The organism is Larsenimonas suaedae (assembly GCF_023712105.1).
Classification (GTDB): Bacteria; Pseudomonadota; Gammaproteobacteria; order Pseudomonadales; family Halomonadaceae; genus Larsenimonas; species Larsenimonas suaedae.
Genome location: NZ_JAMLJI010000004.1, coordinates 338004 through 451221, shown reverse-complemented (window position 1 = coordinate 451221; position 113218 = coordinate 338004). Strand labels below are relative to the sequence as shown.

116 protein-coding genes, 2 tRNA genes, 1 other RNA gene and 2 pseudogenes (2 of these 121 only partly in view) are annotated in these 113218 nt (G+C 60.3%); 58 read left to right on the top strand and 63 right to left on the bottom strand.

Annotated features, from left to right (window positions below; all coding sequences use genetic code 11):
• The 6 genes from proC to NAT49_RS13905 form a co-directional block, all read left to right on the top strand.
• Positions 1-180, top strand: partial view of a pyrroline-5-carboxylate reductase gene (gene proC / locus NAT49_RS13930; RefSeq protein WP_251595233.1) — the 3' portion only. Its footprint begins 645 nt before the window's first position; only the last 180 of its 825 coding nucleotides appear in the window; its start codon lies off the left edge, out of view; the stop codon is at positions 178-180.
• A 19-nt stretch (positions 181-199) separates the two neighbouring features.
• Positions 200-790, top strand: coding sequence for a YggT family protein (locus NAT49_RS13925; RefSeq protein ID WP_251595231.1), 591 nt, complete (start codon positions 200-202; stop codon positions 788-790).
• A 111-nt stretch (positions 791-901) separates the two neighbouring features.
• On the top strand, positions 902-2059 hold the full coding sequence (gene metX / locus NAT49_RS13920; protein ID WP_251595229.1) for a homoserine O-succinyltransferase MetX: 1158 nt from the start codon (positions 902-904) through the stop codon (positions 2057-2059).
• The gene (gene metW / locus NAT49_RS13915) at positions 2059-2649 is read left to right on the top strand and encodes a methionine biosynthesis protein MetW (RefSeq protein WP_251595227.1); all 591 of its coding nucleotides are present in this window, start codon (positions 2059-2061) and stop codon (positions 2647-2649) included. Before metX ends, metW begins: the two co-directional genes overlap by 1 nt.
• Before the next feature lie 3 nt (positions 2650-2652).
• Positions 2653-4041, top strand: a complete 1389-nt coding sequence (locus tag NAT49_RS13910) for a hypothetical protein (protein WP_251595225.1) — start codon at positions 2653-2655, stop codon at positions 4039-4041.
• A gap of 61 nt (positions 4042-4102) precedes the next feature.
• Entirely contained in the window at positions 4103-4504 is a 402-nt protein-coding gene (locus tag NAT49_RS13905) for an acyl-CoA thioesterase (RefSeq protein ID WP_251595223.1), read from the top strand.
• On the opposite strand, the gene sfsA is transcribed toward NAT49_RS13905, so the two are convergent.
• The gene (sfsA, locus tag NAT49_RS13900) at positions 4493-5230 is read right to left on the bottom strand and encodes a DNA/RNA nuclease SfsA (RefSeq protein WP_251595221.1); all 738 of its coding nucleotides are present in this window, start codon (positions 5228-5230) and stop codon (positions 4493-4495) included. The genes NAT49_RS13905 and sfsA overlap by 12 nt on opposite strands.
• Positions 5231-5488: 258 nt before the next feature.
• Here sfsA and dksA point away from each other — a divergent pair, with 258 nt between their 5' ends.
• The 7 genes from dksA (at position 5489) to NAT49_RS13865 (ending at position 12512) form a co-directional block, all read left to right on the top strand.
• Positions 5489-5926 carry an RNA polymerase-binding protein DksA gene (gene dksA, locus NAT49_RS13895; RefSeq protein WP_251595219.1) on the top strand — a complete coding sequence of 146 codons (438 nt, stop codon included), beginning with the start codon at positions 5489-5491 and terminating at the stop codon, positions 5924-5926.
• Between the two features lie 89 nt (positions 5927-6015).
• A complete protein-coding gene (gene gluQRS / locus NAT49_RS13890; protein WP_251595217.1) occupies positions 6016-6897 on the top strand; it encodes a tRNA glutamyl-Q(34) synthetase GluQRS in 882 nt (293 codons plus the stop codon).
• A gap of 812 nt (positions 6898-7709) precedes the next feature.
• Positions 7710-9044, top strand: a complete 1335-nt coding sequence (pcnB, locus tag NAT49_RS13885) for a polynucleotide adenylyltransferase PcnB (protein WP_251595215.1) — start codon at positions 7710-7712, stop codon at positions 9042-9044.
• Positions 9041-9520 (top strand): 2-amino-4-hydroxy-6-hydroxymethyldihydropteridine diphosphokinase, encoded by a 480-nt coding sequence (gene folK, locus NAT49_RS13880; protein ID WP_251595214.1) that lies wholly within the window; start codon positions 9041-9043, stop codon positions 9518-9520. Before pcnB ends, folK begins: the two co-directional genes overlap by 4 nt.
• A gap of 68 nt (positions 9521-9588) precedes the next feature.
• Entirely contained in the window at positions 9589-10380 is a 792-nt protein-coding gene (gene panB, locus NAT49_RS13875) for a 3-methyl-2-oxobutanoate hydroxymethyltransferase (RefSeq protein ID WP_251595213.1), read from the top strand.
• On the top strand, positions 10380-11228 hold the full coding sequence (gene panC, locus NAT49_RS13870) for a pantoate--beta-alanine ligase (RefSeq protein ID WP_251595211.1): 849 nt from the start codon (positions 10380-10382) through the stop codon (positions 11226-11228). Before panB ends, panC begins: the two co-directional genes overlap by 1 nt.
• Positions 11229-11336: 108 nt before the next feature.
• On the top strand, positions 11337-12512 hold the full coding sequence (locus tag NAT49_RS13865) for an acetyl-CoA C-acetyltransferase (protein ID WP_251595209.1): 1176 nt from the start codon (positions 11337-11339) through the stop codon (positions 12510-12512).
• 69 nt (positions 12513-12581) lie between these two features.
• Here the strand turns inward: NAT49_RS13865 and pnp are convergent, their stop codons facing one another.
• The 15 genes from pnp to rlmE all read right to left on the bottom strand — a co-directional run bounded on the left by pnp (position 12582) and on the right by rlmE (position 27793).
• Positions 12582-14711 (bottom strand): polyribonucleotide nucleotidyltransferase, encoded by a 2130-nt coding sequence (pnp, locus tag NAT49_RS13860; RefSeq protein ID WP_251595207.1) that lies wholly within the window; start codon positions 14709-14711, stop codon positions 12582-12584.
• A gap of 190 nt (positions 14712-14901) precedes the next feature.
• Complete coding sequence (rpsO, locus tag NAT49_RS13855; RefSeq protein ID WP_251595205.1) at positions 14902-15171, bottom strand: 30S ribosomal protein S15; 270 nt, start codon at positions 15169-15171, stop codon at positions 14902-14904.
• A 79-nt stretch (positions 15172-15250) separates the two neighbouring features.
• Positions 15251-16165, bottom strand: coding sequence for a tRNA pseudouridine(55) synthase TruB (gene truB / locus NAT49_RS13850; protein ID WP_251595203.1), 915 nt, complete (start codon positions 16163-16165; stop codon positions 15251-15253).
• Entirely contained in the window at positions 16165-16560 is a 396-nt protein-coding gene (gene rbfA, locus NAT49_RS13845) for a 30S ribosome-binding factor RbfA (RefSeq protein ID WP_251595201.1), read from the bottom strand. Before rbfA ends, truB begins: the two co-directional genes overlap by 1 nt.
• Before the next feature lie 12 nt (positions 16561-16572).
• Positions 16573-19110 carry a translation initiation factor IF-2 gene (infB, locus tag NAT49_RS13840; protein ID WP_251595199.1) on the bottom strand — a complete coding sequence of 846 codons (2538 nt, stop codon included), beginning with the start codon at positions 19108-19110 and terminating at the stop codon, positions 16573-16575.
• Between the two features lie 27 nt (positions 19111-19137).
• Positions 19138-20631, bottom strand: a complete 1494-nt coding sequence (gene nusA, locus NAT49_RS13835) for a transcription termination factor NusA (protein WP_251595197.1) — start codon at positions 20629-20631, stop codon at positions 19138-19140.
• Positions 20632-20658: 27 nt separating this feature from the next.
• Complete coding sequence (gene rimP, locus NAT49_RS13830) at positions 20659-21120, bottom strand: ribosome maturation factor RimP (protein ID WP_251595194.1); 462 nt, start codon at positions 21118-21120, stop codon at positions 20659-20661.
• Between the two features lie 147 nt (positions 21121-21267).
• Positions 21268-21344 (bottom strand) — tRNA-Met (locus tag NAT49_RS13825).
• A 76-nt stretch (positions 21345-21420) separates the two neighbouring features.
• Positions 21421-21507: transfer RNA gene (locus NAT49_RS13820), tRNA-Leu, on the bottom strand.
• 41 nt (positions 21508-21548) lie between these two features.
• Complete coding sequence (gene secG, locus NAT49_RS13815; protein WP_251595192.1) at positions 21549-22040, bottom strand: preprotein translocase subunit SecG; 492 nt, start codon at positions 22038-22040, stop codon at positions 21549-21551.
• A 4-nt stretch (positions 22041-22044) separates the two neighbouring features.
• Entirely contained in the window at positions 22045-22797 is a 753-nt protein-coding gene (tpiA, locus tag NAT49_RS13810) for a triose-phosphate isomerase (RefSeq protein WP_251595190.1), read from the bottom strand.
• Positions 22798-22857: 60 nt separating this feature from the next.
• Positions 22858-24207: a phosphoglucosamine mutase gene (gene glmM, locus NAT49_RS13805; protein WP_251595188.1), complete on the bottom strand. Its 1350-nt coding sequence runs from the start codon at positions 24205-24207 to the stop codon at positions 22858-22860.
• Positions 24207-25058, bottom strand: coding sequence for a dihydropteroate synthase (gene folP, locus NAT49_RS13800; protein ID WP_445352063.1), 852 nt, complete (start codon positions 25056-25058; stop codon positions 24207-24209). Before folP ends, glmM begins: the two co-directional genes overlap by 1 nt.
• Before the next feature lie 63 nt (positions 25059-25121).
• On the bottom strand, positions 25122-27080 hold the full coding sequence (gene ftsH, locus NAT49_RS13795; RefSeq protein WP_251595186.1) for an ATP-dependent zinc metalloprotease FtsH: 1959 nt from the start codon (positions 27078-27080) through the stop codon (positions 25122-25124).
• Positions 27081-27172: 92 nt separating this feature from the next.
• The gene (gene rlmE / locus NAT49_RS13790; protein WP_251595184.1) at positions 27173-27793 is read right to left on the bottom strand and encodes a 23S rRNA (uridine(2552)-2'-O)-methyltransferase RlmE; all 621 of its coding nucleotides are present in this window, start codon (positions 27791-27793) and stop codon (positions 27173-27175) included.
• A 131-nt stretch (positions 27794-27924) separates the two neighbouring features.
• Here rlmE and yhbY point away from each other — a divergent pair, with 131 nt between their 5' ends.
• A complete protein-coding gene (gene yhbY, locus NAT49_RS13785; protein ID WP_251595264.1) occupies positions 27925-28236 on the top strand; it encodes a ribosome assembly RNA-binding protein YhbY in 312 nt (103 codons plus the stop codon).
• A 76-nt stretch (positions 28237-28312) separates the two neighbouring features.
• Here yhbY and greA read toward each other — a convergent pair whose 3' ends face one another.
• From greA to dapB, 4 genes are all read right to left on the bottom strand, one after another.
• Positions 28313-28789, bottom strand: coding sequence for a transcription elongation factor GreA (greA, locus tag NAT49_RS13780; RefSeq protein ID WP_251595182.1), 477 nt, complete (start codon positions 28787-28789; stop codon positions 28313-28315).
• On the bottom strand, positions 28782-32015 hold the full coding sequence (gene carB, locus NAT49_RS13775; protein WP_251595180.1) for a carbamoyl-phosphate synthase large subunit: 3234 nt from the start codon (positions 32013-32015) through the stop codon (positions 28782-28784). The genes greA and carB overlap by 8 nt, the downstream gene beginning before the upstream one ends.
• Positions 32016-32067: 52 nt before the next feature.
• On the bottom strand, positions 32068-33213 hold the full coding sequence (carA, locus tag NAT49_RS13770) for a glutamine-hydrolyzing carbamoyl-phosphate synthase small subunit (RefSeq protein WP_251595178.1): 1146 nt from the start codon (positions 33211-33213) through the stop codon (positions 32068-32070).
• 227 nt (positions 33214-33440) lie between these two features.
• Complete coding sequence (gene dapB, locus NAT49_RS13765) at positions 33441-34247, bottom strand: 4-hydroxy-tetrahydrodipicolinate reductase (RefSeq protein WP_251595176.1); 807 nt, start codon at positions 34245-34247, stop codon at positions 33441-33443.
• Between the two features lie 65 nt (positions 34248-34312).
• On the opposite strand from dapB, the gene NAT49_RS13760 reads away from it, so the two are divergent.
• Positions 34313-35275 carry an esterase-like activity of phytase family protein gene (locus NAT49_RS13760; protein WP_251595174.1) on the top strand — a complete coding sequence of 321 codons (963 nt, stop codon included), beginning with the start codon at positions 34313-34315 and terminating at the stop codon, positions 35273-35275.
• Positions 35276-35306: 31 nt separating this feature from the next.
• Here NAT49_RS13760 and nuoN read toward each other — a convergent pair whose 3' ends face one another.
• The 13 genes from nuoN to NAT49_RS13695 all read right to left on the bottom strand — a co-directional run bounded on the left by nuoN (position 35307) and on the right by NAT49_RS13695 (position 50165).
• A complete protein-coding gene (gene nuoN, locus NAT49_RS13755; RefSeq protein WP_251595172.1) occupies positions 35307-36764 on the bottom strand; it encodes an NADH-quinone oxidoreductase subunit NuoN in 1458 nt (485 codons plus the stop codon).
• 7 nt (positions 36765-36771) lie between these two features.
• Complete coding sequence (gene nuoM, locus NAT49_RS13750) at positions 36772-38295, bottom strand: NADH-quinone oxidoreductase subunit M (protein ID WP_251595170.1); 1524 nt, start codon at positions 38293-38295, stop codon at positions 36772-36774.
• 23 nt (positions 38296-38318) lie between these two features.
• Positions 38319-40175, bottom strand: coding sequence for an NADH-quinone oxidoreductase subunit L (gene nuoL / locus NAT49_RS13745; protein ID WP_251595168.1), 1857 nt, complete (start codon positions 40173-40175; stop codon positions 38319-38321).
• Complete coding sequence (gene nuoK, locus NAT49_RS13740; RefSeq protein WP_251595166.1) at positions 40172-40480, bottom strand: NADH-quinone oxidoreductase subunit NuoK; 309 nt, start codon at positions 40478-40480, stop codon at positions 40172-40174. Before nuoK ends, nuoL begins: the two co-directional genes overlap by 4 nt.
• Positions 40477-41040 (bottom strand): NADH-quinone oxidoreductase subunit J, encoded by a 564-nt coding sequence (gene nuoJ / locus NAT49_RS13735; protein ID WP_251595164.1) that lies wholly within the window; start codon positions 41038-41040, stop codon positions 40477-40479. The genes nuoK and nuoJ overlap by 4 nt, the downstream gene beginning before the upstream one ends.
• A gap of 18 nt (positions 41041-41058) precedes the next feature.
• Complete coding sequence (gene nuoI / locus NAT49_RS13730) at positions 41059-41598, bottom strand: NADH-quinone oxidoreductase subunit NuoI (protein ID WP_251595162.1); 540 nt, start codon at positions 41596-41598, stop codon at positions 41059-41061.
• A gap of 10 nt (positions 41599-41608) precedes the next feature.
• Positions 41609-42595 (bottom strand): NADH-quinone oxidoreductase subunit NuoH, encoded by a 987-nt coding sequence (gene nuoH, locus NAT49_RS13725; RefSeq protein WP_251595161.1) that lies wholly within the window; start codon positions 42593-42595, stop codon positions 41609-41611.
• The gene (gene nuoG / locus NAT49_RS13720) at positions 42592-45315 is read right to left on the bottom strand and encodes an NADH-quinone oxidoreductase subunit NuoG (RefSeq protein WP_251595159.1); all 2724 of its coding nucleotides are present in this window, start codon (positions 45313-45315) and stop codon (positions 42592-42594) included. The genes nuoH and nuoG overlap by 4 nt, the downstream gene beginning before the upstream one ends.
• A gap of 82 nt (positions 45316-45397) precedes the next feature.
• Positions 45398-46756 (bottom strand): NADH-quinone oxidoreductase subunit NuoF, encoded by a 1359-nt coding sequence (nuoF, locus tag NAT49_RS13715; protein WP_251595157.1) that lies wholly within the window; start codon positions 46754-46756, stop codon positions 45398-45400.
• Positions 46753-47268 carry an NADH-quinone oxidoreductase subunit NuoE gene (nuoE, locus tag NAT49_RS13710; protein ID WP_285836148.1) on the bottom strand — a complete coding sequence of 172 codons (516 nt, stop codon included), beginning with the start codon at positions 47266-47268 and terminating at the stop codon, positions 46753-46755. The genes nuoF and nuoE overlap by 4 nt, the downstream gene beginning before the upstream one ends.
• A 10-nt stretch (positions 47269-47278) precedes the next feature.
• Positions 47279-49051: an NADH-quinone oxidoreductase subunit C/D gene (nuoC, locus tag NAT49_RS13705; protein WP_251595155.1), complete on the bottom strand. Its 1773-nt coding sequence runs from the start codon at positions 49049-49051 to the stop codon at positions 47279-47281.
• Positions 49052-49079: 28 nt separating this feature from the next.
• Positions 49080-49757 (bottom strand): NuoB/complex I 20 kDa subunit family protein, encoded by a 678-nt coding sequence (locus tag NAT49_RS13700; RefSeq protein WP_251595153.1) that lies wholly within the window; start codon positions 49755-49757, stop codon positions 49080-49082.
• A 9-nt stretch (positions 49758-49766) separates the two neighbouring features.
• Complete coding sequence (locus NAT49_RS13695) at positions 49767-50165, bottom strand: NADH-quinone oxidoreductase subunit A (RefSeq protein WP_251595152.1); 399 nt, start codon at positions 50163-50165, stop codon at positions 49767-49769.
• 356 nt (positions 50166-50521) lie between these two features.
• Here NAT49_RS13695 and thiD point away from each other — a divergent pair, with 356 nt between their 5' ends.
• The 6 genes from thiD to NAT49_RS13665 all read left to right on the top strand — a co-directional run bounded on the left by thiD (position 50522) and on the right by NAT49_RS13665 (position 55688).
• The gene (gene thiD, locus NAT49_RS13690) at positions 50522-51322 is read left to right on the top strand and encodes a bifunctional hydroxymethylpyrimidine kinase/phosphomethylpyrimidine kinase (RefSeq protein WP_285836147.1); all 801 of its coding nucleotides are present in this window, start codon (positions 50522-50524) and stop codon (positions 51320-51322) included.
• A 114-nt stretch (positions 51323-51436) separates the two neighbouring features.
• Entirely contained in the window at positions 51437-52294 is an 858-nt protein-coding gene (locus NAT49_RS13685; RefSeq protein ID WP_251595150.1) for a universal stress protein, read from the top strand.
• Positions 52295-52318: 24 nt separating this feature from the next.
• Positions 52319-52756, top strand: coding sequence for a D-aminoacyl-tRNA deacylase (gene dtd / locus NAT49_RS13680; RefSeq protein ID WP_251595148.1), 438 nt, complete (start codon positions 52319-52321; stop codon positions 52754-52756).
• A gap of 106 nt (positions 52757-52862) precedes the next feature.
• Complete coding sequence (locus tag NAT49_RS13675; protein ID WP_251595146.1) at positions 52863-53999, top strand: patatin-like phospholipase family protein; 1137 nt, start codon at positions 52863-52865, stop codon at positions 53997-53999.
• Positions 54000-54037: 38 nt separating this feature from the next.
• The gene (locus NAT49_RS13670; RefSeq protein WP_251595144.1) at positions 54038-54778 is read left to right on the top strand and encodes an acetoacetate decarboxylase; all 741 of its coding nucleotides are present in this window, start codon (positions 54038-54040) and stop codon (positions 54776-54778) included.
• A 106-nt stretch (positions 54779-54884) separates the two neighbouring features.
• Complete coding sequence (locus NAT49_RS13665; protein ID WP_251595142.1) at positions 54885-55688, top strand: 3-hydroxybutyrate dehydrogenase; 804 nt, start codon at positions 54885-54887, stop codon at positions 55686-55688.
• 170 nt (positions 55689-55858) lie between these two features.
• On the opposite strand, the gene NAT49_RS13660 is transcribed toward NAT49_RS13665, so the two are convergent.
• Together NAT49_RS13660 and NAT49_RS13655 are read right to left on the bottom strand one after the other, a co-directional pair.
• The gene (locus tag NAT49_RS13660; RefSeq protein ID WP_251595140.1) at positions 55859-56140 is read right to left on the bottom strand and encodes a hypothetical protein; all 282 of its coding nucleotides are present in this window, start codon (positions 56138-56140) and stop codon (positions 55859-55861) included.
• Positions 56141-56156: 16 nt separating this feature from the next.
• Positions 56157-58067 carry an ABC-F family ATP-binding cassette domain-containing protein gene (locus NAT49_RS13655; RefSeq protein ID WP_251595138.1) on the bottom strand — a complete coding sequence of 637 codons (1911 nt, stop codon included), beginning with the start codon at positions 58065-58067 and terminating at the stop codon, positions 56157-56159.
• Between the two features lie 61 nt (positions 58068-58128).
• On the opposite strand from NAT49_RS13655, the gene NAT49_RS13650 reads away from it, so the two are divergent.
• Positions 58129-58629, top strand: coding sequence for a TIGR02444 family protein (locus tag NAT49_RS13650; RefSeq protein WP_251595136.1), 501 nt, complete (start codon positions 58129-58131; stop codon positions 58627-58629).
• Positions 58630-58693: 64 nt separating this feature from the next.
• Positions 58694-59413 (top strand): BamJ family beta-barrel-assembly machinery protein, encoded by a 720-nt coding sequence (gene bamJ, locus NAT49_RS13645; protein ID WP_251595134.1) that lies wholly within the window; start codon positions 58694-58696, stop codon positions 59411-59413.
• Between the two features lie 307 nt (positions 59414-59720).
• Here the strand turns inward: bamJ and pobA are convergent, their stop codons facing one another.
• The 9 genes from pobA to NAT49_RS13600 form a co-directional block, all read right to left on the bottom strand.
• Positions 59721-60908 carry a 4-hydroxybenzoate 3-monooxygenase gene (gene pobA, locus NAT49_RS13640; protein ID WP_251595132.1) on the bottom strand — a complete coding sequence of 396 codons (1188 nt, stop codon included), beginning with the start codon at positions 60906-60908 and terminating at the stop codon, positions 59721-59723.
• Positions 60909-60960: 52 nt separating this feature from the next.
• The gene (gene pcaG / locus NAT49_RS13635; protein WP_251595130.1) at positions 60961-61608 is read right to left on the bottom strand and encodes a protocatechuate 3,4-dioxygenase subunit alpha; all 648 of its coding nucleotides are present in this window, start codon (positions 61606-61608) and stop codon (positions 60961-60963) included.
• Between the two features lie 3 nt (positions 61609-61611).
• Positions 61612-62349, bottom strand: coding sequence for a protocatechuate 3,4-dioxygenase subunit beta (gene pcaH, locus NAT49_RS13630; protein WP_251595128.1), 738 nt, complete (start codon positions 62347-62349; stop codon positions 61612-61614).
• A gap of 174 nt (positions 62350-62523) precedes the next feature.
• On the bottom strand, positions 62524-63465 hold the full coding sequence (locus NAT49_RS13625; RefSeq protein WP_251595126.1) for a LysR substrate-binding domain-containing protein: 942 nt from the start codon (positions 63463-63465) through the stop codon (positions 62524-62526).
• Between the two features lie 100 nt (positions 63466-63565).
• The gene (pcaDC, locus tag NAT49_RS13620) at positions 63566-64750 is read right to left on the bottom strand and encodes a bifunctional 3-oxoadipate enol-lactonase/4-carboxymuconolactone decarboxylase PcaDC (protein ID WP_251595124.1); all 1185 of its coding nucleotides are present in this window, start codon (positions 64748-64750) and stop codon (positions 63566-63568) included.
• 100 nt (positions 64751-64850) lie between these two features.
• Entirely contained in the window at positions 64851-66056 is a 1206-nt protein-coding gene (gene pcaF, locus NAT49_RS13615) for a 3-oxoadipyl-CoA thiolase (RefSeq protein ID WP_251595122.1), read from the bottom strand.
• On the bottom strand, positions 66053-66871 hold the full coding sequence (locus NAT49_RS13610; RefSeq protein WP_251595120.1) for a CoA-transferase subunit beta: 819 nt from the start codon (positions 66869-66871) through the stop codon (positions 66053-66055). The genes pcaF and NAT49_RS13610 overlap by 4 nt, the downstream gene beginning before the upstream one ends.
• Entirely contained in the window at positions 66868-67695 is an 828-nt protein-coding gene (locus tag NAT49_RS13605; protein ID WP_251595117.1) for a CoA transferase subunit A, read from the bottom strand. The genes NAT49_RS13610 and NAT49_RS13605 overlap by 4 nt, the downstream gene beginning before the upstream one ends.
• A gap of 169 nt (positions 67696-67864) precedes the next feature.
• Positions 67865-69211 carry a class-II fumarase/aspartase family protein gene (locus NAT49_RS13600; RefSeq protein WP_251595115.1) on the bottom strand — a complete coding sequence of 449 codons (1347 nt, stop codon included), beginning with the start codon at positions 69209-69211 and terminating at the stop codon, positions 67865-67867.
• A gap of 114 nt (positions 69212-69325) precedes the next feature.
• Between NAT49_RS13600 and NAT49_RS13595 the strand changes: the two genes are divergently transcribed.
• Entirely contained in the window at positions 69326-70117 is a 792-nt protein-coding gene (locus tag NAT49_RS13595) for an IclR family transcriptional regulator domain-containing protein (RefSeq protein WP_251595113.1), read from the top strand.
• A gap of 6 nt (positions 70118-70123) precedes the next feature.
• Here the strand turns inward: NAT49_RS13595 and aroQ are convergent, their stop codons facing one another.
• The 4 genes from aroQ to NAT49_RS13575 all read right to left on the bottom strand — a co-directional run bounded on the left by aroQ (position 70124) and on the right by NAT49_RS13575 (position 73314).
• The gene (gene aroQ / locus NAT49_RS13590; protein WP_251595111.1) at positions 70124-70552 is read right to left on the bottom strand and encodes a type II 3-dehydroquinate dehydratase; all 429 of its coding nucleotides are present in this window, start codon (positions 70550-70552) and stop codon (positions 70124-70126) included.
• Positions 70553-70693: 141 nt separating this feature from the next.
• Positions 70694-71233 (bottom strand): hypothetical protein, encoded by a 540-nt coding sequence (locus tag NAT49_RS13585; protein WP_251595109.1) that lies wholly within the window; start codon positions 71231-71233, stop codon positions 70694-70696.
• Between the two features lie 20 nt (positions 71234-71253).
• Positions 71254-72273: a 2-hydroxyacid dehydrogenase gene (locus tag NAT49_RS13580; RefSeq protein ID WP_251595107.1), complete on the bottom strand. Its 1020-nt coding sequence runs from the start codon at positions 72271-72273 to the stop codon at positions 71254-71256.
• 444 nt (positions 72274-72717) lie between these two features.
• Positions 72718-73314, bottom strand: coding sequence for a DUF2780 domain-containing protein (locus NAT49_RS13575; protein ID WP_251595105.1), 597 nt, complete (start codon positions 73312-73314; stop codon positions 72718-72720).
• A 178-nt stretch (positions 73315-73492) separates the two neighbouring features.
• Between NAT49_RS13575 and NAT49_RS13570 the strand changes: the two genes are divergently transcribed.
• Positions 73493-74875, top strand: a complete 1383-nt coding sequence (locus NAT49_RS13570; protein ID WP_251595103.1) for an MATE family efflux transporter — start codon at positions 73493-73495, stop codon at positions 74873-74875.
• 20 nt (positions 74876-74895) lie between these two features.
• Here NAT49_RS13570 and NAT49_RS13565 read toward each other — a convergent pair whose 3' ends face one another.
• The 5 genes from NAT49_RS13565 to hemC form a co-directional block, all read right to left on the bottom strand.
• Entirely contained in the window at positions 74896-76503 is a 1608-nt protein-coding gene (locus NAT49_RS13565) for an FMN-binding glutamate synthase family protein (RefSeq protein WP_251595101.1), read from the bottom strand.
• Between the two features lie 204 nt (positions 76504-76707).
• Entirely contained in the window at positions 76708-77925 is a 1218-nt protein-coding gene (locus NAT49_RS13560; protein ID WP_251595099.1) for a heme biosynthesis HemY N-terminal domain-containing protein, read from the bottom strand.
• Positions 77922-79094, bottom strand: coding sequence for a uroporphyrinogen-III C-methyltransferase (locus NAT49_RS13555; RefSeq protein WP_251595097.1), 1173 nt, complete (start codon positions 79092-79094; stop codon positions 77922-77924). The genes NAT49_RS13560 and NAT49_RS13555 overlap by 4 nt, the downstream gene beginning before the upstream one ends.
• Positions 79095-79100: 6 nt before the next feature.
• Positions 79101-79886 carry a uroporphyrinogen-III synthase gene (locus tag NAT49_RS13550; RefSeq protein WP_251595095.1) on the bottom strand — a complete coding sequence of 262 codons (786 nt, stop codon included), beginning with the start codon at positions 79884-79886 and terminating at the stop codon, positions 79101-79103.
• The gene (gene hemC, locus NAT49_RS13545; RefSeq protein ID WP_309619162.1) at positions 79873-80820 is read right to left on the bottom strand and encodes a hydroxymethylbilane synthase; all 948 of its coding nucleotides are present in this window, start codon (positions 80818-80820) and stop codon (positions 79873-79875) included. Before hemC ends, NAT49_RS13550 begins: the two co-directional genes overlap by 14 nt.
• Positions 80821-81034: 214 nt before the next feature.
• Between hemC and argH the strand changes: the two genes are divergently transcribed.
• The 8 genes and pseudogenes from argH (at position 81035) to NAT49_RS13505 (ending at position 87473) form a co-directional block, all read left to right on the top strand.
• Positions 81035-82444 carry an argininosuccinate lyase gene (gene argH, locus NAT49_RS13540; RefSeq protein ID WP_251595093.1) on the top strand — a complete coding sequence of 470 codons (1410 nt, stop codon included), beginning with the start codon at positions 81035-81037 and terminating at the stop codon, positions 82442-82444.
• Positions 82441-82542, top strand: a pseudogene (lptM, locus tag NAT49_RS13535) (LPS translocon maturation chaperone LptM); the annotation flags it as partial. The gene argH and the pseudogene lptM, both read left to right, overlap by 4 nt.
• A 176-nt stretch (positions 82543-82718) precedes the next feature.
• Positions 82719-83978, top strand: coding sequence for a diaminopimelate decarboxylase (gene lysA, locus NAT49_RS13530; RefSeq protein WP_251595091.1), 1260 nt, complete (start codon positions 82719-82721; stop codon positions 83976-83978).
• Positions 83978-84808 carry a diaminopimelate epimerase gene (gene dapF / locus NAT49_RS13525; protein ID WP_251595089.1) on the top strand — a complete coding sequence of 277 codons (831 nt, stop codon included), beginning with the start codon at positions 83978-83980 and terminating at the stop codon, positions 84806-84808. Before lysA ends, dapF begins: the two co-directional genes overlap by 1 nt.
• Positions 84809-84838: 30 nt before the next feature.
• Entirely contained in the window at positions 84839-85492 is a 654-nt protein-coding gene (locus NAT49_RS13520) for a DUF484 family protein (protein WP_251595087.1), read from the top strand.
• Positions 85489-86415, top strand: a complete 927-nt coding sequence (locus NAT49_RS13515; protein ID WP_251595085.1) for a tyrosine recombinase XerC — start codon at positions 85489-85491, stop codon at positions 86413-86415. The genes NAT49_RS13520 and NAT49_RS13515 overlap by 4 nt, the downstream gene beginning before the upstream one ends.
• Positions 86393-87097: an HAD family hydrolase gene (locus tag NAT49_RS13510; RefSeq protein WP_251595083.1), complete on the top strand. Its 705-nt coding sequence runs from the start codon at positions 86393-86395 to the stop codon at positions 87095-87097. Before NAT49_RS13515 ends, NAT49_RS13510 begins: the two co-directional genes overlap by 23 nt.
• 79 nt (positions 87098-87176) lie before the next feature.
• On the top strand, positions 87177-87473 hold the full coding sequence (locus tag NAT49_RS13505; RefSeq protein WP_251595082.1) for a hypothetical protein: 297 nt from the start codon (positions 87177-87179) through the stop codon (positions 87471-87473).
• Between the two features lie 38 nt (positions 87474-87511).
• On the opposite strand, the gene yihA is transcribed toward NAT49_RS13505, so the two are convergent.
• Entirely contained in the window at positions 87512-88141 is a 630-nt protein-coding gene (gene yihA, locus NAT49_RS13500; protein WP_251595080.1) for a ribosome biogenesis GTP-binding protein YihA/YsxC, read from the bottom strand.
• Between the two features lie 185 nt (positions 88142-88326).
• On the opposite strand from yihA, the gene NAT49_RS13495 reads away from it, so the two are divergent.
• Together NAT49_RS13495 and NAT49_RS13490 are read left to right on the top strand one after the other, a co-directional pair.
• A complete protein-coding gene (locus tag NAT49_RS13495; protein WP_251595078.1) occupies positions 88327-88962 on the top strand; it encodes a thiol:disulfide interchange protein DsbA/DsbL in 636 nt (211 codons plus the stop codon).
• The gene (locus NAT49_RS13490) at positions 88959-89789 is read left to right on the top strand and encodes an endonuclease/exonuclease/phosphatase family protein (RefSeq protein WP_251595076.1); all 831 of its coding nucleotides are present in this window, start codon (positions 88959-88961) and stop codon (positions 89787-89789) included. Before NAT49_RS13495 ends, NAT49_RS13490 begins: the two co-directional genes overlap by 4 nt.
• A 100-nt stretch (positions 89790-89889) precedes the next feature.
• Here NAT49_RS13490 and dnaJ read toward each other — a convergent pair whose 3' ends face one another.
• From dnaJ to grpE, 3 genes are all read right to left on the bottom strand, one after another.
• On the bottom strand, positions 89890-91041 hold the full coding sequence (gene dnaJ, locus NAT49_RS13485) for a molecular chaperone DnaJ (RefSeq protein WP_251595074.1): 1152 nt from the start codon (positions 91039-91041) through the stop codon (positions 89890-89892).
• An 89-nt stretch (positions 91042-91130) separates the two neighbouring features.
• Positions 91131-93059 (bottom strand): molecular chaperone DnaK, encoded by a 1929-nt coding sequence (dnaK, locus tag NAT49_RS13480; protein ID WP_251595072.1) that lies wholly within the window; start codon positions 93057-93059, stop codon positions 91131-91133.
• Between the two features lie 109 nt (positions 93060-93168).
• A complete protein-coding gene (gene grpE / locus NAT49_RS13475) occupies positions 93169-93798 on the bottom strand; it encodes a nucleotide exchange factor GrpE (protein WP_251595069.1) in 630 nt (209 codons plus the stop codon).
• 170 nt (positions 93799-93968) lie between these two features.
• Between grpE and recN the strand changes: the two genes are divergently transcribed.
• Positions 93969-95645 (top strand): DNA repair protein RecN, encoded by a 1677-nt coding sequence (gene recN / locus NAT49_RS13470; protein ID WP_251595067.1) that lies wholly within the window; start codon positions 93969-93971, stop codon positions 95643-95645.
• A gap of 106 nt (positions 95646-95751) precedes the next feature.
• Here recN and fur read toward each other — a convergent pair whose 3' ends face one another.
• A complete protein-coding gene (gene fur, locus NAT49_RS13465; protein WP_251595066.1) occupies positions 95752-96204 on the bottom strand; it encodes a ferric iron uptake transcriptional regulator in 453 nt (150 codons plus the stop codon).
• Positions 96205-96245: 41 nt separating this feature from the next.
• Here fur and NAT49_RS13460 point away from each other — a divergent pair, with 41 nt between their 5' ends.
• Complete coding sequence (locus tag NAT49_RS13460) at positions 96246-96719, top strand: outer membrane protein assembly factor BamE (RefSeq protein ID WP_251595064.1); 474 nt, start codon at positions 96246-96248, stop codon at positions 96717-96719.
• A gap of 5 nt (positions 96720-96724) precedes the next feature.
• On the opposite strand, the gene NAT49_RS13455 is transcribed toward NAT49_RS13460, so the two are convergent.
• Together NAT49_RS13455 and NAT49_RS13450 are read right to left on the bottom strand one after the other, a co-directional pair.
• On the bottom strand, positions 96725-97030 hold the full coding sequence (locus NAT49_RS13455) for an RnfH family protein (protein ID WP_285836145.1): 306 nt from the start codon (positions 97028-97030) through the stop codon (positions 96725-96727).
• Positions 97023-97454, bottom strand: a complete 432-nt coding sequence (locus NAT49_RS13450; RefSeq protein WP_251595060.1) for a type II toxin-antitoxin system RatA family toxin — start codon at positions 97452-97454, stop codon at positions 97023-97025. The genes NAT49_RS13455 and NAT49_RS13450 overlap by 8 nt, the downstream gene beginning before the upstream one ends.
• Before the next feature lie 127 nt (positions 97455-97581).
• Here NAT49_RS13450 and smpB point away from each other — a divergent pair, with 127 nt between their 5' ends.
• The 4 genes from smpB (at position 97582) to NAT49_RS13430 (ending at position 99663) form a co-directional block, all read left to right on the top strand.
• Entirely contained in the window at positions 97582-98061 is a 480-nt protein-coding gene (gene smpB / locus NAT49_RS13445) for an SsrA-binding protein SmpB (protein ID WP_251595058.1), read from the top strand.
• A gap of 46 nt (positions 98062-98107) precedes the next feature.
• Positions 98108-98486: a transfer-messenger RNA gene (gene ssrA / locus NAT49_RS13440) on the top strand.
• A gap of 563 nt (positions 98487-99049) precedes the next feature.
• Entirely contained in the window at positions 99050-99220 is a 171-nt protein-coding gene (locus NAT49_RS13435) for a hypothetical protein (RefSeq protein ID WP_251595056.1), read from the top strand.
• A gap of 5 nt (positions 99221-99225) precedes the next feature.
• Complete coding sequence (locus NAT49_RS13430; RefSeq protein WP_285836144.1) at positions 99226-99663, top strand: type II toxin-antitoxin system death-on-curing family toxin; 438 nt, start codon at positions 99226-99228, stop codon at positions 99661-99663.
• A 183-nt stretch (positions 99664-99846) separates the two neighbouring features.
• Here NAT49_RS13430 and NAT49_RS13425 read toward each other — a convergent pair whose 3' ends face one another.
• The 3 genes from NAT49_RS13425 to NAT49_RS13415 form a co-directional block, all read right to left on the bottom strand.
• Positions 99847-100620, bottom strand: a complete 774-nt coding sequence (locus tag NAT49_RS13425) for a DNA adenine methylase (protein WP_251595052.1) — start codon at positions 100618-100620, stop codon at positions 99847-99849.
• A gap of 101 nt (positions 100621-100721) precedes the next feature.
• The gene (locus NAT49_RS13420) at positions 100722-101789 is read right to left on the bottom strand and encodes a phage portal protein (protein WP_251595050.1); all 1068 of its coding nucleotides are present in this window, start codon (positions 101787-101789) and stop codon (positions 100722-100724) included.
• Entirely contained in the window at positions 101786-103591 is a 1806-nt protein-coding gene (locus NAT49_RS13415; RefSeq protein ID WP_251595048.1) for a terminase large subunit domain-containing protein, read from the bottom strand. Before NAT49_RS13415 ends, NAT49_RS13420 begins: the two co-directional genes overlap by 4 nt.
• Before the next feature lie 180 nt (positions 103592-103771).
• Between NAT49_RS13415 and NAT49_RS13410 the strand changes: the two genes are divergently transcribed.
• The 17 genes and pseudogenes from NAT49_RS13410 to NAT49_RS13335 form a co-directional block, all read left to right on the top strand.
• Positions 103772-104581 (top strand): GPO family capsid scaffolding protein, encoded by an 810-nt coding sequence (locus NAT49_RS13410; RefSeq protein WP_251595046.1) that lies wholly within the window; start codon positions 103772-103774, stop codon positions 104579-104581.
• 12 nt (positions 104582-104593) lie between these two features.
• Positions 104594-105649: a phage major capsid protein, P2 family gene (locus NAT49_RS13405; protein ID WP_251595044.1), complete on the top strand. Its 1056-nt coding sequence runs from the start codon at positions 104594-104596 to the stop codon at positions 105647-105649.
• Positions 105650-105663: 14 nt separating this feature from the next.
• Positions 105664-106326, top strand: a complete 663-nt coding sequence (gene gpM, locus NAT49_RS13400) for a phage terminase small subunit (protein WP_251595042.1) — start codon at positions 105664-105666, stop codon at positions 106324-106326.
• 99 nt (positions 106327-106425) lie between these two features.
• Entirely contained in the window at positions 106426-106896 is a 471-nt protein-coding gene (locus NAT49_RS13395; RefSeq protein WP_251595040.1) for a head completion/stabilization protein, read from the top strand.
• A gap of 8 nt (positions 106897-106904) precedes the next feature.
• Positions 106905-107108, top strand: coding sequence for a tail protein X (locus NAT49_RS13390; RefSeq protein ID WP_349773781.1), 204 nt, complete (start codon positions 106905-106907; stop codon positions 107106-107108).
• 2 nt (positions 107109-107110) lie between these two features.
• Positions 107111-107320 carry a hypothetical protein gene (locus NAT49_RS13385; RefSeq protein ID WP_251595036.1) on the top strand — a complete coding sequence of 70 codons (210 nt, stop codon included), beginning with the start codon at positions 107111-107113 and terminating at the stop codon, positions 107318-107320.
• Positions 107317-107817, top strand: coding sequence for a lysozyme (locus NAT49_RS13380; protein WP_251595034.1), 501 nt, complete (start codon positions 107317-107319; stop codon positions 107815-107817). The genes NAT49_RS13385 and NAT49_RS13380 overlap by 4 nt, the downstream gene beginning before the upstream one ends.
• A pseudogene (lysB, locus tag NAT49_RS13375) lies at positions 107814-108218 on the top strand (Rz-like lysis system protein LysB); the annotation flags it as partial. The gene NAT49_RS13380 and the pseudogene lysB, both read left to right, overlap by 4 nt.
• Entirely contained in the window at positions 108100-108348 is a 249-nt protein-coding gene (gene lysC / locus NAT49_RS15095; RefSeq protein ID WP_432806151.1) for an Rz1-like lysis system protein LysC, read from the top strand. The pseudogene lysB and the gene lysC, both read left to right, overlap by 119 nt.
• Complete coding sequence (locus tag NAT49_RS13370) at positions 108345-108827, top strand: phage tail protein (RefSeq protein ID WP_251595030.1); 483 nt, start codon at positions 108345-108347, stop codon at positions 108825-108827. The genes lysC and NAT49_RS13370 overlap by 4 nt, the downstream gene beginning before the upstream one ends.
• Positions 108817-109269 (top strand): phage virion morphogenesis protein, encoded by a 453-nt coding sequence (locus NAT49_RS13365; RefSeq protein ID WP_251595029.1) that lies wholly within the window; start codon positions 108817-108819, stop codon positions 109267-109269. The genes NAT49_RS13370 and NAT49_RS13365 overlap by 11 nt, the downstream gene beginning before the upstream one ends.
• 86 nt (positions 109270-109355) lie before the next feature.
• Entirely contained in the window at positions 109356-109901 is a 546-nt protein-coding gene (locus tag NAT49_RS13360; RefSeq protein WP_251595026.1) for a phage baseplate assembly protein V, read from the top strand.
• Between the two features lie 5 nt (positions 109902-109906).
• The gene (locus tag NAT49_RS13355) at positions 109907-110248 is read left to right on the top strand and encodes a GPW/gp25 family protein (RefSeq protein WP_251595024.1); all 342 of its coding nucleotides are present in this window, start codon (positions 109907-109909) and stop codon (positions 110246-110248) included.
• Positions 110245-111156, top strand: coding sequence for a baseplate assembly protein (locus tag NAT49_RS13350; protein ID WP_251595022.1), 912 nt, complete (start codon positions 110245-110247; stop codon positions 111154-111156). Before NAT49_RS13355 ends, NAT49_RS13350 begins: the two co-directional genes overlap by 4 nt.
• A complete protein-coding gene (locus tag NAT49_RS13345) occupies positions 111149-111775 on the top strand; it encodes a phage tail protein I (RefSeq protein WP_251595020.1) in 627 nt (208 codons plus the stop codon). Before NAT49_RS13350 ends, NAT49_RS13345 begins: the two co-directional genes overlap by 8 nt.
• Positions 111772-112707 (top strand): phage tail protein, encoded by a 936-nt coding sequence (locus tag NAT49_RS13340; RefSeq protein ID WP_251595018.1) that lies wholly within the window; start codon positions 111772-111774, stop codon positions 112705-112707. The genes NAT49_RS13345 and NAT49_RS13340 overlap by 4 nt, the downstream gene beginning before the upstream one ends.
• A 2-nt stretch (positions 112708-112709) precedes the next feature.
• Positions 112710-113218 carry the 5' portion of a hypothetical protein gene (locus NAT49_RS13335; RefSeq protein WP_251595016.1) on the top strand. It continues 58 nt past the right edge of the window, so only the first 509 of its 567 coding nucleotides appear in the window; the start codon lies at positions 112710-112712; its stop codon lies off the right edge, out of view.

The window sequence follows — 113218 nt, the reverse complement described above, 5'->3', positions numbered from 1 at the left end:
GCCCGCGACAGCGACCAGGACCCCGCGCAACTCAAACGCAACGTCATGTCACCTAAAGGTACTACCGAGCAGGCCGTTTTCAGTTTCGAAAACGCCGGAATCAAAGCCATGTTCGATGACGCTACCCGCGCCTGTGCAGAGCGTGCCAGTGACATGTCCGATGAGTTCGGATCACTTTAATTCTTGACGGAGCTACACCATGGGAACCCTAGGCAACACCGGGCTGATGCTTATAAACACCCTGATCAGCCTATATCTCTTCGTGCTGATGCTGCGCTTTCTGCTGCACTTCTCGAAGGCCGACTATTACAACCCGATCAGCCAGGGCATCGTGAAAGCGACCTCGCCGGTCGTGGCCCCGGTCCAGAAAGTGATTCGCCCGATGGGCAACTTCGATGTGGCAACGCTCATCGTTGGCATGATCGTCAAGGCGCTTGGCATCATTGCCGTGCTCTGGATCGCAGGCGCGGGCATGCCGCCAGCGGTCAGCCTGCTGATCGGCGCACTGGCCGGTGTCATCAACGCGATCCTCAAGATCTACTTCTTCGCCATGATCATTCTGATCATCTTGAGCTGGGTCGCGCCGCAGGCCAATCATCCCGGGGCACTTTTGGTCTTCCAGATCACCGAACCGGTCATGGCCCCGCTTCGTCGCATCATTCCACCGCTTGGTCCGCTTGATCTCAGCCCGATCGTGCTGTTTCTGCTGATCAACCTGCTCGATGGCCTGGTTGTCAATTCACTGGCCAGAGCGGCCGGCTACCCTGTTGGCGCTCTGATCGGCTTCTAACCGACCGACCCTTCGCGCCCGACGCTCACTGTCGGGCGCATCCTATGCTACATTACCCCGCCTCAATGCACGGCTCTCGCCGATTCTGATTCAACCGGATTTGACGCCACGATGCCCGACACAACGCTTTCGAGCTCGGTGGGGCTGGTCACGCCCCAGACCGCTACCTTTGAAACCGATTTTCACCTGGCGTGCGGCAAGCACCTGCCGGGCTTCGAACTGGTCTATGAAACCTACGGCAAACTCAACGACACCGCGAGCAACGCCGTACTGGTCTGCCACGCGCTGTCGGGTCATCATCACGCCGCCGGCTACCACCATCTGGATGACCGCAAGCCCGGCTGGTGGGACAGCTACATCGGCCCGGGCAAACCGATCGACACTCGGCATTTCTTTGTCATTTCCGTCAATAACCTCGGCGGCTGCCATGGCTCGACCGGCCCGCAGTCCATCAACCCGGACACCGGCACAAGCTGGGGCCCCGACTTCCCGATCATGACCGTCGAGGACTGGGTCAAGAGTCAGGCCCTTCTGGCCGATCGGCTCGGCATCACTCGGTTTGCCGCCATCGTGGGCGGAAGCCTTGGCGGCATGCAGGTGCTTCAGTGGCCCATTACCTACCCGGAGCGGCTCGCCAACGCTGCGATCATCGCGGCGACCCCCAAGCTTTCCGCGCAGAACATCGCGTTCAATGAGGTCGCCCGCCAGGCGATTCGCTCCGACCCCGAGTTCCATGACGGCTGGTACGAACAGCACGGGGTTCTGCCCAAGCGCGGCCTGAAACTCGCCCGCATGATCGGCCACATTACCTATCTGTCCGAGCACTCGATGGGGGCCAAGTTCGGCCGCGACCTTCGCACTGACAGCCTCAATTACGGTTATGACGTCGAGTTTCAGGTCGAATCCTACCTGCGCTACCAGGGCGACGCCTTTTCGACCCGCTTCGACGCCAACACCTACCTCTTGATGACCAAGGCGCTCGACTATTTCGACCCGGCCAGCGGCCACAACAACGACCTGGCCAAGGCGCTTTCGAACACCTTGTGTCGCTTTCTGGTCGTGAGCTTCAGTACCGATTGGCGCTTTGCCCCCGAACGCTCTCGGGAGCTGGTCAATGCGCTGGTCAAGGCCAAGAAACCGGTCAGCTACACCAACGTCGATTCCCCTTATGGCCATGATGCGTTTTTGCTGCCCAACGACCACTACGAGGCGGCGTTCGGTGCGTTCATGCGCCGAATTTACAGCGACCTGAATCAAGGAACTCTCTGATGCGCACAGATCTTGCTCAAATCATGCAGTGGGTTCCCGAGCGCGCGCACGTGCTCGATCTCGGGTGCGGTGACGGCACCCTGCTGGCGGCGCTGACCGAACACAAGGGCGTACAGGGGTATGGCCTTGAGATTGCGCCGGACAATATCGCGACGTGCCTTGCCAAGGGCGTCAATGTGCTCGAACAGGACCTGGACGAAGGACTGAGCAACATTGTCGATGACGCCTTCGACATGGTGGTCATGACCCAGGCGCTGCAGGTGCTTCGCCGGCCAGACCTGATGCTCGATGAAATGCTGCGCGTGGCTCGCGAATGCATCATCACCTTCCCGAACTTCGCCTACTGGCGTCATCGTCTGCACCTGGGGATGCGAGGCCGGATGCCGGTCTCCAAATCGCTGCCCCACGAGTGGTACGACACGCCCAACATCCATTTATCGACCTTCAAGGACTTCAGCCATCTGTGCGACCGGCAAGGTCACAGGATCATCGACCGTGCAGTGGGCGACGGCGACCACCAGCTGCACTGGAGCGCTCAGCGCTGGCCGAACCTGTTTGGCCAGGTTGCCATCTTCAGGATCGAGCGCTAAATCATGAGCACCCAGCACGCCGAGCTCGATGGACAGCTTCATCGATGCCTCAACGCCGCTACAGATGAAGGCGCCATAATCCTGTGCGCCCTACTGATGAAGCCGCTGTCGGCGATTGCAGCGTACTGCTTTCCAGCGATAACGTCTGCGCAGACGCAGCAAATCGTGCTGGATGTTTCATGGCTTGCGCTCAAAAACGCTCAACGACTGAATAGCCAGACAGACTGGCGCCCCCGGCATTGGTTAGCCCTGATCGCCGTTCGACGCCTTCAAACCGAGTGGGAAGCCCGCGACCCTGACGCCCTTGCGCACTGGCAGGCCTGCCTGCGGGAGGCCATCGAGCATCAGCGACCGATTAATCTAGACGCGCGGCGCCCGGTACACGAGCCCGAAACCGCTCATCTTGATTGCCTTGCCCTGTGCCAACGTCTTGGTATCGCACCAGCCGCCACGACCGCTGACTGCCTAGAGCACTTATTACCACTGGATCACCCCGTCTCGGTACTCGATGATACGCTCACGTCGCGCCTGCTTTCAGGCGTTGCGGCCTATCGGCCGGTTCGACACGGCGACGCGCCGATGGACGATCCCGCCTTCACGCAGCTGAGCGCGCCGTCGCTTCGCTGGGCAGTCCGTCGGGCGCGTTGGCAGTACGCCTGGCGAGAGCGGTTGAAATCAACCCTTGGAACGCCGCTCGAAACCGGGTTATTCGCTCAGTGGCTCAACGCAGGCCCACTTGCCGGACGACTCGAGGCAGATGGTCTGCCACGCCGCAGCGTGGAAAACCATCTGGGATCGTCGCTTGATATCACGCTTGACCCACGCGCACTCACACGTTCGGTCGCGTTTGCCAAAGAGGCTCGAGCGCAGCGGCGGCGTCTGGCCAACCGGTTTATCTGGGATGGTGACTGGGACCGTCGTACCAAGGATCTTCGAACGATTCCCCAGTTCACGCGCATTGCCGATATCTGGGCACACCGCCTCGATCTGCGCGCGTCGTCCACGTTCATGAACTACCACCACCAGCTCGATGAAGGCCGGCCCTTCCGGTCGTCTCACAAGGGCATCGCACTCGACAGCATCGACAAGATTCTTGCCTTTCTCGACGTCTATCGTTTCTATCTCGAGGATATGGCCTGCTTTGGCCTTGATGCCGAGCAGGGCAAGGACACCATCGGTGTTGCCGTCAATCGCGACGGCGCGCTGGTCAAGATCAACAAGGGATTGCACCGAACCGCCATGGCCCAGGTGCTTGGCATCGATCAGGTTCGGGTGCGCGTGCGTGCGGTACACCGTCAGTGGTGGTCACACGTTGTCCAGACCGAGCACGGCCATGACGCACTCCAGCGCATGAGTGCTGAATTACCGGCGCTTGAGCCCTGGCTGACGTGACGACGTAGCGGCGTGCGCTTATGCTTTCTCCGTCAAAACAGCTTAACACTGGGAGAAAGGCATGAATTTTCACACGCGCAAGTGGGTCAAACCGGAAGATCTCAATCCGAACGGCACGCTGTTCGGCGGAAGCCTGCTTCGGTGGATCGATGAAGAGGCAGCGATCTACGCCGTGATCCAGCTCGAAAATCCGAAGGTCGTGACCAAGTACATCTCTGAAATCAATTTCGTGTCCAGTGCTCGCCAGGGCGACATCATAGAACTCGGCATTACGGCCACGCACTTTGGACGCACCTCCATCACGCTTCGCTGCGAAGTGCGCAACAAGATCACGCGCAAAAGTATTCTAACCATCAATGACATCGTGTTCGTGAACATGGGTGACGAGGGGACGCCAGTACCTCACGGCAAAACCGAGATCACCTATGTTCGTGACCGTTTCGATGACGGCTCAGAGGCCTGACTCGACCAGCAACGGACGTTCGAGCGTGATGCGATTCGCACTGAAGTGGCAGCCGTAGGCCGCAACCGTTACGCCCTGACTGATGGCGCATTGAAGCAGGTCCGCGTAAACCGGGTCCAGGTGCCGGGCGGGGCGGACGCACTCGATACCCTCGTGAGCCACGCAAAAAAGAAGCATCGCGGCCTCGCCCTGGCGCACTCGTGTCATCAAGGTCTTCAAGTGCTTCTGGCCGCGCTGGCTGACCGAATCCGGGAAGTAGCCGATACCGTCATCTTCCTGAAGCGTGACCTGTTTGACCTCGATATAAAGACGTGCCCCCTCTTCGTTCTCAACCATGAAATCCAACCGGGCATCATCAAGCTTCACTTCAGCACTGAGCGTGCTTTCGGCGGCCAGCCCGCCCTCCGGCGCGCCAAATGGCTCGGGCAACACAATGCGGCCGGCCCTAAGCGCCTCCTTGACCAGCGCATTGGCACGCCCGGTATGCACCGACACCAGCGCCCCATCTGGCAGCTCGATTCGCTCCCATGTCCAGGCAAGCTTTCGCTTGGGATTATCGCTTTTGGACACCCAGACCCGACAGCCTGCGAGAGCAACATGCCTCATCGAGCCGGTGTTCGGGCAATGTGCGGTGATAAGGGTGCCATCATCGAGTTCGATGTCGGCCAGAAAGCGTTTGTAGCGCGCGATGAGCCGGCCCGGGACCAATGAGTCTAATAGATGCATTTCTTTGCCAATTCTCTGCCAATCTGCAAACCAGTTCTTAGGATATCCTATTAAGCTTACATAAGCGGAGCATTGACATACGCTGCTCTGGCAGGCTCTATCTTATGCTCTCTCACGATCGTCGATGAGGTTACAGAGACCGCAGTTTGAATGTGGCAAGGGATTGCATTTCGCCCGAAATTCGGCTAAATAGCTCTACCTTTCGTGGGCCATCCACCATGCCTGGCGGTTGAAGTCATTACAGCAAGAGGCAATCCCATGGCAGTAGCCGAGCAAAATCCAGAAAGTTTGAAGTCCTTCACGCCCTATGAAGAAAAACCGGGCGAGGAGTACATGAACGAGCACCAACTCGCTCACTTTCGCCAGATCCTGACGAACTGGAAGCAGGAACTGATGGAAGAAGTAGACCGTACGGTGCAGCATCTGCAGGAAGAAGCCAACAATCACGCTGACCCGGCTGACCGTGCAACTCAGGAAGAAAGCTTCAGCCTCGAGTTGAGAGCCCGGGACCGCGAACGCAAGCTTCTCAAGAAGATCAACCAGACCATCGAAAACATCGATGAGGATGATTACGGCTTTTGTGAGGCCTGCGGGGTCGAAATCGGCATTCGCCGCCTTGAAGCCCGCCCGACCGCAACACTTTGCGTTGATTGCAAGACCCTTGCCGAGCTCAAGGAACGCCAGCTTGGCGGTTGATTGCTTACACCGTGATGCCCATGAACGCCATGCCTATGCATGGCGTTCGTCGTTAAGGGTCAAGATCCACTAAACCTCAAGGCGAACCGATGAGTGACTACGTAGGGCGATTTGCACCCACGCCGTCCGGACTGCTCCACTTCGGCTCTCTCACATCCGCGGTGGCAAGCTGGCTCGATGCCAGGGCTCACGGTGGCCAGTGGTATGTGCGCATCGAAGACATTGACCCGCCCAGATGCCCTCCGGATAACGCCCCACACATTCTCGAGCAACTACATGCCTTCGGCCTTGAATGGGACCGCCCACCCAGCTGGCAGCACCAGCACGGCGCACGCTACCAAAAGGCGCTCGACCTGCTTGTGGAAAAGGGATTGGCCTACCCGTGCACCTGCTCGCGCAAGGAATGGCGCGAGCACACAGTCTACCCGGGGTGGTGCCGAAATGGGCCACGCCACCCAGAGCGCGCAAAGGCCTGGCGTTTCAATACGTCGAGGGTGCCGGGCACCATCGAGTGGTGCGACCGCCGTCTTGGCCATCAGCACTGGCAGTTATCCAGCCTCGGCGATGTCGTTTTAAAACGTAGAGACGGGCTTTGGGCCTATCAGCTGGCTGTCGTGGTCGATGACGCGTTCGAGGGGGTCACCGACGTCGTACGCGGCGCGGATCTTCTAGACAATACCCCGTGGCAATTCGCGCTGTACCGCGCGCTCGAAAAGACACCGCCACGCACACTTCATCTACCACTGATGGTCGCGTCCAACGGCCAGAAATTGTCGAAACAGAACCTCGCCCCCGCATTGATGACCGACGACATTGCGGTACGCCAGTTACTACATCGCGCCCTGATTTCGCTCAATCAGGCGCCTGTTCCCAGCCTTCAAAACGCCCCCGTGAGGCATCAGCTCGATGCCGCTCTAGAGCGCTGGTCACCCGACCGCCTTCCTGGACAGGACATTATACTTGAGTCATGACGTAGACCATTGTCTCAGTTTCATTGCCGAGCCAGTACGTTACCCTTTGCAACACCAGATCAGGCTGCACCATGATCGGGCGTTTTAATACCACGCCGTTTCATTTTGGAGCACTGCTACGACACCAACAGACTTATTTTGCGACACACGCTAACGACAAAGACAACCTGCAATATTAAGTATCTGTTTTATAAAACAATTATAAAAACTGGCACAACGGATGCTTACTATTTGCCAAGAAAAAGAAAAGAAGGCCATGAAGTCGTTACCGTCCAACAACAACAACGCGGCTGACTTCATAAAGGGATCCCAACAACAAAAACCATCCCTGCTGCTCGATAACGACGCATACCAACAAAAACAAAATGTGCGCATGTTATCGGCAAACAATAAAAACAACATTACTAAGGCCCAATGACACGGCACCGTGACTTCAGACAACCAAAAACAACCACTGAAAAACGGTAACTTCGAACCAAGAATAATAAGCGAAGAAAAAGCTTTCCTGCCGTGATGCATGGAAGATTGTTTTGAATACGAGACGGTCTCTGGCGCGCAAAGAACAACGCCAACAAGCATGCCAACTCAATCATGACCGTGGTGCGTATTCAGGGCATTAAGCCATCATTAGAAAAACACGAGCATAACCGCATTCAAGGGAGGCTACGCCTCCCTTTTTACGTTCAAACTCCCCTCTCAGGCCGCTCGGGTACGATATGAGCCTTGCATCAGACAGGCGCTTCGTTAGACTCTGACGGGCACAGCGTATACATTCTTACTCCGTCTCTCGCCGCCAAGGTAGCCAGCAGCATTTGAATACCCAACCCCCCTCAAAAACGTCCCCCGCACCGGGCATACTAACCCGGGATGATCATCCGCTATCTCGAAAAATGATCAGCGAAAGCGCATTGAAGGTGCTCTACCGACTCAATCGAGCCGGCTTCGAGGCATACCTGGTCGGCGGTTGCGTTCGCGATTCGCTTCTTGGAAAAACGCCCAAGGACTTCGACGTTGCCACGAGTGCCACGCCCGAGCAGGTCAACGATCTTTTTAGGAACGCACGCATCATCGGGCGCCGATTCCGAATCGTGCATGTGCGGTTCGGACGTGAAATCATTGAGGTAACGACGTTTCGTGGGCAGCATGACACGGACAGTGACACCCCTAACGCCCAACAAAGCGATGACGGGTTATTACTGCGCGATAACGTCTGGGGCAGCGTGGATCAGGACGCATTACGTCGTGACTTCACCATCAATGCGCTTTACTACAACATCGACGACTTCTCCATTCACGATTGGGCCGATGGCTTGAGCGATCTGGAGAACGGCTATATTCGCTTGATCGGCGATCCGGAAACACGCTATCGCGAAGACCCGGTGCGCATGCTGAGAGCCGTACGTTTTGCGGCCAAGCTCGGCTTTGATATCGAACCGGCAACGCGTGCGCCCATTCAGGAAATGGCCCCACTGCTTCTTCAGATCCCGTCGGCGCGGCTTTTCGAAGAAGTGCTGAAACTGTTTCTGTCAGGCTATGCCCGTGCGACCTACGATCTGTTGTGCGAGCTGAATCTGTTTCCGATGCTGTTCCCGGCAACCAGCGAAAGCACCGAAGCGTTCGACTGGGCCACGCCACTTATTCGTCAGGCACTGGCCAACACCGACCAACGCATTCATGCGGATAAACCGGTCACACCGGCCTTTTTGTACGGTGCACTGCTATGGCCTGCCGTACAGCTTGAAATGCAGCAGATCGACAACGAGACCTCCGAGATGCCTGCTTTCCAGCAGGCGTCTCATAACGTCATCCAGCGCCAGCTCAAGCATACATCGATCCCCAAACGCTTCAGCTTTCCGATGCGAGACATCTGGGAGCTCCAGTTCAAACTGCCCAAGCGCCGTGGCAAGCGCGCGTTTCAAAATCGCGAGCATCCGAGATTTCGTGCCGCCTACGATTTCCTGCTGCTTAGGGAAGAAGCCGGCGAAATCGAGTCTGGCCTTGGTCAGTGGTGGACCGACTTCCAGACCGCAACACCGGATCAACAGCGCACCATGGTCGAAGACGTCAGCGGCGGTGAGGCCCCCTCGTCTACACCTGGGTCAAAGCGAAAGCCGCGTCGGCGCAAGCGTAAGCCGGCTTCATCATGAGAACGGTCTATATCGGGCTCGGCAGTAATCTGGGCGAGCCCGTCTGCCAGCTTGAAAACGCCATAGCCGCGCTAAAAGTCTTACCGCTGACAACGCTTCAAAAACGCTCTTCCTTTTATAAAAGCGCCCCGGTCGGCCCGCAGGATCAGCCCGATTTCGTCAATGCCGTCATCGAGCTTGAAACCCAACTGTCGCCACTGGCCCTTCTGGATCAACTTCAAGCCATCGAGCAGGCTCACCGCCGCGTGCGGGCAAGACACTGGGGGCCTCGCACACTGGATCTCGATATGCTCTGGTGCAGTGACGCCACCATGCACACCCGCCGATTGATTCTGCCTCACCCCGAGATGCACCGTCGTGCGTTCGTACTTGAACCGCTTTCAGAGCTGGCCCCTGACCTGCTTATCGGCGAGTGGTCCGTAAAGCACCTCGCCATGACGCTCAACGACCAGCCTATCGACAAATTGCTAGAATAACGACGGACCCGCCCGCCCGGGCGACCCTCTTTCCCTTATTTTCCTTCGGAAACGTTCGTGGAGCGCTCATGACCCCGGTGACCCTGTCGTTCTTGCAACAATGCCGCCAAGACAACACGCCCTTCAGCTGCCTCACTGCCTATGACGCCACGTTCGCGGCACAGGCAAGTGCTGCAGGCATTGATGTGCTTTTGATCGGTGATTCCCTGGGTATGGTGCTGCAAGGCCATGACAGTACGCTTGCAGTCACCATGGACGATGTGGTCTACCACACAAAAAACGTCGCCCGCGCCCGACCGCGCAGCCTGATCATGGCCGACCTTCCGTTCATGGCCAACGCAACGCTTGAGTCGACGCTACTCAACAGTGCCCGGTTGATGCAGGCCGGCGCGAACATGGTCAAGATCGAAGGCGAAGGCTGGCTTGCCGACAGCATCAAGGCGCTAGTACGCCGTGGCATTCCAGTATGTGCACATATGGGACTTACTCCCCAAAGCGTCAACGCGTTCGGGGGCTACAAGGTGCAAGGCCGCACCTCAGACGCTGCCAGCAAGTTAATCGAAGATGCACGCGTATTGGAAACCGCCGGAGCTGCACTCATTTTGCTTGAATGCGTTCCACGCCAGGTGGCTGCCGATGTTCGGGAGGCGGTCTCGGTGCCGGTGATCGGCATCGGAGCAGGGCCAGAGGTCGATGGCCAGATTCTGGTGATGCACGATATGCTCGGCGTGAGCCAGGGCAAACGGCCCCGCTTCGTCAAGAACTTCCTGGCGACCGAGGCCTCGATTGCCAATGCATTCCGCGCCTACGATCACGCGGTCAAGACCCGTACATTCCCTGCCAAGGAGCACTGTTTCTGATGCAACGCGTTCATGATATCGATAATCTTCAACAGACGCTGACCAGGGCACGGCTCGAGCAAAAACGCATTGCGCTGGTGCCCACCATGGGCAATCTTCACCAGGGCCACCTTGATCTGGTCAAGGCAGCGCGCGACGAGGCCGACCTCGTTGTGACCTCCATCTTCGTCAATCCACTTCAGTTTGGCCCCTCCGAAGACTTCGACCGATACCCTCGTACGCTGGACTCGGACTGCCTGAAGCTCATGGAGGCTGGCTGCGACGTGGTGTTCGCGCCCAGCGTCGATACGCTCTACCCGAACGGTCAATCGGGGCTGACCACGGTTCACGTTCCCGGCGTATCAGAAGGACTCTGCGGCGCACGCCGCCCCGGCCACTTCGACGGGGTCGCAACCGTCGTCAGTCTGCTGTTTCACATCGTAGGCCCCGACGTCGCCTGTTTCGGCGAAAAGGACTATCAACAACTCGCCGTGATCCGAAAAATGGTGCATGACCTTCATCTACCAATCGTGATCAAGGGCGTTCCGATCGCGCGCGAGCCCGACGGCCTGGCGCTTTCCTCACGCAATCAGTATCTGACGCCCGAACAGCGCGAAAAGGCGCCACGGCTGGCGGACACACTCAAGGCGATCAAGGAGCGACTGGAGAACGGTCGGCCTACCTCCGAGACGATCACTTGGGGCTTACAGCAATTGACCGAGCTTGGTTTCCGCCCTGACTACCTTGAGCTGCGTGACGCTGCCACCTTGTCGCCACTATCGGAAACGACCCGATCAGCCATTGTATTGGTCGCTGCGCACCTGGGTGAAACTCGCCTTCTGGATAACCTTTACGTCAGGCTTTCCTGAGCCACGAAAAAGATCGGCCGCCACCTCGCATGTCATAAAATCAGACTATCCTTAATTGCAGACCAGTTTGACTGGCACTGCTGACCAAAGGATAGGAAGGAGCCTGTTATGCAAGACGTGGTAATCGTTGCGGCCAAGCGCACCGCAGTAGGAAGCTTCAATGGATCGCTTGCTGGCGTGCCGGCAAGCGATCTCGGCGCTCGCGTCATTCGACAACTTCTGGAAGACACGCACGTATCCCCCGACGCCATTAGCGAAGTACTTCTTGGTCAGGTGCTGACAGCGGGCTGTGGTCAGAATCCGGCGCGTCAGGCAAGCATCAAGGCAGAGCTTCCCGACGGGGTTCCAGCCATGACCATCAACAAGGTCTGTGGCTCTGGCCTCAAGGCAATCCATCTGGCAACGCAGGCCATCCGCTGCGGCGATGCCGACATAATCATCGCGGGCGGCCAGGAAAACATGTCACTGTCACCTCACCTACTGCCGCACTCTCGAACGGGCCAGCGCATGGGCCCCTGGACCGCGGTCGACTCCATGGTTCAGGACGGCCTCTGGGATGCGTTCAATGACTTCCACATGGGCATTACCGCTGAAAACCTGGCCGAGAAATACGGCATCAGCCGCGAGGATCAGGATGCATTTGCTGCGGCCTCTCAACAAAAAGCCCGCGCAGCGATCGACAGTGGCGCCTTCAAAGATGAAATCGTTCCGGTTGAAATCCCCCAGCGCAAGGGCGATCCGGTCGTGTTCGACACCGACGAAAACCCGCGCGACGTAAGTGTTGAGAAGCTGGCCGCCATGAAGCCCGCGTTCAAGAAAGACGGCACGGTCACGGCAGGCAACGCCTCCGCCATCAACGATGGCGCTGCAGCGATCATGCTGTGCTCCGCAGAAAAGGCCAAGGAACTCGGGTTGACACCGCTGGCGCGCATTGCGGGCTACGCCAGCGCCGGCGTTGATCCCGCCACGATGGGCTTTGGCCCGGTACCGGCGACCAAGAGTTGTCTCTCCAAGGCAGGCTGGTCAATTAATGACCTGGACCTGATCGAAGCCAACGAAGCGTTTGCCGCACAGGCGATCAGCGTTAATCGTGCGCTTGAATGGGATACCGACAAGATCAACGTCAATGGCGGCGCCATTGCGCTCGGCCATCCGATCGGTGCGTCCGGGTGCCGCATTTTTGTCACACTCCTGCACGCCATGCAAAAACGCGACGCCAAGAAAGGATTGGCGACGCTGTGTATCGGCGGCGGCCAAGGCGTGGCACTTGCCATTGAGCGCTAAGAACCCTTTACAGATTCATCAGCCATAAAAAAACCCCGCCAATTGGCGGGGTTTTTATTAAAGCCTTAGTCACTCAGCGTTGAGCGAGGCCTCGAACGCAGCCTTTTCTTCGGCGTCGATTTCTTTCAGAGTCAGCTTGATGCGACCACGGTTATCGATGTCGAGCACCTTGACCGTGACTTCATCGCCTTCGTTCAAGTAATCACGCACGTTGCTGACGCGCTCGGGGACGATCTGAGAGATGTGCACCAGGCCATCGGTACCGGGCATGATGTTGACGAACGCGCCAAAGTCAGCGATGCGAACGACCTTGCCACGATAGAGCTTATTGATTTCCGCTTCTGCCGTGACCGCCGTAACGGCATCGACTGCGGCCTTCATGCCGGCCTTGGTTTCTGCGTAGATACGAACGGTGCCGTCATCGTCGATGTCGATGGAGGCCTTGGTGTCTTCACAGATCTGACGGATGGTGGCACCGCCCTTACCGATGACGTCACGAATCTTCTCGGGATCGATCTTGATCGTCGACATTGCCGGCGCGTTATCGGAAAGCTCCGTACGGCTCTGGCCGATGACCGTGTTCATTTCACCAAGAATATGCTGGCGCGCATTGAACGCCTGCTCGAGCGCAGACTCCATGATCTCTTCGTCGATGCCTTCGATCTTGATGTCCATCTGCAGCGCGGTAACGCCCTTGGCAGAACCGGCCACCTTGAAGTCCATGTCACCGAGGTGATCTTCGTCGCCCAGGATATCGGTCAGAACGGCAAACTTGCCATCATCGTCCTTGACCAGACCCATGGCGATACCGGCGACCGGCGCTTTCAACGGGACACCCGCATCCATCAGCGCAAGCGAAGAGCCACAAACCGAGGCCATCGAGCTTGAACCGTTGGACTCGGTAATCTCGGACACTACACGGATCGCGTACGGGAATTCTTCCGAACTCGGAAGCATAGCCGCAACACCGCGCTTGGCCAGACGGCCATGGCCGATCTCACGACGCTTGGGCGAGCCGATAAAGCCGGCTTCACCGACACTGTACGGAGGGAAGTTGTAATGAAGCATGAACCGCTCATGCATTTCACCGGCCAAGCCTTCGATCAGCTGCGAATCGCGCGTCGTACCAAGTGTAGTGGAGACGATGGCCTGAGTTTCACCGCGGGTGAAGAGCGCAGAGCCATGGGCGCTAGGAAGTACACCCACTTTGATATCGAGCGGACGAACAGTCTTGGTGTCACGTCCATCGATGCGCGGCTCGCCTTCGATCACACGACGACGAACGATGCGCTTTTCGAGCCCGGCAAACGCACCGGAAACGTCTTCAGCGCTGAATTCGGCGTTGTCACCACCGGACAGCTGCTCGATAGCCTTATCGCGGAGCTGAGACAGTGCGTCCTGACGCTCCATCTTGTCCGTCACGCGGTAGGCACTGCCAACCGCCTCGGCGAAATTGGATTCGAGCGCTTGCTTGAGCTCGGTATTTTCCGGCTCCGGCTGCCAGTTCCAGGACGGCTTGCCAGCCTCCTTGACGAACTCGTTGATGGCCGTAATGACCGACTGCATTTCGTCATGGGCATAAAGCACAGCGCCCAGCATCTGATCTTCGGTCAGCTCGGCGGCTTCGGACTCGACCATCAGCACGGCTTTTTCCGTACCGGCAACGACCATGTCGAGCTCAGAAGTTGCAAGCGCTTCATAGCCCGGGTTCAGGAAATACCCCGTTTCACTGCTAAAGCCAACACGCGCAGCACCAATCGGGCCGCTGAAGGGCGCGCCTGAAATCGACAGGGCGGCCGACGTACCAATCATGGCGGCGATGTCGGGATCGCGGCCTTTTTCGGCAGACAACACTGTGCAGACAACCTGAACCTCATTCATGAACCCTTTCGGGAACAGCGGGCGGATCGGACGGTCGATCAAACGCGAGGTCAGGGTTTCTTTTTCGGTCGGGCGACCTTCACGCTTGAAAAAGCCACCGGGGATCTTACCGGCTGCGTAGGTCTTTTCCTGATAATGCACGGACAGCGGGAAAAAGCTCTGCCCGGGTTTGACGTCTTTCTTTGCAACGACGGTGCACAAAACGACGGTTTCGTTCATGGTCACCAGGACGCTGCCTGTTGCCTGACGCGCGACACGGCCCGTTTCTAGGGTGACGTTCGTATCGCCGTACTGAAAACTTTTAGTTACCGGATTCACTCTGAATTCCTTCGATGTCGATGTATAGATCGCTTACCTGGGTCGTTTATCACTCGAGGCCATAGTAAAAGCTATTGCCTGCGGTGTCACTGTCACGAGGCCGGGCGCGATACGGGGTACAAGGCCCCAAAAAAGAACAGGCAACCCCAAGGGGTTGCCTGTCGAGCTTCTCGGCGCGGGACGTCGCTTATTAACGACGCAGACCCAGACGCTGAATCAACTGCTGATAACGATCAAAGTCCTTGCCTTTCACATAATCAAGCAGCTTACGGCGCTGGTTGACCATGCGGATCAGACCACGACGAGAGTGGTGATCCTGCTTGTGGCTCTTGAAGTGATCCTGCAGGCCCGCGATGTTGGCGGTCAGCAGGGCAACCTGAACTTCGGCAGAACCGGTGTCGTTTTCGGATGTGCCAAATTCTTTGACGATGTCAGCTTTCTGTTGTGCAGTCAGTGCCATGATTAACTCCGTTAATATGCATCTCACTAGAATGAAGAAGACCACGCATATTTGCAGTCTTCACGTTCACCGCCGGGACTCAGATGTCCTCGACCGTGTTTATGACTCGTTTGGGCGCCAGCTGCCCTTCGTTTAAAAGCGCAACGCCCAAAAGAGTACGGGTTCGATCATAGACGCGAATCAGCGTCTGTGATGGATATGTCTCATTGTAGGCCAGGGCCTGGCCCTGACGAAACCGCGCGACACTTTCGTCGTCAACCTCGACCGACGGCAAGTGCGTCAAAAGCGCATCGATCGGCAGCAAATGGGCTTGCCGCTCATCGTCGGATAGATGCTCGAGTACCTCGAGCGTCACCATTGACTCAGCGTCGAACGGACCGGTCTTGAACCGTCGAAGCGCATTCAGATGCGCGCCACACCCAAGCGCTTCACCAATATCCATGGCAAGCGTTCGAATGTAGGTGCCCTTGCTGCAGGTCACGTCGATGGAAAACCCGCTCTCGCGTGTTTCAAGCAGCCCAATATGATAAACGCTTACCGCCCTTGGTGCACGCTTGATTTCACGGCCTTCACGCGCAAGCTCGTATAGCGGTCGCCCTTCGTGCTTGAGCGCGGAGTACATTGGAGGAATCTGCTCGATGTCTCCCGTAAACTGCGCCAATACGTGCTCAAGTCTTGAAGACTCAAGCTCCGGCACCGGCCGCTCACTCAGGATATCGCCTTCAGCGTCGCCGGTCGCGGTCGTTTGACCAAGCCTTAGTGACGCCTGATAGCGTTTATCCGCATCGAGCAGAAGTGAGGAAAATTTGGTCGCCTCACCGAAAAGCACCGGCAAAAGTCCGGTCGCCATGGGATCGAGCGTTCCGGTATGACCGGCTTTCTGAGCCTGAAACAAACCGCGCGCCTTTTGCAGCGCGCGGTTTGAACTTACTCCGTAAGGCTTATCCAGAAGCAGCACCCCACTGATGGGGCGCCCCTTGCGACGGCGCGCCATCAGCCGTTCTCCTCCTCGGAGTCGTCGTGCTGACGCTTGCGATCCGACGCAACGGCATCGTCGATCAACGACGACAGCTGATGCCCCCGGGCAATGCTCGCATCGTAATGAAAACGAAGCTCCGGAGCATGGCGAAGCGACATACGACGCGCAATCTGAGAGCGAAGAAAGCCTGCCGCATGCTTCAGGATGTCGAGGTTCTGCTTGATCTTCGCCTCATCATCCTCACCCAGCACCGTGATGTAGACATCGGCGTAGGCCAGATCGCGGCTGACACTTGCACTGCTTACCGTGACCATGCCCAGGCGAGGGTCTTTCACCTCGCGCTGGATAAGAACGGCCAACTCCTGTTGGAGCTGCTCGCCCACTCGGTCGGTACGACTGAACTCTCGCATGAGCTTCTTTCCTTACAGCGTTCGCTCGACCTTGATCTGATCGAAGACCTCGATCTTATCGCCGACCTGAACGTCGTTGTAGTTTTTGACGCCGATGCCGCACTCGAGTCCGTTACGTACTTCGTTAGTATCATCTTTGAAGCGGCGCAGCGATTCGAGCTCCCCTTCATAGATCACCACGTTTTCACGCAGTACACGGATTCGCTTGTGCCGGGAGACCGTACCCTCAACCACCATACAACCTGCAACCGCACCAATCTTGGGCGCACGGAAGACGTCGCGAACTTCAGCGATACCGACGATCTCTTCCTTCCACTCGGGCGCGAGCATGCCAGTCATGGCCTGCTTGATCTCGTCGATGAGCTGGTAGATAACGCTGTAATAGCGCAGATCCAGACCATCACGCTCGATCACTTCACGGGCGGCCGCATCGGCACGGACGTTGAAGCCGATCACGATGGCGTCACTGGCAACGGCGAGGTTGGCGTCGGTTTCAGTAATACCGCCGACCCCGGAAGAAACCACCGATACCTTGACTTCATCGGTCGAGAGCTCTTCAAGAGCACTTCGGATCGCTTCCAACGAGCCTTGAACGTCTGCCTTGAGCACGATGTTGACCTTGGCCACATCATCCTGACCCATCTGGCTGAACATGTTCTCGAGCTTGGCTTTCTGCTGACGCGCCAAACGAACTTCGCGGTATTTACCGTGGCGGAAGTTGGCGACTTCACGTGCCTTCTTCTCGTCCGGAACAACCAGGAAGTCATCGCCGGCTTCCGGCGTTCCATTCAGACCCAATACCTCGACCGGCATGGAGGGGCCTGCACTGTCGACCTGCTTGCCAAGTTCGTTGACCAGCGCGCGCACACGGCCGTAGTTGAGGCCGGCAAGCACGATGTCGCCTTTTGAAAGTGTGCCGTTTTGAACCAGTACGGTCGCAACCGGACCGCGACCGCGATCAAGACGCGATTCAACAACCACGCCCTTAGCCGGTGCATTGGGCACGGCCTGGAGTTCGAGTACTTCAGAGACCAGAAGCACGGACTCGAGTAGGCCATCGATGCCTTCACCAGTCTTGGCAGAGACGTGAACGAACTGGGTGTCACCGCCCCACTCTTCAGAGATGACGCCGTGCTGGGACAGCTCGCTCTTGACGCGATCGGGATCGGCGCCCTGCTTGTCGATCTTGTTGACGGCAACAACCAGCGGCACTTCAGCCGCCTTGGCGTGCTCGACAGCCTCGATGGTCTGAGGCATGACGCCGTCATCAGCAGCAACGACCAGAATGACTACGTCCGTTGCCTTGGCACCACGGGCACGCATGGCGGTAAACGCTGCGTGTCCGGGCGTATCCAGGAACGTGACATCGCCGGTTTCGTGTTCGACGTGGTAGGCACCGATGTGCTGCGTGATACCGCCGGCTTCACCAGTCGCGACCTTGGTGCGACGAATGTAGTCGAGCAGCGAGGTTTTACCGTGGTCGACGTGGCCCATAACGGTCACGACCGGTGCACGCGTCACGGAGTCGCCTTCGTAGGAAATGGTTTCAATCATTTCCGTTTCGACAGCATCTTCCTTGACCAGCTTCGGCGTATGCCCCATCTCTTCGACGACGACTGCAGCCGTCTCCTGGTCGATGGTCTGGTTGATCGTTACCGCAGCGCCCATGGTGAACATGGTCTTGATGACTTCGTTGGCCTTGATGGCCATCTTGTCAGCAAGTTCGGCGACGCTGATCGACTCAGGGATCGCAACTTCACGCACGATAGTCTGGGTCGGACGCTGGAAACCGTGCTGGTTGTCACCGCCACGGCGGGAACCACGGCGTTCGGCACGCTTGACCTTCTTGCCACCGCGACGGCGCTCCTGACGGTCACCCTTGTCGTCGTCTTCCTTGTCGGGTCGACCACGACGTCCGCTGGTCTTGCGTGCGGCAGTATCGTTTCGCTTGCGACGGTCGCTGCGACCTTCCTTCGGCGGTGCGTCTGAGCCACTGTTGGCGTCAGGCGCATCATCGGTAGTCTCTCCGCCAAGGGCCGCTTCAACATCAATGTTGGCCGCATCATCGGCTGTCGCTTTGCCTGTTTCAGGCTCGGACGGCGCTGCAGGGGCTTCACCGGTTTTCGGCTCTGAAGACGCATTTTCCTGCGGTGTCGACTCGGAAACGGCTGCCGCGGCCTGAGCTGAGGTCTCAGGCGTTTGCGCCTGGGTATCCTGAGTCTCGTCCGCGGGTTGTTCTTCCTGGCCGTCGCCGTCGCGCTTCACGTAAGTACGCTTTTTACGTACCTGCACTTCGATGGTCTTGTTACGGCCATCTCCGGTGCGAATCTTGCTCTTGGTTTTTCGAGTCAAAGTAATACGATTCTTGCCGCGACCCGGGCTACCGCCGTGGTTTTGAGTCAGATGATCCAGCAGGCGCTGCTTGTCCGTTTCGGAGACCACATCATTTTCAGACTTGTGAGGAAGCCCGGCTTCACTCATCTGTTCCAGCAGACGGCTGACTTCTCGGCCAACCTTGCCTGCAAATTCCTTAACTGTTGTTTCTGCCATTGCGACCCTCCTGAGCCCGTGACCTGATTACTCTTCACCTGCGAACCAGGGCGCGCGGGCCGTCATGATCAATGCTGCTGCGCGCTCTTCATCGACACCTTCGATGTCTTTCAAATCATCGATGGACTGTTCTGCCAGATCTTCCATGGACACGATGCCAATGCTTGCCAGCTTGAACGCGAGATGACGGTCCATACCGTCCATGTTCAAGAGGTCTTCAGCAGGCTCGGTGCCGTCCAACGCTTCTTCAGAGGCGATGGCGAGATTGAGCAGTTCGTCCTTGGCGCGAGCACGCAGTTCCTCGACCAGTTCCTGATCGAAGTCTTCTATTTCAAGCATTTCGTCCAGCGGCACGTACGCAACTTCTTCAAGCGACGTGAAGCCTTCATCTACCAGTACGCGTGCCATTTCTTCATCCACACCCAGATGTGAGATGAAGTATTCAACGTAGCTATCGACCTCCTGGTCACGCTTGCCTTGCGCTTCCTCTTCGGTCATCACGTTAAGCGACCAGCCGGTAAGCTCCGAGGCCAGCCGTACGTTCTGACCGCTACGACCAATCGCCTGAGCCAAGTTGTCTTCGCTGACCGCGACATCCATGGCGTGCGAGTCTTCATCAACGACAATAGAGGCGACATCCGCTGGCGCCATGGCATTGATAACAAGCTGAGCGGGGTTATCGTCCCAAAGCACGATGTCGACCCGCTCGTTACGCAGTTCGTTCGAAACCGCCTGAACGCGCGACCCACGCATGCCGACGCAAGCGCCAACCGGATCGATGCGTCGGTCGTTGGTCTTGACGGCAATCTTCGCGCGCGAACCGGGATCCCGTGCCGCACCCTTGATCTCGATCAGCTGCTCGGCGATTTCCGGCACCTCGATCTTGAAAAGCTCGGTCAGGAACTCAGGACGCGTACGCGACAGAATCAGCTGGGCACCGCGCGCTTCCGGGTCGACTCGCCACAAAAGCGAGCGAACGCGCTCGTTCATGCGGTAACGCTCGCCAGGAATCATCTCATTACGCGGGAGAAATGCTTCCGCATTCTCGCCCAGGTCGATGATCAAGCCATCGCGTGTCGTTTTCTTTACCGTACCGCTCAGCAATTCGCCTTCGCGCTCGGCGTAGTGCCCAACAATTTCGGCACGCTCGGCTTCACGCACTTTCTGTACGATGACCTGCTTGGCCGTTTGGGCGGCAATACGACCGAAGGCGACGGATTCGATTTCAGCTTCGACGTATTCGTTTAAATCCAGCGGCGGCTCGCGCTCCTGGCCTGCAGACCATGGGATCTGGCGCGCCGACGTCACATAGTCTTCGTCAGGAACGACCGTCCAGCGCTGAAAGGTTTCATAATCCCCGCTTTGGCGATCGATTCGAACACGGATATCGACATCCTGCCCTTCGAAACGCTTACGAGTAGCGCTGGCCAGTGCGGCTTCCACCGCTTCGAAAATGACGCTACGAGCCACCCCTTTTTCATTGGAGATCGCATCGACGACCAGCAAAATCTCTTTGCTCATAAATATGCCTCGCCAGAAAAGCGGTTCTTAGTTATCAAACTGTGGTACGACCTGGGCGCGCTCGATTGTCTCGATCGGGAAGCCATACTCTTCCCCTTCGAACTGAAGCAGAACCTCATCACCATCGATACCTGCCAGAACACCCTTGAATTTCCGGCGGCCTTCAAAGGGCGCGCGCAGCCTGAGAGACACAATGTTCCCTGCATAGGCTTCGAAATGGGCGGGGGTAAATAGGGGACGATCCATGCCGGGCGAGGAAACTTCCAGCGTGTAATGACCCGAGATGGGATCTTCGACGTCCAGGATCGCACTGACCTGTCGACTGACGTCAGCGCAATGTTCCACGGTCACGCCATTGGCTTGATCGATATAGATCACGAGCCTTGAATGCTTGCCCTGAGCCATATAGTCGATGCCCCAGAGCTCGAACCCCATGTCGCTAATGGTGGGCTCGATCAAGGAATGGAGCGTAGATTCTTTTGTCGCCAAGGTATTACTCCTACGCAGCAGTTGCTTTAGCAGGCACCTGACCAGGAGACGTATGAGCAAAAGGTGAGGTGACTGATTGGCACTGGTGCTAACAAAAAGCCCCTTCATTTGAAGGGGCCTTTCAAAAAACTTTCCACGATTTGATCGTGGTAGCGGGGGCCGGATTTGAACCGACGACCTTCGGGTTATGAGCCCGACGAGCTACCAGGCTGCTCCACCCCGCAACATTGCGCGACGAGTATAGATGTTCGATATACAAAAATCAAATGAACATCTTCGCGCTTGCCAATCACATCCAGATGGTGCCGAAGGCGGGACTTGAACCCGCACGACCATAAGGTCACTACCCCCTCAAGATAGCGTGTCTACCAATTCCACCACTTCGGCATCAGGGGTCTGGGCAATCAATTACTTACCCAGTTACTGCTTCACTGACCGGAAGACCCTGTTTCCTTGTCTCCCGATGCTGGCGCTGAATTATCCAGACTTGAGCCGCTCTCGTCAAGGGCTTGCGTCGAATTATTTTGATCCGACGCCGAGGGGGCCGTAAGACCGCTGCCTTCAGACGCGTCACCACGCTCCTGAGCACGCTCAGAGCCCGCCGCGGAGTCACCGTCATCAAGGGTCGGTGAAAGCGATTTCTGCTGCTCGATCACGGTCGCATCCGGAATACCACTTTCATCACTGGAATCGTGACTTACGAACCAGGCCAGAGCCAGCGACGTTACAAAGAACAATGCAGCGAGAAGCCCTGTAAATTTCGCAAGAAAACTGGTGCTGCCCTGGGACCCGAACACCGTCTGAGACGCGCCGCCGCCAAAGGCAGCGCCGGCCTCGGCACCTTTTCCTTGCTGAATGAGAACCAGCGCAATCAATGCGATGGCCAGTACTACATGTACCAATAAAATGGCGACTTGCATGAGTTCAACCTGCAGCGTGACAAATGGCTATGAAATCATCCGGCTTCAATGACGCACCGCCAATCAAACCACCATCGATGTCGGCCTGGGACAAAAGCTCCTGCGCATTTGCAGGCTTCATGCTGCCTCCATAGAGAAGGCGCATGTTGTCGGCCAGATTCTCATCGTAGTGGCGAAGGCGCGCACGTAGGGATGCATGTACTTCCTGAGCCTGTTCAGGCGTGGCCGTACGACCGGTACCGATCGCCCAGACAGGTTCATACGCGACGACCAACTGACGACGCTGCTCCTCGCTCAAGCCCTTCATGACGGCATCGAGTTGACCGAGAACCACGTCATCGAAGCGATTTTCATCGCGCTCTTCCAGAGTTTCGCCGACGCAGAGAATCGGAACGATCCCCTCATCGATGGCCGCTCTTGCCTGAGCAAGAATGGCAGCGTCATCTTCCTTAAACAGGGTTCGGCGCTCAGAGTGCCCGACCAATACATAATGCACGCCGAACTCCTTCAGCATGCTGGCCGAGACAGCTCCCGTAAACGCACCGGAGGCCTCTCCATAAAGCGTTTGAGCGCCAATCTGAACAGGGGTCCCCTCGAACGCTTCATCGGCGTTTGCCAAATAGAGAAACGGCGGAATAACGGCTATATCGATCGCGTTGGATAAAAACGACGTTCGCGAGAACGCGTTCCCGAAATCTTCGATCAGCGCCAGAGATCCGTTCATTTTCCAATTGCCCGCGATCAGCGGAATACGCATGGCGATCCCCTCAGGTGGTGTTGGATGGTAATAGAGCGATTATCGGAATACAACTCGCAACTACACGGCCAGCGCCTCTTCCAGCGCGTCAGCAATGCGTTGAGCCAGCTTATTGACGTCAAAATGCGGCCGGCCTTCGACCATAACACGGATCAACGGCTCGGTTCCGGAGGGGCGCAATAATACTCGCCCCTGCTCGCCAAGCTCTTGCTCGACGCTTTCGACGGCCTGAGTCACCGTGTCGCCCTGCATCAATGCGTCCTTATCAACCCCAGGCGTCAGCCGGACGTTGATTAGAGCCTGTGGCGCCTTTTCAAGCCCCATCAGAAGTGACTGAAGCGTCTTGCCGGTACGCTGCATGACAGCCAGCACCTGCAACGCGGAAACAATTCCGTCGCCAGTGGTCTGAACGTGACCGCAGACAAGGTGCCCGGACGATTCACCACCGAGCTTCCAGCCTTTCTCTTCCATGCGCTCGAGCACATAGCGGTCGCCGACCTTGGCGCGCTCAAACGGTACGCCCAGCTTCTGAAATGCGGCTGCGAGCCCGAAGTTCGACATCAGTGTACCGACGACACCGCCACCAAGAACTTCATGATCAAACCGGTCACGCGCAATGATATAGAGGATGTCATCACCATCGACCAGCTGACCTCGCTCATCGACCATGATTACACGGTCGCCGTCCCCGTCGAAGGCCACCCCAAGGTCAGCACCGGTCTCCAGTACCTTGGCCTGCAGTGAGCGCGGGTGAGTGGAACCTACATCCTTATTGATGTTGACTCCATCAGGGGATGCGCCGATGACCGTGACATTCGCACCCAGCTCACGAAGAACGTTCGGCGCAATGTGGTAGGTGGCGCCATGAGCGCAGTCGACCACAATATTCATGCCGTGAAGGCCTGCTCGGCTTGGCATGCTGGATTTACAGAATTCGATGTAGCGACCGGCAGCATCATTGATACGTGCAACCTTGCCGAGACGGTCCGGACCGACTGTTTCGATTGGAAGCTCGAGCGCAGCCTCGATGTCGGCTTCCAGAGCATCCGGTAGCTTAGTGCCTTCACTTGAGAAGAACTTGATGCCGTTATCTTGAAACGAATTGTGGGACGCACTGATTACAACGCCCGCCTCAGCATGAAACGTGCGGGTCAGATACGCGATGCCAGGAGTCGGCATGGGCCCAAGCAAAGACACATCGACCCCCGCAGCCGAGAAACCAGCTTCAAGCGCGGACTCAAACATGTACCCGGAGATGCGGGTATCCTTGCCAATAATGACCCGAGAGCGCCCTTTCTTGGCAAATACGCGGCCTGCAGCCCATCCAAGTTTAAGCATGAAATCCGGCGTGATCGGCGACTCGCCGACGGTACCGCGAATACCATCCGTTCCAAAATACTGTCTTGCCATTAGTTAGTGCCTTCCTTTAGCACGGCCCAAGCCATATTGACGGCATCAACGGTCGGGCCAACATCATGTGTTCGTAAGATGGCCGCTCCCTGCTGCACAGCCAGTGCAGCCAGAGCCAACCCGCCCGGCAAACGGTCCTCGACCTCGCGGCCGAGAGCCTTGCCAATCATGCTTTTACGAGAAACGCCTACCAAAAGAGGGCGCTCAAGTGATTGGAGCGAGTGTAAACGATTCATTAACCGCAGATTATGCTCAATCGTCTTGGCAAAACCAAATCCGGGATCAACGATCATCTTGTCCATTGAAATGCCGGCAGCCTGACAGACCCGGATGCGATCTTCCAGAAACCGAAGCACCTCTTCCTCGATCGGCGCGTCGTAGTCCACCTGCTGCTGCATGGTGGCAGGCTCTCCGCGCATGTGCATCACGCATACGGCCAACTCACTCGCCGCCGCTGCCTCAAGCGCGCCCTCGCGTGTCAGAGAGCGGACATCATTGATAATTCCAGCCCCGGCTTTCGCTCCCTCGCGCATGACCTCAGGACAACTGGTGTCCAGCGAAACAAGGCACCCGAATTCCTCGACCAATCGCGCCACCACCGGCACAACCCGCTCAAGCTCTTCTTCGGAAGATACTACCTCAGCACCCGGTCGCGTGGACTCGCCGCCGATATCGATGATCCGAGCTCCATCACGCAACATGCTTTCAGCCTGACGAACGGCCGCGTCCATCGTTGTGTAGTGACCACCGTCAGAAAACGAATCAGGGGTTACGTTCAATACCCCCATCACCACAGGCCGAGAAAGATCGAGTGTGTGCGTGCCGCAGGCCAGCGTGCTCGGTAATGCCATTACATACCCTTAATTGGTTAAGCGAGATGCATATAAAAAAGGCCGCTCGAAGCGGCCTTTTTGTCAGTGCCCTGCAGGTCCACCAAGGGGGTCTGAGGGTCTGCGTTTTACATCGTCATCCTCTTGCGAGGATTCATCCGGCTCGGATTCATCTGATGCCGCAGGTGTACCGCCGGTCGGGCCGTTATCGTTCCAGTCCTTCGGTGGCTGCGGATAGCGACCTTCCATTATGTCCTTTATCTGGTCGGTATCGATCGTTTCGTACTGAACCAGAGCCTCAGCCATCATGTCGAGTTTTTCTCGATTATCTTCAAGCAGCTGCGCTGCCTGCTTGTAGCACTCATCGATGATTCGACGCACTTCCTTATCAAGACGCGACGTGGTTTCCGGCGAGTTGAACTTGCCACCTCCGCTGCCCGGTCCGCCAAGGAACTGATGAGACTCATCCTCGTCGTACATGAGCGGGCCCATTTCGGAAGAGAGCCCCCATTTCGCAACCATGCTATGGGCAAGTTCGGTCGCGCGCTTGATGTCATTCGAGGCGCCGGTAGTCACCCCGTTGGGGCCAAGCGTCATCTCCTCAGCGATGCGTCCACCGAACAGGGAACAGATCTGACTTAGAATCTGCTGCCGGCTGAAGCTGTAACGGTCTTCGCTGGGCAGGAACATGGTTACACCCAAGGCTCGACCACGCGGAATAATGGTCACCTTGTAGACTGGATCATGCTCGGGCATCAATAGACCGATGATCGCGTGCCCAGACTCGTGATAGGCAGTATTTCGTTTCTCTTTCTCGGACATCACCATGGAACGACGTTCAGCGCCCATCATGATCTTGTCCTTGGCAGACTCAAGCTCTTCCATCGACACCAAACGGCGATTGCGACGCGCAGCAAAAAGCGCAGCCTCATTGACGACATTGGAAAGATCGGCCCCTGAAAAGCCGGGTGTGCCGCGCGCAATAAGCTCGGGCTTGACGTCGTCGGCAAGCGGCACCTTGCGAAGATGCACATTCAGGATATGTTCACGGCCACGAATATCAGGCAGCCCGACCGTGACCTGACGATCAAAACGCCCTGGACGCAAAAGCGCGGGGTCGAGCACGTCCGGCCGGTTGGTCGCAGCAATCACGATAACGCCATCGTTCGGATCGAAACCGTCCATCTCGACCAGAAGCTGGTTCAACGTCTGCTCACGCTCGTCGTGGCCACCACCCATGCCGGAGCCACGCGAACGACCCACCGCATCGATCTCATCGATAAAGATGATGCAGGGCGACTGCTTCTTGGCCTGCTCGAACATGTCACGAACGCGCGATGCACCGACACCTACGAACATCTCGACGAAATCGGAACCGGAAATCGTAAAGAACGGTACCTTTGCTTCGCCCGCGATCGCCTTGGCAAGAAGCGTCTTACCTGTACCTGGCGGCCCCGCCATCAGGACGCCGCGCGGTATCTGTCCACCGAGCCGCTGAAACTTGGAAGGGTCTTTCAGATAGTCGACCAGCTCTTCGACTTCTTCCTTGGCTTCATCACAGCCCGCCACGTCCTTGAACGTGGTTTTGATCTGGTCCTGAGACAGGAGTTTGGCCTTGGATTTACCAAAGCTCATGGGCCCGCCCTTACCGGCGCCCCCACCCTGCATCTGGCGCATGAAGAACAGGAAGATCGCTAGGATAATAAGTATCGGGAAACTTGCGATCAAAAGCCTGGACCAGATGCTCTGCTCTTCAGGCTTCTTGCCCTGAATGACCACGCTATGGCTAAGCAGATCGTCGATCAGCTTGGGATCCTGAACCGCAGGTCGGATGGTCTGGAAGGACGAGCCATCCTGACGATCACCACTGATGGTATACCCGTCGATTGTTACCTGGCGGATCTGATCATTTTGGACCTGCTCCACAAACTGTGAGTAATTCATCGCCTGCGGTGAATTATCCACACTAAAATTATTGAACACCGTCAGCAGAACTGCTGCGATGATCAACCATAAAATCAGATTCTTAGCCATATCGTTCAAGGGATCACCCTCATTACGTCATTCCAGCGGCTCGACCCACTCAAGCACCTTTATCCTAGAGAAAGTGAGGGCTTTGAGGCAGTCTTGCAAGCCTAGGTACGAAATTCTCTTCCAAGCAAGTAGACCTCACGCGAGCGAGCGCGGGATGCCTTGGGCTTGCGCGTCATAACCTTCTTGAAATGCGACCGCATCTGTTGAAGGTAGTCATCGAACCCTTCTCCCTGAAACACCTTGACCAGAAAATTGCCTCCGGGAGAGAGCACTTGTGTTGCCATATCGAGCGCAAGCTCGACCAGATACATGGCTTGAGGCTGGTCGATGGCCGCCTGGCCGCTCATGTTCGGCGCCATATCCGACAGCACCAGATTCACGGGACGCCCATCTATCTCTGACATGATAGCATCCAGGACATCGTTTTCCGTGAAATCCCCCTTAATGAAACTCACATCGGCCAGCGCGTCCATTTCTAGAATATCGGTCGCGATGACCACACCGGACATCCCAACACGCTCGGCCGCGATCTGGCTCCAGCCACCAGGCGCAGCGCCAAGATCGACCACCGTCATTCCGGCACCCAATAACTGGTCCTTTTCATCGATCTCGAGCAATTTATAACTCGCACGGCTTCGATAGCCATCATCACGAGAGCGCTGAACATAGGCGTCGTCGAAGTGCTCCTTCAACCAATTGGCACTTGATTTGGATCGTTTCACGAGGACATTTCCTGATCACACCCTTTATTATACCGCGTAAGGCATGCAGGGTTGGCGATGGCTTGGGTGACTAGCGTAGAATGGACGCCAGCACACGAATTACCGACGTTTATACGAGCAAAGAAGATACCATGAGCCTTACAGCGGCACAAAAGAAAAGCTTTCGCAGCATCGGCCATCACCTGAACCCGGTCGTTCTGGTTTCCGAAAACGGCCTGTCCGATGGCGCCATGGCTGAAATCGATCGAGCGCTGTTCGATCATGAATTGATCAAGGTAAAGATTGCCGTACCCGATCGCGATGCGCGCAAGGCCTTGCTGTCCGAGATCAGTATGGGGACACGTTCAGAGGTTGTGCAAACTATCGGCAAGATGGTTTTGCTTTATCGAAAGAACCCCAAGGCGAAACCGAAGCTTTCCAACGTGGCACGCCACACCTCCTGAAGGTTCAACTTTCGCCCTTGTGAAAACACCAACGCCCGCATTTGCGGGCGTTGGTGTTTCAGGCAGGCTCGAGCACTCAGCGGTGCTCGACCTCACTGATTTCGTACTCGACTTCGCCGCCGGGCGTCTTGACGTTGACCACGTCGCCCTCTTCCTTGCCGATCAGCGCACGCGCGATCGGAGAAGTGACTGAAATCTTGCCCTGCTTAATGTCGGCCTCATCTTCACCAACGATTCGATAGCAGACTTCTTCGTCGGTATCGAGGTTGGTCAGACTGACCGTCACACCGAAGATCACCTTGCCATTGGCCGGCATCTTGGTGACGTCGATCACCTGGCACGCCGATAGCTTAGACTCGATCTCCTGAATACGCCCCTCGATGAACCCCTGCTGCTCCCGCGCGGCGTGATACTCGGCGTTTTCCTTCAGGTCGCCGTGCTCACGGGCTTCCGAGATTGCGGCAATCACGGTCGGGCGTTCGACACCCTTTAAATGCTCCAACTCTTCCCGAAGGGCACGCTCGCCCTCCACGGTCATGGGAAATTTATTCATAAACTACTCCTGCGTGCAGCTCCTGCAGCCGACGCACTTTAATATCGTTGCCATATTCAAGCGCCATACAGACCGCCTTAGCGCCTGCGATCGTGGTCGCATAAGGCACTTTATGAGCAAGTGCGGTACGGCGGATGACGGAGGAATCGCTGATCGCCTGACGGCCTTCGGTGGTATTTACGATGTAGGCCACTTCGTCGTTTTTGAGCATATCGACAATATGCGGACGGCCTTCGTACACCTTGTTGACCACGCTGACCTCGATGCCCGCCTCGGTAAGCGCCTCGGCAGTGCCTCGAGTTGCGATCAAGGAAAAGCCCAATGTTAGCAGAGAGCGTGCCACATCGATAACCTCGGCCTTATCCGGGTCCCGAACCGACAGAAACGCCGTGCGGTCGCCGGTTAACGGCGGCATCGCCTCACTCGCGCCGATCTGGGCCTTATAGAACGCCTCGGCGAAGGTCTCGCCACTGCCCATCACCTCACCGGTGGATTTCATTTCCGGCGTCAGGATCGGGTCAACGCCCGGGAACTTGTTGAACGGGAATACCGCTTCCTTGACGCTGTAGAAACTCGGGATGCGCTCGAGGGTGAAGTTCTGCTCGGCAAGCGTCTGACCGGCCATGCAGCGCGCCGCTACTTGGGCAAGCGAACGCCCGATGCACTTGGACACGAACGGCACGGTGCGTGACGCTCTCGGGTTGACCTCGATCACATAGATCTCGCCATCCTGCCACGCCAGCTGCACGTTCATTAAGCCCACCACGTTCAGCTCCAGCGCCATACGCTTGACCTGATCGCGCATCTCGTCCTGCACATCGGCGGGCAGCGAATACGGCGGCAGCGAGCAGGCGGAGTCGCCGGAGTGCACGCCGGCCTGTTCGATGTGCTGCATGATGCCGCCAATCACGACCTGCTTACCGTCGCTGACAGCATCGATGTCAACTTCCACCGCGTGATTCAGGAAGTGGTCGAGCAGCACCGGTGAGTCGTTGGAGACCTTGACCGCATACGTCATATAACGCTCGAGTTCGTCGGCGGTGTAAACGATCTCCATCGCCCGGCCGCCCAGTACGTAGCTTGGGCGCACCACCAGCGGATAACCGATGGTTTCGGCCTTGGTGAACGCCTCCTCGAAACTCCGCGCCGTCGCGTTGGGCGGCTGCTTCAGGCCAAGCTTTTCGATCATGTGCTGGAATCGCTCACGGTCTTCAGCCCGGTCGATCGCATCAGGCGTGGTACCGATGATCGGCACGCCCGCCGCCTCGAGATCACGCGCAAGCTTGAGAGGGGTCTGTCCACCGAACTGCACGATCACGCCGACCGGCTTTTCCTTGGCGACGATCTCAAGCACATCTTCAAGCGTTACCGGCTCGAAATAGAGACGGTCACTGGTGTCGTAATCGGTCGAAACGGTTTCAGGGTTGCAGTTGACCATGATGGTTTCATAGCCGTCTTCGCGCATGGCGAGTGCGGCGTGAACGCAGCAGTAGTCGAACTCGATGCCCTGACCGATCCGGTTCGGACCGCCACCGAGCACCATGATTTTTTCACGGTCGCTTGGCTCGGCTTCGCACTCTTCCTCGTAGGTCGAGTACATGTACGCCGTGGACGTGGCAAACTCGGCCGCGCAGGTGTCGACGCGCTTGTAGGCCGGGTGCAGGCCGAGCGTGTGACGAAACGCCCGGAACTCATTTTCGGACACACCCATCAGGTGTGCGATGCGCTCATCGCTGAAGCCCTTGCGCTTCCAGCCAAAGACCTCGCGGTAATCGAGGTCGGCAAAGCCCTTCGTGCCGATGACCGCCTCAAGCTCGATCAGCTCCTGAATCTGAACCAGGAACCAGCGATCGATCTTGGTGTAATTGAACACCTGATCAAGCGAGAGACCGGCTCTGAAGGCGTCCGCAACATAGAACATGCGGTCGGCGCCTGGACGTTGAAGCTCGCCCTGAAGCAGGGTCATCGATTCATCGTCGAAACGGGTCAGTTTCGGTGCGAACCCGTCCACACCGATCTCAAGGCCGCGCAGCGCTTTCTGCATCGACTCCTGATAGGTACGACCGATCGCCATGACCTCGCCCACTGATTTCATCTGGGTGGTCAGGCGGTCGTTGGCCTGCGGGAATTTTTCAAACGTGAACCGGGGAATCTTGGTCACGACGTAGTCGATCGCCGGCTCGAACGACGCAGGCGTCGCCCCACCGGTGATGTCGTTTTGAAGCTCGTCGAGGGTGTAACCTATCGCAAGCTTTGCCGCGATCTTGGCGATCGGGAAGCCAGTGGCTTTCGAGGCCAGCGCCGACGAGCGCGACACTCGCGGATTCATCTCGATGACGACCATCCGCCCGGTGTTCGGGTCCACGCCGAACTGCACGTTGGACCCGCCGGTTTCGACACCGATCTCGCGCAGCACCGCAAGGGATGCGTTACGCATCAACTGATATTCCTTGTCGGTCAGTGTCTGCGCTGGTGCAACCGTAATGGAGTCGCCGGTGTGCACGCCCATCGGGTCGAAGTTCTCGATCGCACATACGATGATGCAGTTGTCGTTCTTGTCCCGAACGACCTCCATCTCGTACTCCTTCCAGCCCAAAAGCGATTCGTCGATCAAAAGCTCATGGTTGGAGGACAGCTCGAATCCGCGGTGGCAGATCTCTTCGAACTCTTCCTTGTTGTACGCCACGCCGCCGCCGGAGCCGCCCATGGTGTAGGACGGACGAATGATGCAGGGGAAGCCGAGTTCGCTCTGAATCTCCCACGCCTCATCCATCTCATGCGCGATCTTGGCTTTCGGGCACTCGAGGCCGATGTTCTTCATCGCCTGGTCGAACAGGTCGCGGTCTTCGGCTTTCTCGATGGTCTGAGCGTTGGCGCCGATCATCTCGACACCGAACTTCTCCAGCACGCCCTGGCGCTCGAGTTCGAGCGCACAGTTGAGCGCCGTCTGGCCGCCCATGGTCGGCAGCAGAACATCGGGGCGCTCTTTTTCGATGATGCGCGCGACCGTTTCCCACGTGATGGGCTCGATGTAGGTCGCGTCCGCCATGACCGGGTCGGTCATGATGGTGGCCGGGTTGGAGTTGACCAGAATGACCCGGTACCCCTCTTCACGCAGCGCCTTACACGCCTGAGCGCCGGAATAGTCGAACTCGCAGGCCTGGCCGATAACGATCGGGCCAGCGCCAATGATCAGAATGCTTTGGATGTCGGTACGTTTGGGCATGACAGTGTCCGCGTAAACCTGGTGATGTAATACAAAAAGCGTGTTCGGCGACTTAACTGCGGCGCTCGGCCATCATCGCGACAAACCGGTCGAACAGCGGCGCCACATCGTGCGGCCCCGGGCTCGCTTCCGGATGACCCTGAAAGCTGAAGGCCGGGCAATCGGTGCGCTCGATGCCTTGAAGCGTCTGGTCGAACAGCGAGCGATGCGTCGCCTTGAGGTTGGCCGGAAGCGTCGTTTCATCAACCGCGAACCCGTGGTTCTGGCTGGTGATCATGACCACGCCGGACTCAAGGTCCTGCACCGGATGGTTCGCACCATGGTGGCCATGCCCCATCTTGACGGTCTTGGCGCCACTGGCCAGCGCCAGAAGCTGATGCCCGAGGCATATCCCGAAGACCGGCACGCCACGCTCGAGAATGCCCGAAATTGCGGTAATGGCGTAATCGCAAGGCTCGGGGTCGCCCGGGCCATTGGAAAGAAACACGCCATCCGGGTTCATGGCCAGCACGTCATCGGCCGGCGTCTGCGCCGGAACCACCGTGACTCGACAGCCACGGCTTGTCAGCATGCGGAAGATGTTGTACTTGGTGCCGTAATCAAAGGCCACGACGTGGTACGGACGGCTCTGACCGGCCGCGTCCAGATACCCCTTGCCCAGCACCCACTCGCCTTCGTGCCACTCGAACGTTTTCTCGACGCTCGATTCCTTCGCCAGATCCATCCCCTTGAGCCCCGGAAACCCGCGCGCCGCCTCGAGCGCCCGCTCGGCGGCGTCATCGCCTTCGGCAGCACTGCCTGCAAGGATCGCGCCGTTCTGAGCCCCCTTGTCCCGCAAAATGCGCGTCAGCTTGCGGGTATCGATGTCAGCAATGCCCTGAATGTTCTGGGCGGCCAGATACTCATCGAGGCCGCGAACGCTTCGAAAGTTACTGACCAGACGGGGCAGATCACGAATGATCAGGCCAGCGGCGCAGATGCGCTGTGACTCGATGTCTTCTTCGTTGATGCCGGTGCTGCCGATGTGGGGGTATGTGAGGGTAACGATCTGGCGGGAGTAGGAGGGGTCGGTCAGTATTTCCTGATAGCCGGTCATCGCCGTATTGAAGACGACTTCGCCGCTGCTTTCGCCTTCTGCACCAATGGAAATACCGTGAAATACAGTGCCATCTTCCAATGCAAGTATTGCCGGTTTCAACGCAACATCCTCCCAAGACTATCGATCTCTCGGGCCTGACGTTTCCTTGTTGCCGTGATGATACCGGCTCAGGGGCAGTCAGGGCCGAGCCTGCAGGTCGCAAAAAAGCGGGACGAAAGCCTTGTGAGGTTCCATCCCGCTTTTTGTGTACGGTGGCTTCGACGCGCCCTCTGTCGGCGGCCAAATTGGATCGATGATACCCGATTCAGCCTGCCGACACCAGCGACTCACTTGATTCCGAGCACATCCTGCATGTCGAACCGGCCAGCGGGCTGTGTTGCGACCCACGCAGCCGCCCGCACCGCGCCCTTGCCGAACGTCATCCGGCTCGAGGCCTTGTGGGTAAGCTCAATGCGCTCGCCTTCGGTCGCGAACAGCACCGTGTGCTCGCCGACGATGTCGCCGGCCCGGACCGTCGCGAAGCCGATCTCGTCATCACGCCGCGGGCCGCACTGACCTTCACGGGCAAACACGCCATGCTCCTTGAGAGTACGCCCGAGCGGCTCGGCCACCGCGTCACCGAGCATCAATGCCGTGCCGGAGGGCGCATCGACCTTATGGCGATGGTGCGCCTCGATCACCTCGATGTCATAGCCGGCATCGCCCAGCGCCTTCGACGCCGTTTTCAAAAGGTTTACCAACAGATTCACCCCGGTGCTCATGTTGGCGGCAAAAACCATCGGTACGCGGTCCTTGTAGCTGTCGAGCGCTTCGAGTTCTTCATCGGTAAAGCCGGTGGTGCCAATCACGATCGCCTTGCCGTGTTCGGCACAAAAGGCCAGATTATCAAGCGTCAACTGCGGGGTAGTGAAATCGATCAACACATCGATATCGTCGGCCACGGCGCGCACATCACCCGTTGTGGCCACATCAATCCGGCCAAGCCCGGCAAGCTCACCGGCATCGACGCCAACCAGCGAGCTGCCCGGCCGAATCACGGCAGCGCCGAGCGTTGCGTTATCGGCCTGATGCGCCGCGGTTAGAAGTACACGGCCCATGCGCCCGGCGGCACCCATAATGGCAATACGTGTCATGTAGTCCCTCTTGATGGCTTGTAGTACGCTTTTGCGCACTATAACGCAATCGAGTCGCCAACCGGATGCCCAAGCACCCCCGAATTCTTCTAGCCACGTATGCTCTTGGCCTGGCCCTGAGTGGCTGTTCGATGGCAGGCCCTGTCAGCATGGGCCAGGCAGGCGAAGGCCCATCGGAAAGCGTTCAGTGGTGCGGAACCCTGAACCTGCCCGGCGAGACCCCGCAAGGCGACACGCTTGGCGGCATCTCGGATCTGGCCTTCGATGCGCAGACGAACACGCTCTATCTGCTCTCCGACCGCGCCCGCCTCTACTGGGGCACGCTCACCTTTGAAGGCGATACGCTCCGCGATCTGACGATCCAGGGCAGCACCCGGCTTACCGACCCCCGAGGCCGGATTCTCAAAAGCAGCGCCGGCGACTCCGAAGGCATGACGCTGACCCAGGACGCCCAAGGGCAAAAGCGTCTGTTGATCGGACTGGAACTCGACGACCGCCTGCAATACTTCACGCTGAACGGCCGCGCCGTCGGCGCTCCGCTTCGGCCCGAGGCGCTCGACGGCGTTCGCTACAACGGTGGACTCGAGGCGGTCGGCACCCTCGAGGACGGCACCATTATTGCCGGGCTCGAACGGCCGCCCAGGGGCGCTCCGGCCAAGACAACGCGGCTTTTTGATGTACACGGCCATACGTGGCACTACGAACTGGCCGAGCCGTCTCAAAGCAGCCTGACCGCACTTGCGCCTCTCGGTGAGGGCATTTTGACGCTCGAGCGCGCCTTCGACCCGCCAAGGCCGCTTGCCATTTCACTTCGCTACGCAAGACTCGACTCATCGAACCACGCAGACGTCTCGACACTTGCCACCCTGTACTCGAGCGACGGCTGGCTTTTGGATAACTTCGAGGGCCTGACGCGCTTGAGGCCCGGCCGTTACCTCATGGTCAGCGACGACAATTTCAACCTGATTCAACACACTCTATTGAGCTGCATGGACATCACGCTCCCCCATAAAAAAACGCCGCAGTAAGCGGCGTTTTCCAAAGGCATCGAGCGCACGATCAGATCGGCATCTGAATCCCGGCCATCTGCACCAGATCGATCAACGGCTGCGGGTAGACACCGATCAAGAACACCAGCGCGGCCAAAAGCAGCACCATCAGACCACCAACCTGCTGCGCCCAGTCGTTTGGCGCATCGCGCTCGGGCTCATCGGCGGATTTCAGGTACAGCGTGACCATGACCCGCAGGTAGTAATAAAGCCCCAGCGCGCTTCCAAGCACCACACCCCCAACCAGCCACCAGAGTTCGGATTCGACCCCGACGGTGAAGATATAGAACTTGCCGATGAAGCCAGCGGTCATCGGAATGCCGGCAAGGGACAGCATCATCACGGTCAGCACCGCCGTCAGGTACGGCCGGCGCCAGAACAGACCGCGGTAATGGTACAAAAGCCCTGCATCCGAGCCCTTGTACGGGCTCGAGACCAGTGTGATTACGCCGAACGCGCCGAGCGTCGTGGCCACATACGTTGCCAGATAAATCGCCGCCGCCTCGAGCGCCAGACCGTCGCTCGCCACCAGCGCCGTCAACAGATAGCCCAGATGCGCGATCGACGAATACCCGATGATGCGTTTCAGGTTTTTCTGCATCAGTGCCAACAGATTACCCACCACCATCGACAACAGCGCCATCAACGCGATCACGGTATGAAGCCAGCCGTCCCCCGTCGCCGGTGCCAAACTGAACAACCGCATCAGCACCGCAAACACCGCAATCTTGCTGACGGTGGCCAGAAACGCAGATACCGGTGCCGGCGCCCCTTCGTAGACGTCCGGCGTCCACAGATGAAATGGCGCGACGGAGAGCTTGAAACCGAGCCCAACGACCATCAGGCCAACGCCTGCCACGACCCAGTTGCTGTGAAGCGCGTCATTGGCAAGACTCGCCCCGAGGCCAGTGAACGAGAGCGTGCCGCTTTCGGCGTATAAAAGCGCCATCCCGAACAGTAGAAACGCGCTCGCCATGGCCGAGAGCACCATGTACTTGATGCCCGCCTCAAGCGACAGCCGCTCCTTGAAGGCGTAGGCCGCCATGCCATAGAGCGGCAGCGACATCAGCTCGAGCCCGATGAACAACGACGTCAGATGCTGGCTCGACACCAGCAAAAGCCCGCCGGCCACCGAGCAGCCAAGCAGCATATAGAACTCATCGCGCTGATCCGGCAGCGTTTCCAGGTAGGCGTAGGCAAGCGTTGAACACGCAAGCGCCGCGATCAGGATCATCGCCATGTACAGGATACTGTAGTGGTCGATCATCACCAGCGGCGTGACCTGAATCGGGGCGACCTGCCCGACCAGAATCAGGGAGGCAAGCGCGGCGTTGAGGCCGATGACCGTAAGCGTTGCGCTCACGAAATGGCTGCGCCGCCACGCCACCGTCAGCATGACGATCACCACGGTCACACAGACCAGCATCAGCGGCAAAAGCGCAATTAGATGTGAAGATGTCAGATTCATGGCGGCCCTACAGTGTCGAAGAGTTCGTGGCGGCGGAGACCCAGGTAACCACCTCGGTCATGGCATGCTCGGAAACATCCAGCACCAGCTGCGGGAAGAACCCGAGCGCGATGGTGAGCACGAACAGCGTCAAAAGCATCAGGAATTCACGGGTATCGAGGCCTGAGTAGGCACGATCGATCTTGGCCGGACCAAAATAGATCCGCTGCATCAGGATCAGGGAATAGACCGCGGCCAGTACCAACCCGATGCTTGCGACCACCACCACCCAGGGCACCACTTCAAACGCCCCGAAGAGAATCAGGAATTCCCCGATGAAATTGGCGGTCCCCGGCATGCCGAGCGAGGCCATCACGAACACCATCGCAAAGCCCGGAAGCGCTCCGACCTTGCCAAAAAGCCCGCCCATCTCACGCATGTCTCGCGTGCCGAGCCGCTCATAGAGCTGGCCACTCACGATAAAGAGCCCGGCCGAGGAAAACGCGTGCGCAACCATCAACGCGACCACGCCCTGCAGCGAGATCAACGTATTGGAGAAAATGCCGATCAGCACGAAGCCCATGTGGGAAATGCTCGAGCAGGCGATCAAGCGTTTGACATCGGTCTGGGAAAACGCCATGACGGCGCCGTAGAAAATCCCGATCAACCCGAGCGCCATCGCAACCGGCGCGAACTGCATCGCTGCGTCCGGGAACATCGGCATCATGAAGCGCAGCATGCCGTAGGCGGCGGTTTTCAGAAGAATCCCGGCCAGATCGACACTGCCCGCGGTCGGCGCCTGAGCGTGGGCATCCGGCAGCCAGCCATGAAGCGGCACCACCGGAAGCTTCACCGCGAAGGCGATAAAGAACCCGAGCATCAGAAGCATCGCCACCGGCTCGGACAATGTGGTCGTTCGAAGTACCGAATAATCGAACGTGAACACGCCCGCCTGAAGGAAATGCGCGAACACCAGCCCCAGAATCGCCACCAGCATCAAGAGCCCGGAAGCCTGGGTGTAGATGAAGAACTTCATCGCCGCACCGACCCGCGAGTTCCCCTTTGACCCGCTGTGACCCCACAGCGCGATCAGGAAGTACATCGGGACCAGCATCATTTCCCAGAAAAAGAAGAACAGAAACAGGTCGATCGCGAGGAAGATGCCGACCACCGCCCCGATGATCCACAGAAGGTTCAGGTGGAAGAAGCCAACGCGCCGGTCGATCTCTGCCCACGAACAAGTCACGGCCAGAACGCCCAGGAACCCGGTCAGCAGGATCATGATCAACGACAGGCCATCAAGCCCCAGATGGAAGCTGATGCCGAAGCGCTCGATCCACGGCAGTTGATATTCGAGCACCCAGTTCGGCGTATCGCCGATGGTGTCCGCGAGCCCGTAGTCCCCGTGCCACCAGAGCACGATCGCGATCGCAAGCTCCAATAGCATCGTGACCAGCGCGATTACACGCGGCGGCTTGATGCCGAACCGCTCGGTTTGCCAGCACAGCAGGCCGCCGATAAACGGAATGAGTATGAGCCAAAGCAGGATCATGACGTTAACAGTTCCTTGTGTCGTTATCCGAGAACCAGCAGCACCAGCATCAGGGTTGCTCCTGCCGTGATCGAGCCTGCGTACCAGCGAATACGCCCGGTCTGGGTCACGCTAAGGCCCCGGTGGGCCTGCTTTGCAAGCCAGGGCCAGATGTTGACCAGCGCGTTGATCCAGTCCACCCGATGGAGCCAGGCGATGGCCAGAAACGGCTTGACGATAAGCCAGTCATAAAGCCAGTCAAAGGCAAATGCGCTGTTGAAAAAGCGCCAGCCGTTGCGACCCAGATCGGTCTTGACCAGTGCCTTGACCAACCGCCTGCGGCCGAGGAAGAGCGCCGCCGCGATGCCAAGCCCAACGATTGCGACCACCGAGGACAGCACCTCGAAGATCAGCTTGAGGCTTTCGCTGTCACCCTCGGGCGAGGCCGGAAGAACGCCTTCCAGTGGCGGGTGGATCAGCGCGCCGACAAAGGTCGACAGCACCAGAAGCGTCACCAGCGGCAGATGATGCGCAAGCCCCTTTGGCGCATGCGCTTCGGTATTGGCCTCGCCATGGAAGGTAATAAAGATCATTCGGAAGGTGTACAGCGAGGTCAAAAAGGCCCCGACCAACCCAAAGAACCAAAGCACTTCATGGCCCGAGGCGAACGACAGCCACAGAATCTCGTCTTTCGAATAGAAGCCCGCGGTCACGATCGGCAGCGCCGCAAGCGCTGCGCCCCCAACCCAGAAACAGGCGTAAGCGAGCTTCAATGGCTTTCGAAGCCCGCCCATCTTGAACATGTCCTGCTCGTGATGACAGGCAATGATCACCGAGCCCGATGTCAGGAACAACAGCGCCTTGAAGAACGCATGGATCATCAGGTGGAAGATCGCGGCGTCCCAGGCCTGAACGCCAAGCGCCAGGAACATGTAGCCGATCTGGCTCATGGTCGAATAGGCCAGCACACGCTTGATGTCGGTTTGGGCAAGCGCCGAGAACCCGGCGATCAGGAGCGTGGCCGCGCCGATGATCCCGACCAGTTCGAGCGTCATCGGCGCCAGCTCGAAGATGACGTGCGTTCGCGCGATCAGATAGACCCCGGCGGTCACCATGGTCGCGGCGTGAATCAGCGCAGAGACCGGCGTCGGACCTGCCATCGCATCGGCAAGCCAGGTCTGAAGCGGCAGCTGGGCCGACTTACCGACCGCACCACCGAGCAGCATCAGTGCCGCGACTTCCGCCATCAGATCGCCCTGCGCCCACGCCTTTGGCGCCTGCTGAAGCAGCGTCTGAATGTCGAGGGTCTGGAACTTGGCAAACAGGATGAACATGCCGATGGCCAGAAACACATCGCCCACACGGGTAACGATAAAGGCCTTGAAGGCCGCCTTGGCGTTATCAAGCCCCCGGTAGTAGTAGCCGATCAGCAGATAACTGCAGAGCCCCACCCCTTCCCAGCCCAGATACAGGAGCATCAGGTTATCGGCCAGCACCAGCAGCAGCATGCTGAACACGAACAGGTTCATGTAGGCGAAGAAGCGGGTATAGAGATAGCCGCTCGTGTCTTTCAGATCCTCGGTCATGTACCACGACGCAAACAGGTGGATCAGAAAGCCCACGCCGGTGATCACGCTCATCATGGTGAGCGTCAGCCCATCGACGTAGAGCGAGAAGCGCGGGGTGAAGTCACCGACCGAGATCCACTGCCAGAGCGTCACCGTGACCGGCTGCGCCCCATTTGAGAAAAAATCGAGGCCGACGACCAGCGCACTGAGCGCCGCAAGCCCGATCGAGCCGACCCCGACCGTTGCGGCAAGAGGCCGTGGCATCTGGCGAATGAAGGCCAGGAGCACGGCGCCCAGCAACGGAAAGACGAAAACCAGAGGCAGTAGGGTCATCCTTTCATCTCACTTACCTGGTCAATGTCCAGGGTCCTGAAGCGGCGATAGAGCTGAATGAGCAGCGCAAGGCCGATGCTTGCCTCGGCCGCGGCAAGCGTGATCACCATGATGAACATGATCTGACCGTCGGGCTGGGCCCAACGGGTGCCGCCCACGATGAACGCAAGTGCCGCCGCGTTCATCATGATCTCAAGACACATCAGAACGAAGAGCATGTTGCGTCGAACCATCAGTCCCGCAAGGCCGATGGCGAACAGAATCGAGGCCAGAAGCAGCCCGTGTTCGACTGGAATACCGGTCATTGGCGTGTCCCCCGGTGATCGCGCGTCAAATGTTGGCGGCTTTCGTTCATGTCCCTGGCCGGGCGCAGCGTGTCGTCGCGGCCAAGGTGATACGCCGTGACCAGCGCCCCAAGAAGCAGCATCGAGGCAAGCTCGACCATCAATACATACGGCCCGAACAGCGCCACGCCCACGCCCTTGGCGTCGATCAGTTCACCGGTAATGGTGCCCTCGACCGGGCTTGCGAAGAGCGCAACGATCATCATCACCAGCATGATGCCCACTAAAATGGACGGCCCGATCCACATCTTCGGATTCAGCCAGCTGTTTTCCTGCTCGACGGCGGCCTGGCCCAGGTTAAGCATCATGACGACGAACACGAACAGCACCATGATGGCGCCGGCGTAAACAATGATTTCGAGTACGCCTGCAAAGGGGGCGCCGAGAGCGAAGAACACCATCGCCACCGCGATCAGCGAGACGATCAGATACAAGAGCGCGTGCACCGGATTGATGCTGGTCACGACCCTGAGCGTCGATACCACCGCCACGGCCGCTGCCAGATAAAATGCAAATTCCACGAGCAGATCCTTAGGCTGTTACGGCAACAGCGTCTTGACGTCGATCGGTTCGGCCTCGTTCTGCGCGGCCCCCTTGCTCTTACCGGCAATCTCGAGCCCCGAGACGCGGTAAAAGTTGTAGTTGTGATCCTTGCCCGGCCCTGAAATCAGCAGGTCTTCCTTCTCGTACACCAGCTCCTGGCGGTCGTACTCACCAAGCTCGAAGTCCGGTGTCAGCTGGATGGCCGACGTTGGGCAGGCTTCTTCACACAGCCCACAGAAGATGCAGCGCGAGAAATTGATGCGGAAAAATTCCGGGTACCAGCGGCCATCGTCCTTCTCGCCCTTTTGAAGCGAAATACAGCCGACCGGGCAAGCCACCGCGCACAGGTTGCACGCCACACAGCGCTCTTCGCCGTCGGGGTCACGCGTCAGCACGATGCGCCCACGATACCGCGGGGGCAGATAGACCTTTTCTTCCGGATACTGAAGCGTTTCGCGTTTTCGAAACGCATGCATAAAGACCATGCCGAGCGTGCGCAGCTGCGACCAGGTCCCGGCAAGTATGCTTTTGATCATGCCGTCCCCCTTACGACGTCGCGGGCGAGGTGATGAGAATCACCGCGCCGGTAACAAGTAGATTGATAAGCGTCAGCGGCAGGCAGAACTTCCAGCCAAACCCCATTACGCGGTCATAGCGCGGGCGCGGGAGCGCGGCGCGCAGCAGCACGAAAAACGCAACGAAAAAACCGGTCTTGAGCAGGAACCACACGATGGGCGGAAGCAACGGCCCGGTCCAGCCGCCGAAGAACAGCGTGGCGATCAGTGCCGAAATCAGCACCACGCCCACGTATTCGCCGACAAAGAACATGCCCCACTTCATGCCGGAATACTCGATGTGGTAGCCATCGGAGAGCTCCTGCTCGGCCTCCGGCTGGTCAAACGGCGCACGGTGCGTGACCGCAATGCCTGCCACCAGGAAGGTACAGAAGCCGAAGAACTGCGGGATGATGTTCCACATGTCGGCCTGAGCCGTGACGATGTCGCGCATGTTGAAGGTGCCGGCCATGGCGACCACACCCATCAGCGACAGCCCCATGAACACCTCGTACGAAAGCGTCTGGGCCGAGGCGCGAAGTGCCCCCAGGAGCGCGTACTTGTTGGCGCTGGCGTAGCCTGCGAACAAGACGGCGTAGACGTTGATCCCCGCCATGGCGAAAAAGAACAGAAGACCCACATTCATGTCGGCCACGCCCCAGTTCGGCGTGATCGGAATGATCATGAACGACAGAAGGAGCGAGGCCATCGCGATGGCCGGTGCCAGAGTAAAGATCTTCTTGTCGGCAAAGACTGGAATCCAGTCCTCCTTGAAGAACATCTTCAGCATGTCGGCCACCAGCTGAAGCGAGCCGAACGGCCCGACCCGGTTGGGGCCGTAGCGGTCCTGCCAGATCGCGAGCACCCGACGCTCGACGAAGCTCAAAAGTGCGCCCGCAATCACCGCACCCAAAAGAATCACGATCGCCTGGGCCACGGCGATCAACGTCTCGACAACGGTCGGGGTCAGCCAGCTCATGAGCGCACCTCCTCGGCGACGTCGAACGTCACGGCCTGATCGAAATCAAGACCGACCGGCATGCCGGGCAGGCCGACCGGCACGCCGATCACGCCGCTCGGAAGGCCCGAGCTTGCACGAACCGGCAGCGTAACCGTCCAGTCACCCTGGGCAAGCGTCACCGGCGTCCCGTCGGCAAGCGATTTTTCGATCAGGGTATCCCGGTGAAGCGCGAGGTACGGCTCGGACATGCGCTCCTGAATCGGCGCGGCCCGGGCCGACATCGGCTCGCTGCCAAAGAGGTGATACAGCGGCGCCAGCTGCCAGGTCGCGTTTGAGCGGCTCGGCACCTCGGTGAAGTACGAAAGCGCCGAGGCGCTCTCATCACGCTCGATCAGCCGGATACCGGGGTCGCCCGCGGTCAGGTGGCCGCCGACTTCATCCTGGAACTTGTTCCAGGCCTGCGGCGAGTTCCAGCCCGGCGCCCAGGCAAACGGCACTTCGGCCCGCGGTTCGGCGTAACCGTTGTAGCCTTCCATCGAAAACGAAAGCGGGGTATCGACGTCCTGCGGGGTACGCGGCTCATGCACACTGATGTTGGCGCGCATGGCCGTTCGGCCACTGGAGCGGTGCGGCATTCGGGCGATCTTCTGTCCGCGAATGCGGAACGAGGCGCTGGGTGCGGCGTTTTCGATCCCGGCAAGCGTTGGAATCGCCTTTGCGCAGTGTGCAGTGACCTGATCGAGCTGGGTCCAGTCCACCTCGCGCTGTTCGAGCGTGGTGTGAAGCGCGTGCAGCCAGCGCCAGCTCTCATGGGTCAGATCATCCGGGCGGTAATAGCTCGGGTCGTAGACCTGGAAGAACCGCTGGGCGCGGCCTTCGTGGTTAACAAGCGTCCCGTCGCTTTCGGCGAACGTGCCGGCCGGCAGTACGATCTCGGCGCGCTCGACCGTCGGCGTTCGCTGATGATCGATGGCAACCGTGAACGCTGCGCGCTCGAAGGCACGTTCGGCCTCGGCGCGGGGCAGCCGGTGATAAAGATCGTTTTCAAGCACCACCAGCGCCGTGGTGTCATCCAGCGCCTCGAGCGCGTCCTCGAGCGCCATGCCGCCCATCAGGGCAAGCCCTGTGCTGTTGGCTTCACCACTGATCAGGCGCAGAGAGCCGTTCTTGCCCGCCGCCTTGAATGCCCGTGCCAGATTGGCACTGGCTTCGATCACGGCCCTGGACTTGAGCGAACCGCCGGAGACAATCAGTGGCCGCTCGGCGCCCTTGATCACCTCGACCAGCGCGTCGATCAGCGTGCGATCATCCTCATCGAGCTCAACGCTCGGTGCGGCGTCGTCGAGGGCGTGTGCGAGCGCATGACCGAGCCGCGCGATGCCGGAGACCGAGCCGCGGTAAACGTGTGAGGCAATGTCGTCGAGCTTGGTCTCGGCAGGCGTTGCCACGACCACCGGGAGCTTGCGCCCCTGAGCGAGCGTTTCGGCCGCGTTGAAATTCCACTCGGGGACATTGTTGGCGCGGGCCAGCTCGTTGCGCTTGGCGTTGGCCACCTGACGCACCGCCAGCGCCTCGCGGGCGGCCGTTTGGGTCAAATCTTCGCCCAGGATAATCACGGCGTCGTGGTGTTCGATGTCGCGCATCGACGGCGTGGGCAGGGCGCCCTCCTCCAGAATGCGGCGCATCAAGGTCACGCGCTCCCATTCGGCGCGATCGATGCCGACCGAGAAGTTCGCCTCGCCGACCAGCTCGCGCAGGGCGTAGTTGCTTTCAAGGCTTGCTCGAGGCGAGCCGATGCCGATCACCTTCGAGGTCTGTCTGAGCTGGTCGGCCAGGTGATCCAGCGCCGGGCCGACGTCTGCCGTTCGCATGACCCCGTCTTCCCGAATTTCCGGATGACGCGGGCGGTCATCGCGGTTGACGTAACCGTAGCCGAATCGCCCCCGGTCGCAGAGGAAGTAGTGATTGACGCTGCCGTTGTAGCGGTTCTCGATCCGACGCACTTCGCCGTAGCGTTCGCCGGGGCTCGTATTGCAGCCGCTGGAGCACTGATGACAGATGCTTGGCGCATACTGCATGTCCCACTTGCGGGTGTAGTGGTCGGAGTGGGTCTGATCGGTGAAGACGCCGGTCGGGCAGACTTCGGTCAAATTGCCGGAAAACTCGCTTTCAAGCGTGCCCTCGGTGGTCCGGCCGAAGTAGATGTTGCTGTGGGCGCCGAACGCACCCAGATCCTCGCCGCCGGCGTAGTCCTTGTAGAACCGGACACAGCGGTAGCAGGTGATGCAGCGGTTCATCTCATGGGCAATGAACGGGCCAAGGTACTGATTGCGGTGGGTACGCTTGGTAAAGCGATAGCGGCGATCGTCATGGCCGGTCATCACCGTCATGTCCTGAAGATGACAGTGGCCGCCCTCCTCGCACACCGGGCAGTCGTGCGGGTGGTTGGCCATCAGCCACTCGATCACGCTTTCGCGGAATTCAGCCGCCTCGCCATCCTCGATCGAGATGTAGGCGTCATCCTCCACCGGCGCCATGCAGGACATCACCAGCGTCCCGCGGTCGTCGTCCTTGTCCTTATACTGCTTGACCGCACACTGGCGGCAGGCCCCAACGCTCCCAAGCGCCGGGTGCCAGCAGAAATAGGGTATGTCGAGCCCGAGCGAAAGACAGGCGTGCAGCAGATTGTCGCTGCCGTCGACCTCGTAGTCCTTGCCGTCGACATGAATGGTTGCCATGGCGTTATCCCATCCTCATGCCCGATCCATGCCGGGCAGCGTTTAGTCAAAATCGGTCGGCCCTTGCGGGCATGCATCAGCGCTAGATGGAGCCCACGGGAATCGGTTCGGCGTGGGCCGCGCGCCTTGGGTGGCTAATGCCTTGTTCGAATTCATCACGGAAGTACTGGATCGCGCTGGCCAGCGGCTCGACGGCACCGGGGGCGTGGGCACAGAACGTCTTGCCGGGCCCGAGCTTGCCGGTCAGCTCCTCGAGGAGCTCGATGTCGCCCTGCTCGCCTTCACCCCGCTCGAGTGAGCTCAGGATCTTGACCGTCCACGGCAGGCCATCGCGGCATGGCGTACACCAGCCGCAGGATTCGCGCGCGAAGAACTCTTCCATGTTTCTTAGAAGCGAGACCATGCTGACGGTGTGATCGACGGCCAGTGACAGGCCAGTGCCCATGCGGGTGCCGACCTCATCGATGCCGTTGGAGCACATCTGCGCCGAAAGATGCTCCGGCAACAAAAAGCCGGTGCCGGCGCCGCCGGGCTGCCAGGCCTTGAGCCGGTAGCCATCCTTCATGCCTTGGGCGTAGTCCTCGAAGATTTCCCGGGCGGGCGTGCCAAGCGGCAGCTCCCAAAGGCCCGGGTTCTTGAGCTGACCGGTAAAACCGAAAAGTTTGGTGCCGCCGTCGTCGCTGCCCTCAAGCGCAAGCCCCAGATACCACGCCTTGCCGTGGTAGAGAATGGGCGGTGCGTTGCAGAGCGTTTCGACGTTATTGACCACCGTCGGCTTGCCCCAGGCGCCGCTTTGGCCCGGAAACGGCGGTTTGGAGCGCGGGTTGGCGCGCCGGCCTTCCAGCGAGTTGATCAGCGCGGTCTCTTCACCGCAGATGTAGCGGCCGGCACCGGTGTGCAGGAAGATGTCGAAATCGAACTCGCTGCCCAGCACGCTCGTACCCAAAATGCCGGCCTCGCGGGCCTCGGCAAGCGCACGCTCGATGCTCGCGGCGGCGTCGTGGTATTCCCCGCGCAGGAAGATGTAGCCCCGAAACGCATTGTTGGCGAGCGCCGAAATGATCATGCCCTCGATCAGCAGATGCGGCATCTGCTCCATCAGCATGCGGTCCTTGTAGGTATTGGGCTCCATCTCGTCGGCGTTGCAGACCACGTACCCGCGGGGCATCTCCTCGCCCTTGGCGGTCAGGCTCCACTTGACGCCGGCCGGGAATCCCGCGCCGCCGCGGCCCTTGAGCCCGGCTTCCTTGACCAGCTCCGAGATGTCGTCGCTCTTCATGCCGAGCGCGTTCTTGGCGCCTTCGTAGCCGTGCTTGTCGCGGTATTCGTCGAGGGCGACCATCGCGCCATCATCTCGCAGCCGCCAGGTCAGCGGGTGAGTTTCCTCGGCACGCGGCATGGCGTTGATGGTGCCGAACGAGGCAAAGGGACGTGTGCTCATGAATAGGTCTCCAGAAGCTGCATGACGTTGTCCGGCGTGACCGGGCCATGGATGTCTTCGTCCACCATCATGGCGGGGCCCTTGTCACAGTTGCCGAGGCAGCACACCGGCAACAGCGTGAACCGGCCGTCCTCGGTGGTCTGGCCCATCTGAATGCCGAGCTGGCGCGCAAGCGCCTCTTTCACGGCCTCATAACCGTCGATGTAGCAGGTCATGCTGTCGCAGAGCAAAATGACGTGCCGGCCGACGGGCTGGCGGAAAATCAGGCTGTAGAACGTCGCTACGCCTTCCACGTCGCTCGAGGGAATCCCGAGAATGTCGCTGATGGCGTAGATCGCCCCATCCGGCACCCAGCCGTGGCGTTTCTGGACGATCTTGAGTGCACCGATCGAGGCGGCGCGTGGGTTTTCGTAATGCGACATCTCGTGCTCGATGGCGTGACGGTCCTCGTCATGCATATCGAACTCGGGCCGGGCACGGTCGCTTGCGATCAAGCTGGTCGGTTGTGTCATGTCGTTATCCTCACCGGTCCACGTCGGCCATTACGAAATCAATACTGCCCAGGTGCGCGATCAAGTCCGGCACGAAGCCGCCACGCATTACCGCCGGAATCTGCTGAAGGTGCGGGTAGCTCGGGGTTCTTATGCGCGTGCGGTAGCTCATGGTGCTGCCGTCGCTGGTCAGGTAGTAGCTGTTGATGCCCTTGGTGGCCTCGATCATCTGCATCGATTCGTTGGCCTTGAGCACCGGCCCCCAGGAAACCTGCAGGAAGTGCGTGATCAGCGTCTCGATGTGCTGAAGCATCTTCTCCCTGGGCGGCGGCGTGGTCAGCGGGTGATCGGCCTTGTAATCGCCGGCCGGCATGTGGTCCACGCACTGGCGGATGATGCGAAGGCTCTGGCGCATTTCCTCGATTCTGAGCATGCCGCGGTCGAACACGTCGCCGCCGGAGGCCAGCGGCACATCGAACTCGAACTTGTCGTAGCCGCTGTAGGGCCGCTTCTTGCGAAGATCGAAGTCGACGCCGGTGGCGCGAAGGTTCGGCCCGGTCACGCCCCATTCGAAGGCCTCGCTCTGAGTGAACGCCGCCACACCGCGGGTACGCTCACGAACGATGGCGTTGTCCATCATCGCGCGCTCGTACTCATCGAGCCGGGCCGGCATCCAGTCGAGGAAGCCACGCACCAGCTGTTCCCAGCCCCGCGGCAGGTCGTGCGCGACACCACCGATGCGGAACCACGCCGGGTGCATGCGAAACCCGGTGATGGCCTCGATCACTTCATAGGCTTTCTGACGGTCGGTGAACGAGAAGAACACCGGCGACATGGCGCCCAGATCCTGTAGATACGTGCCCAGGAACAATAGATGCGAGTTGATCCGGAACATTTCCGCCATCATCACGCGAATGAACTCGGCGCGGTCGGTCACGGTAATGCCAGCGAGCTTCTCCGCCGCCAGCACATACGGCAGGTTGTTCATGACCCCGCCGGTGTAGTCGATCCGGTCGGTGTAGGGAATATAGCTGTGCCAGGACTGACGCTCGGCCATCTTTTCGGCGCCGCGATGGTGGTAACCGATGTCCGGGACGCAGTCGAGAATCTCCTCGCCATCGAGCTGCAAAACGATGCGAAACGCGCCGTGGGCCGACGGGTGGTTCGGCCCCAGGTTCAGAAACATGAAATCGGCGTCGTCGGTATGACGCTTCATGCCCCACGCTTCCGGATCGAACTTGAGCGCTTCCTGCTCCCGGTCCTGGCCTTCCATCGTGAGCGTATAGGGATCGAACTCGGTCGCACGCGCCGGGTAATCCTTTCGAAGCGGGTGGCCGTTCCAGGTCGGCGGCATCAAAACGCGGGTCAGATGCGGGTGGTTGGTGAACTCGATGCCGAACATGTCGAACACTTCCCGTTCGTACCAGTTGGCATTGGGGTAGTGCTTCACCACGCTTGGAAGGACGAGGTCCTTTTCCGACAGCGCCACCTTGATCATGATGTCGCTGTTACGCTCGATCGACATCAATTGATAAAACACCGTGAAGTCGGCCTCGGGCAGACCACGGCGGTAGGTTCGAAGCCGCTCGTCGACGCCATGCAGGTCATAGAGCATCACGTAGGGCTTGGGGCAGTGTTTCAGAAAGTGCAGCACATGCTCGAGCTGGTCGCGTCCAACCCAAACCACCGGCATGGCGGTCAGCGTTTCCTGGACGGTCAGTGCATCGGCACCGAACTCGCGTATCAATTCGTTGATGACCTCGGAAGAGGCCGCTGCAGCCGGCTGTGCGTTATCCACGGTCATGGGCAATCCGTTTGCTCAAAGGCGGTTGTTAGATCTGGTCAGGGGTGCGCAGCTCTTTGACGGCAATGCGTTCCGAGCGGTTCTTTTCGCGCTGCGAGGGCATTTCGGCGCGATAGACGCCCTGGTCGCCCACGACCCATGACAAAGGACGTCGCTCTTCCTGAATCGAGTCCTGAAGCAGCTGCAGGCCCTGAAGGAACGCTTCGGGCCGGGGCGGGCAGCCTGGAATGTACACATCCACCGGCAGGAACTTATCGACCCCCTGCACGACCGAATAGATGTCGTACATGCCGCCCGAATTGGCACACGACCCCATGGAGATAACCCACTTGGGCTCCAGCATCTGGTCGTAAAGCTGCTGGATGACCGGAGCCATCTTGATGAAGCAGGTGCCGGCAATGACCATGAAATCCGCCTGACGCGGGGAAGCACGGATGACCTCGGCGCCGAAACGGGCCACGTCATGAGGCGCGGTAAACGCGGTGGTCATTTCCACATAGCAGCAGGACAGGCCGAAATTGTAGGGCCAGAGCGAGTTCTTGCGCCCCCAGTTCACGGCATTGTTCATGACGTCTTCGAGCTTGCCCATGAACACGTTCTTGTGCACCTGCTGCTTCATGGGGTCGTCGACGGTGCGGCGCTCGCCGGCGGGGTACTGGCTTGTCTCGGGCGCATTGGGGTCAATGCGCGTGAGCTTATATTGCATGGAGAAACCTCAGGATGAGGTCTTGATCTCCTTGGAACGTTTGATGGGTGCCCAATCGAGCGCGCCCACACGAGTCAGGTAGATCAGACCGGCCAATAACACAACGATGAAAATGAATGCCTCGACAAAGCCGACCCATCCGCTCTCACGAATGGAAACCGCCCAGGCGAAGAGAAAAAGGGCTTCGACGTCAAAGATCACGAACAGCATCGCGACCATGTAGAATTTGACGGAAAAGCGCTGATGCGCGCTTCCCACCGGCACGATGCCGGATTCAAACGGTGTGTTTTTCTGATGCCCCCAGGCGCGTCCGCCCAGGAGGCTGGCTACCCCAATCATGAACGCGCAGAGCCCAAAGACGGCCATTACGAAAATGGCGACGGACCAATGCTGTGCGATCTGCTCCATGCTATATCTCGCTCATCGATAAGTAGTATCTAGGCTCAAAAAGATGAGCCGATCGGGCTAGTCAAGGTATTCGAAGCGCTCTTTATAGGATGGTCATGACGTGAGTGAGCGCTTTTGTGCCTCTCAGGGTAGACGACGAATGGCACGTCTCGCCAAACTTTTCAGTCATCCTGAAGGCTTACTTAGATCTTAAAATATAGTGTAGCTACATCATGTTAAACGACAGTAGTCTTGATTTCTATCAGGTTTTACGGATAGGCAATTTTTTCACTTCGCCTGTGTTTGACTGAGCGTATCTTTTAGCCCATCGCCGACCCACGGCTCACTATTCATCGACGTCACAGAAGGAATTTCCCTTGCCGATTCCCCGCCTTCTCTCCATTGCCGGCACCGACCCGAGCGGCGGCGCTGGCATGCACGCCGACCTCAAGACCTTTTCGGCGCTCGGCGGCTACGGAACCAGCGCCATCACCGCGGTAGTCTCGCAAAACACCTGCGGCGTTCGTAGTGTCTACCCGCTGCCGCTTGAGGTGCTCGAATCCCAGTTAAAGGCCATTTTTGACGACGTGGCCATCGACGCGGTCAAGATCGGCATGGTCGCGGATCGCGCCACGGCCGAACTGATCAAGCATCAGATCGAAACCTACGCGCCGAAATGGGTCGTGCTCGACCCGGTGATGGTTGCAAAAAGCGGGGACAGACTGGTCGATGACGCCGCCGTGGACGCGGTCAGGACGCTTTTGATGCCGCTTGCCGATGTCGCGACGCCAAACCTGCCCGAGGCGGCCGAACTGCTTGGCATCGACACGCCTCAAAGCGAGTCCGCCATGCTGGACATGGCATCGGCGCTGAGAGACCTGGGTGCCAGGCAGGTGCTGCTCAAGGGCGGCTTTCTCGAAGGGCCTGAGTGCAACGACCTTCTGATCGGCGCCGAGCACACTCGCTGGCTCGAGGCACCGCGCATCGAGACACGTCATCTTCACGGCACCGGCTGCACCCTTTCTTCAGCCATCGCAACCTTGCTGCCACAACGCGACTCGATGGAAGACGCCATCCTCGATGCCAAGTCCTACATGACCGGCGCGCTTGAGCAGGCCGACCGGCTCGGCGTCGGCCACGGGCAAGGCCCGGTGCATCATTTTCATCGTTGGTGGTAGTTGGCGGTAAATGCGACGTAGACAAGGACAGACACGGGCACCGACATTGAATATTCATCTCGGCAAGCCATACTGTTGGCATCCGCTCACTCGCTGACGTCACGGAGGCGCGTCATGACCCAGACACTGCTGTTGGCAACGGATCTTTCAAGCGAGTGCCGTGCCGCCATGGCGCGGGCGGTATTGCTTGCCAACGAGCACAATGCGCGGCTTGATATCCTGCACGTGCTCGACCCCTATCTGCCCGCGAGCGCGCTCAAGGAGCTTGAAAAGGCCGTCACGCGCACCATCGAGTCCGACATCATGGACACCTGTGAATCGCTTGGCGTCACGCGACCCAATACGCTTATCCAGGTCGTTACCGGCACGCCCTACGCCGAGATCATTCGCGAGGTCTATGAGCAGAAGGCCGATCTCGCCATTCTCGGCGCGCACCGCAAGCACCACCAGCAGGACCTTGTCACCGGCACGACCGTATCCCGCGTGATGCGCCGCGCGCCGTGCCCGGTAATGTCGATCTCCCACAGCACCAAGCGGACCTGGCAGGACGTGCTGGTCCCGATCGACTTCTCGCTGGCCTCCCGCCATACGCTCAAGGAAGTGCTGATGCGCTTCCCAGACATCCGTCTGACGCTTTTACACGTGTGGGACATGCCGGCCTCGAGAGAGCTTGCAAGTGATCCCGGCTATACAAAATGGCGCAGCGCCGAGCGCACCAAGCTTCGCCATCAGCTCGACATCGAAACCGAGCGCTTCATGGCAGAAATTGACGATGTGCCGGATCTGGAACTGGTGCTCGAACAGGGCGACCCAACCGACATCCTGATCCAGCGAGTTCGGGAGCAGCCACCCGATCTGCTGGCGCTCGGAAGCCACGGCCGCATCGGCATCGGCCGCCGGACTGCCGGGAGCCTGCTCGAGCGGCTCTTGTCGGAAACCAAGTGCGATATCATGCTGTGTCGAACCTGGTAACCCCGACCCCGTGCGAGCCCAACCATGAAAGCCTTGATCCAGCGCGTCAGCGAAGCCTCCGTTCGCGTCGACGGCACCTGTATTGCACACATTGATGCCGGCCTTCTGGCCCTGATCGGCGTCGAGCGTGATGACACCCTGGCCGACGCCGACAAGCTTCTTTCCAGATTATTGACCTATCGAATTTTCGCCGACGAGGCCGGCAAGATGAACCTGGGTCTTGCCGATCACGGCGGGGGCCTTCTGCTGGTCTCTCAGTTCACCCTGGTCGCCGACACCCGCAAGGGACGCCGCCCCGGGTTTTCCGCCGCGGCCTCCCCCGAGCACGGCAAGTCCTGCTTCGATTACCTCGTCGAGCAGGCCCGTGAGCAGCACGACCCGGTCGCCACTGGCCAGTTCGGCGCCGACATGAAAGTCGCGCTCATCAACGATGGCCCGGTCACCTTCTGGCTCAGCTCTTGAACTTGATTGAAGCTTTACGTTGCACTGCAGCATAACGCCGCCTACGTTGAAGACATCGACGCAACCGTAGCGTGCCGGACACCGAGCCGGCCGAGGGGAGTAGCGCATGTCACGGCCCATGAATATTCTGGTGCTGCAGGGTGGAGGGGCGCTTGGCGCCTATCAGGTCGGGGTGTTCGAGGCGCTTCAGGAGCGCGGCATCACGATTGACTGGGTCGTCGGCACCTCGGTCGGCGCCATCAACGGTGCCTTGATCGCAGGCGGTGCGCCAGATAGAAGCCTTGAGCGCCTGGACACATTCTGGCGCCGCGTTGCTCAACCCCACGGCCACCTCGGCGCGCCGTTCGAGCACCTTGAAAGCAGCGCCGCCCGCTACCTGGCCCTGTCGAAAGGCGTTCCCGGCTTTTTCAAGCCGCGCCCCTTCTGGAACATTCCCCTATTCACCCCGACCGGCAGCCCCGTCGGCTTCTACGACACCACGCCGCTTGAAGCCACATTGAATGAGCTCATCGAGTTCGACCGGCTCGGCACCCGGGACATCGCTGATGGCACGCGCCTGAGCGTCGGCGCCGTCAGCGTGACCCGCGGCGACATCACCTACTTCGACAGCCACCATCATGCAATGGGCGCTCGGCACATCATGGCAAGCGGCGCGCTTCCACCCGGCTTTCCGCCGGTTGAGGTCGATGGCGAGCTTTACTGGGATGGTGGGCTTTTTTCCAACACGCCGCTCAACTACGTACTCGAAGAGGAACAGCCCGGGCAGGAAAGCGCCGTGAACTGCTACGTGATCGACCTGTGGAACGCCGAAGGGCCTGCGCCTCAGACCATCATGGACGCCATGAACCGTGAAAAGGACATTCAGTATTCGACGCGCGCCGGCGAGGACTTCCACTTTCTGCGCGAGATTCACCGCTTGAAAAACGCCATCCGAACGCTTGGCCATCACCTGCCAGAGGATGTACGGCGGTCTTCGCAGTTAAGTCAGCTCATCGCGCTCGGCCATCAGCACCCGATCAACCTGGTTCGGCTGCTCGCGCCCTCGCGTGAGCGCGAGACCGCGCAGAAGGACATCGACTTTTCCTGGTCGACCATCATGGCGCGCCGGCGGGCAGGTTATGACGATATGCGTCAGGCGCTTGTGACCTGCCCGACCCAGCGCGACCCGATCAGCGATGAAATCGGTGCCAACGTCTGTAGCTTTCGAAGCGGATTGGACGGCCAACTGACCCGCGAACTCTAACGTCTTCAATGAAATCTGACGCCCCAACGGAGCCTTTCATGACGCATTCGACGCTGCCGGCACACAGCCATGCCATGCCCTGGGATTGCCCGTCCTACCCGCCCGGCCCCTACCACTTCAAGAACCGGGAATTCCTGAACATCGTCTATCGAACCGACCCGGAAGCGCTCCGGCGCGTACTGCCAGAGCCGCTCGAATTCGATGAGCCACTGGTCAAGTTCGAGTTCATCAACATGCCGGATTCCACCGGCTTCGGTAAGTACGTCGAATCCGGCCAGGTCATTCCCTGCACGCTGAACAACAAGGCCTATGGCTATCAGCGGGCCATGTACCTGGACGATCACGCCCCGATTGCCGGCGGGCGTGAACTCTGGGGCTTTCCCAAGAAGCTCGGCCAGCCCCGACTCGAGGTGCACCATGAAACACTGGTCGGCACCCTTCACTACAGCGGCTTGCCCATCGCCCACGCCACCATGGGCTACAAACACGAGACACTCGATTCCGAGCATGTTCGCACGGCCATGCTCGAGACCCCGACGCTCCTTTACAAACTGATCCCGGACGTCGACGGCTCCCCCCGCATCGCGGAGCTGGTCGAGGTCGGACTCGACAACCTGGCCGTCAAGGGCGCCTGGCAGGGGCCCGGCCGGCTCCAGCTCTTTGAGCATGTGTTCGCGCCCGTGGCCGATCTGCCTGTGCGGGACATCGTCAGTACCCAGCACATCCTGACCGACCTCACGCTGCCGCTCGGGCGCGTAGTTCACGATTATCTAACCTAGACTGAAGGGCTCGATGGCCCGCTGTGGGCCAGTGCGTCACTCACTCGCTACGTCACATGCAATCTACGTCACATGCAATCTACGTCACATGCAATGGAGGCAGTTTATGGCAACTCATCCCGCGCAGGATCGTCTCAACGGCAAGGTCGCCGTGATCACAGGCGCCGCCAGCGGCATCGGCAAACAGATCGCGCTGCTCTTTGCCGAACAGGGCGCCAAGGTGGTGATTCTGGATATGGACAAGGACGCCGCGACCCAGGTCGCCGAAGAGATCGAGCGCAAGGGCGGCAGCGCCATGGGCGTGGCCGCCAACGTGACCGATGAAGAGCAGGTCGACAGCGCCTTTGCCGAGACCGTGGCCACGTTCGGGCGGATCGACGTCATGATCGCCAACGCAGGCTCACAGCACGTCGAGCCGATCCACAAGCTTTCGTTTGAAAACTGGAAAAAGGTCACCGACATTCAGCTCGACGGCAGTTTCCTCTGCACCCGCGCCGCATTCCGCCAGATGATGAAACAGGATGACGGCGGCTGCCTCATTTACATGGGTTCGGCCCACTCGCACGAGGCCTCGGCCATGAAATCGCCCTACGTGACCGCCAAGCACGGTCTGCTCGGGCTGTGCCGCACCATGGCCAAGGAAGGCGCCCAGTACGGCATTCGCTCGAACGTGATCTGTCCGGGATATGTAAAGACGCCGCTGGTGGAAAAGCAGATTCCGGATCAAGCCCGGGAGCACAACATGACCGAGGAGGAAGTGGTCGAGAAGGTCTTTTTGAAAGAGACCGTGGACCAAACCTTCACCACGGTGGAAGACGTGGCCGAAACCGCGCTGTATCTGGTGACTTTCCCATCGACTGCGCTGACCGGCCAATCGATCATGGTCAGCCACGGCTGGTACATGCAGTAAAGGGGACACGACGCCTTGAACGCGTGAGGCGCCTCACGGCGCCTCGGGTAAGCCTCACCGGCAAAAGCGATCCCATGACAAGAGGGCCACTTATCGTCGCCGCCTCTTTTCACTGCCTTGCGTCACCGCCACTCATGCCCGCGGCAGATAAACCCCTCCCGGGCCCCTGCCTATTCGAGCCCCTGATACTGATACGAGACGGCGTGACCGCCGACAAACTGCGCCTGAATGAAGCGCCGATCATCGCCCCAGCGGCAGTTGGCCACCCCGACCGCCCCGCTGCACTCACTGGCCTTGCCGAGCACGGCCTCGACATCGCCTCGGCTCATGCCGGTCTTGAGCTGATCGTAGTTGGTCATGCTGAGCTGGCTTTCCATGCAGCCGCTGACGCCGACAAGCGTCAATGCCGCCAGCGCGATGACGGCAAGGGAACTGCGGCAGTGTCGTTTCATGAGTCTATCCTCGTAATCACTGGGCGCTGTCGAGCGCCTGTTCGAACGCTTCGAGCGCCTCTTCGGCCTCGAGCCACGCCTGTTCGGCATCATCGAGCTGCTGCTTGAGTTCACCCTGACGTCGAAGCAGCGTGTTCAGCTCGTCCTTGCGCGCCGTGTCGGCATAAAGCGTGTCATCCCCCAGCGCGGTTTCGACCTCGGTCAGCGCGTCCTGATGTTTTGTCATCGCCTTTTCGGCCGCATCCCGGCGATTTTTGAGTGGACGCATCTGTTCACGGCGCTCGGCGGCGGCCTTGCGGGTCGCTTTCTTGTCCTGAGTGGCACTGGCGCCCTCCGAGGCGGCCGGCGCGTTTGCGGCCTGTTCGCGGGACTTGAGCCACTGGCGATAGTCGTCGAGATCACCATCGAAGGCGCTTACGCGGCCATCGGCCACGCACCAGAACGTATCGACAGTCGCGTTCAGCAGGTGTCGATCGTGCGAGACCACCAGCACCGCGCCCTCGAACGCCATCAGGGCTTCGGTCAGCGCCTCGCGCATGTCCAGATCCAGGTGGTTGGTCGGCTCATCGAGCAGCAGGAGGTTCGGCTTTTCCCACGCGATCAGCGCAAGTGCCAGCCGGGCCTTTTCCCCACCGGAAAAGCGCTCGATGGTCTCGAACACCGCATCGCCCTGAAACCCGAAGCCACCGAGGAAGTTTCGAATCTCCTGCTCGCTGGCCTTCGGTGAGCGGCGTTGAATGTGCATGAAGCCGCTGGCCTTGGTATCAAGCGCCTCGAGCTGATGCTGGGCGAAATAACCGACCGCCAGGTGCTCGCCTTCGACCCGCTCCCCCGCAAGCAACGGCAGATCGCCGGTCATCGACTTGATCAACGTCGACTTGCCCGCACCATTGGGGCCGAGCAGCCCGATGCGCTGGCCCGGCGCGATGGTCAGACGCACCCCGCTCAGAAGCGGCGTCTGATAGCCGAGCGCGGCGTGATCGATCGACAGCAGCGGATGGGAGGTCTTGTCGGCGCAGGGCATTACGAACTGGAACGGCGAATCGACCCGGGTGGCTGCGATGTCTTCCATTCGCTCGAGCATCTTGAGCCGACTCTGCGCCTGACGGGCCTTGCTGGCCTTGGCGCGAAAGCGACGCACGAAGTCCTCGATTTCGGCCTTGCGCGCCTGCTGCTTGGCAAGCTCGGCCTCGCGCTGGGCGATCTTTTCTGCCCGCGTACGCTCGAACTGGCTGAACCCGCCCTTGTAGAGCACCAGCGCACCATGGTCGAAATGCAGAATGTGGTTGCACACCGCGTCCAGAAAATCGCGGTCGTGGGAAATCAGAAGCAGCGTACCGGGGTAGCGAATCAGCCACTGCTCGAGCCAGAGGAGCGCGTCGAGGTCCAGGTGGTTGGTCGGCTCATCGAGCAGCAGAAGATCCGACGGCGTGAACAGGGTCTTGGCCAGATTGACGCGCATGCGCCAGCCGCCCGAGAACGCGCTCAGAGGTGAGGTCAGCTGATCCGAGCGAAAGCCGAGCCCGGTCAGAAGCTGCTCGGCGCGTGCCCGCGCCGTATAGCCATCAAGCGTATCCCACTGCCCGTGAAGCTCCGCCTCACGCTGATGGTTCTCGGCGGCGCGCGCCTCGGCAAGTTCCGCCTCCACCCGGCGAAGGCCGGCGTCACCATCCATGACCACCTCGACGATCGGCCGATCGAGCGCATCAAGCTCCTGCGCCATGTGCGCCATGCGCATGCCCGCGGTGACATCGATGCCGCCCTGATCCGGCGTCAGCTCCCCCAGAAGCAGCTTGAACAGGCTCGACTTGCCCGCGCCGTTGGGCCCAACGATGCCGACCCGATTGCCGTCGTTGATGCGCACATCCGAGGGCGTGATCAGCGGTGTGCCCCCGCGTTGCAGCGCGAGCTGGCGAAATGCAATCATGAAAACTCCGCGGTTTTTCCGTGAACTCACTGGGCCGGTACACGCCGGCGCCGAGGGATAAATGACCGACCATTCTACGCACTTGTGGCCGTTTGCGCTGCGTCTTTACGCCTGTGATGGCGTCCAGCCTGCGTGCCTGGATCTGCAGGATCGACTGGCACTCGATGTGTGCGAGCTGCTGTGGCTGTGCTGGCTCGATACGCGAGGGCTCACACTCGATGACACCGCCGATCACGCCCTGGCCGAGGTCCGCCGCTGGCAGCGCGAGGTGACTCTGCCGCTGCGCCAGTGCCGCCGCGCCCTGAAATCGCCCGCGGCGCACTCGGAGTGGGTCACGCAAACCCGGGATGAGCTCAAGCGGGCGGAGCTCGACAGCGAGCGCGAGGCGCTGACTCGACTCGAGGCGCTGGCAACGACCCGAAAAGGCGTACGCGACAAGCGCCCGGATGAAGATCTGGAGACCACGCTTAGTCGATGGAGCGCCCGCCTGAGCCGGGAGGACTGCCGGCCGCTGCTCGAGGCCTGCCGGGTTTTGCTTCGTGCGGAACCCGGAAAGCCCTGATACAGTCAAACATCGACGATCCCGGTCACAGCCACCGGATTCACTACTGCATGCAGGAGACCTCATGAAAAAGCTGGTAGGCGCCGTTGTACTCGGCACCCTGGTATCTTCCCCCGTATTTGCGGCCGATACCGCCCTCGACAATGACCAGGCCAAGCTCAGCTACAGCGTGGGCGTGACTCTGTCTCGAAGCCTCAAGCAGGACATGGACAAGATCGACATCGATGCACTGACCCAGGGCATCCGAGACGTCTACGCCGACAAGGATCTGAAGATGGACGACGAGGCCATCACCAAGACCCTGACGGACTATCAGAAGGCCCAGATCGCCGAGCAGCAGGCCGAGGCCAAGAAGGAAGCGGCGGCCAACAAGAAAGCCGGCGAGTCGTTTCTGGCTGAAAACGCCAAGAAGGATGGCGTGAAGACCTTGGATTCCGGCCTTCAGTACAAGGTGCTCAAGGAAGGCGATGGCCCGCAGCCCGGCCCCAACGATACGGTAAGCGTCGACTACGAAGGCACGCTGATCGACGGCACCGTCTTCGACAGCTCCTACAAGCGCGGCGAGCCGGTCAGCTTCCAGGTCAAGCAGGTCATCAAGGGCTGGCAGGAAGCGCTTCAGAAGATGCACGAAGGCGGCACGTGGATGGTTTATGTGCCGGCAGACCTCGCCTATGGCACAGCGGGCACTGGTGGTGCGATCGGCCCGAATCAGACGCTGATCTTCAAAGTCGAATTGCATAAGGTCAATCCGACCGATCAGGGCAATACCGGCAGCGACAGCTAAAACAGTTCGGCCCGATGTGACTCATTCACACCGGGCCGACGCCGTTTGCAGCTGTGGATAACTTTGTGAGTTATCCGAAATAATGGCCGAAAGACAAATCCGTTAGCACATTCCCTCTTCGATAAAACAAATCCCTCTTGACATACCCCGCCAGAAACGTTCTCTAACGCACTGTTCCCGTTCGCTTTTTTGTAAAGCACCGATTTTTTGCATCTTTATCACCCAATGCCACCGACCTGTGCGAACTTTTATCTCTGTCAAGCCCTCTTGTGGACAGTTTGGTGAATTATTTTTATTGACAGCGTATTCAACCCGTCACATCGGCCAGCGGCGACCCGACGTAGTTTTCGGCAAGCGCCGTCCGGCCGGCCACGGAATCGAGCGTGTATTTAAGCTCGGTGGCCTTGATTCGGCGAGTAAAGCCGTCTTCCTCGGGAAAGGAGTGCAGTAGGTGCGTCATCCACCAGGAAAAACGCACCGATTTCCACACCCGCTCAAGACACGTCGGGGTGTAAGCCTTAAGAAGCTCCTGACGGCCCTGGTGATAAAGCCCTGCCAGCACTCGAGCCAGAACCGAGACATCGCCGGCAGCCAGATTGAGCCCTTTCGCACCGGTCGGCGGCACGATATGCGCCGCGTCACCGACCAGAAAGAGCCGGCCATACTGCATCGGCTCGGTCACGCTGCTTCGAAGGGGGGCCAGGCTTTTCTCAAGTGAAGGCCCGGTTGTCAGTGCGCGCACGGCGCTTTCCGGCAGACGTGCACTGAGGGCGGACCAGAACCGATCGTCTGACCAGTCTTCCGGGTTCTCATCACGCGGGGCCTGAATGTAATAGCGACTGAGGGTCATTGATCGCATGCTGCACAACGCAAACCCCTGCTCGTGGCGGGCATAGATCAGCTCGTCATCGATGGGCGGGGTTTCGGACAGCACCCCGAGCCAGCCAAACGGGTAGGTATGCTCGAACACCGACAACCGCTCGGCGGGAATCGAGCGCCGACTGACACCGTGTGCGCCATCGCAGCCGGCCACGTAATCACAGTCGATGCGCACCTCGCTGCCCTCATGCACGAAGGTCACGTAGGGCGAGGCCGAGTCCGGCTCATGAATGGCAACGTCTGAGGCGTCATAAAAGCTCATGCCGCCCCAGGCCGTTCGCGCCTCCATCAGGTCGCGGGTCACCTCGGTCTGGCCGTACACGGTCACGTGCCGCCCCTGACTGTAATGGGTGAGATCGATCCGATGCAGCGTATTCTGATCCCCGATCTTTATGCCGTGATGCACCAGCCCTTTTCGAGCCAGACGCTCACCAACGCCGGCCTCGTGCAATAACGCCACCGTCCCGGACTCCAGCACGCCCGCTCGTATCCGAGACAGCACGTGCTCGGCCGAACGGTGCTCGATGATGACCGCGTCGATGCCATGGCGGTACAACAACTGCCCCAACAACAACCCCGAAGGTCCTGCTCCGATAATCGCGACACTGGTACGCATGTGTGCTCTCCTCCGCTCTTGAACCGATCAACGTGTGGTGCGAGGGGCCGGACTAGAAATCGAAAAAGACGGTCTCGCCCTCTCCCTGAAGCACGATGTCGAAGCGATATCGGATGCGCCCGCTGTCGCCAGGCTCAGGCGTCGCGATCAGGGTGCGCCGACGCGCCGGTGATTCGACCGCGTTCAGTACCGGGCAGCTCTCGTTGGCGCGCGTTTCATCGCCGAAATAGAGCCGGGTGTGAAGCGCGATATTGATGCCCCGGGCAAAAACACTAAGGGCGACGTGCGGCGCCATCATCTGCCCACGGGCGTCCGGGCAGGCCCCGGGCTTGATGGTATGAAACCGCCACTGGCCTTCGCCAAACGCATCCGGAGCGGCCCGGCCGAAGCTATTGAAGGCGTTGTCGTGCTGCCAGGCACTCTGGTAGGTCCCGTCGGCATCGGCCTGCCACGCCTCGATGAACACATCCCGCACGATGTCGCCGTTGCCATCGAACACCGTGCCGACCAGCTCGATCGGCGTGCCGTTGGCCTGGTCGGTGGCCATCGTATTGCCGATTTCGATCTCACGCAGGGGAAGACCCGCCACCTCGAGGGCAAGACCGATGTGCACGTAGGGCCCGGCGGTCTGGGACGGCGACTCACGGTAGATCAGATCACCCGGCGTCGCGGCCGGGTCCAACGGAATCAATTGGCTCATGGCTTACCCCTGATTTTCGAAATAGGTCTGAAACTGGCCACGCGTGACGATATCGAACCGATACGCCAGCGCATCCATCGGGCGGCTTCTGGCCAGATCGAGCTTGGCCGTCAGGGTGCGCACCGCATCCGGATCGTTGAGTGTGTGTACGATCGGGCAGTGCGGAATCAACGGATCGCCTTCGAAATAGAGCTGGGTAATCAACCGCGAGGACAGCGCCGGCCCCATGACCGACATGTGAATATGGGCCGGGCGCCAGCTGTTGACGTCGTTCGGCCAGGGATAAGGCCCGGGTCGAACGGTTCGAAACCGATACCAGCCCTGCTCATCGGTGATGGTGCGGCCGACGCCACCGAAGTTGGGGTCCAGCGGGGCCAGGTATTGATCCTTCTTGTGGCGGTAGCGGCCACCGGCATTGGCCTGCCACATTTCCACCAGCGTCTGGGGTACGGGCTTGCCGAACTGATCGAGCACCCGCCCGAACACCATGATCCGCTCTCCGACCGGCAGGCCGTCATGCTCGGTGCCCTGTCGAAAGTTCATCAAAAGATCGTTGTCGTGCGGGCCAAGCGTCATGCGCTCGAATGAGGGGCCGGTCAACTCGGTAGCGGTCGGGTTTTGAAGGCTGACCAGGGCCTGTCGCGGCGAGCGCGGCACCGAGGTCTTGTACCCCGGCGCATAGGCCGGCGGGTGCCAGCGCCGATCGCGCTGTAGGTACCTGGGGGGTGTGGGTCGAGTCATGCAAGCCTCCTGAGCCAACGGTCGACGGAGCAGTCGCTCCTTGATCACTCCATTGTGGCGCGGCGGGGCCACCTGCCAATTGAAATGATCGGGAGGGCCTATAACTCCGGGGCTATATTCTCCAAAGGTCGATTGACCGAACGTCGAAGGGGGTTTGCGGAAACGATAACCGCTCTACTGAAGCAGGGGGTCAGGGCGTGGGTGGGCGGCGGCTTCCTGCCGGAACAGCTCGCAGAGCTGCTCAGCGCCGCGCTCAAGCGTCTGTGCCGGGTTGGTGCAGAGCCCTACCGACCCGCCTCGGGCCTCGAGGGACACCAGCAATCGAAGCGTCGAGTGGGCATCGGCCAAATCATGGCGAATCGCGTCGAGCGGGGCCACCCACAGCGCATCGGAGAGGCCGACGTAGCGCCGCGAGAGCGGCAGCGATAACGTTTCCAGCGCAATGCGTGACGGCGAGCCGCCCGCCTCGACCCAGAACTGCTCGATGCGGTCGCGAAGCGTTGTGCCCGGCGGCGGCACCACCCAGGCAAACCGGGCAAGCACCTCCATCGACAGCGCCTCACGGGCCACACCTGCCAGCGGATGACCGTCTCGTGCCACCAGCACCAACGGCTCGTGAAACAGATGCTCGAAATGCAGATCGCGGATCGCGCCGGCCTCGCTCATTCGCCCCACCACCAGATCCAGCTTGCCAAGGCGAAGTTCTGACAGCAGATACCGGCTGGAGCCGGTGGTCACCTGCGCCTGAAGCCGCGGCAGCACCTCATGGGTTCGGGCAAGCACCCGAGGCAACAGGCCATCTTCGACCGAGGAGAGCGCGCCGATGCGCACCACCGCCTGTTCGTTGATGCGTGCAACCGAGGCCATGCCCTGCTCAAGCCCCTGAAGCGCGGGGCCTGCGTAACGTAAAAACGCACGCCCCGAAGCGGTCAGCGCCATGCCCTTCGGGCTTCGAGCGAAGAGCTCCGCATCGAGCAGCGTCTCAAGCTCACGAATCGTCTTCGAAAGCCCGGGCTGGCTGATCGACAGATTGGCCGATGAGCGCACCAGGCTTCGCGTGGCCGCGACGTCCAGAAAGGCCGTTAGATGACGAAGTTTGATTCGAGCGTTCAGCATTCACGGCTCCCGGCGAAACGGTGGGTCTGAACGCGGGCTTTCCCAGCGCTCATCCCTTGATGCTGTCTATAAGGCCGCCGCACACCGAACGCACTCAGTGTCACAGCGCGGTAAGCGTCTCGCCCCACCCCTGTTCCCTGGCGAGCTTGAACGCATGATTTGCCGCCGGTACGCCCGCATAGATCGCCACATGCGTCAGCGCCTGGCGAAGCTCGGCCTCTTCGAGTCCGATGCGTTTGGCGGTGTTTAAATGAAGGACCAGTTCACCGTCACGTCCGAGCGCGGCCAGCACCGCGATCGTGATCATGCTGCGCTCGCGGTGGGCAAGGTCCGGGTTGCCCCAGAGCTCGCCCCAGGCCAGCCGGGTAATCATCTGCTGAAACGGCTGATCGAGGGTGGTCGCGCCCTGGCGTGCGCGCGCGACGTGCGCCTCCCCCAGCACCGAGGTGCGGGTATCGAGGCCACGTTCATAGCTTACGCCGTGCGCGCCGACCTGCGACCGAGCTGACGACAGGCACGAGCGCACCCAGGAAGTCATGCGCGCTGGCGCCTCGACTGATGGCACATGGGCGACGCCATCAAGTACGGCAAGCGGCGCACCGCCAAGAATCCCCGCCAGCGCCTCGAGCGTGGCTGGCGGTGTCGACATATCGGCCTCACCGGCCAACAGAAAGACAGGCGTGTCCGTGGGGGCCGTGCAGCCCGTAAAATCCGTCGCGCCGAGCAGCTCACAGAGCCGGGCGTAACTTTCAGCGTCGGTGCGAGCAAGCTGCGTCTGCCAGCCGGCAAGTGCCGCCGGGCGCTCCCTGATGAAGCCATCCGCGAACCAGCGCCCACTAAGCTCTTTCCCCATGCCCGCGAGGCCTTCGCGTCGCACACGCTCGGCGCGGGTCTGCCAGGCCTCGGGGGAGCCGATGACAGCGCCGGTGTTGGTCAACATCAACGCCGTCAACCGGTCCGGAACGGCCCGCCGCAGCGCCTGACCGATGACACCACCCACTGACGTGCCAAGGTACGTGAACCGCTCGATCTCAAGCGCATCGAGCAGCGCCACGGCCTCCTCGGCCAGATCGTCCGCCGTGATCGCACAGTCAAGCGGGCTGCTGGCGCCATGGCCCGGCAGATCCCAGCTGATCACGCGGTAGCGACCGGCAAGCGAGGCGGCAAGCTCATCCCAGACTGCCTGACTCATCCCGAGCGGATGGCCCAGCAACAGCGCCTTGAGCGTGGCACCGCCAGTGTCCCGGTAGGCGATGTACCGCCCGTTGAACTCGAAGAACTTCATCGACATCCCCTCTCGAAAACTGCACTCGATAAACCACGTTCGAAAAAACGCTCGAAAAACCACGCTCAAAAAGAATGGCCCCGCTGACCGGGCCGCTCGCTCAGACGCGCTCGATAACCATCGCGATGCCCTGACCGACCCCAATGCACATGGTGCAAAGCCCATAACGTCCACCGGTGCGCGTAAGCTCATAGGCCGCAGCCGAGACGATTCGCGCGCCCGACATGCCAAGCGGATGCCCGAGCGCGATGGCACCGCCGTTCGGGTTGACCCGGGCATCGTCATCGGCAAGCCCGAGCTCACGCATGCAGGCGAGCGCCTGAGCCGCGAAGGCCTCATTCAACTCGATCACATCCATCTGCTCAAGCGTAAGCCCCAGCCGCTTGAGCACGGCCCGGGTGGCCGGCACCGGCCCCATGCCCATGATGTCCGGGTCAACGCCGGCCGTGGCCATGCCCAATACGCGCACCAGAGGGGTCAGCGAATGCCGCGACAGCGCGGCCTCGTTGGCCATGACCATGGCGGCGGCGCCATCATTGACGCCGGAGGCATTGCCCGCCGTGACGGTTCCGCCCGCTCGAAAGGGGGTGGGCAGCGCGCCGAGCGTTTCAAGCGTGGTATCGGCGCGGGGGTGCTCATCCTGATCGACAATCAGCGGCGCCTGCTTGCGTCGCGGCACCTCGATTGGAACGACTCCCTCCCCCAGTCGCCCCGACTGCTGGGCCGCGGCGGTTTTCTGCTGTGAGCGGTAGGCGAACAGATCCTGATCCTCGCGCGACACACCAAAGCGCTCGGCCACGTTTTCAGCGGTTTCCGGCATCGAGTGCGTGCCGTACATTTTTTCCATGGCCGGGTTGATGAAACGCCAGCCGATGGTGGTGTCCTCGAGCTGCTGACCGCGGCCGAACGCCGACGACGCCTTGCCCATGACGTAGGGCGCGCGCGACATCGACTCGACGCCGCCGGCAAGCATCAGCTCGGCCTCCCCGGCCCGGATGGCACGCGCGGCGGTGCCGATGGCGTCCATTCCCGAACCACACAGCCGATTGACGGTGCCGCCAGGCACAGCGGTCGGAAGCCCCGCCAGCAGCAGTGCCATGCGGGCCACGCTTCGGTTGTCTTCGCCGGCCTGGTTGGCACAGCCAAGAATCACGTCGTCGATCGCCGCCGGATCGAGCCCCGGATGCTGGCCAAGTACCGCCTCGATCAGCCGGGCGGCGAGGTCATCGGGGCGTATCGATGACAGCGCCCCGCCGAACCGGCCCACCGGCGAGCGCAGCGGCGCACACAGATACACGTCGGTCATGACGCACGCTCCTGCTCGGTAGCCTCACCGGCGTGGTGGCGCTCGGTGCGCGCTTTCAGCGCGCGCAGCACCTCGATTTCTTCCGCACTCGGCGCAGGCGTCGTCCCGACCGACTCGGCAAACCGCACCGGCCAGCCGGTCGCCTCGATCACCGCCTCGCGAGTAACACCTGGGTGCAGCTCAGTGACGATCAGCTCCCGGGTCTCGGGGTCCGGTCGCATCACGCAGAGGTCGGTGATGACCCGCGTCGGCCCCTTGCCAAGGTGCCGGGCGGTCTCCGGATGCACGTTGTCTCGCGCCGTGCCGTCGCGGCCGAATCCGAGCGTGGTCACGAAATCCACCGCCTCCACGAAGGTACGCCTGGAGTGTTTAACCATCACGAAGACTTCCTTCGAGTTGGTCGCGATCTCCGGCGCCCCGCCGCCGCCCGGCAGACGCACCTTGGGTTCGCGGTAATCCCCGATCAACGTGGTATTGAGGTTGGCGTACTTGTCGATCTGGGCGGTGCCGAGAAACCCGACGTCGACCCGGCCGCCCTGCAGCCAGTACCGGAACATCTCCGGCACCGCCACCGTGGTCAGTGCGGTCTCACAGAGCTCGCCATCGCCAATGGACAGCGGCAGCACGTCCGGCCGGGTCTGAAGCGTGCCGGACTCATAGATCAACACGGTTTCGGGGGCGTGAGTCAGGCGTGCCAGGTTGGCCGCCTCACTGGGCAGACCGATACCGACAAAGCAGGTGGTGCGGTTATTCAGTGCCCGCGAGGCGGTCACGGTCATCATTTCCGAAGGGGTCACATCCAGTGCGGTACTCATTGGCTCGCTCCCTGCGCGTCAGCGTTCAGAACGTGTTGGGTCATCCAGTCCGCGAAGGTGTCGCGGTCTCGGGCGATGGCGTCCCAGCGCCTGTAGAACGTGTTGTCACGCGGGTAATAACCGTGGGTGTAGGACGGCGCCGCGCCCATGGGCACAACGGATATGGCCGAAATGGCCCACTCCGGCAGCACGCAGGCGTTGGGGCCGGCGCCGAGCTCATCGACCACTTCCTCGACCGTTACAATGCTGTGCGTCGCGGCGAGTACCGCCTCCTTCTGGACGCCCACGATGCCCTCGATCAAAACGTTGCCGTGGCGGTCGGCCTTCTGGGCATGAACGATCGAGACGTCCGGGCGAATCGAGGGCACGGCCGCCAGTTCTTCGCCGGTAAACGGGCAGGTGATCGACTTGATCTGATCGTTGACCTTGGGCAGGTCACTCCCGATGAACCCGCGCAATACCGCGAACGGAAGCCCTGCGGCCCCGGCCTCATAGGCGCAGGCCATGGCCGCGTGGCTGTGCTCGACGATGGTCAACGGCACCGGATAGTGCTTTTCCACGGCGTCGCGCAGACGATGCAGTGATCCCACGCCCGGGTTGCCGCCCCAGGAAAAGATCAGTTTCGACGCACACCCCATCCCGATCAGCTGGTCATAGATCAGATCCGGCGTCATTCGAATCAGCGTCAGATCACGCTTTTTCTGACGAATGACTTCGTGACCGGCCGCAAAGGGAATCAGGTGTGTGAACCCCTCCATCGCGACCGTGGCACCATCACTTACGAAGCGGGAGACCGCTTCCTGGAGGCTCAAGAACTCTGCCATGGTGACTCACCCTGTTTAGAGCGGCCGGAGACGCGGCCACATGTTCGCATAAAGAACTTTTATTTGCATAACGAACAAAGTATGCGGATCACCCTGCCCCGTCAACCACATGAAAAAGGGCGCCCGAGGGCGCCCTTTTGCGTAGCTGATGGCTTTAATGCCTGACTAATCATTGGTTTAACCAGGGCGAAAGCCAGTCATGAGTGCGATCGACCTGAGCGAGGCTGCTACCAAGGTATAGGGAAGGATCAGTGGCACGCGCGAGCGTCTCCCGCGTCAGCGCCGAATGGACCCTCGCGTCCTCGAACAGCACCTCCGCGTAATCGCGGCGAGTTCGCTGGGCCTCGAGCGCCGCGTCGCGGGCAAGCCGGCTGGCCTCATTGCTTTCCATGCAGGTGCCAAGAAGCCGCGTTACCGGCTCCGCCATGACCGCACCACCGGTCAGTGAGAGATTGTCCGCCATGCGCACCGGATGAACCTCGAGCCCCCTCATAAGGTGCGCCACGCTTTCCATCAGCCCCTCGAGAAGAGCCACCGACTCGAGCAGCGGCGCCCACTCGGCGTGCCACTCCCCCAGACCGCGCTCCAGCGGCTGTGCGCCGGCCTGATACAGCGTGGCCGCATGACCGTGTATCTGGCGCGCCGCCCTTTTTATTCGGGCGCACGCGACCGGATTTCGCTTGTGCGGCATCGAGGACGACCCGCCAACGCCGTCCTCCACCGGCTCACTGACCTCGCCAAGCTCGGTCTGGGTCAGAAGCGCCACATCCGTGGCGATCTTCTCGCCCGCGACCGCAACGCGGTCAAGCGCGGACGCCAGCGCAAGGATCGGCTGGCGCTGGGTATGCCAGGGCAGCAGCGGCACGGAAAGACCGAGCCGCCTGGCCATGTCATCCATGAGTTCGAGCCCGGTCTCCTCAAGCCCCGAATGCACGCCGACGGCGCCGCCGAACTGCACGAAAAGCCCGGACCGGCGAATCTCCGAAAGCGCCGCCCCCGCCTGCCCGAGACCATACAGCCAGTGCGCCACGCTCACCCCGAACGTGACCGGCAACGCCTGCTGCATCAGCGTGCGTCCGGCCATCGGCGTCGAGCGGTGCTCGCGCATCAACGCGTCACCGTCAGTCAGCGCCGTTCGAATCAATGTGTCGATGCGCAAAAGCCTGGGCGACAGCACCAGCATCAATGCGGTATCGACCAGATCCTGACTCGTCGCCCCACGATGAATGTGTTCGCGCAGCGCCTCCGGCAATGCCCGCTTGGCCTGCTTGACGAAGGGAATGGCCATGTTGCCCCCCTCGACGACCCCCTGTGCCAGCGCCTCGATATCCCAGTCGACGTGTGATAGCGCCTGTTCGAGCGCTTGCGCGGTGCCTTCCGGCAAAAGCGCCCGGGCTTCCTCGGCCTCGGCAAGGACCACTTCGACCCGGACCATGGCATCGACCAACGCCTGGGCCGACAGCGCCTGCACTGCGGTCTTGCTCATGAAGGGATGGTGAACGAGTTGCTGGTACATGCGGTATGCTCCTGATAAACCGTCATCTCAATGCAAACTTTAATTCGCACAGCGAACACATGCGCTACCATAGCATGCCCGACGCCCCGTGACGCCTAGATCCAAGGAGAAACCATGACGCCTAACGACACCGACGAGACCATTGGCCCGGATGACCGCGATTTCGTGACGGCGCTGGCCAGCGGCCTGGAGGTGATGCTGGCCTTCGATGCCGACCACCCGCGCATGACACTGAGCGAAGTCGCCACGCGCACCGGCATGAATCGGGCCCGGGCGCGGCGCTTTCTTCTGACACTGCATGCGCTTGGGTACGTGCGAAAGCAGCAGCGTCATTTCGAACTGGCACCGAAAACCCTACAGCTTGGCTATTCGTTTCTCTCCGCCAACGGCTATCGGGGGGTGATTCAGCAGCACCTCGAAGACATCACAGAGGCCACCGGCGAGTCGTCCTCGCTGGGCGTGCTCGAGGGCGACAGCGTGACCTACGTTGCGCGCTCTTCGGCCCGCCATCGCCTGATGGCGATCACGCTGTCGATCGGCACCCGCCTGCCGGCGCTCTACACCTCGATGGGCCGCGTACTGCTTGCCCGACTGGACGATGAGGCGCTCAGCGAGCGGTTGGCAACGATTGAATTCACGGCCCATACCGAGCACAGCCTGACCACCCGCGAGGCCGTGATGAGCGAGCTTGAGCGCGTTCGAGCCGACGGCTATTGCATCGTGGATCAGGAGCTTGATTCAGGCCTTCGATCGCTTGCCGTGCCGGCATTCGACACCCACGGGCACCTGATCGGCGCCCTGAACATCAGCACCAATGCGGCCCGCGTGGACATGGCCACGCTGACCGAGCGGTTTCTGCCGCTGCTTCAGGAGAAGGCGGCGCTGATTGCCCGTCAGGTCAGCTAAGGAGCCTCAGTTGGTTATCAACGCTGAAAGCGCCAACCGATAGCCCTGGCTCCCAAGGCCCATGACGATGCCATCTGCGCGGCTCGAGACATAGGAATGGTGGCGAAATGGCTCGCGGGTGTGAATGTTGGAAAGATGCACCTCGATCACCTTGCCATCAAACGCCTTCAGCGCATCTAGGATGGCAACGGAGGTGTGCGAGTAGGCGGCCGGATTGATGATGATGGCGTCCACGCCATCGGTGCGCGCCTGTTGGATTACATCCACCAGGGCGCCTTCATGGTTACTTTGAAATGACGAGAGCGTGATGTTGGCGGCGTCCGCCTGAGTGGCCAGCGCCGTGTTGATGTCATCAAGGGTTTCATGCCCGTAGATGTCGGGCTCTCGAGTCCCCAGTAGATTCAGATTGGGTCCGTGCACTACCAGTACGTTCATGATGTCGGTGTCATTTTGTCGGCGGTGAGGTGAAATGCACCGTGACATGAAGGTGCATCGAGGGTGGGCAAACCAGGAAACGGCCTGCGCCTTGCTGTGCGCCCTATCTTCACAAAAAACGCAGAACGTAGCGACCCCGGACTACCGGGCGCTTGATTCGAGCGCGGAGACCGCCCGGCCATTCTTGCAGGTGGTGTCGAAATCGAACCAGCCGCCCAGGTTCTGCTGGCCGCTGTGAACGACCACCTTCAGCCGCCAGCGCATGTGGGGCACGTTGCACCAGTCAAGCGGCAGCCGGCCAACGAACCGGTGGGGGGCGATTTTATCAAGCGTCATGGTTTCGACGACGCGCCCTCGATCACGCGCCTCAAGTAGAACATCAACCTTTGATGGCTTCAGTGAGCTGACCGAGGCCTGAATCAGGGCGTCGTGCACGGTCTCGCGTTTATCAAGCGACAGCGAGATCTCGCCGCGCTGACCAAGCGATGCGGTGCAGCGTCGTTCAGCCACATTGCAAAACGGATTGGTGGGGTACCAGGTAATCTGGTGGGAGCTGCCCACGCCCAGGTAGTAATTGCCAAGATACCCAAGCGCCACGATGACCGTGACCAGCGTCACCAGAATCAACGCGTTGAGCGTTTTCGAACGGCGCATGTCCTCGCGCGGCGGTCTATCCGGCATGGGCTCTCCCGAGAGCAGTTTTATACGTGCACTCCGTCGGCATCGACCAGAGCGTTCGGGCTCGCGTGCCCGTGCATGAAGGCCTGGATATTACCGAAGGTGACCTCGGCGATTTCCGTGAGCGCTTCCTGAGTAAAAAAGCCCTGATGCCCGGTCACCAGTACGTTTGGAAAGGTCATCAGCCGCTGAAAAATATCGTCTTCGATAATGTCGTCAGAGTGATCATTGAAGAAGATGCCCCCTTCCTGCTCGTAGACGTCAATGGCCAACGCCCCGAGATGGCGCATCTTCAGGGCGGAGATGACCGCAGGCGTATCGATCAACCCGCCGCGGGAGGTGTTGATCAGCATCGCACCGGGTTTCATCGAGGCCAGCGCCTCGGCATCGATCAGGTGGTGCGTGGCCGGAAGCAAGGGGCAGTGAAGGCTAACCACATCCGATTCGGACAGCAAGGTCTCAAGCGGCACCAGCGTGCCGATGTCCTTGAAGGCCTCGGCGGGGTACGGGTCATGGCCGAGCACCCGACAGCCGAAGCCTTTCATGATGCGGGCAAGCGCCAGTCCGATCTTGCCGGTGCCGACAATACCGACCGTCTTGCCGTGAAGCGTCATGCCAAGCAGGCCATCAAGCTGAAAATTGCCCTCGCGCACTCGGTTGAATGCCCGATGAATGCGCCGATTGAGCGTCTGGATCAATGCCACGGCGTGCTCTGCCACGGCTTCAGGGGAATAGGCCGGTACGCGGGCAACATGCATTCCAAGCGCGTGCGCCTTATCGAGATCCACGTTGTTGAAACCGGCACAGCGCAGAACGATCAGCGTCACGCCCTGGCGGGCGAGAATCGTAAGGACCTCGGCATCGAGCACATCGTTGACGAAGACACAGACACCGTCGCTGTCGTCGGCAAGCGCGGCGGTCTCCTGCGTCAGCGCCGCCGACTGATAGGTAAAGGACACGAGCGATTCAGTGCCGGAGTGGTCGGTGCACAGGTCGAAAAACCGACGGTCATAGGGTTGAGCACTAAACACGGTAACCTTCATTGCAATCCCTTCTTGATAAGCCCGGATGAGGCGCAGCGGATCACTGCGCCGAACAATCGCACGGCGGCCGTCAGGTACAACAGGCCACCGTATTTCGCGCAAGGATACGTCGCGCATTCACAATGAAACGCTTAATAAAGAAGGCCGTAAAGGGGTGGGATGTCGCAGAAGAAGGTTAGCAATATTTTATATGAAAAAGATTATCAAATGACTTGAATAATCAACCGCACTTCTTTATCGTGGATTTCGGGTTGAGATTCAACCCGCGCTCTGACGGCCTCGCCGTCAGGGCACCTCCTCATCAAGCTAGTCACGGTCCTTATCAGCGCCACAGTTCATGTGGCGTTTTTTTATGCCTGATTTTTCTACACCTCGCCCTGCGCCTATCCAACGCGGCTTTAGGCCGGAACGACAGAGCAGCCCGCCGTTCCGTACCACGACCGATCAGCCGTTAGAGGCCGAACCCCAGACGCTTGAAAGCGCACCGGTCAGCATCGAGGAAACGCCCTCGGATTTGAAATAGCTCAACATGACAGGCGCAAACTGCCGAATCATGGATGCGTCCATGCCAAGAGACTGGAAGGTCGAGCCCAGCATGTTTGTGCCAGACGCACCGCCCGAGTCATTGCCTGAAAGCGCTTCGAGCGCTGAACTCATGGCCGAACTGGTGCGCGCGCTTGACATAAGGCCTGTGACACTCGGCGCCTGGTTGGAAAGCTGATTGAACTGATCGGTGCTGAGGCTCGACTTGGCCATCGCAAGCATCGATGCCGCGCCGCCAACGGCCTGCGTCGGGCTGACGCCGAGCTCACTGGAGAGCTTTTTGGTCAGATCCGCCGCCTTTGACAGATTGCTTTCGGTGGTATTGGCCGCAAATGCCGCCTGACGCTCTTGCGAGGCCTGTCCAAGCGTCGAGATGACGTGCTTGCCGCTCTCGCTGCTCATTGCATCATTGGCCGCCTTTTGCAGGTCAAACGCCATGGCAGGTGCAGCCGCCATACCAATGCAGAGTGCGACACCGGGCATCAGGTATTTTTTCATCGTTCCTCCGTGATTCATGATAAGTGCAACCGTAAGACACGGTTGCCTGCCAAGCATTCCCTTTAGGATAGAAAACAATTGCCCAAAGGCCAGCGGCCGCACGTATCGGCTGGTAACATGGCGCCTTGCTCCATTTTGATATCCGAGGTTGTTCTTGCCGGCCGATCAACGAAGCCCCTTGCTTGAAGGGCCCATTCTTGCCTCCCTGCTCAAGCTGGCCGTCCCCATCGTTTTCGCCAATATATTGCAATCGGCCTACCAGCTGATCGACGCCTTCTGGGTCGGGCGGCTGGGCGGTCAGGCGGTGGCGGCGGTTTCGGTCTGCACACCGGTCATCTTCTTTCTATTCGCACTCGGCTCCGGCTTCAGCGTGGCAGGCTCGACATTGATCGCCCAGTACATCGGCGCCAATCGCCAACGCGAGGCCGATCACGTGACCGCCCAGACACTGCTGATGGTCGTGATTGCCTCCGTGATTCTTGCAGTGCTTGGTCACCTCCTTGCGCCCCTGCTGCTCGATGGCTTGGGTATCACCGACGCCGTAAGACAGGACGCCCTGGCGTTTTTGCGCATCGCCCTGACCGGTACGGTATTCACGTTCGGGTTTTCAATGTGTCAGGCGCTTTTAAGAGGCGCCGGTGAAGTGCGGCTGCCGCTGTACATCGTCGCGGGCACCGTGGGGCTTAACGTGGTGCTGGACCCGCTGTTCATCTTTGGCTGGGGCGCATTCCCGGCACTTGGCGTGGCCGGCGCCGCGCTTGCCACGCTGGTCACACAGGGACTCGCCTTTGCGTGCGCCGTGGCTCTACTGGCACGGGGAAAACTCGGCATCCGATTGAGCTGGCGCAATATGCGCCCGGACACCGCCGTCATACGCCGCGCCTTTTCAATCGGCACGCCAGCCTCGATCGAGCTGTCGGCGCGGGCGCTTGCCATGAATGTCATGGTGGTTCTGGTCACAGGCTTCGACACCGCCATTACTGCCGCCTACGGGGTGGGCATGAACATCCTCGGGTTCATCGTCATCCCTGCCCTCGGGCTTTCGATGTCAACCGCCGCGGTCGTCGGTCAGAACATCGGCGCCGGGCTTTTGGAGCGGGCGCGCCACATTGCGCGCCTGAGTGGCGTGATCGCCTTTCTCACACTGAGCATCATTGGTGTGGCAATTTTCTTGAGCGCGCCGCAGCTTGTGGCCGTGTTCGTGCCGGAAGATCCGGAAGTAATCGAACACGGCGCCGAGTTCCTTCGTGTCGTCGCCCTGACCTTCGGGTTCATGGGGTTTCAGATGGTGCTGACGGGGGCGTTCAGGGCTGCGGGCAAGACATTGATACCCATGACCCTGACGCTGATTTCCCAATGGGGCGTCCAGTTTCCACTGGCGTTCGTGCTTTCAAGCGCCACGCCGCTCGGGGGCGCAGGCATCTGGTGGGCCTTTCCGATTACCAATGTGGCGACCGCGCTGATCACCTGGCTGTGGTTTGCCAAGGGTCACTGGCTCACCGCTACGCTTGCGCATGAGGCACCGACGTCAAAACAGGCCACCTCCGACCGGCCTGCATGACGCCATCGCCCACAGCAGTCCTAGAAGCGCTCGGCGGAAGCCGCTTGCCAATGCGCCTGCCAGGGTTCGGCCAATGCCTCGCCACGGATCAGCTCGCCCTCGGAAAGGATTGGCCCGATCATGTGATCGTAGGAGGTGGCCGGCGCATAGCGCGAGCGGTGCTGGATCATGTGCGGCGTCAATTGCGCGGGTGAATCCAGCCCCATGGCGCCGACCATGTTGAAAAACGAGGTAATGGTGGCCGAATGAAACGTCGCCACGCGCTGATATTTCTCTTCGACGTCCAGTGCCTGAGAGCGTCGTGGATCCTGCGTGGCAACACCGGTCGGGCACTGATTGGTGTGGCAACGCCGGGACTGGATGCAGCCGACGGCAAACATGAAGGGGCGTGCGGCGTGGCAGATATCGGCTCCGAGTGCGTGCTTGACCACCATGTCATAGCCGAGCGCGACCTTGCCACTGGCAATCACTCGAATGTGCTCGCGCAGCCCACAGCCGGTCAGCGCCTGATCCACGAACGGCAGTGCCTCGTTGATGAAAAGGCCGAAACTGTCGGAAAATTCGGCAGGCGCCGCGCCAGTGCCGCCTTCCGCGCCATCGACCGTAATGAAATCCGGGTAGGTCCCGGTCTCGACCATCGCCTTGCAGATGCTTAAAAACTCGCTGCGCTTCCCAATGCAGAGCTTGAAGCCGACCGGCTTGCCACCGCTTAACTCACGAAGACGTGCAACGAACGCCAAAAGCCCCTTGGGCGTCGAAAACTCCGGGTGCGCGGCGGGAGACTCACACGCCTGCCCTACCTCGATCTTGCGGGTGTCGGCAATTTCCTCATTGACCTTGGACGCAGGAAGCAGCCCGCCGTGTGAGGGCTTGGCCCCCTGGGAGAGCTTGATCTCGATCATCTTGACCTGCTCGCCGCAGGCCTTTTCCTTGAAGGCCTCCGGGTCGAAGCGGCCGCCCTCGGTGCGACAGCCGAAGTAGCCGGTGCCCAGCTGCCAGATCAGGTCGCCACCGTACTTTTCATGGTAGGGGCTAATCGCGCCTTCGCCGGTGTCGTGCGCGAACCCGCCTTTCTTGGCGCCCTTGTTCATGGCAAGAATGGCGTTACCGGAAAGGGCTCCGAAGCTCATGCCGGAGATATTGAAAATCGAAGACTCATAGGGCGCCGTACATTGCGGCCCGCCCACCCGGATGCGCGCATGGGCCTGATCGACCTCTTTCGGCGACAGCGAGTGCGCCGAATAGTCATAGCCCGGGGCATCGACATCGCGCAGCGTGCCGAACGGCATGGCATCCGATGCGCCCTCGGCACGGGCGTTGATCAGCTGACGCTGCTCTCGGCTGAACGGACGGCCGCTGGATTCGGATTCGAAAAAATACTGGCGAAGCTCCGGGCGGATGAATTCAAGCAAATACCTGAGATGCCCAACGATCGGGTAGTTGGTCAGGACGTTGTAGCTCGAACTCAAATCCTTGATGCCAAGCGCTGTCAGGGCAAGCCAGACCACCCAAGCCAGATGCCACCAGGGCGAGACCAGCACCGCCAGCGCAGCGATGACGACGAATAACACGGCAACGGTTGTAAAAAATGCACGGCGGTACATGGCGCTCCTCAGATCAAATGACATCCTTGTTCGTGACTTAAGATAGAAGGCTTTGCCTGTACACGCCTGTACGGCCCTCAAAATCCGGCCCACATCCACATCCACATCCACATCCACATCCACATCCACATCCACATCAACATCAACATCCACGCCCACATCCCCACGGTGCCCGCAAAAAAAACGCCCCGCGAAGGCGGGGCGTGGAGACGAGAGCTTTACGTGACGTCAGGAATGAGACGGCTGCGGCAGCTCCGGTAGGGTCTCATGCAGCATATCGACGCTTTGGCGATAGTACTTCTGCGCTTTTTCCCGCTCGCCAAGGCTCGTATAGAGCCGGGCAAGTTCCGCGCAGGCCATGCGATCCGGGCGGCTTCGATAGCTTGCCTCGAAGTATTCGCGGGCTTTTTCCCACTGCTGGTTGCGAAGGGCCAGCCGGCCAAGCGTCAACATCAGGTCCGGGTCCTGCGGGCGCTCTTCGGCCCACTTCTCGGCGTGCATCTGCTGGCGCTCCACGTCGACGTTCAAAAGGCCATAGCGCAGGACCAGCGCTGCATCCCAGTGCTCCTTGAGGGTCTGGCGGAGCAGGCGCTCGGCCTGATTCTCTTCGCCGGCCTTGTAAAGCGATTCGACGTAGATCAGCACCAGTTCCGGGTCATTGCGCAGTGAATCCGGCATTTCCGCCCAGAGCTGACGCACCTCGTCAAGACGACGGTAATCGCCGGATGCGTTTCTGATCGAGGCCAGATAGGCGCTGCGCTCAAGCGTTCTACGTTCCTCATCGGACACCAGATTATGGCGTTCAAGACGCGGCATCAGACGACGAAGACCATCCCAGTCGCCCACACTCAAGTAGGCCTGTTTAAGCAACTTGAGCACCTGCGGGTGTTCCGGCAACTGCTTTTCGATCCGCGTAAGCGTGGCGACCGCCTGCTCATGCTGCTCACGATCAAGCATCAGCTGCGCCTGAATCAGCGATACCGCAGTATCCGCGCCCTCGGTGCTGCCGTGCGCCTTCTTGAGCAGGGTTTCCGACTGGTCGTAGCGGCCCTGGTAGTGCGCCGCCAGTGCCGCAGAGAGGTAGTTGATCAAAGGCGCCGAGGAATCATCGGCCGAGCGTACCAGCGACTTCTCGGCCTTTTTCCAGTGACCTTCTGCCAGCGCGACCAGACCTTGAACGGTGCGGTGCATGGCCTGACGGTTACGCGTCCGGTTATTCCAGCGCTTGAGCCGTCCGACCGGGCGACGAAGGCTTGAAAGAATCCGCACCAGTGCATAAAGCACCCAGAACAGCACGAACAGCACGATAAGTCCGAGCCAGAACGAGGTCTGGATGGAGGTATCCCCCACTCTGATCAGGAAGTAGCCCGGTGTGGACAACATGAGCTGCCCGAACAGCGCACCCACCGCCAAACCGATGACGATGAACAGAATCAGTTTTCTCATTCGGAAGCTCCTTGCTGCTCATAGCGCTTGCGCATGATGTCACGCAGGGTGCTCAGTGACGCACTGATGTCGGGAAGCTCCGGATGGATCGTTTCGTTGGCCAGCTCATCAAGACGAGACAGCGCCGTGCGAACACGCTCGTCGCTGGTCTGGTAGTACTGCTTGACCAGCGTCTGTGCCCGCTCGATGCTCTGGGCATAGATGTCCGGCTGGCCCTTGAGCAGCGCAAGCTGCGCCTGCTCGAGCATCAGGCGAACGTTCTGGCGGAGATACCCTTCCTGTTCCGGTGTAATCAGGGCTTCAAGGGCTTCGTCGTGATGACGCACCGTGACCAGATCCTTCAGCTGCTGACCGAGGCGCGCCAACTGTTCACGCCAGCCGCCACTGTAGGTCGAGCCGTCATCCACCTTGGCCGACAGGGCCTGGGTATCCTGCGCCAGCGGCAGCCGTTCAAACTGCTGAGCCTCGGACGCAAGCGACAGGTACAGACCGGTTTCATCCACGCTCGGGACGCTGTCAAGCGCGCTCAACTCGGAATGAATCTGTCGACGCACCGGCGTAAGGGCGGGGTTGTCGGCCTGAGTGAGTCGGTTGTCGGCGCTCTTGAGCAGGGTATAGGCCCCGCTGACGTCGCGCTCGAGCTGCAGGCGCTGATTGGCCAGACGCAGAAGATACTCGACTTCGGCGTACATCCATTCACGGGCATCGGTCTGCTGTGATGCAGAGAGCTCACTGAGCACTTTTTGCTGAGTCTGACCGGTTTCCTCGATCGAGGCCTTGAGCGATTCGATCGTGTTCTGCTGCTGAGACAGCGTCTGCTTAAGCGGCTCGGTGCTGGCCACCTGTTGGTCAAGCGATGCCAGCCGTGCCTTTTGATCCATGAGCATCTTGGCGCCGAAGCCAAATCCCACCAGCATCACGAGCAATACAATGACAAGCACCACGACCAGCGCCTTGCTGCCCTTGCCCTTGTTTCCGCCCGAGCCCGACCCGGAGCCGCCGTGTTTGGGCGGCGTATTGGCCCCGCCCGCGCTGTAACGCGTACTTGCCTTGTCGGGCGTCTCTGTCTTGGTGCTCTTACCGCTTTCTGAGCCAGAGGACGAAGGCGGCACAGTCTGGCTGTGAGTCGAAGCGGCGTTATCGTCGTTGTCGTGTTCTTGCTTGCTCATGTATCACTAGCCTTTATCAAGGTTAGAAGGCGCCACACAGTGAGCGACAGCACGTGCAAGTGCTGTCGGTGAGGCGTCACCGGCAATGGTTATGGCCGTGAATCCGTGGAAGGATGCCGTTTCCGCCAAGCGCTGGCTGGACACGACGAGCGGCCGTTTTTTGGTCGAATCACTACACCATAACAGAAGATGTTCAAGCTGTTCGGCGCTGGTCAAGATCAATGCTCTAAACGCACCCTCCTCAAGTACGCGCTGATGGTGCGGCTCAGGCGTATGAACGGTGCGTTTATAAAGCGCCAGTGTATCGACACTGGCGCCGCGCTGCATCAGCGTTTCGTGCAATAACGTGCGACCACCCTCGCCGCCGACCAGCAGTACGCGCTGGCCTGATACGGCCTCCGTCTGGAAGGCCGGCATGGAAAGAAGTGCTTCGCTTGCACTGCCGCTGCCTGACGGTGGCGCCCCCACGTCTTCGCCAAGCCCGTGAGACAGTACCTCAGCCGTACTGGCGCCGGTACCCCACCACATGATGCCAATGGGGTACTGCGGCCACAGGTCATCGACCCACTCGAGCAGGCAGGTTGCCGCGAACGGGCTGGTGACCAGCACGACCTGATAGAGATCCAGATCGAGAAGGCGTCGTCGTGTATCGCCGGAAGCGTCTTCAAGCGGCACCAGTTGCATGACACCGAGATTCAGCACCTCGGCCCCAAGCGCCTCGATGCCCTGCTCGAGCGCTTTCGCCCGCGCGCCGGGTCGGGCGATCACGACCCGGGGCTTAGCGCTCGCCATAGACCGCGTCCAGAATGGCACCTGCGCCCTGCCCGAGCAGCATATCCGCGACCTGTACTCCGAGCGCCTCCGGCGCATCGGCCGGGCCGCGAGCCGTGGCCCTGAGCACCTGGGAGCCATCGGGTGCGCCGACAAGCCCACGAAGCCAGAGCGTTTTCCCTTCATCCTCGAGCACGGCGTAGCCGCCGATCGGCACCTGACAGCCACCCTCGAGGTGCGTGTTCATCGCGCGCTCAGCAAGGACCTGCGCCGTGGTCGGCGCATCGGCGAGCGCCTCGATCAGCGTGCGTGAGCGCGTATCGTCCAGCCGGCACTCGATACCGAGCGCGCCCTGACCGCAGGCGGGCAACAGCTGCTCGGGCACCAGCTCCGACGTGATGCGTTCGGAAAGCCCGACCCGGATCAGCCCGGAGGTCGCCAGCACGATGGCATCGAACTGACCGTCATCGAGCTTTGAAAGCCGCGTTTGCACATTACCGCGCAGGCTTTTAATAACCAGATCCGGGCGCAACTCCTTGAGCTGAAGCCCGCGGCGAAGGCTTGATGTACCCACACAGGCCTCTCGCGGCAGATCCTCGAGGCTCTGATAGCGGTTCGACACGAACGCATCCGTCGGCGCGCCGCGATCCATGATGACCGCAAGTCCCAGCCCGTCCGGAAAATGCATCGGGACGTCTTTCATCGAGTGCACCGCGATGTCGGCGCGCCCGTCCAGCATTGCCTCCTCAAGTTCCTTGACGAACAACGCCTTGCCGCCGATTTTCGCAAGCGGCGTATCGAGGATCTTGTCGCCCCGCGTCGATAGACCGACCAGTTCGACGACAAGCCCCGGATTGAGCGCCTCCAGGCGCGCCTTGACGTGCTCGGCCTGCCACATGGCCAGCGGGCTTTTTCGGGTCGCGATGCGAAGCGGAACGGATTCAGGCTCTGACACGGGCACTCCAATGATCGAGGGATAGATAGGGCATGATAAAGCACCGCTCATCGGCTAAAAACCATTACGCCGCATTGCCGCATTAAGGCAGATGCAAAGCACGCAATGAAGGGCGAGCCTTGGACACGAGTTTGGTACACTCAAGCGTATCCGGCACGGCGAATTCGCACTGTGCCCATTCAGCCACGTACCACTTCGGGATTGTCTTGCCATCATGACACAACAGACCAATCAGTCCTGGGGCGGGCGCTTCAGTGAACCTACTGATACGTTCGTCGCGGCCTTTACCGCCTCCATCGGCTTCGATAAACGCCTGTACCACCATGACATTCGTGGCTCCATCGCCCACGCCACCATGCTTTCGCAGGTCGGCGTACTGACCGAAGACGAGCGCGACGCCATCATCGACGGCCTTTCCGACATCGAGCGCGACATCGAGGCGGGCAACATTGAATGGTCGGTCGCACTCGAAGACATTCACATGAACATCGAAGCCCGGCTGACCGACAAGATCGGAATCACCGGCAAGAAACTTCACACCGGCCGCTCGCGAAACGACCAGATCGCCACCGACATTCGCCTGTACCTGCGCGATGAAATCGACGCGATCGACTTGGAGCTTACGCGCCTGCGCGAGGGCATGATTACACTGGCCGACCGCGAAGCGGACACCATCATGCCGGGCTTCACGCACCTGCAAACCGCGCAGCCGGTCACCTTCGGCCATCACGTGCTCGCGTGGCAGGAAATGATCGGCCGTGACCACGAGCGCCTGCGCGACTGCCGCAAGCGCGTCAACGTGCTGCCGCTTGGCGCGGCCGCCCTGGCCGGCACCACCTATCCGATCGACCGCCACGTTACCGCTGAGCTGCTGGGCTTTGACCGCCCGGCGGAAAACTCGCTGGACGCGGTCAGCGACCGGGACTTCGCGATCGAGTTCACAAGCTTTGCAAGCCTTCTGTTGATGCACCTGTCGCGCATCAGCGAAGAGCTGGTGCTGTGGTCCAGCGCACAGTTCGATTTCATCGACCTGCCCGACCGCTTCTGCACCGGCTCCTCGATCATGCCGCAGAAGAAAAACCCGGACGTACCGGAACTCGTGCGCGGCAAGACCGGACGTGTCTATGGCCACCTGATGAGCCTTCTGACCCTGATGAAGTCCCAGCCGCTGGCCTACAACAAGGACAATCAGGAAGACAAGGAGCCGCTGTTTGACAGCGTCGATACCGTCAAGGGCTGCCTGCGGGCCTTCGGCGACATGATTCCGGCCATCGAGGCCAAGAACGCCTCCATGTACGAAGCGGCCCGCAAGGGCTTCTCCACCGCGACCGATCTGGCGGACTATCTGGTGCGTCAGGGCGTGGCCTTCCGCGACGCCCATGAAATCGTCGGTAAATCGGTGGCCTACGGCATCGAGACCGGCAAGGATCTGTCCGAGATGACGCTTTCGGAACTCAAGCAGTTTTCCGACACCATCGAACAGGACGTGTTCGAGGTGCTCACGCTTGAGGGCTCGGTCGCCGCGCGCAACCACATCGGGGGAACCGCGCCTAATCAGGTTCGCGCCAGCGCCCAGCGCGCCCGCGATACCCTCGCGCACTTTACCGGAGGTACGGCCCAGTGAAGACACGCCTTGCCCTTTTGATCTCGGTGGCGCTGCTGGCTGGCTGCGGCCAGAAAGGCCCGCTTTATATGCCAAACGATGAGAGCGCGGCCGAAAAATACGACCCGCAGCACGCCTACGAGCAGGACGCCGGCGCGCAGGATGATACCGACGCATCGTCTAAACGCGCTGACAGTGCCTCCGACACCTCCAATGCCGAGCGCTCAGAGCGCACGCAAACTGATACGCAAACCGATAAGCAAAACGACACCGACAGCCCCGAAGAGACCCGGCCATGAGCGCTTTTGACTACAAAAACGGCCAACTTCACGCCGAACACGTCGCCCTTTCCGATGTCGCCGACCAGGTCGGCACGCCCTGCTACGTTTACTCTCGAGCGGCCCTGACCGAGCACTTCAAGGGCTATCAGGCACCGCTTGAAGGCCGGGCGCACCTGATCTGCTACGCGGTCAAGACCAATGGCAACCTGGCGGTGCTCGATACGCTCGCACGCCTGGGTGCCGGCTTCGACATCGTCTCGATCGGGGAACTCGAGCGCGTCATCGCCGCTGGCGGCGACCCGAGCAAGGTGGTGTTCTCAGGCGTCGCCAAGCAGCGCCATGAAATGGCCCGGGCGCTCGAACTCGGCATCAAATGCTTCAACGTCGAATCGAGCGCGGAGCTCGAGCGCCTGAACGATGTGGCGGCAGGCCTTGGCAAAATCGCGCCGGTCTCGCTTCGGGTCAACCCGGACGTCGACGCCGGCACGCACCCCTACATCTCCACCGGCCTCAAGGACAACAAGTTCGGCGTGGCGATCGACGATGCGCTCGCGACCTACCAGCGCGCACAAGCGCTTTCGAATGTGAACCCGGTCGGACTCGACTGCCACATCGGCTCGCAGCTGACCGAGATTGCGCCGTTTCTTGACGCTTTGGATCGCCTCAAGCAGCTGATGGCCACCCTCAAGGAGCAGGGCATCACGCTCAAGCACCTCGACCTTGGCGGCGGCCTTGGCGTCAATTATCAGGGCGAAACGCCTCCGGCGACACGCGATTACATCGAGGCGCTGATTGAACGGCTGGATGACGACAGCCTCGAGCTGATCTTCGAGCCGGGCCGCTCGATCGCGGCCAATGCAGGCGTCATGCTGACTCGGGTCGAGTACCTGAAACCGGGTGAAAGCAAGCACTTCGCCATTGTCGATGCCGGCATGAACGACCTGATCCGCCCGTCGCTGTACCAGGCTTATCAGGGCATCGTTGAAGTCGATACGACGCAGGAGCGAACGCGCCAGACCTACGATGTGGTCGGCCCGGTCTGCGAGTCCGGCGATTTTCTCGGTAAGGAGCGAACGCTCGCGATTGCCGAAGGGGATCTTCTTGCGGTGCAGTCCGCCGGTGCCTACGGCTTCGTGATGGCCTCGACCTACAACGCGCGCCCACTGGCGGCGGAAGTCATGGTCGACGGTGAGGCGATGTATCTGATTCGAGAGCGCGCACCTCTCGAGGAGCTTTGGGCCGGTGAATCGCGCCTGCCCGAGGAGTCCCACTGATGCTGCTGCGCTTTTGGAAAATGCACGGCCTCGGCAACGATTTCATGGTGATCGATCTGGTCACCCAGCGCGCCCGCATCCCGTCTCAAAAGATCAGCCAGTGGGCCAACCGGAACACCGGCATCGGTTTCGACCAGCTTCTGCTGGTCGAGCCGCCGTCGCACCCTGATATGGATTTTCGCTACCGCATCTTCAACGCCGACGGCAGCGAAGTGGAAAACTGCGGTAACGGCGCGCGGTGTTTCGCCCGTTTCGTGGTCGACAATCACCTGACCACCAAGCGCGACATTCGCGTCGAGACCGCCGGCGGCCCGATGACGCTGCATCTGGCTGACGATCAGCGGGTGCGAGTCGACATGGGCCCCCCTAGACTGACGCCTGACGAAATCCCGTTCGTGGCCGAGGTCGAGGCCACCCAATACGAGGTGGACGTCGACGGCGAGCGCGTCTCGCTCAGCGCGGTGTCGATGGGCAACCCTCATGCGGTGGTACTGGTCGACAGCGTCGACCACGCGCCCGTTGCGACCCTCGGCCCCAAACTCGAGGCGCACGAGCGCTTTCCAAACCGGGTCAACGTCGGCTTTCTGGAAGTGGTGTCGACGCACAAGGCTCGGCTTCGTGTGTTCGAGCGTGGGGTGGGTGAAACCCGGGCCTGTGGCACCGGCGCCTGCGCCGCGGCCGTGGCCGGCATCCAGCAGGGGCTCCTTGAAAGCCCGGTCGACATCACCCTGCCTGGCGGCACGCTGACGCTCGAATGGGATGGCCACCAGCAGAGCGTGATAATGACCGGGCCGGCCGAGCGCGTGTTCGAAGGTCGGATTCCACTCTAGGTTTTTCTGACCGTCATCGAGGAGGTCGACATGTCGCCGTCACTGACTGCGTCGCAGGTTGCTCACTGGCTCGCCGAGCACCCCGACTTCTTCGAAGGTCGGGAGGCGCTTCTGGATAAACTGCACGTGCCGCATCCGCTGCACGGCGGCGCCGTATCGCTTCTGGAGTATCAGGTCGCACGCGCACGAGCAAAGGCCGATGACTCGACCCAGGCGCTGAGTGCGCTCAGCCAGGGCGCACGGCAGCAAAAGGGCAGTCATCAGCGGCTTCAGCAGGTGCTGCTGGCGCTGATGGACGCCGACAGCGCTGATGCACTGGCCCAGCAGCTTGCGCTGCAACTCGACGAGCATTATGGCGTGACCTGGCTGTCGCTCTGGCGTGACGCGACGCCCAGCGCACCCTGCCATCCACCGACCCACGGGCTTAATCAGGTGATCGTGAACCATATTCACGCGGTGCCGGAGCACGCCCATGGGGTCGCGTTCGTGCCCGACGAGGCGCTCTATCGACGCCTTCAGCCCGAGGCGTTCGGCACGCCCTGCCCGACCCGACTGGTCGAGCTGCCGCTTGGCAGCCGCAGTGCCTTTCTGGTGCTGTCTGCAAAAGACGATACGCTCGATCGAACGACGGTCTGCTTTCTCGCCGACGTGGTGAGCCGCCTGCTGGAGCGCCACCTCTCATGACCGTCTTACAGGATCACTGCGAGCGGTATCTGGCCTCGCTCACACGCCACAGCGACACGACCCGGGCGGCCTACCGGCAGGATTTGAAGGCGCTGACCGGCTTTGCTCTCGAGGCACACCTTGCCGACTGGCACGCACTCGATGTGACGCTGCTGCGTCGGTTTCTCGGGCGCGAGCGCACCCGGGGCCTTGGCGCCCAGACACTGGCACGGCGGCTTTCAACCTTACGGGGCTTCGGCGATTATCTGGTGGATCAGAATGTTCTGAGCACTAACCCCGCTCGGCTGCTCGACACGCCCAGAAAGCGCGCGGCGCTCCCCCGCCCGGTGGACATCGATGCGCTAAGCCACTTCCTCGACGCCCCGTTCGATGAAGCCGACCCGCTCGAAGTGCGCGACCACGCCATGGCGGAGCTCTTTTACTCCTCCGGGCTTCGACTGTCGGAGCTGACCGGGCTGGACCGGTCGCACCTCGACAGCACGCGCCTTCGAGTGCGCGGCAAAGGCGATAAACCGCGTCAGTTACCGCTGGGCCGACGAGCGCGACAGGCGCTGGATAACTGGCTGAGCGTTCGCCCGCTGCTTGCCAACGACGCTGAAGAGGCTCTGTTTGTCAGTAAACGGGGCAGTCGCATTACGCAGCGAAGCGTTCAGCTTCGCCTGAATCGCATGGCGATCGAGCGCGGCCTGCCCGAGCATCTGCACCCGCACCGACTTCGACACAGCTTTGCAAGCCATCTACTGGAATCGAGCCAGGACCTTCGCGGCGTGCAGGAGCTATTGGGTCATGCGCACCTCTCGACCACGCAAATCTATACCCGACTTGACTGGCAGCATCTGGCCGAAGTCTATGACAAGGCGCATCCTCGCGCCCGCAACACACACGCCTCAGGAGAGGATGATGATCAAGGCTCTCACGTTTGATCTGGACGACACCCTTTGGGACAACGGCCCGGTCATGGTTCGCACCGAACAAGGGCACTACGACTGGCTGGATCAACAGGCAGGCCACGCCAAGCGGTTTCCGCCGGAAACGTATCTTGAGCGACGACTGGCCGCCGCGGATCGCTACCCGCTTAGACGAGGCGACTTCACGTTCCTGCGTCGCACGGCGCTGTTCGAGATTTTAAGCGAGCACGGGCTCGATAACGCCGAGGCCAACCGCCTGGCCGATGAAGCCATCGACTATATGCTGACGCTTCGTCATGAGGTCACGCTGTTCGAGGAAAGCCTGCCGCTTCTCAATGACCTGAAGCACCACTACGGCCTGGCCGCGATCACCAACGGCAACGTGGACATTCATCGCATTCTGGACACACCGCTGTTCGACTGCGTGATCAACGCCGGTGAATGGCTCGCGCCCAAACCGGATGCCCGCACGTTCCTGGCCGCCATGGCACGCCTTGGCACTGCGCCGAGCGAAACCATCCACGTCGGCGACTCGTGGACCGAAGACGCGCTGCCCGCCCTGCGCCTTGGCATGCACGTCGCCTGGATTGATCGCAAGAAGACGGGGCCTGCGTTTTCCCACCCACGGCTTCATACCATGACCCATGTGCGGGAATTGCCTGACGTCATCGAGCGTATTACTGCCGCCAGGGCCTGAACACGTGCATGTCTTCTTGTAAGCGCCACCGCCATACACGACACTAAGCGTTCAATGGGGCCTGGAGCTGGAGGAAGACATGCGTGCATTCAAGATCATCGCTGCCATGGCCGCGCTCGGCGCACTCGGTGCGCTGGCACTTGTGATCATGGTGCCCGCAACAGAGCGCTCGGGTGACGCCTTCGGCGTTCATTATCCGAACGCACGCTACGACACCCTCGAGATTCACCCGTCGTATCACTCGCCCGCCGCGCCTGCGCCCGTGCTTGACCAGCCATCCACGTCAACGCATGGCCCGGAGGCCACCCTGGTCGCGCCGGTCGAGGAGGCCCTTCCCTATCGCTACCCGGCAAGCCAGAAAACCTACGTTTTCTGATGCGCGCCGCGTCAGTGACGAGCGGCCGGGCATGCCACTCACTCGGGCTTTGACTCGGTGTCCGGCGCCAGCCAGCGGTTGAGCGTCTGAGCAAGCGTATCCAGCCCCTGGCGCTTGAGCGATGAAAAGAGCTGCACCGAGACCAGATCATCCCACTCGGCCAGCGCCGAACGGACCTTTTGCAAACTCGCCGCGGCTGCGCCACGCTTAAGCTTATCGCTCTTGGTCAGCAGGATATGAACCGGCATGTCGGCGTCATCAGCCCACGCAAGCATCATCTGATCGAATTCCGTTAGCGGATGACGCACATCCATCATCAGCACCAATCCCTTGAGCGAGCGACGCTTTTGCAGATAGGCCGAGAGATGGCGCTGCCACTCGAGCTTGACCTTCTCAGGCACCTTGGCATAGCCGTAGCCGGGCAGGTCGACCAAGTGGCGTGTACCATCATCGAGTTCGAAGAAATTGATCAACTGCGTTCGGCCCGGCGTCTTTGACGTTCTGGCAAGCGCCTTCTGCCCCGTGAGGGCGTTGATGGCGCTGGACTTACCGGCATTGGAACGCCCGGCAAATGCCACCTCATGACCTTCATCGGGAAGACAATGGGCAAGAGTCGGCGCGCTATGAACGAAACGCGCCTGATGATAATCGATGGAGCGAGGCGACATGATGGGTTTCCTGAGCCGTCGTACGAATGGAATGAACGGCACACAGTATACCAGTCCTGCGCCCGACATGACCCGGGGCCGGCTCTGTGGCACCATCAAGAACGCACATCGAGCCTGCGAGGAACTCTCATCTCTCGGCTGGCTCTAATCAGGGATTTACACAACCCAACATTGGAGTGGTACACATGATCAAGAAGTTACTGACGTCGTTCATTGTCAGCCTGTGCCTGGCATCGACGGCCTTTGCCGCCGCCCCCGAGGCCGGCAAGGATTACAAGGTCCTCGATGAGCCGGTCAACACCGAGCTGCCGGACGGCAAGATTCAAGTAACTGAAGTCTTCTGGTACGGCTGCCCGCACTGCTACGCCTTGAATCCCTCGCTCGAAAAATGGGCCGCTGAGCTCAAGGACGACGTCGACTTCGAACTGCTGCCCGCCACCATGGGTCGCACCTGGGTGCGTCACGCCGCGGTCTATTACGCAGCCACCCAACTGGGTATCGAACACAAGCTGCACGATGACCTGTTCGACGCAATCCACAAAAATGGCAAGCACATGACCGATGATGGCGAGATCGCCGAGTTCTTCAGTCATTATGGTGTCAGCAAGGAAGCCGCACTCAAGGCGCTGAACTCCTTCGGTGTTAAGAGCCAGATCAATGAGGCCCACGCACGCATGCGCGCCTACAAGCTCATGGGCGTTCCGGCACTGGTGGTCGATGGCAAGTACGTGATTACCCCGAAAACCGCGGGCGGTCTTGAAAACATGCTGACCATTGCGTCAAAACTGACCGATGAAATCCGGGACGGCAACCTCAAATGAGCGACCAAGGCCCCTCGACTGGCCAGCCCACGCGACTTCGCGTACTGACATTCAACCTCCAGGTAGGCATTCACACCCACGCCTATCATCACTATGTCACTCGCAGCTGGCAGCATCTTCTGCCACACCCCGAGCGACAGAGCAGGCTCGATTTCATCAGTGGCACCCTCGCCCACTACGATATCGTGGCGCTTCAGGAGGTGGATGGCGGTAGCTTTCGGTCCGGTAACGTTAACCAGACCGAATATCTGGCCAGCAAGGCGGCCTTCCCCTTTTGCTGTCATCAGCTCAATCGAAACTTCGGCAACGTGGCCAAGCACAGCAACGGCCTTCTAAGCCGCATTCCGATGAGCCGGGTTCAAAACCACAAGCTGCCGGGCCCGCCGGGGCGCGGCGTCATCCACGCAACGCTCGGCGAAGGCCAACATGCACTGCATATCTTCGCCGTGCATCTCTCGCTTGGCCAGCGCACGCGCGACCGTCAACTCAGCTATCTGAGCGAGTTGATCGAGCCGTTGACGCACGTGGTGGTGCTTGGTGATCTCAACTGCACGCTCGAGCAGCTGACGCCCCACAAGCGCTTTTGCAATGCGATGGATCTGGCGCCCGGAAAAGCGCTCCTGAGCTATCCGGCATGGCAGCCCAAGCGAGCGCTTGATCACATTCTGGTGTCGAAAAGCCTCAAAACCACGAACCTTGAAGTGCTTGATCAACACTATTCCGATCACCTGCCACTTGCGCTTGAACTCGAACTGCCCGAGGCGTGTGCACGCGCCCTGAATCACGCCCCCAAGCAGGAAGAACCGTCGATCGTTCTTCCGACCTGAGGGGTCGAGAAGATGTGATTCACATGCATCACGCATAAAAAAAGCCCCGCCTGAGCGGGGCTTTTTTGTCCTGCCGATTTTTGCGTTCTGCCGACGTCGCTTACGAGCGCATGTCGTCGAAGAACTTGCGCACGCCTTCGAAAAAGCCGCTTTTTCTCGGCGAGTGCTTGGTGCCTGTACCGTCCAGGCTTTCCTGGAAACGGCGCAGCAGGTCTTTCTGATCTTCGTTAAGATTGACCGGTGTTTCGGTCACAACCTTACAAATCAGATCGCCCGGCGGGCCACCGCGTACGGATTTCACACCCTTGCCACGCAGGCGGAACAGCTTGCCGGTTTGGGTTTCCGGCGGAATCTTGAGCTTGACGCGGCCATCGAGCGTCGGCACTTCCAGCTCACCGCCAAGCGTTGCATCAACGAAGTTGATCGGCACATCGCAGTGAAGATCACGGCCGTCACGCTCGAAGATTTCGTGCGACTTGATCGCGACCTGCACATAAAGATCGCCTGCCGGACCACCATTCAGGCCGCCCTCACCTTCGCCATTCAGACGAATGCGATCGCCGGTGTCGACGCCGGCCGGAATCTTGACAGAGAGCGTTCGGGTTTCCTTGACGCGGCCTTCACCGTGGCACTTGCGGCACGGCGTTTCGATGACTTCACCACGACCGTGACAGGTCGGGCAGGTCTGCTGAACCGCGAAGAAACCCTGCTGCATACGCACCTGACCGATGCCATTACAGGTCGAGCAGGCGCTCTTGTTGGAGCCGGGCTCGGCACCATCGCCATGGCACTGGCCGCATTCGGCAAGCCTCGGTACCCGAATATCGACCGTGGTGCCGGCAACGGCATCCTCGAGATCGATCTCTAGGTTATAGCGAAGGTCGCTGCCGCGCTGAGGTGCGTTCGGGTTGCGACGTCCGCCGCCACCGCCACCAAAAATATCGCCGAACACGTCGCCGAAGATGTCGCTGAACCCGCCGGCACCGCCGCCGCCAAAGCCGCCACCGCCGAAGCCACCGGCCTGACCGTCAACCCCTGCGTGACCGAACTGGTCATACGCCGAGCGTTTTTCACTGTCGGACAGCACTTCGTAGGCGTCGGAGACTTCACGAAATTTCTCCGCAGCCGTCTCATCGTCCGGATTACGGTCGGGGTGGTATTTCTGGGCGAGACGGCGGTACGCCTTCTTGATCTCTTTTTGATCGGCGCTGCGCTCGACGCCCAGCACCTCGTAATAATCACGTTTGGACATGAGTCATTGGCCCTCCGAAACCATGGTTCGAACACAACGGCGCGGGGGCCGTGATGCCCCCGCGCCGTTGTCACGAGTGCGGACTCGTATTACTGCTTTTTCTGATTGTCGTTGACTTCTTCATACTCAGCGTCAACCACATCATCGTCCGCTTTCTGGTTTCCCTGAGCGCTCTCGCCCTGGGCCTGCTCGCCGCCTTCCTGCTCGGCGTACATTTTCTGTGCAAGCGAACCGGATGCTTCGGTCAGCGCGTCGAGCTTGGACTGAATCTCGTCCTTATCGTCGCCCTTGAGCGCTTCTTCAAGATCGCTGATCGCGGTCTCGATTTTCTGGCGCTCGTCGTCGGTTGCCTTGTCGCCGGCTTCCTCAAGCGTCTTGCGCGCTGCGTGAACCATGCCGTCGGCCTGGTTACGAACCTGGACAAGCTCTTCAAACTTCTTGTCTTCGGCTTCGTGCGCTTCGGCGTCCTTGACCATCTGATCGATCTCGTCGTCGGACAGACCGCCGGAGGACTTGATCACGATGGACTGTTCCTTGCCGGTTGCCTTGTCCTTCGCCGTGATGTTCAAGATGCCGTTGGCATCGAGATCAAACGCGACTTCGATCTGCGGCACACCGCGCGGCGCGGGCGGAATGTCGGAAAGGTCGAACCGACCCAGCGACTTGTTCTGCGCGGCCTGCTTACGCTCACCCTGAAGCGCGTGAATGGTCACGGCTGTCTGGTTGTCTTCGGCGGTCGAGAACGTCTGGGTTTTCTTGGTCGGGATCGTGGTGTTCTTCTCGATCAGCGGCGTCATCACGCCACCCATGGTTTCGATGCCGAGCGTCAGCGGAGTTACGTCGAGCAGCAGTACGTCCTTGACGTCACCACCGAGAACACCACCCTGGAGGGCTGCACCCATGGCAACAGCTTCGTCCGGGTTGACGTCCTTGCGAGCGTCCTTACCGAAGAACTCGGCCACTTTCTTCTGAACCATCGGCATACGAGTTTGACCACCGACGAGAATGACGTCGTCGATCTCACTGTTGGATAGACCTGCGTCCTGAAGCGCGGTCTTGCACGGGCCGAGCGAGCGCTGAACCAGATCTTCAACCAGCGACTCGAGCTTGGCGCGCGTTACCTTGACCGCCAGGTGCTTCGGACCCGTGTTGTCTGCCGTAATGTAGGGCAGGTTCACTTCGGTCTGCTGCGCGGAGGACAGCTCGATCTTGGCTTTCTCGGCGGCTTCCTTCAAACGCTGCATCGCGAGGCTGTCGCCGGAGAGGTCGATGCCGGAATCGCTCTTGAACTGAGAAACGAGGTAGTCGATCAGCGCCAAGTCGAAGTCTTCACCACCAAGGAACGTGTCGCCGTTGGTTGCCAGCACTTCGAACTGCTTCTCGCCTTCGACGTCTGCAACTTCGATGATCGAGATATCGAAGGTACCGCCACCCAGGTCATAAACCGCGATGGTGCGATCACCCTTGATGCTGTCCATGCCATAGGCAAGCGCGGCAGCTGTCGGCTCGTTGATGATGCGCTTGACTTCAAGACCTGCGATGCGGCCGGCATCCTTGGTGGCCTGGCGCTGCGAGTCGTTGAAGTAGGCCGGTACCGTGATGACCGCTTCGGTGACGGTTTCACCGAGGTAGTCTTCAGCGGTCTTCTTCATCTTCTTGAGAACTTCGGCGCTGACCTGCGGCGGAGCCATCTTGTTGTCGTTGACCTGAACCCAGGCATCGCCGTTGTCGGCTTCAACGATGGAATAGGGCACCATCTTGATGTCTTTCTGGACGACATCGTCCTTGAACTTGCGGCCGATCAGGCGTTTTACCGCATAAAGCGTGTTGCTGGGATTGGTTACGGCCTGACGTTTGGCCGCCTGACCGACGAGCGTTTCGCCGTCGTCGGCGTAGGCAATGATCGACGGCGTTGTACGGCCGCCTTCAGCGTTTTCGATAACCTTGGTCTTGTCGCCATCGAGTACGGCAACGCAAGAGTTTGTCGTACCAAGGTCAATACCAATAATGCGTCCCATGTATCCACCTCACTTCAAAACTGATCTATTGGTTCGTATCTGATGCGGAGTATTCCGCGTGTCTGTCTGCTTATATGGGGCCGGGTTAACGCCTTTCAAGGGGCGTTTTTCATTCAGCGGCCTTGCTGACCACAACCATTGCCGGGCGCACCAGGCGGCCGTTCAGCGTGTAACCTTTCTGCATGACGTCGATGACGGTGTTCGGCTCGACGTCGGGGCTCGGCACCATCGTCATCGCTTCATGAAAATTCGGGTCGAAGGGCTCGCCGTTGGGCTCGATCTGCTCGACGCCGAACTTGTTCAGCGCATCGACCTGCATCTTGAGCGTCATGGATACGCCTTCGCGGTGCGTTTCAGAAGCGTCTTCCTGCATGCTCTCGAGCGCCTTTTCGAGGCTGTCGACGACCGGCAAAAGCTCTTTTACAAACTTTTCGAGCGCGAATTTTTTCGCTTTCTCGGTTTCCTGATCAGCGCGACGACGTGCGTTCTGAGCTTCTGCAGCCGTTCGCAGCGATTTGTCTTCGGCCTGTTTCAACTGCTCTTCGAGCTCTGCAACGCGCGCGGCCAGAACATCGGCCTCGGGATCACCATCGAGTTCGCCCTCTACGGGTTCAAGCGCGTCTTCTTCAAGGCACTCCCCCACACGCTCAATGGACTCGTCTTCCATGGGCTGGGGTTCCGCGTCGCGCTCGGCGCGCTGAAGTTCTTCGTCTTTTTGCGTATTGGACTTATCCGTCATGGTCAAGCCTCTCCCAGTTGGTGTTCGGTCAAATGAATCTGCTGCGTTAATGGGGCGAGTTGCGTCCATTCTCAAGGGGGCGACAGAAAAAAGCAGCAGGCTGAATGGTTGAACCGGCCACAGGGTCACTGTATAAAAAGCCATAGTGTGTTTATCAACAGGGACACCTCATGCTCGCTCAACTGTCTATCCATCACTACGCCATCGTCGATGCCCTCGATCTTGATTTTCGAAAGGGAATGACGGCCATTACCGGCGAAACCGGTGCCGGAAAGTCCATCTTGCTGGGTGCATTGGGGCTGTGCCTCGGCGACCGCGCTGATGCCGCCAATGTTCGCCACGGCGCCAAGCAGGCCGACATCAGCGCCCGCTTCGATATTCAAGCCCTACCCAGCGCGCGTGACTGGCTCTCAGAGCGAGAGCTTGACACCGAGGACTGCTTGATTCGGCGCGTAGTGACGACGTCCGGGCGCTCAAAGGCATGGATCAACGGCACGCCCTGCACGGCGTCGGATCTAAAGCAGCTTGGCGAGCATTTGATCGAAGTGCACGGCCAGCACGCGCACCACGCGCTAATGCGTGAGGAAACGCACCTGCGCCTGGTGGATGAGCTGGCCGGGCATCAGGACGATGTTTCGCGCCTCAAGGGCCTGCACCGTCAATGGCAATCCCTTCGTCGCGACATACGTGCGCGCCGAGAAAACAGCAGCGAGCGTGACGCGCGCCTGCAGCTTCTTCGCTACCAAGTGGAGGAGCTTGATGAGCTCGCATTGCAGGAGGGAGAACTGGGCCAGCTTGAGACTGAGCACACCAATCTCTCTCACGCCGAACAGTCCATTCAAACCACCCAACACGCACTCGATGAGTGTGGTGATGAACAGCATGGCGCCCTCACGCGACTGTCGAGCGCGCTGGGCCATCTGGGAACACTGCCCGACGCCCAGCGAAAAACGATCGAACCGATTCTCACAATGCTCGAGGAGGCTCGCATCCAGTTAAGCGAAGCCGTCAGCGATCTGGAGCATCATCAAAGTTCGATCGAACTGGACCCGACACGGCTCGCGTTCGTGGAAGAGCGCCTGAGCACGGCACACACCATCGCTCGCAAGCACTACGTCAATCCGGAAGAGCTGACCGGACTTCACGCGACGCTGGCGCATGAATTGAGTGAACTGGATGCAGGCCCGAGCGATCTTTCCGAGCTTGAGGAGCAGGCCCAGACCGTACGCGATGAGTGGCGCGCGCTTGCTGCAACTGTCAGTGATCGACGAGCAAAGGCAGCAATACAACTGACAGCCGATGTCGAGGCGCAGCTCAAGTTTCTCGGAATGGAGAAGGCGCGCTTCGAGGTCGCAGTGACCCCGCTTGAAAAACCCCAGCCGGAAGGGCTTGATCACGTTCAATTCTTGATGAGCGCAAACCCCGGACAACCCATGCGCCCGCTTCATAAAGTCGCCTCGGGCGGTGAGCTTTCACGCATCAGCCTGGCTATTCAGGTGGCGACCGCCACACACAGCAAAACACCGACACTGGTGTTTGACGAAGTGGACGTAGGCATTTCAGGCGCCACGGCCGAAATCGTCGGACAGCTCTTAAGAGAGCTTGGCGGGCGCGGCCAGGTCATGTGCGTTACCCATCTGCCCCAGGTGGCCGCTCAGGCGCATCAGCACCTGCACATTGAAAAGCAGGCCGATGAACATCAAACGCAGACCTCAATGCTTCTATTGGACCGACAGGGCCGCGTTCGCGAGCTGGCCAGGATGCTTGGCGGCGTACATCTATCCCAACAGACGCTGGCACATGCCCGGGAAATGCTCAAAAGCGGCCAGTCCGATCAACGCCACTGACTGACATACGGCGATTGACGCAGGCCGCTCGTTGTTTGAGCTCAAAAAAAAGAGCGCCACCCAATTGGGTCGCGCTCTTTTTTACTAAAGCGGCTGCGATCATCCTTTAGCGCCGATTCCCGCCCCCATCCTGGCGAGTCGCCTTTGAGCCCTTGGGCCGGACGTAAAGCACCAGCGCATGATCAACGAGCTCATAACCACGTTCATCGGCAAGCTCACGTTGACGACGCTCGATGTCGTCATCAAAAAACTCGACAACCTCACCGGTTTCAAGGCAAAGCATATGGTCGTGATGATCTTCCTGGGACATTTCGAAGACGGCATGGCCTCCATCAAAATTATGCCTTACCACAAGGCCCGCCGCTTCGAACTGAGTCAGAACACGATAAACCGTCGCAAGACCGACATCTTCGCCCTGATCCAGCAGCGATTTGTATACGTCTTCTGCACTCATGTGCAGGTCTTCTTCTCGGGTTGCCTCCAGTATCTGAAGGATCTTGACCCGTGGCAGGGTGACCTTGAGGCCTACCTTGCGTAACTCCTGGTTCCTGTCGGCCATAGTTCGCTCTTCGCAGTCGCTTGATGTATCAGGTATGATCGATGAAGGCAAACGATAAGGAAAGTCAGACGCAAATGCAAAAATCGATCCGATTAGTCACCTTTTGTTGCATTCTTGGTCTTCTTGGCGGGTGTAGCTGGTTCGGTGTCTACAAAAGAGACATCCCCCAAGGCAACCTGATCACTCAGGACATGGTACAACAGATTCACACCGGGATGAGTAAATCCCAGGTCGTCTATGTCATGGGTACACCGCTTCTGGAAGATCCGATGGGTAAGGATCAATGGGACTACGTCTATCGGGTCAAGAAGGCCGATGGCACCTCTACCCGCAAGCGCGTAACGCTTGATTTCCAGGGTGACACCGTTCAACGCGTACGCACAAGCGGCGACCTTGATGCCTCACCGAACGTTAACAACCAGCCACCAGCCTCAGAATCGGCGGCTGACCCTGAGTCGACCGTACTGGACCCCATACCGGGTACCGGCACACAGCCTTATCCAAACGACGACTAACGCCTTCACCCTTTCTTGTTGGCCCGAGCAATTCGGGCCTTTTTGGGATCACAGAGCAAGGGCCGGTAAACCTCTACCCGGTCGCCTTGTGCAACCACGTTATGCTCCGGCGCCCGAAGCTTTACTCCGAAGACACCGACCGGAGCATTCTCAAGCATGGTGCGCGTAAGGCCAGTCGCAGCCTCCTGATCCAACCCCGACTGAAGTACAGCCGCCCTCACCGTTGTACCGTGCTCAACGCGCAAGAGTTTCATGAACTGCTGCCCAGGTAAGGCATATACAACCTCAATCTCAACCGCTTGATCAGCCATAGACCTGGTTCGCTCGTTTAACGAAGGCATCAACCTGCTGCTTGGCAACCTGATGAAACAACCGCCCAAACGCCATGCCGATCAAGCGGTTCGAAAATTCGAAGTTGAGTTGAAATTCGACCTTGCAGGCGTTTTCCCCCATTTCCATGAAGCGCCAGCTCCCGGACAACTTCTTGAAAGGCCCATCTTCAAGCGACAGGTCGATCCTCGAGGGCGCATGCAGTGTATTACGGGTGGTAAAGCTCTGCTCGACACCACTTTTGGACAGAGTCAGTTTACCGACCCGATAATTGTCGCCCTCATCGACCACCGTCGCCTGACGACACCCAGGCAAAAATTCGGGGTAGCGCTCGATGTCATTGACCAGATCAAACATTTTCCGATCAGAGTGTTTAACGAGCGCCGACTGACTCACTGTTGGCATAACCTCTCCACTGACGGGGACGCACTTTCTGCGTATAATAGTGCGTCTTTCACATAGATGAATGACTTGAATGTTATCACGCTTTCCCGGTATCGCGGAGAGCACGCTATAAGGACATAGGGGTTCTATGGGCAAGAAAAAAGGAAACGCGCCCGGTGGCAACGTTATTGCCCAGAACAAAAAGGCTCGTCACGAATATCATATCCAGGAAACGTTCGAAGCAGGCCTCTCACTGGCAGGCTGGGAAGTCAAAAGCCTGCGAGCCGGCAAAGGCCAGCTCACGGACACCTATATTCTGGTTCGGCGTGGCGAAGCCTGGCTCATGGGCGCCAATATAACGCCAATAAGCACCACCAGTACGCATGAAGTCGCCGACCCGGCGCGCACTCGCAAGCTTCTATTGCACCGAAAAGAAATTGCCAAGATCTTTTCGCGCACCCAAGATAAGGGACACACCTGTGTACCCCTAAAACTGTATTGGAAAAACAACCTGGTAAAATGCGAACTGGCACTGGTACAGGGCAAGAAAGAGTACGATAAGCGCGCCACCGAGAAAGAACGCGACTGGAACCGCCAGAAAGCCCGGATCGTTAGAGAGCAACGCTAAAGCGTTGGCGTTCAACAAACTGCGGTGCTACCATCATCGATTACTTGGGGGCGATCTGGTCTCGACGCCGGTAGTAAGCCCTGAGGTGCATGCCGAGAGCGTAACGTATCTCGTAAATACCACGTTACTTTAAAATAGTCGCAAACGACGAAAACTACGCTCAGGGCGCACTGGCAGCTTAAACACTGCTAGTTGTTAGCCTGGCCCGGAAAGGATGTGCCTGTTCATCCTGGATGGGAGAAGAGCTCAGCTGACAGGACCGCGTTTGGCCTTGCCTTCGTGTCAAACGTTAAACATTAGAGGGATCGCGTAGCCTTATCCTGCCCGTCGGAGAAGGTGTCGCTAAATGAAAAGACGGATCTAAGCATGTAGAGCCAATGGGTAAGCGCCGGCGGACGCGGGTTCAATTCCCGCCGCCTCCACCAAGCGCCAAAGCCGCTGTCACCGACAGCGGCTTTTTTTTATGCCCAAAATCAAACGCTTGCAGCCAAACAAGCTCATAACGGCCGATATCTCGAAATAGCCGATAACACATGGATCAGCATGTTTTGGCATGGCTGGGGCAACATTTGAGGCAACTTTTTTCTGTGGTCAGAATGAGCTTACCCCACTCCTAACATGGGTATTTTGGCTTGCCAAAATCCGGCGTTAGAAATGCAAGGAATCGCAAGCGAATCTGCACCCCCAAAACCGCCATGCGCCCCATCAGTGGCGCGGCCTGAGGCCGATTGCGTGGGTGCAAGGAAACCGACCCATTTAGCGCGCAGGCGGGGCGGGGAGTCGACGGCGCGGCGGCAGTGCTCAGCAGCCATTGAGCATGGCACACGGACGCCAAAGCAAATTCCTAAAGGGGCAGTTTTACCTTCCAGGTTTGCGGTTTACCAGGATTGCTATTTGCCTTAGTGCTAAATAGAATGCTTTGGTAAGCGGTCACGTCCCTTGGTATTCACCAAGGGCGTTTTTGTCTCTGGCTGCTGTAGGAGGTCGTATGAATCAGACACTGAAAAAACAAGAGCGATTGGCTATTCCTCGGCGCCAAGTTGGCGAAACTGCCAAGGCCCGCCCGTGTCTAGGTGATCATGAAGCACAGACCAAAAAGGTTCGCCAGCACTCTTTTGCCCGCTATGAATCGGCCTATCGGGAGCTAGCTAAGGTCTGAGGTACATGCCAACTTGCGATTCAGACCCGCACGACGGGATTAGATACCTTCCTAGCGATCACATTATAAGCGTCAACAAGGAAATGTTGGCGCTTACCCCTCATGAGCCATTCGGTATACTTAATCAAAGCGGTTTGGATAGTGCCCAGTGCCGACCGGCTCAGTTCGCGTATTTCCAGCAGACCCATGATATTTTTACTCTTGCTGCAGTTCTTGGCGAAGCTTTGGTACAGAACCATTGCTTTATGAATGCCAATAAGCGGACTGCTGCGGGATGCGTCTATGAATTCCTTATGCTAAATGGCTGGGAGTTAACCGCGCCTGGGGATGACGTGGTTATCTTATGGGAAGGCGTTGCCATGCACGAGTACGAACTTGACGAGATTGCGGACTGGCTAGCCTATTGGTCTCGTGAATTTGATACGTCAAAGCTCAACGATTGATTTATTTTCTCCCTGCTCTGCTTTAGCCACTTGGTAAACGAAAACAAGTAAGCGGCTCGGATGCGTTGCAGATATTTTGATGACGCGGCGGCGGTGCTGACCGGCTCGACCGGGTGTGGATAAGCCAGACAACCAGGCATAAGAAAGCCACCCATCAGGGTGGCTTTGTCATTAGGCGCTTTCTCAACGGTTAGAAATGATCAGCTCTCCGCGAGGCGCGGTGTGCTCAAGTCCAACGGAGTACCGGAGCTGAGTGCGCTGAATGGTCAGCCCCTCGAATGCCTCGTGCATCTCTGGAATATCGTTGACGCTGATCACCACCTGGCCTTTGGCCTCACGCGCAAGCTTACCCATCAGGGCGTACTGCTCGAGACCGAACTCGATACCATAGCCGGCGGTGCCCCAATATGGCGGGTCGAGGTAAAGCAGTGTCTCATCACGATCGTAACGTCTGACGCATTCCTCCCAGGGCAACTGCTCGATCAACGTTCGACTGAGCCTCAGATGCGCCTCGCTCAGATCTTCCTCGAGCCGCAAAAGATTGAGCCGAGGCCGGCACGCCGCCGAAGTGCCAAACGACGGATTATCCGCCCGTGCGCCGAAGGCGGTCTTTTGTAGATAGAAGAACCGCGCGGCGCGCTGAATGTCGGTCAGCGTTTCCGGCGGCGTGCGCTTGAGGTCCAGAAACTCCTGCCGGCTGACCAGCGCCCATTTGAAATGGCGCAGAAGCTCCTCGAGATGGTGTTTAACCACCCGGTACAGGTTGACCAGTTCGCCGTTAGCGTCGTTGATCACCTCGACCGGCGAGGGCTCTTTCATGAAGTAAAGCGCCGCGCCGCCGCAAAACGGCTCGACGTAGGTTCGATGCGGCCCAAACAGCGGCAGGATCTGTTTGGCCAGCCGGCGTTTTCCACCCATCCAGGGCACGATCGGTTTTTGAGTGGCGTGTAAGCCCATAGTGCGACACCTGTCATTGGAGGCCAGCGATTCGATGGCCGGTTACTGTAGTGGTGTTGCAAGGCACTATTGATTGGCTCGGCTTACCGCCGAGCTCTTTTTTATGCGGCGTGGTCACTGCCGCCCAGCTCATACGGCCTAAACCGCACCACCTCTTCCCCGATCTGCTCGTTGATCTCCTCAAACACCGCCTGCAACGGTTCAAGCTCATTGGTCACGAACACCCGCGCGGCTTTCTCGATGTCACCGAACCCGCCGGTGTTATTCGGAATGATCCCCATCAGCTGAGGCGGCACTCGATGGCCGGCCAGCGTGTCGTCACGGGTGATGTTCTTGATGCCAGCGAACTCATCTTTCGCCGCCACTTCACTGATCGGAATGATCTGAACGCCGTCTTTTTTGCCGCCTGGGGAGTGCAGAAAGAGATTGCGGAAGTTGCCGACGCCCTTAGAATTCTTGAGGGCGTCGCGCATGGCGTCGATGTCTTCCTGATTCTGAGCGGCGTCGCTGACGTACATCACGAAGCCCGCGTGGCTGCCGTTCAAGTAGTAGCGGCGGCGAAACAGCGTGGCGTTCTCGTTGAGCATGATCGACTGCAGCGCGCCCAGATAATCCGGCACCCCGTAGATTTCCTGGTTGATGTCCGGCTCGAGCAGATGAATCACCGCATCGCGCTCAAACTCGACCGGCTGCTGCCAATCCGTGACCCACCAGAATTGACCAGGCTCGGTGCCGCGGCGCACGTACTTGGCCCGCGCCGGACGCAACCCGATCACGCGGCCCAGCTGGCCGTGGATGCGCTCGAGGTAGGCGTTCCCGAACACCAGGTAATCCGTTACCAGCTCGCGAAAGGCCTGCCGGCCAAGCAACGGGTGTGGAATGAACGAACGGCTCAGGATGTTGCGCTTCACTTGAAGGCCCGACCCATGATGGGCCGTGGCTCGATACATCTTGGCCAGCGCCGGCAGATCGATCGGCGGCTCGTACCAGCGCGCGGTCAGCATCCAGCAGCCGGTGTAGAGGAAATCGGCCAGGTCGGTCACCGGGACCGGCTCACCGAACGAAAACGCCTCGGCATGGGCCGGGGCCGGCGTCGGCGCGGGCACCAGATTGGCGTCTGAAAAGGTCGCCGGCAGGCGCAGGCGAGGCTTATCGGGTGAAAGGGTCATTCGTAGAGCTCCATGATCGAGCCACCGCGCTCGCCCTCGGCGAGTACGTCGATGGGCTCATTGCTGAGGGCGTGCATGGTGGCCCACGCAAGGTCGGCGTGGCCGGTTCGAGCGTTGCGCCCGGCGGAATAGGTGAACTGGCGGCCGCTGGCCGTCAGCTCGCGACGGATCGAGGTAAACGACTGCGCGATGATAATGTCGCGGGCATCGAACTCGAGTCGGCCGCGGTCGATGATGTGCTGCGCCTGACGGACCAATGCTGCCTTGCTGTCGGGGGTATAGCGGTGCCGGGTGACGCGCGGGAACCACTTCGCGACCAGCTGCGCCACCGCATCGCCCATGCCATTGATGTCGATGCCGATGTACTGGACGTTATAGCGCCGGGCGACCTCCTGGATGTAGTCGGCCTGGGCCTCGTAGTCGTGCCCCTTGATCCGATGCTGCTCGAGGATGCGGTGGCGATCGTTGCGGTGCGCCGCCGGCGCGAGTACAACCAGCCCGGCGCCGTCGCTGTTTTCCCCATCCCCTGCCGGGTCGTAGCCGAGCCACACCGGTTGATTACCGAACGGCCGCGCGGCAAACGGTTTCCAGTCGCGCCACAAATCCCAGCTGTCGACCATGCAGCGCTGCATGCTCATCATCGGGAAGGCACTTTGCGAGTCGTCGACGAACTCACACATCAGCAGATTGGCGAACTCGTCATCGCTGTACTCGAGCCGCAGTTGGTCAAGATCGAACAGATCACAGCCGCCGGCGATGGCGTCCTCGATGGTCACGATCTGACGCCACTGCCCATCGGCGCAGTGGGCGCCGGCAACCAGCGCCGAATGGCTTACATCGATCTCGACGCGGTCGTCTTTTCGGCGGCGCTTGTTGAACCGCTCGCCGGTCCAGAATGGATAGGCCTCGTGGGCTACCGATGACGGCGTCGAGAAGTAGGTCTGCTTCCACTTCTTGTGCATCGCCATGCCCGAGGTGACCTTGCGGAACTGCTCGAAGCCGTTGATCCAGAAGTACTCATCAAGGTAGGTATCGCCGTGGTAGCCCTGGGCGGTCTTAGCGTTGGTGCCGAGAAAATGAAGCTCCGCGCCGTTGGCCAACACGATCGGGTCGCCCTTGAGCTCGACGCCGGTGGTCTCCTTGACGAACTGAACGATGTAGTTGCGGAAGATGTGGGCCTGGGCTTTTGACGCCGACATGAAAATCTTGTTCTTGCCCGTCTCCAGCGCGTCGGCGATGGCCTCGCGGGCGAAGTACCAGGTCGCGCCGATCTGGCGCGACTTCAACAGGTTGCGAATGCGCTCATGCTGTCCGGCGCGGTACCAGTGGCGCTGGTATAGAAACAGCGAGGCCTCGAACGCCTCGACGATCTGGATCACACCTTCCTCGCCGACGTCATTGCGGGCGGGCTTTTTCTTCTCGCCGGCGTTGCGTCGGTCGATGTTCGGGTTGAGGTCCGACTCCTTGCCACTGCCCTGGTACTTGTGCACCCGGGCCAATCGCTCGATCTGCCGACCCAGCAGATCGATCTCCTTGAAGTCGCGACCTTCCTTCTGTTCCTTGCCGATCAGCTGCACCAGCCGCGCCTCGAGCGCGCCTTCGACCCGCTCGGTCGGGCTGGCCTTGTCCCAGCCATCGCGCTTTTTCCAGCTCGACACCGTCCCGGCCGGCAAATCCAGAAACTCGGCAATGCGGCCGATGCGCCAGCCCATCCAATACAGGTGGCGCGCGGCGAACCGGGTGGCGTCGGTGGCATCCAGCGACGCATCGAGCACGGCGGGTGTTTGATCGGTCACGGTCATGGCAAATCAGGCACTTGGAAACGATGCGCCCAGCCTACCGACGTCCCGAGGACCTATATCGGGCCACGGCTTGTGAACCGCCGCTTTACAACGCCCGCGCGTTGAGAAGGCCCGCTGATCCAGTGACCCTGACGTCCATACAGCAGTTACCCGCTCCGACCGACTGTAAAGGACACACGCATGGACTGGTTCCGCATCGCGACCGAAGGCGCCACCACCGACGGCCGCACCATCAGCCGCCACTGGCTGGAACAGATGGCCGCCAATTTCGACCCACAAAAATACGGCTGCCGCGTCAATCTCGAACACATTCGCGGTGTGCTGCCGGACAGCCCCTTCAAGAGCTACGGCGATGTAACGGCGCTCAAAACCGAGGAAGACGACGCCGGCAAGCTCCAACTGCTGGCCCAGATCGACCCGACCGAGGAACTCAAGGCGCTGAACCAGGCGCGCCAGAAGGTCTACACCTCGATGGAAGTCGATCCCGACTTCGCCGGCAGCGGCGAAGCCTACCTGGTCGGCCTGGCCGTGACCGACTCCCCCGCCTCGCTCGGTACCGAAATGCTCGCCTTCAGCGCACAGGCCGGCGACAAGTCGCCGCTCACGGCCAAGAAGCAAAAGCCCGAGAACCTGTTTACCGCGGCAGTTGAGACCGACTTCGGCTTCGAGCACATCCCGCCCAAGGGCCCGACGCTCGCTGAGCGCGTCAAAACGATGTTCAAGCGCCAGCGGGAAGAAACCCACGGCAACTTCGCCGCCCTGCGTGACGATCTCGAGCAGACCATGGGCCTGTTCGTCGCTGAGAACACCCGCTTAAGCGCCGAGCTAGAAACGCGCCCCTCGGCGGAGCAGTTCCAAGCGCTGAAAGCGGAGCACGATCAGCTCAAGACCGCCTTCGATCAGCTCTACGCCACGCTCGATAGCACGCCCCGACATCCGCCCCGCACACCGGCTACCGGCGGCGACGGCACCCTCGAAACCGACTGCTGAGACCCACTCTTTATGCGCAATGACACACGACAACAGTTCAACCAGTTCGCCAGCCAAGTGGCGAAACTCAACGGGGTGCCCGACGCGACGCAGAAGTTCGCGGTGGAGCCCTCGATTCAGCAGCGCCTGGAAAAGCGCGTTCAGGAGTCCAGTGACTTTCTGAGCCGCATCAACTTCATCGGTGTGGATGAGCTCAAGGGCGAGAAGCTGAAGCTCGGCATCTCTGGCCCGATCGCCGCGCGCACCGACGTCGCCAACCGCGAGCGTTCGACCCGAGACCTCGCCACGCTGGATGCCCAGGGCTACGAGTGCCGGATGACCGAGTTCGACACCCATATCGGCTACGCCAAGCTGGACGCCTGGGCCAAGTTCCCCAACTTCCAGGCCATGATCCGCGACGCCATCGTGCGTCAGCAGGCACTCGACCGACTGATGATCGGCTTCAACGGCACCTCGGCGGCAAAGCAGACCGACCCGGCGGCCAACCCGCTGCTGCAGGACGTCAACATCGGCTGGCTTCAGCACTACCGCGATCAGGCGCCCGAGCGCGTGATGAAAGACGGCAAGACCGCCGGCAAGATCGTCATCGACCCGACCAAGACCACCGATGCCGACGGCAACACCGAGCTGGTCGGCGATTACGCCACGCTCGATGCCCTGGTCTATGACGCGGTCAATGGTTTGATCGAACCGTGGTACCGCTCGGCACCGGGCATGGTCGTGATCGTCGGGCGCAGCCTGATGTCGGACAAGTACTTCCCGCTGCTCAACCAGAACCTTCCCAGTGAGCAGATGGCGGCCGATCTGGTTATCAGCCAAAAGCGCATCGGCGGCCTGCAGGGCATGGACGTTCCGTACTTCCCCGACAACGCCATCATGATCACACCGCTCGATAACCTCTCGATCTACTGGCAAAACGGCGCCCGCCGGCGTCACGTGGCCGAAAACCCCAAGCGCAACCGCATCGAGAACTTCGAGTCCTCCAACGACGCCTACGTCGTCGAAGACTTCGAAGCCGGCTGCCTGATCGAGAACATCGAAATGTCACCGGCCGCGCTGCACGGCTAGTCAAAGGACCGACCATGACTTCGCTCGCAAAACGCCACTACCAACGGGTCTCGGCCGCGCAAGCGGCCCGGACGACCGGCGACGAACCGATGCACGGCGACGCCTTTCACCTGATGCACGCCAAACTGCTCGAAGACTACCGCCGCCTCAAGTCGGTGCAGTCGGTCGAGCGCAAGATTCAGCTGAAGCGCGAGCTGCTGCCTAACTACGGGGACTACGTCGCCGGCGTGCTCGAGGCCGGGCGCGGGGCCGAAGACGAGGTGCTGATGCGCGTCATGCTCTGGCGCATCGACGTCGGCGACATCGACGGCGCCTTGCCGATCGCTCGCTACGCCTTGCAGTACGGGCTCGACCCGGGCGAGCAGTTCCAGCGCTCGACCCCGGCGATTCTCGCCGAGGAAGCCGCCGACCAGGCGCTGGCGCTTCAGGAGGATGACGATCACCTACTCGACGCATTGATCGAGATCGAGCGGCTGACGGGGGACGCCGACATGCACGACCCGATCCGCGCCAAGCTGCACAAGGCGCTCGGCAACGGCCACCGTGCCCGGGGCGAGCTGACCGAGGCCCTGCCGCATTACCAGCGCGCCCTCGAGCTCAACGACCGCGTCGGCGTGAAAAAGGACATCGAGCGCGTCGAGCGTGCGCTCAAACAGACCTCAGGCCCCAACGCCTGATACCGAGTCGACCCGCGACGCCAGGGGGCACGGTGAGAACGCAAGGCCAGCGGCCGATCGCTGCCTCGCCGTCCACCCCCTGATTTAAAAGGACCGCCCATGAGCAGCTTCGTCGCCACCGGCAACACCCGCGCCACGCCCCTCGAGCCGATCGCCAACAACGGCTTCTGGCCAGCCATCGACCCCGCCGACTTCCGAGACCGCCATAGAGTCGATGGCACGGTTACACCAGCCAGGCTCGACGACGTGCTGCTGACCGCGATCGCCACCACCAACCGCGTGCTGCGCCATTGGCAGTTCGATCAGATCGAGACCGGGTATCTGCACATCGATGCGGTACCGACCCCGAGCTGGCAGCCACCGAGCATCTACCCCGACCTCTATCGGCGTGCGGTCTACGCCGAGGCCCATGCGCAGTTGCTCGAGCGCTACCGGGATTACGACGCCACAGCCAGCACCCGTGATCGGGGCGACCTGCACGATCAGACCGCAGACCGCTTCCGCCGCGACGCTCACTGGGCAATCAGCGAGATCACCGGGCGCGGGCACGTCACCGTGGAGCTGATCTGATGGCGACCGTGCGCACGATCCAGGGCGATACCGTTGACCGGATTTGTTACCGCCACCTCGGCAGCACCGCCGCCGTGACGGCCGTCTACGCCTTGAACCCCGGTCTTTGCGAGCGGGGGCCAGTACTGCCGACCGGCACCGAGGTTCGGCTGCCCGTGCCGGAAGCCGCACCGCGAACGCCGACCCATTCATCCATCCAGCTGTGGGACTGACCATGTCCAATGATCTGCACATCACGACCGAAGCCGCCAAGCTCGCGCCGCCGGCGGTGGTCTCCGCGCTGCACTGGGGCGGCATGACCCCGAGTTCCTGGGTCACGGTGCTGACGCTCCTGTATCTGGCGCTCCAGCTCGGGCTGCTCGTACCCAAGTACGTCGAGGCCATTCGCACCTGGTGGCACCGCCGCCCGGGAGGCGATGCATGAAGCGCCCCGGCCGCATCGGTGCCGGCGCCATCGGGGCCATTCTCGGGGGTGCGATGTCACTGTCGATCCAGGTGGTGAGCTTCTTCGAGGGCACCTCGCTCGAGGCCTATCCCGATCCGGTCGGCATTCCGACCATCTGCACCGGCCATACCGGCCCCACCGTCAAACTGCATCAGACCAAGACGCCCGAAGAGTGCGAGGCCCTGCTTCAAGGCGATCTCGGTCGGGCGTTCGACGCCATCGATGCCCGCGTCGCTCCCGACATCAACCGCACGCTGCCGCCGACGCGGCGGGCGGCGCTGGCCTCGTTCATCTTCAACGTCGGGGAAGGCGCCTTCGAGCAGTCGACCCTACTGGCACGGCTGAACGCGGGCCAAACCAAAGCGGCCTGCGATCAGCTCTCGCGCTGGGTCTACGCCGACGGGCGCAAGCTTGCCGGACTGATCCGGCGCCGGGCGGCGGAACGGGAGCTGTGCCTGATCGGAGTCGAACGATGACCCGCCTGAGCGTTTACGCCCTCGGTGTGGTTGTCATCCTCGGCGGTGGCTGGCTGCTGTGGGAGCGCGGTAACGCCGCGATAGAGCGCGCCGACCGGATTGCGCTGGAGCGCGACGCCGCACAACAGGAAAGCCAGCGCCGGCAGGTCGTGATCGACGCCCTGTGGGATAACGCCCAGCGCCTTGACGCCCAGCGCACCGCGCTTGCCGAACAGCAGAGCGAGCTTGAGCGCACTGCCTCCAACCGCCTCGACCAGATCAGGGAGCTGCAACGTGATAACGATGAGATCCGCGACTGGGCCGGCACTCGCCTGCCTGATGCTGTTATCCGGCTGCGCCGCCACGACGCCCTCACCGGTGCCGACGCTTATCGTCAATCGCTGCGCGACGCCGAACCCGTGCACGCTGCCGGCCAGTCACCCGACCACCAACGGTGAGCTGCATCTGCAGCTCGAGCGCACCGAAGCGGCCTGGGCGCAGTGCGCCGCCGAGGTCGATGCCGTGATCGCCTGCCACGAGGCCGCCCGATGAAAAAACTCACCGCGCTGCGCCAGTACCTGATCGACGCCGTGCCCCATCTGCAACGCGACCCCGACGGACTGCTGACGTTTGTGGAAGACGGCACTATCGAATTTTCCGCCGGCCCGACCCTCTCCCATGGCTACACCTTCACTGCGCAGCTGGTGCTGACCGACTTCGCCGACGACGTCGACACCGTGATGGTTCCGCTGCTCGACTGGCTCGCGGTCTACCAGCCGGACCTGGCACCCGCCGAGGCGGTCAGGTTCGAAGCCGAGGTGCTCAGCAACAGCGCGGTCGATCTCGCCCTGCGCGTCCAGCTTACCGAGCGTGTGATCGCGAAAAAGGACTGCGATACCGGGAAAATCTCCGTGGAGCACCGCATGCCGCGCTTTGACGTCGACACCTGCGGCCCGCGCCGCTGGCAACTCATGGCGGAAGACCACCACCTGAGCGGCTACGCAGCCCCGGAGTCAACCGATGCCGGATGATCTACAGCGCCTCGAGGACTGGGCCGCGCCGCTGCTCGCCAAGCTGGATGCCAAGGAACGTCGACGCCTCGCCCGGTCGGTGGCCACCGATCTACGCCGCGCCCAACGCGAGCGCATCAAGGCCCAGAAGAACCCCGACGGCACATCCTATGCCCCGCGTAAAAGCCGCGATCAACAGGGCACCATCCGGCGCCGAGCCATGTTTGGCAAACTGCGCACCGCCAAATACCTCAAGATCCGCACCAGCCCCCACGGTGCCGAGATCGGCTTTTTCGGCCGGGTGGCCAGCATCGCCAAGACGCACCAGTTTGGCCTGCGCGACCGCGTCAGCCGCACCGGCCCGCGCGTGCAGTACGAACAGCGCGAGCTGCTCGGCTTTACCGAGCACGACCACACGCTGCTGCGCGACACCCTGCTCGATCACTTGAACGACGGCTTGTAGCGCTCGCCTTTACAACGCCCACCGCTCGCACTCATCGCTCCGGCCGTCGACGATAACCGCATTACCACTGACCGCCCGGAGCGTGAATGCACCCCGTCGAACTCGCCCGACTTCTCCAGAACCTGATTCGCCTTGGCAACGTGGCCAAGGTCGATCACGCCGCCGTACGCGTACGGGTCCAGTGCGGCGCACTGCTGACCGACTGGGTGCCGTGGCTGGAAGCCCGCGCTGGCGCGACTCGAAGCTGGAACCCGCCGACCGTGGGCGAGCAGGTCGTGCTGCTCTCGCCCGGCGGTGAGCTTCGCGGTGCGGTGGTGCTGTGCGCGGTAAACAGCAACGCCTGTCCAGCCCCGACCAATACCCCGACCCTGACCCACTGGCGCATGCCGGATGGCGCGGTGCTCGAGTACGACCACGACGCCCATCACCTGCGCGCTGATCTACCCGGCTCGGCCTCGATCACCGCTCCCAAGGGCATGATCGTGACCGGACCGGTCACGATCGAAGGCACGCTGCACGTGACGAAGGCCATCACCACACCTGCCGACGTCACCGCCGCCGGCATCAGCCTGGTCAACCACAAAACAACCGGTGTGAAGTCTGGCTCCGACAAATCAGGGCCGCCGGCATGAGCGGCATGAACCGAACCACCGGGGCAGCGCTCTCAGGCGTAGAGCACATTCGCCAAAGCGTGGCCGACATCCTGACCACGCCGATCGGCTCACGCGTCATGCGCCGTGAGTACGGCTCGCTGCTGCCCGATCTGATCGACCAGCCGCTCAACGGGGCCACCGCGCTGCGGGCGTATTCAGCGACCGTGGTCGCGTTGATGAAGTGGGAACCGCGCCTTCGCATCACCCAGGTGCAGCGCACCGTCGACACTGACCGTCCCGGCCGGTTGCTGCTGACCATTACCGGCAAGCGCGTCGACACTGGTGACGCCATCGATTTTACGGTGCCCTTGCGAGGTGACGCATGAGCAGCCCCATCGATCTCTCCCAGCTGCCAGCGCCCGACGTAGTCGAAACCCTCGATTTCGAGACCCTGCTTGATGAGCGCAAGGCGCGTCTGATCGCGCTTTACCCGGAGGACGAACGCGCCGACATCACCGCCCGGCTTGCGCTCGAGTCCGAACCAATCACCAAGCTGCTCGAGGAAAATGCCTACCGGGAAGTGGTACTGCGTCAGCGCATCAACGAGGCGGCCCGGGCCGTCATGTTGGCCTTTGCCGGCGACACGGACCTCGACCAGCTCGCGGCGAACGTCAACGTCACCCGGCTGACGATTACCCCGGGCAATCCTGACGCGGTGCCGCCGGTACCGCCGACCTATGAGAGCAACACCGCCCTGCGCCTGCGTGCCCAGCGGGCGTTCGAGGGCCTGAGCGTGGCCGGACCGACCGGCGCCTACGTCTTTCACGCACTCTCTGCCGACGGTCGAGTGGCGGACGCCACTGCGATCAGCCCGAGCCCGGCGGTCGCAGTGGTCACGATTCTGGCTCAGGCCGGCACCGGGGAAGCGCCCCAGCCGCTGCTCGACGTCGTCGAGGCCGCCCTTTCCGCCGAAGACGTACGCCCGGTGGGCGATCGCCTGACCGTGCAATCGGCCGAGATCGTCGACTACGCGATCGACGCCACCCTCTATCTCTACCCGGGACCTGAGCAAGAACCGATTCTTTCAGCGGCGCGGGCCAAGGCCCAGACCTACATCACCGAGCAGCGCCGGCTCGGCCGCGACATTCGTCTCTCGGCCATCTATGCCGCGCTCCACGTCGAGGGTGTGCAGCGGGTCGAGCTGACGTCTCCGGTCAGCGATGTGGTGCTGGACGATACCCAGGCATCGCACTGTACCTCAGTGACGGTGAGCGTAGGGGGTACGGATGAGTGAGCTACTGCCCCCGAATGCCACCACGCTCGAGCTACGGGCCGCTGAGGCGCTGGCCGACCTCGAACAGACGCCGGTACCGCTGCGCACGCTGTGGAACCCGGACACCTGCCCCGCACGGCTGCTGCCGTACCTGGCGTGGGCGTTCTCGGTCGACCGCTGGGACACCGCCTGGAGTGAGGCCGCCAAGCGCGGCGTGGTGCGCGCGGCGTTCTACGTACATCAGCACAAGGGCACGATCTCAGCGCTTCGCCGGGTGGTCGAGCCGCTCGGCTACCTGCTCGACGTCGAGGAGTGGTGGCAGCAGTCGCCCGAGGGCGAGCCGGGCACGTTCGCGCTGCGTATTGGCGTCCTCGAGCATGGCATTACCGATGCCATGTACACCGAGCTTACCCGGCTGATCAGTGACGCCAAACCGCTCACCCGCCACATCACCGGCCTCGATCTGCTCGGCGAGACGCGGGGGCCGCTCTACGTCGGCGCGGCCGTGCACGATGGCGACACCACCACCGTCTACCCCTATTCCCCCGAGTTCATCGTCTCGCGCGGGCCGCTCTATCACGCGGCTCTGCTCGAAGCGTTCGACACCACCACGATCTACCCCATGAGTGAGACGCCATGAGCCAGTTTTTCACACTGCTGACGACCACCGGTCAGGGGCTGCTGGCCAACGCCATCGCCTACGGTGAGCCGCTGACCATTGCCGAGCTTGCCATCGGTGACGGGGGCGGCACGCTACCGTCGCCCGACGCCTCGGTCACGCGCCTGGTCAACGAAGTTCGGCGCGGCCCGATCAATCAGACCACCACCGACCCCGATAACCCGAACTGGACCGTGGTCGAGCAGGTACTGCCGCCGGATGTAGGCGGCTGGACGATCCGCGAGGTCGGCCTTTATGACACCGACGGCAACCTGATTGCCTACGGCAACTACCCCGAGACCTACAAGCCGCAACTGAGCGAAGGCAGCGCCCGAACCCAGACCATCCGCTTCGTGATGGAAGTCACCGACACCAGTGCGGTGACGCTCAAGATCGACCCCAGCGTGGTCATGGCCTCGCGCCAGTACGTCGATGATCGTGTCGACAGACACGTCGATGCCACGGCGGCACATACAGCCAGCCAGATCGCGCTCGATAAGGTGCTGTCGGTGTTCGGCCAAACCGTGACCACCGTGCAAGGCGTGCTCGCCGCACTCGGCAGTGCCTCCAGAATCGATGTGGCCACACAGGATGACGTCAACGACGGCGTCGGCGAGAAAGCCGTCACCGCGCAGAAACTGCGTTACGGGTTCGTGTTTACTCCCGGTCGGGATGGGTTCATCGGCTTCCCGACCTGGCTGGGCGGGCTGGTGCTTCAGTGGGGCTACATCAACACCCAGGCGGTCAAAAGCATCAGTTGGCCGACCGCATTTCCGCGCGATGTGTTCGCGGTCGCGGGCCTCGGCGCGGATGAGGAAGGCGTGCAAGGCGCGCACGTCTTTTACGGGCTCACCCCGAACGGGGCCAAAGTGAATAACTCGAGAGCGATCCGCTGGATCGCGGTGGGATGGTAATCATGCAGATGTACTACAGCGCAACGGAAAACGCCTTTTACCATCCGGCCATGAACAAACTGCCGGACGACGCCATTGCCCTCGACGGCAACACGTACCGCACCCTGCGAGACGGGTTAGCCGACGGCAAGACGCTGAGCATCGAAAACGGCGTGCCGGTATTGAAGGCGCAAGCCGTAGCCGACCGACGCCAGGCGGCACTGGATGCCATCGACGCGGCCGCAGACAAGGCCCGCGCAGCCGACCGCTCCATCGGGCAGTATCTCGACGCCGAATACCGGCTGGTGCAGGCCGCGCTCGAGCAGTGGCGAGCGCGAGACAGTGACGATGCCCCGGTGCCGCTCGCGATACAGGACTGGGCCGACGCTCAGGGCATCACGCCGAATAAGGCCGCCGAGCAGATCGCCGAGGCCGCCGCACGTGCCGAGGAATTACTACAGGCCGTGCGCCGCACCCGGCTGGCCGGTAAAGCCGCAATCCGCTACGCCAGTGATGATGACGATTTCATGGA

Coding starts and splice junctions, on each gene's coding strand:
- NAT49_RS13925 (WP_251595231.1), top strand. CDS start 200: ATGGGAACCCTAGGCAACACCGGGCTGATGCTTATAAACACCCTGATC.
- metX (WP_251595229.1), top strand. CDS start 902: ATGCCCGACACAACGCTTTCGAGCTCGGTGGGGCTGGTCACGCCCCAG.
- metW (WP_251595227.1), top strand. CDS start 2,059: ATGCGCACAGATCTTGCTCAAATCATGCAGTGGGTTCCCGAGCGCGCG.
- NAT49_RS13910 (WP_251595225.1), top strand. CDS start 2,653: ATGAGCACCCAGCACGCCGAGCTCGATGGACAGCTTCATCGATGCCTC.
- NAT49_RS13905 (WP_251595223.1), top strand. CDS start 4,103: ATGAATTTTCACACGCGCAAGTGGGTCAAACCGGAAGATCTCAATCCG.
- sfsA (WP_251595221.1), bottom strand. CDS start 5,230: ATGCATCTATTAGACTCATTGGTCCCGGGCCGGCTCATCGCGCGCTAC.
- dksA (WP_251595219.1), top strand. CDS start 5,489: ATGGCAGTAGCCGAGCAAAATCCAGAAAGTTTGAAGTCCTTCACGCCC.
- gluQRS (WP_251595217.1), top strand. CDS start 6,016: ATGAGTGACTACGTAGGGCGATTTGCACCCACGCCGTCCGGACTGCTC.
- folK (WP_251595214.1), top strand. CDS start 9,041: ATGAGAACGGTCTATATCGGGCTCGGCAGTAATCTGGGCGAGCCCGTC.
- panB (WP_251595213.1), top strand. CDS start 9,589: ATGACCCCGGTGACCCTGTCGTTCTTGCAACAATGCCGCCAAGACAAC.
- panC (WP_251595211.1), top strand. CDS start 10,380: ATGCAACGCGTTCATGATATCGATAATCTTCAACAGACGCTGACCAGG.
- NAT49_RS13865 (WP_251595209.1), top strand. CDS start 11,337: ATGCAAGACGTGGTAATCGTTGCGGCCAAGCGCACCGCAGTAGGAAGC.
- rpsO (WP_251595205.1), bottom strand. CDS start 15,171: ATGGCACTGACTGCACAACAGAAAGCTGACATCGTCAAAGAATTTGGC.
- truB (WP_251595203.1), bottom strand. CDS start 16,165: ATGGCGCGCCGTCGCAAGGGGCGCCCCATCAGTGGGGTGCTGCTTCTG.
- rbfA (WP_251595201.1), bottom strand. CDS start 16,560: ATGCGAGAGTTCAGTCGTACCGACCGAGTGGGCGAGCAGCTCCAACAG.
- infB (WP_251595199.1), bottom strand. CDS start 19,110: ATGGCAGAAACAACAGTTAAGGAATTTGCAGGCAAGGTTGGCCGAGAA.
- nusA (WP_251595197.1), bottom strand. CDS start 20,631: ATGAGCAAAGAGATTTTGCTGGTCGTCGATGCGATCTCCAATGAAAAA.
- secG (WP_251595192.1), bottom strand. CDS start 22,040: ATGCAAGTCGCCATTTTATTGGTACATGTAGTACTGGCCATCGCATTG.
- tpiA (WP_251595190.1), bottom strand. CDS start 22,797: ATGCGTATTCCGCTGATCGCGGGCAATTGGAAAATGAACGGATCTCTG.
- glmM (WP_251595188.1), bottom strand. CDS start 24,207: ATGGCAAGACAGTATTTTGGAACGGATGGTATTCGCGGTACCGTCGGC.
- folP (WP_445352063.1), bottom strand. CDS start 25,058: ATGGCATTACCGAGCACGCTGGCCTGCGGCACGCACACACTCGATCTT.
- yhbY (WP_251595264.1), top strand. CDS start 27,925: ATGAGCCTTACAGCGGCACAAAAGAAAAGCTTTCGCAGCATCGGCCAT.
- greA (WP_251595182.1), bottom strand. CDS start 28,789: ATGAATAAATTTCCCATGACCGTGGAGGGCGAGCGTGCCCTTCGGGAA.
- carB (WP_251595180.1), bottom strand. CDS start 32,015: ATGCCCAAACGTACCGACATCCAAAGCATTCTGATCATTGGCGCTGGC.
- dapB (WP_251595176.1), bottom strand. CDS start 34,247: ATGACACGTATTGCCATTATGGGTGCCGCCGGGCGCATGGGCCGTGTA.
- NAT49_RS13760 (WP_251595174.1), top strand. CDS start 34,313: ATGCCCAAGCACCCCCGAATTCTTCTAGCCACGTATGCTCTTGGCCTG.
- nuoN (WP_251595172.1), bottom strand. CDS start 36,764: ATGAATCTGACATCTTCACATCTAATTGCGCTTTTGCCGCTGATGCTG.
- nuoM (WP_251595170.1), bottom strand. CDS start 38,295: ATGATCCTGCTTTGGCTCATACTCATTCCGTTTATCGGCGGCCTGCTG.
- nuoL (WP_251595168.1), bottom strand. CDS start 40,175: ATGACCCTACTGCCTCTGGTTTTCGTCTTTCCGTTGCTGGGCGCCGTG.
- nuoK (WP_251595166.1), bottom strand. CDS start 40,480: ATGACCGGTATTCCAGTCGAACACGGGCTGCTTCTGGCCTCGATTCTG.
- nuoI (WP_251595162.1), bottom strand. CDS start 41,598: ATGATCAAAAGCATACTTGCCGGGACCTGGTCGCAGCTGCGCACGCTC.
- nuoH (WP_251595161.1), bottom strand. CDS start 42,595: ATGAGCTGGCTGACCCCGACCGTTGTCGAGACGTTGATCGCCGTGGCC.
- nuoG (WP_251595159.1), bottom strand. CDS start 45,315: ATGGCAACCATTCATGTCGACGGCAAGGACTACGAGGTCGACGGCAGC.
- nuoF (WP_251595157.1), bottom strand. CDS start 46,756: ATGAGCACACGTCCCTTTGCCTCGTTCGGCACCATCAACGCCATGCCG.
- nuoE (WP_285836148.1), bottom strand. CDS start 47,268: ATGACACAACCGACCAGCTTGATCGCAAGCGACCGTGCCCGGCCCGAG.
- nuoC (WP_251595155.1), bottom strand. CDS start 49,051: ATGACCGTGGATAACGCACAGCCGGCTGCAGCGGCCTCTTCCGAGGTC.
- NAT49_RS13700 (WP_251595153.1), bottom strand. CDS start 49,757: ATGCAATATAAGCTCACGCGCATTGACCCCAATGCGCCCGAGACAAGC.
- NAT49_RS13695 (WP_251595152.1), bottom strand. CDS start 50,165: ATGGAGCAGATCGCACAGCATTGGTCCGTCGCCATTTTCGTAATGGCC.
- NAT49_RS13685 (WP_251595150.1), top strand. CDS start 51,437: ATGACCCAGACACTGCTGTTGGCAACGGATCTTTCAAGCGAGTGCCGT.
- dtd (WP_251595148.1), top strand. CDS start 52,319: ATGAAAGCCTTGATCCAGCGCGTCAGCGAAGCCTCCGTTCGCGTCGAC.
- NAT49_RS13675 (WP_251595146.1), top strand. CDS start 52,863: ATGTCACGGCCCATGAATATTCTGGTGCTGCAGGGTGGAGGGGCGCTT.
- NAT49_RS13670 (WP_251595144.1), top strand. CDS start 54,038: ATGACGCATTCGACGCTGCCGGCACACAGCCATGCCATGCCCTGGGAT.
- NAT49_RS13665 (WP_251595142.1), top strand. CDS start 54,885: ATGGCAACTCATCCCGCGCAGGATCGTCTCAACGGCAAGGTCGCCGTG.
- NAT49_RS13660 (WP_251595140.1), bottom strand. CDS start 56,140: ATGAAACGACACTGCCGCAGTTCCCTTGCCGTCATCGCGCTGGCGGCA.
- NAT49_RS13655 (WP_251595138.1), bottom strand. CDS start 58,067: ATGATTGCATTTCGCCAGCTCGCGCTGCAACGCGGGGGCACACCGCTG.
- NAT49_RS13650 (WP_251595136.1), top strand. CDS start 58,129: ATGACCGACCATTCTACGCACTTGTGGCCGTTTGCGCTGCGTCTTTAC.
- bamJ (WP_251595134.1), top strand. CDS start 58,694: ATGAAAAAGCTGGTAGGCGCCGTTGTACTCGGCACCCTGGTATCTTCC.
- pobA (WP_251595132.1), bottom strand. CDS start 60,908: ATGCGTACCAGTGTCGCGATTATCGGAGCAGGACCTTCGGGGTTGTTG.
- pcaG (WP_251595130.1), bottom strand. CDS start 61,608: ATGAGCCAATTGATTCCGTTGGACCCGGCCGCGACGCCGGGTGATCTG.
- pcaH (WP_251595128.1), bottom strand. CDS start 62,349: ATGACTCGACCCACACCCCCCAGGTACCTACAGCGCGATCGGCGCTGG.
- NAT49_RS13625 (WP_251595126.1), bottom strand. CDS start 63,465: ATGCTGAACGCTCGAATCAAACTTCGTCATCTAACGGCCTTTCTGGAC.
- pcaDC (WP_251595124.1), bottom strand. CDS start 64,750: ATGAAGTTCTTCGAGTTCAACGGGCGGTACATCGCCTACCGGGACACT.
- pcaF (WP_251595122.1), bottom strand. CDS start 66,056: ATGACCGACGTGTATCTGTGTGCGCCGCTGCGCTCGCCGGTGGGCCGG.
- NAT49_RS13610 (WP_251595120.1), bottom strand. CDS start 66,871: ATGAGTACCGCACTGGATGTGACCCCTTCGGAAATGATGACCGTGACC.
- NAT49_RS13605 (WP_251595117.1), bottom strand. CDS start 67,695: ATGGCAGAGTTCTTGAGCCTCCAGGAAGCGGTCTCCCGCTTCGTAAGT.
- NAT49_RS13600 (WP_251595115.1), bottom strand. CDS start 69,211: ATGTACCAGCAACTCGTTCACCATCCCTTCATGAGCAAGACCGCAGTG.
- NAT49_RS13595 (WP_251595113.1), top strand. CDS start 69,326: ATGACGCCTAACGACACCGACGAGACCATTGGCCCGGATGACCGCGAT.
- aroQ (WP_251595111.1), bottom strand. CDS start 70,552: ATGAACGTACTGGTAGTGCACGGACCCAATCTGAATCTACTGGGGACT.
- NAT49_RS13585 (WP_251595109.1), bottom strand. CDS start 71,233: ATGCCGGATAGACCGCCGCGCGAGGACATGCGCCGTTCGAAAACGCTC.
- NAT49_RS13580 (WP_251595107.1), bottom strand. CDS start 72,273: ATGAAGGTTACCGTGTTTAGTGCTCAACCCTATGACCGTCGGTTTTTC.
- NAT49_RS13575 (WP_251595105.1), bottom strand. CDS start 73,314: ATGAAAAAATACCTGATGCCCGGTGTCGCACTCTGCATTGGTATGGCG.
- NAT49_RS13565 (WP_251595101.1), bottom strand. CDS start 76,503: ATGTCATTTGATCTGAGGAGCGCCATGTACCGCCGTGCATTTTTTACA.
- NAT49_RS13560 (WP_251595099.1), bottom strand. CDS start 77,925: ATGAGAAAACTGATTCTGTTCATCGTCATCGGTTTGGCGGTGGGTGCG.
- NAT49_RS13555 (WP_251595097.1), bottom strand. CDS start 79,094: ATGAGCAAGCAAGAACACGACAACGACGATAACGCCGCTTCGACTCAC.
- NAT49_RS13550 (WP_251595095.1), bottom strand. CDS start 79,886: ATGGCGAGCGCTAAGCCCCGGGTCGTGATCGCCCGACCCGGCGCGCGG.
- argH (WP_251595093.1), top strand. CDS start 81,035: ATGACACAACAGACCAATCAGTCCTGGGGCGGGCGCTTCAGTGAACCT.
- lysA (WP_251595091.1), top strand. CDS start 82,719: ATGAGCGCTTTTGACTACAAAAACGGCCAACTTCACGCCGAACACGTC.
- dapF (WP_251595089.1), top strand. CDS start 83,978: ATGCTGCTGCGCTTTTGGAAAATGCACGGCCTCGGCAACGATTTCATG.
- NAT49_RS13520 (WP_251595087.1), top strand. CDS start 84,839: ATGTCGCCGTCACTGACTGCGTCGCAGGTTGCTCACTGGCTCGCCGAG.
- NAT49_RS13515 (WP_251595085.1), top strand. CDS start 85,489: ATGACCGTCTTACAGGATCACTGCGAGCGGTATCTGGCCTCGCTCACA.
- NAT49_RS13510 (WP_251595083.1), top strand. CDS start 86,393: ATGATCAAGGCTCTCACGTTTGATCTGGACGACACCCTTTGGGACAAC.
- NAT49_RS13505 (WP_251595082.1), top strand. CDS start 87,177: ATGCGTGCATTCAAGATCATCGCTGCCATGGCCGCGCTCGGCGCACTC.
- yihA (WP_251595080.1), bottom strand. CDS start 88,141: ATGTCGCCTCGCTCCATCGATTATCATCAGGCGCGTTTCGTTCATAGC.
- NAT49_RS13495 (WP_251595078.1), top strand. CDS start 88,327: ATGATCAAGAAGTTACTGACGTCGTTCATTGTCAGCCTGTGCCTGGCA.
- NAT49_RS13490 (WP_251595076.1), top strand. CDS start 88,959: ATGAGCGACCAAGGCCCCTCGACTGGCCAGCCCACGCGACTTCGCGTA.
- dnaJ (WP_251595074.1), bottom strand. CDS start 91,041: ATGTCCAAACGTGATTATTACGAGGTGCTGGGCGTCGAGCGCAGCGCC.
- dnaK (WP_251595072.1), bottom strand. CDS start 93,059: ATGGGACGCATTATTGGTATTGACCTTGGTACGACAAACTCTTGCGTT.
- grpE (WP_251595069.1), bottom strand. CDS start 93,798: ATGACGGATAAGTCCAATACGCAAAAAGACGAAGAACTTCAGCGCGCC.
- recN (WP_251595067.1), top strand. CDS start 93,969: ATGCTCGCTCAACTGTCTATCCATCACTACGCCATCGTCGATGCCCTC.
- fur (WP_251595066.1), bottom strand. CDS start 96,204: ATGGCCGACAGGAACCAGGAGTTACGCAAGGTAGGCCTCAAGGTCACC.
- NAT49_RS13460 (WP_251595064.1), top strand. CDS start 96,246: ATGAAGGCAAACGATAAGGAAAGTCAGACGCAAATGCAAAAATCGATC.
- NAT49_RS13455 (WP_285836145.1), bottom strand. CDS start 97,030: ATGGCTGATCAAGCGGTTGAGATTGAGGTTGTATATGCCTTACCTGGG.
- NAT49_RS13450 (WP_251595060.1), bottom strand. CDS start 97,454: ATGCCAACAGTGAGTCAGTCGGCGCTCGTTAAACACTCTGATCGGAAA.
- smpB (WP_251595058.1), top strand. CDS start 97,582: ATGGGCAAGAAAAAAGGAAACGCGCCCGGTGGCAACGTTATTGCCCAG.
- NAT49_RS13435 (WP_251595056.1), top strand. CDS start 99,050: ATGAATCAGACACTGAAAAAACAAGAGCGATTGGCTATTCCTCGGCGC.
- NAT49_RS13430 (WP_285836144.1), top strand. CDS start 99,226: ATGCCAACTTGCGATTCAGACCCGCACGACGGGATTAGATACCTTCCT.
- NAT49_RS13425 (WP_251595052.1), bottom strand. CDS start 100,620: ATGGGCTTACACGCCACTCAAAAACCGATCGTGCCCTGGATGGGTGGA.
- NAT49_RS13420 (WP_251595050.1), bottom strand. CDS start 101,789: ATGACCCTTTCACCCGATAAGCCTCGCCTGCGCCTGCCGGCGACCTTT.
- NAT49_RS13415 (WP_251595048.1), bottom strand. CDS start 103,591: ATGACCGTGACCGATCAAACACCCGCCGTGCTCGATGCGTCGCTGGAT.
- NAT49_RS13410 (WP_251595046.1), top strand. CDS start 103,772: ATGGACTGGTTCCGCATCGCGACCGAAGGCGCCACCACCGACGGCCGC.
- NAT49_RS13405 (WP_251595044.1), top strand. CDS start 104,594: ATGCGCAATGACACACGACAACAGTTCAACCAGTTCGCCAGCCAAGTG.
- gpM (WP_251595042.1), top strand. CDS start 105,664: ATGACTTCGCTCGCAAAACGCCACTACCAACGGGTCTCGGCCGCGCAA.
- NAT49_RS13395 (WP_251595040.1), top strand. CDS start 106,426: ATGAGCAGCTTCGTCGCCACCGGCAACACCCGCGCCACGCCCCTCGAG.
- NAT49_RS13385 (WP_251595036.1), top strand. CDS start 107,111: ATGTCCAATGATCTGCACATCACGACCGAAGCCGCCAAGCTCGCGCCG.
- NAT49_RS13380 (WP_251595034.1), top strand. CDS start 107,317: ATGAAGCGCCCCGGCCGCATCGGTGCCGGCGCCATCGGGGCCATTCTC.
- lysC (WP_432806151.1), top strand. CDS start 108,100: ATGAGATCCGCGACTGGGCCGGCACTCGCCTGCCTGATGCTGTTATCC.
- NAT49_RS13370 (WP_251595030.1), top strand. CDS start 108,345: ATGAAAAAACTCACCGCGCTGCGCCAGTACCTGATCGACGCCGTGCCC.
- NAT49_RS13365 (WP_251595029.1), top strand. CDS start 108,817: ATGCCGGATGATCTACAGCGCCTCGAGGACTGGGCCGCGCCGCTGCTC.
- NAT49_RS13360 (WP_251595026.1), top strand. CDS start 109,356: ATGCACCCCGTCGAACTCGCCCGACTTCTCCAGAACCTGATTCGCCTT.
- NAT49_RS13355 (WP_251595024.1), top strand. CDS start 109,907: ATGAACCGAACCACCGGGGCAGCGCTCTCAGGCGTAGAGCACATTCGC.
- NAT49_RS13350 (WP_251595022.1), top strand. CDS start 110,245: ATGAGCAGCCCCATCGATCTCTCCCAGCTGCCAGCGCCCGACGTAGTC.
- NAT49_RS13345 (WP_251595020.1), top strand. CDS start 111,149: ATGAGTGAGCTACTGCCCCCGAATGCCACCACGCTCGAGCTACGGGCC.
- NAT49_RS13340 (WP_251595018.1), top strand. CDS start 111,772: ATGAGCCAGTTTTTCACACTGCTGACGACCACCGGTCAGGGGCTGCTG.